This window comes from Streptomyces sp. NPDC005774 (assembly GCF_042871645.1).
GTDB lineage: Bacteria > Actinomycetota > Actinomycetes > Streptomycetales > Streptomycetaceae > Streptomyces > Streptomyces pratens.
Map to the genome: position 1 here is coordinate 1 of NZ_JBIAIV010000034.1, position 81,276 is coordinate 81,276.

The window sequence follows — 81,276 nt, forward strand, 5'->3', positions numbered from 1 at the left end:
AGCTACCAAGCCGGACTCCACCTCCGTGCCTCCATGATCTGGATCAAGGACCTCGCGAGGTCCACTCATTGATCACGACTCAATACAGGCCCTAGTGGTCCATTCCCCGCACACTTCGCGGCTCTCGTTGCAGGGAGTGAGCCGAATGTGAGCATCGAACGACGCGGTTTCCTCAAGGGCGCGGCCGGCGGTGTCGGTACGGCTGTCGTCCTGTCCGCCTTTCCCGCCGTCGCCCTGACCGGAGGCGGTGGGAGCGCGGGCGCCTCCGGCAACGGACTGGCGCTGCCGGTTCCCCGAGACCAACCGGCCCGGGGATCTGGAGGACACGATCGCCGAGAACGCCATGTCACCCCAGCACCTGCGGGTGTCCGTGGGCACGACGGTCACCTTTGTCAACCCCGCGACCAACAGCTTCGACCATGCGGCGGTCTCGTTCTTCGAAAGCAAGTTCGACATCGGAGTGCTGAGGCCGGGGCAGACGTACTCCCATACCTTTGACGAGCGCGGCGAGTTCTTCCACAACGACTCGGTCCATCCGCAGAACACAGGCAAAGTCGTCGTCTTCCGAACGGCAGCCGCCAAAGTGACGGCTGCCGTTACGCGGTCCTCGCCTGCCCGCCAGGGGTCGGGCGGGGACCGCGCCGCTGCCGCGGCCGAGTATCACCGCGGCCCTCAGCCGGCCGCGTCACCGGCCTCGCCGGGCAGCAACACACTCATGCCTCGGTGTCCACACGCGGCACCGCCGACGCCGGGACCACGAGGTCCGCGCGGTGCCGGGTCCACGCGACCAGTTCGGCGTTGGGCCCGTCCGAGCGCGCGACCCAGGCCACCGCCTCGTCCTGACGCTTGCCGAACTCCACGTGCCGGGCCACCAGCCGCCGCACCCGCTCCGCCTCGTCCAGCTCGCAGAACCACACCTCGTCGAGCTGCGGCCGCACCCGCGCCCACGCACCGGTGTCCAGCAGCAGATAGTTCCCCTCCGTCACCACCAGCCGGGCCGTCGGCTCCACCGGCACGGCCCCGGCGACGGGCTGCTCCAGCTCCCGTTCAAAACCGGGCGCGTACACGACGTCCCCGTCCGTCTCCTCGCGCAGCCGCCGCAACAGGGCCGCGTACCCGGCCGCGTCGAAGGTGTCCGGGGCGCCCTTGCGGTCCCGGCGGCCGAGCCGGTCCAGTTCGGCGTCGGCGAGGTGAAAGCCGTCCATCGGGACGTGCGCGACCCACGGCTCACCGGCGCCGTTCAGTGCCCGCACCAACTTCCCGGCGAGCGTGGACTTCCCGGCCCCGGGGCTGCCCGCGATGCCGAGCACCGCGCGTCGGCCGTCCCGGCCGAGGGCTCGGGCACGGTGGAGAAGATCGTCGAAGGTCGGCGCCACACGGGAGAGTGTGTCACTCCCGCCCGCCGCCGTCCGCCTCTCGCCGCGTGCTGTACGCCGCGACGCGGGACCATGTCCGGTATGACGGATCTGGGTCTGCCCGAGAACATCCTGGCCTGCCTCTTCGACCTCGACGGTGTCATCTCCAGGACCGCCGCGGTCCACGCTGCCGCCTGGAGGCAGGCGTTCGACGCCTTCCTGCGCGAGCGGGACGGCGCGGACTTCCGGCCGTTCACCGACGCCGACTACGCCCAGTACGTGGACGGCCGCCCGCGGGCCGACGGCGTACACACCTTCCTCGCCTCCCGCGGCATCGACCTCCCCCAGGGCACGCCGGACGATCTGCCCGGCGCCACGACCGTGCACGGACTCGCACGGCGTAAGAACGAGCTGTTCCTGGAAAGGGTCCGCCGCGGCGGAGTGGAGGCCTACGGCGGCACGCTGCGCTACATCGCGGCGGCCCGCGCCGACGGTCTGCGCACTGCCGTCGTCTCCGCCAGCGCCAACTGCCAGGACGTGCTGCGCGCCCTCGGCGCCGAGCATCTCTTCGACGCCCGCGTGGACGGTGTGGTCGCCGCCGAACGCGGCCTCCCCGGCAAGCCGCGCCCCGACACCTTCCTCGCCGCCGCCCGGGATCTCGGCGTCCCGCCAGGTCGGGCCGCCGTGTTCGAGGACGCGCTGGCCGGCATGGACGCGGGCCGCGCCGGCCGCTTCGGATACGTCGTCGGCGTGGACCGCGTCGGCCGGTCGGCCGCGCTCTACGCCCATGGCGCCGACCGGGTCGTGACGGACCTCGCCGAGCTCACCGGAGAGCCCGGAGAGCCCGGAGAGCCCGGAGAGCCGGGCGAGCCGGGCGAGCCGGGAGAGCCGGGAGAGCGGTGACCGCAGTCCTCGTTCCGCCTGCCCCTGCGCGCCCCACGGGTTAATTTGTTTCTGTTTGTGCGCAAGCGACCGGCAGGAACGGCGGCACACGGGACGAGGGACGGACGATGGCCGACGGCAAGGGTGTCCTTCTCGCCGGAGGACGGCGACGCGTACGCGCGCGCATGTCCTCGCCGGGCGCACCACGTTCCGCGGGCGGCGCCGCACCGCTCGCGGTCCTGGCCGCCGTCTTCACCGTCGCCCAACTCGTCCTCGTCCGTCCGGTGCTGGGACTCGGCTGGGACGAGATCGTCTACGTCAGTCAGGTCACCTCCCACCACCCGGCCGCCTTCTTCAGCGCCCCGCGCGCCCGGGGCGTCACCCTCCTGGTGGCGCCCGTCGCCTCCTGGTCGGAGTCCACCGCACTGCTGCGCGTCTACCTCGCCCTCCTGTCCGGCCTGGGCCTGTACCTGGCGCTGCGCGCCTGGCGAGGCCTGTTCCCCACCCGGGTCCTGGTCACCGCCGGCGCCTTCTTCGCGTCCTTGTGGGTGACCCTCTTCTACGGCCCCCAGGCCATGCCCAACCAGTGGGTCGCGATCGGCGCCCTGATCGCCGTCGGCTGCTTCCTGCGGTACCACGCGGACCGCTCGGCGCGCGGGGCGCTGTGGGGCGTCGCGGCGGGGGCCGCGCTGATGGCGCTGATGAGGCCCACCGACGCCGTATGGGTGACGATCCCCCTGCTGCTCCTCGCCCTGGCCGGCCGACACGTCCGCCTTGTGACCGCACTCGCGGCGGGCCTCGCGGTGGGCGCGGCCGAGTGGGTGGCCGAGGCCTACGCCTGGTACGGCGGCCTGGGGGAGCGGCTGGCCGAGGCCTCCCGCATCCAGGGCGGGCTCGGCCTGCAGATCGCCGTCGACGACCAACTGCGCAGCCTGGGCGGGCGAGGTCTGTGCCGCCCGTGCACGGGAACGATGCCCCATCCGGTGATCACCCTCTGGTGGTTCGCCCTGCCGCTCCTGGCCGTCCTCGCGCTGGTCGTCGCCGTACGGGCCCGGCGCGTCCTGCGCACCGTGCTGCCGCTGGCCTGCGCGGCCACGGCCGCCCTCCCGTACCTCTTCATGATCGGGTACGCGGCGCCCCGCTTCCTCCAGCCCGCCTACGCCCTGCTCGCGATCCCCGTCGCCGACGCGCTGTGGCACCTGGTCAGGACACCGGCCAGGACGTGGCGGCCGGTCGTGACGTCACTGGTCGCGCTCGCGCTGGCCGGTCATCTGGCCGTGCAGCTGGCCGTCCTGATGCACACCGTGGAGCGCAACACCGACAGCCGCCGGGACTGGGCCCGCACCGCCGGCGAACTGCACCGGCTGGGTGTCCGCCCGCCCTGCCTGATCACCGGCCACGAAGCCATCCCCGTGGCCTACTACACCGGCTGCTCCTCCGGCGGGACGGGCGGCAACAACGAGAACACCACGGTGGCGGAGATACTGAGCACCGCGGACCGTGTCCCCGTCGCCGCGCTCACCGGCCACGGCGGGACCCCGCCCGGCTACGCCCGCGCCTGGCCCACGCACACGATCGGCGACCTCCAGGTCAGGATCGCGCCGACGCCGGGACAGGACGCCCCGAGGGGCACGGCCACGGACGGGCCGCAGTGAGGGCAGGAGCCGGGGTCCGGGGTCAGGGGTCAGGGGAGGAGCTTGTCGAGTGCGGCGGGCCCTTCCTCCGCCAGCTTGCGCCTGGCCCATTCGAGATTCTGCGGGGTGAGATCCTTGCCGGAGGCAAGGACGAGATCCTCCGGCGACACATCGGTGCCGGTACGGGCGTGGAGCAGGCCGTCCGGGGTGGTGCGTTCCTCGGGCGGCCGGGACTCCTCGGGCTGGGACGTCGGCATCTCTGACTCCTCGGGTCCGGAGGGCTGTAGCGGCCCCGGTGCGGTCATCGGGTCCGGTATCACCATTCAACGCGGGAGCCCGAAGTGCATCCGGAACACGGGGGCGCCGCCTGGAAGGGGCCGCTCCTCATGTGCAGGAGTACCTTCTCCGGCCCGCGGAAAACCTGTCCGCGACGGCAGGGTGACGCTCGCGGGCGCGCCGGCGTCACGTTCCGCGGTCCCGGTGTCCTCGGCTGCGTCCCTCCAGGGTTTTTGGACAGACCTCAGAAGGGCGACAGCGTCAGGCGCACGCCCGTGGGGGAGGTGTCCTGGATGTACGAGGCGAAGTCGGCGACGTCGTCGAAGGCGAAGCCGTACGCCTTGCCGTCCTCCGTGGCCGTGTGCACGGCCTTGGAGTAGTGGTTGGTGAGCTCGGTCCGGTAGAAGGCCGAGGCGTCGGTGGTCGGCTGGCCGGGGTGGCTGAGCAGCGTCGAACGGTTGAAGCCGGCGCCGAGCACGGCGGCGACCGGGCCGGTCGTGCCGTCGTTCGGGGCGGCGAGCGCACCGTCGCAGAAGAGGACGTCCCGGGTGGACGGCCTGCCGAAGGAGACCTGGGCGGGCCCGTCGAAGGTGAACCGGCCGCCGCGCACCCGGCCGGTGAAAGTACCGGCGTTGGTGGTGATCTTGAGGTCACGTCCGGTGTAGGTGCTCCACACCTCGTCGATGTACGGCGCGAGGTAGTCCTTGGCGAACAGGCCCGCGTCCAGGCCGTGGCCCGGCGCGATGATCCGGGTGTCGTCCACGACCAGCCGCGAGAACGCCTCCACCTGCCTGAGCGCGTCGAACACGGCACTGCGGCCGCCGTTCCGGAACACGCCCGTGGACTGGTCCTTGGAACCGGTGAGCCGGATGTTCAGCGGCACGCTGAACATGTCGACCATCGTGGTGTTGCAGAACATGCCGGCGGAGTTGTGGGTGAACTCCGCACAGTCGTGCTGCACACCGTAGTTGGGGTCCGAGGTGACCCAGCCGGCCGGGTACTGCAACGCCGCGTTGCCGTTGCCGTCCGCGACGGCCTTGAACTTGAGCTTCTGGCCGAGAGCCACGTAGATGCGGCCGGACATGTACGGCAGGGACAGCCGGGTCTCGCCACTGCCGGCCAGGCTGATCGCGTAGTCGGTGAAGCCGTCGGCACCGTTGTCCGCCAGGGAGACCGGAGCCAGAGTGCCGTCCGGGGTGAGCCGCACCTGGCGTCCGTCCTGGTTGCCCACGATGTAGAGGTGCACGTTCGTGTTGCCGAAGGAGCCGCTGTTGTTGACGATCGTCAGCGGGAGGGGAGCCGCGGCTGCCGCCGCGGCCTGCGTGTCCGGCGACGTCTCCGCGAGGGCGTGGGGGGCGAGCGCGGCGGCGGCGGGCACGGCCACGGCCGCCCCGCCGAGGGCGAAGAGAACCTTCCGGCGGCCGAGGGAGCGCTGGTGACGAGGAGTCATGTGGGGGTCTCCTGAGGTGATCGAGCGGTTCTGACGAACCGTTCCTGATGAGCGGTACCCGGCAAGGTGCCGACGGGGTGTGGGGGTTGGGGGCCCGTAGCGTTCTCCGATGGCGATGAGAGCGCTCTCACGCCGTACGTCGGTGTCGGCGCGTGGCTCTGATGGTACGGACCGGAACCACCCTCGCCAATGGCCCGACTTATCCCTCAACCCGCTGTGATCAGCGCTTACTTGAAGTTCCTGCGAGAACTCCGCACGTGCTTAAGCGCTTTTTAAGGGTTGCTTAAGCCGGGCCGGGCGGAGAGGGCCGAGTGTGTGGAGAGCGCTCCCTGCCCGCCGTGGTGTCGGTGCCCCTCGGGGCGAAGCCGTGTGAACCTCCTGGAACCGGCCGGAAGGCGCGATCGCGCGCAGCGCGGCGCGGGGCACCGCCGGCCGCCCGCACCGGGGACTCCGGCCTCCGGTGACCGGCTCGCGTCCGATTCAGAGCCGTACCTGCTGAATGCGTTCGCGTTCTTCTATTGGATTTCCCGCGGTACGGGGACCAGGCTGGAACCGCTTGTCAGACGTAGTGGGACGACATCCGGAAGAGGTCACGCATACATGCACACCCGCCGTATCGGTGATGTCGAGGTCAGCGCGATCGGACTGGGCGCCATGCCCATGTCGATCGAGGGGCGGCCGGACGAGGCGCGCTCCCTGGCGACCGTTCACGCCGCGCTGGACGCCGGCGTCACCCTGATCGACACCGCGGACGCCTACCACCGGGACGCCGGTGAGGTAGGCCACAACGAGACCCTGATCGCCAAGGCTCTCGCCTCCCACGACCGGGGCGGCGACGTCCTGGTCGCCACGAAGGGCGGCCATCTGCGTCCCGGCGACGGCAGTTGGACGCTGGACGGCAGCCCTCGGCATCTCAGGGAGGCCTGCGAGGCGTCCCTGCGCCGGCTCGGCGTGGAGGCCATCGGGCTCTACCAGTTCCACCGGCCCGACCCCCGGATTCCGTACGCCGAGTCCATCGGCGCCGTCCGCGACCTGCTGGACGAGGGCAAGATCCGCATGGCCGGGATCTCCAACGCCGATCCGGAGCGGATCCGGCAGGCCCGGGACATCCTCGGCGGCCGGCTCGTCTCCGTGCAGAACCAGTTCTCGCCGGCCTTCCGCTCCAGCGAGCCCGAGCTGGAGCTGTGCGCCGAACTCGGCGTCGCGTTCCTGCCCTGGAGCCCTTTCGGCGGTATCACCCGCGCCGGTGACCTGGGCTCGACGTACGCCCCGTTCGCGCGCGTCGCGCAGACGCACGGGGTGAGCCCGTACCGGGTGTGCCTGGCGTGGATGCTCGCCAAGTCGCCGGTGGTCGTGCCGATCCCGGGGGCGAGCCGGCCGGAGTCCGTCCGCGACTCGGTCCGCGCTGCGGACCTGGTGCTGAGCGCCGAGGAGATCGAGGAACTGGACGCCGTCTGAGAGATCTCAGGCCGTGGACGCCGGTGCGGTCACGTGCAGGGGCCTGGTGTGCTCCGCCCCGGTAGGGGGAAAGCGTTTTCCCTGGCGGGGGCGGAGAGCGCGTTCGCCGCACCGCCGTAACCGGACTGCACCTGCCGTACCTGTCTTCAGGGGAGGACCATCGCCGATGACATCGTCGCCGGCAAGACCACTCGACCACCGCTACCGGGGCGAGCACCCGGTCCGCACCCTCGCCTATCTCCTCCGCGCCGACCGCGGCCGGCGCGCCGCCGCGGTCGGCGTCTTCACGGTCAAGCACAGTCCCGTCTGGCTGCTGCCGCTGATCACCGCATCCATCATCGACACCGTGGTGCAGCACCGGCCGATCTCGCAGCTCTGGACCAGTACCGGCGTCATCATGTTCATCCTGCTGGTCAACTACCCGCTGCACCTGCTCTACGTGCGCCTGCTGTACGGCAGCGTCCGCCGCATGGGCACCGCCCTGCGCTCCGCGCTGTGCACGCGGATGCAGCAGCTCTCCATCGGTTACCACTCCCGCGTGAGCGCCGGTGTGCTCCAGGCCAAGGTCGTGCGGGACGTGGAGACCGTCGAACAGATGGTGCAGCAGACCGCGGAGATGGGGCTCGGCGCGACCACCGTACTCATCGGCGGGCTGGTCATCATCGCCCTCCGCACGCCCGAGTTCCTGCCCGTCTTCCTGGTCGTCGTGCCCACCGCCGCCCTGCTCGTGGCCCGGCTGCGGTCCCGGCTGCGGACCCACAACGAGCACTTCCGGCACGAGGTGGAGACCCTGTCGTCCCGGGTGACGGAGATGACCCGGCTCATCCCGGTCACCCGCGCCCACGGGCTGGAGGGCAAGGCCCTGCGCCGGATGGACGGCACCCTGAACCGGCTGCTCACCTCCGGGATGCGCCTGGACCTGGTCAACGGCCGGTTCGGCTCGCTGGCCTGGGTGGTGCTCAATGTGGTGGGCGTCCTCGTGCTGGCCGGCGCGGCGCTGGTCTCGTACTACGACGTCTGGGGCGTCACCGCCGGCGACATCGTGATGCTGAGCGCCTTCCTGACCACGCTCACCAACTCCACGACGACACTGGCGGGCCTGGCCCCGGTCATCACCAAGGGCCTCGAGTCCGTGCGCTCGGTCGGCGAGGTTCTCCAGGCGCCCGAACTGGAGGTCAACGAGGGCAAGGCGGGGGTCACCGCCCTGCGCGGCGCGGTCACGTTCGAGGGCGTGGGCCACGCCTACGAGCGGGACGAGCGGCCTGCCGTACGCGACTTCACCCTCGACGTCGCCCCGGGCGAGACCGTGGCCTTCGTGGGCGCCTCGGGCGCGGGCAAGTCCACCGTGCTCAACCTCGTCATAGGCTTCATCCGTCCGACCTCGGGCCGCCTGCTCCTCGACGGCGCCGACATGAACGGCCTCGACCTGCGCACCTACCGGCGCTTCCTGTCGGTCGTGCCCCAGGAGTCGATCCTCTTCGACGGCACGATCAGGGAGAACGTCGCCTACGGCATGGACGACGCCGACGAGGAGTCGGTGCGGTCCGCGCTGCGCGACGCCAACGCGCTGGAGTTCGTCGACCGGCTGCCCCAGGGCCTCGACACCCTCGTCGGGGAGCGAGGTGCCCGCCTGTCCGGCGGCCAGCGCCAGCGCCTCGCCATCGCCCGCGCCCTGATCAGGGACCCCAAGGTGCTCGTCCTCGACGAGGCGACCTCGGCGCTGGACACCCGCTCCGAGGCGCTGGTCCAGGAGGCGCTCGCCCGGCTGCTGCGCGGGCGGACCACCTTCGTCGTGGCACACCGGTTGTCCACCGTGCGCGGGGCCGACCGGATCGTGGTCATGGCGGACGGCCGGATCCAGGAGATCGGCACCCACGAGGAACTGCTGCGCAGGGGAGGGGCGTACACCGCGCTGCACAGCGGGCAGGCGGCCTGACGAGCTACCCCGAAGCACCCGGTTGCCGGTCATTCCGGCCAGGTGGCCACATGGGAGGAATGGTTCCGCGTAATACGGGTAGGCGCAGCGACACACCGAGAGAGAGGCGCCTTCGTGCTGGTACCGGATCCGAAGACCGTCAGACGGCTGCTGACGCGTTACGCGACGCTGCGGATCGCGCAGGCGGAGCGGCACTCGCCCGTCGCGGCGCGTGAGCTGGAGGACATCACGTACACGCTCTGCGTGATGACCGGAACGGCCGGCATCCGTGAGGCCGTCATCCGCGCGGACGCGCTGCTCGCCCAGGAGCAGACCGCGGCCGACGGCCGGACCACGGACCCGGACGGCGAGAACGGCCGCTGCCTGACCGTGTGACCGGCGACTACGAGCCGGTGCCCGTGGCGGGCCGCCCGACGGGCCGTCGGCCGTGGAACGCCGACCGGTACGCGTACGGCGTGGTGCCCACCACCATGCGGAACCGCTCGCGGAACGCCGTGGGGGAGCCGAACCCGGACTGCTGGGCGACCCGCTCGACCGTGTAGTCGCTGTTCTCCAGCAGGTACTGGGCGCGCCGTACCCGCGCCCGCAGCAGCCACTGCACCGGCGTGGTGCCCGTCTGCTCGCGGAAACGACGGCCGAAGGTGCGCTCGCTCATCCCGGCACGCGCGGCCATCGCCCCGAGGGTGACCTCGTGCGCCAGGTTGTCCTCGATCCACTCGAACAGCGCCTCGAAGGCCGACCCGCGGGGCACGGGCGGGTGCTCGTGCACGATGAACTGGGCCTGCCCGCCTTCGCGTTCCAACGGCATGACGGACATCCGGGCCGTGTTCGCGGCCACCGCCGAACCGAGGTCCCGGCGGACCAGGTGCAGGCACATGTCCAGCGCGGCGGCGGCACCGGCCGAGGTGAGGATCTGCCCGTTGTCGACGTAGAGCACGTCCGGCTGCACCTCGACGCGTGGAAAGTCGCGGGCCAGCCGGTCCGCGGCCACCCAGTGCGTGGTGGCGCGCAGCCCGTCCAGCAGCCCCGCCTCCGCCAGCACGAACGCGCCCACGCACACCGAGGCGATCCGGGTGCCCGCCCCGGCCGCCCGGCGCAGCGCCGCGACGACGGCGGGGGAGAGCGGCGCGGCGCCGTCGGCGCGGCCCGGGACGATGATCGTGTCGGCGTCCGCCAGCGCCTCCAGTCCGCGGTCGACGCGCAGGGACAGCCCGCCGTCCGCCGCCACCTCGGGTGTCTCGGCGCACGGCCGCACCCGGTAGGCGGGCCGGCCGTCGGGCAGCCGGGTCCAGTCGAAGGTCTGCATGGGTGCCGCCATGTCGAACGGAATGACCCGGTCGAGCAGAAGAATCACCACGGAGTGCATGAACGCCACGATAGGCGGATTCCCGCCACTCGTAAGAGCCGGGGCAGGGATGGACGGTGGTGCGGGAGGTCGGAGGAAAGGCAGGTGGACATGGTTGGCGGGAATCCGTCGGAAGCTGTCGATCCAGCCCATGGGTGAAGGTCCAAAAGGCCCTTAGCGTGAGCTCTTCACCGCTGATCACGCCAAGGAAAGAGCCCCGGTGACCAAGTTCCTGCTGTCCCTGCACGTCCTTGCCGCCATCCTCGCCGTCGGTCCCGTGACCGTCGCGGCGAGCATGTTCCCGCCGGCCGCGCGCCGCGCCGCGCCCGCCGGGGGTGAGGGGCCCGTCGCGGCGGCGGTGACCACCGTCGAGGTGCTGCACCGCATCTGCAGGGTCTACTCCCGCATCGGCATCGCGGTACCCGTGCTCGGGCTGGCCACCGCGCTCGCCATGGGGGTTCTGGGCGACGGCTGGCTCGTCACCTCCATCGCGCTCACGGCGGCGGCCGCGGCCGTCCTGATCGCCTTCGTGCTGCCCCGTCAGGACGAACTCGTCGAGCAGGTGGCCCAGCACCGGTCCGTCGACCGGCGGGCGACAGCGCGACTGGCCATGTTCACCGGTGTGTTCAACCTGCTGTGGGCGACGGTCACGGTTCTCATGATCGTCCGCCCCGGTTCGACCACGGGCGCCTGACCGGATACGGCACCGCCCCGCGCTTCCTGCCTCGGAGGCGCGGGGACTATCCCTCGTGTACCGGTCTGCGTCAAGTCGTATGGGTGAATTCCCCCTGAAGGATGTCCGGGCGCCTACACTCGTCAGTCGCGTCCCCGTCCCGGGGCCGACGAAGCAGAGAGGCACGTTGCAGGGTGTTCAAGGAATCCCCCATCTACGACCGACTCATCACAGAGCGCGGTGATGTGCCCGCACAGGTCCGCAGCGAGGCCGAACGAGTGAACAGGGAACTGGAGCTGGTCATGGGCCCCCTGCAGTCCCCCGGGCACTCCCAGGGAGGCCTCGACCGTCGGCAGTCCCCGGGCAACGGCTGGCAGCGCACCGCCCTTCTGCCCGGCCCCAGGCCGCACTGATCCGGGTACCGCCCCGGAGGGCGGGCGCGTACCACCCCGCCCCCTGTGGTGACGGGTCCCTCAGCAGGCCGTGGTGGGTGCCCTGTCGCCCTCCACCGTCTCCTCGGGAACGGGCCGCGCCAGCCACTCGGCGACGGTACGCGCGATCGGCTGGCCCGTCTCCACCTCGACGAACCCGAACTGCCCCGACTGGTTGCACTCCAGGAACCACCACGTCCCATCGGCGTCCTCGACGAAGTCGAAGGCCCCGTAAGCCAGTTCGGCCTCGCGCAGATAGGCGAGCACGGAGTCGGCGATACGCGGCAGTACATCGACCGGCTCCCAGGGCGCCCCGGGCGGCGCGAAACGCACATCCACCTCCGTCGGCTCGGCGCCGGGGTCCGCGGCCTTGCGGGCGGCCAGCAGCCGCTCGCCCACGGCGGTGAGCCGGATGTCGGCGCGCTTCGCGATCCGCCGCTGGAGCAGTGTCGGCCCGAACGCCACGGCGGCGAAGTCGGTGTCCGGCGCCACCCTGCTGGTCGGCACGGCCCGCGGCGGATCCTGCGGATGCGAGCCGGAAACAGGTTTGACCACCAGGTCCGGAAACCGCTCCGCGAACTCCCGGGCGGCGCGCGGGAAGGACGTGATCACCGTGGCCGGCACGGGCAGGCCGCAGCGCTGCGCCAGCCGGAGCTGCCACGGCTTGTGGCGTGCCTGCCGGGCCGCGTCCGGATGGTTCATCCAGCGGGCGTCCGAGCCGCGCAGCATCCCGTAGAGAGCTTGAGCGGCCTCCTCGCTCAGCCAGGGCGACGGCCGGACCGCCCGCCCGGCCGGGGTTCCCGGCCTGCGCACCCACACGGACCGCAGCCCGCTGATGCTCACCAGCCGCCCCCCGGCGGAGAGATGGCCGCGAAAGCGGCCGTGCACGTATTCACCCGAGAGCGAGACGCCGGCGGTCAGATCGGCGGGGTCGAGGCGTACCACCGGAACTCCGGAGTCGTGCAGATGCACGACCACCATGTCGGCGGTCACATCCTCCTCGCAGGTGAGGATCAGTACGGTCATCGTCTGCGACACGCAGTCAGTCGTCGAAATGGGTCTTGGAGCCCGCCGTGGACGTCGTGGTGCCCACCTCTCGCAACAGTGCGTGATCGCAGGCCGCCACTCGTCCGTCGGCGAGGACGTTCAACTGCAGTCCGGAGTCGTACACATACGGAGTGGTTACTACCAACTCCCGTGCCGGACGTGCGTAGTTGAGCGCGAACGGTTGCATCGTCTCTCCCTCGTCGGTGCTGCGCCGACCAGGCGGCGGCCCGCTGTGCACCGCTGCTTGGTCCGCCGACTTGTTTTGGCTTCCAGAGACTTATACGAATCGAACGGGTGGTTGGTTTCCTCACGGAGCGTAGTCATGGGTGGGTTCACTGTCCGGGCGCCGGGAGGTCGCTCCGGGTGAACCCGCGCCGAGGGATCCGCGCATGGAGCGCAGCGCGAGCAGCAGCACGCCGATGTCGTCCAGATACACAGGGTCGGGCAGCAGGTCGGTCGGCAGGACGAGGTAGAGGACCGCACCCCAGAACACCCAGCGCGGGCCCGTGGGCAGGCCGGCGCGCCGCAGCTCGCGCCGGGTGCGGACCAGTCGCACCATGACGGCCACGGCGCAGGCCAGCACGGCGGCCGCGGCGACGGCGGCCACGACGAGTACCACGGTGGTTGTGTCCACGGGCTGTCCTCCTCCAGAGGCGGCGAGACACCGGTCTCCCTGTCTGGATGCCCGGGAACGGCTCCGGTATGGCACCCGGGGAGGTCGGCGGAGTGGCACAGGTCATACCAGTGGCCCAGCCGAGTGGCAGTGCCGGGCCGGGGCGCTTAGTAATGGTCCACGTAACGTCGCTTGTCGTACGTCCGGGGGCGGGGAGCGGCCTGAGTCTTCATTCATGGAGCCGAGCATGACCACCTGCTCATCGACACCCCCGTCGGACACCTCGAGTCCCTCGAGCGACTCGACCGTCCCGACTGCCTCCGGGATACCCGGTGGAACGGACGTGGTCCCCCCGCCGGAGCCGCCACCGGTGCCACCTGCGGCCGCCGGGACGGTCTACGACACCTGCGGGCCGCGTCCGGACGTGGACCCGGCACAACCCCTACGCCACGACGAGGGGCGGGATCGGCAGCAGTACGGCGATCCTGCGGGCAACCTGATGTACGCGGCGGTGTCGGACCGCCCCCCGGACGAGGTCGCCGACCTCATCACGTCACTGGCCCGTTCACCTGAACACACTCGGGCCGTGGTCGACGCCCTGCGCGCCATCGGGGTGAGCCGCCCCGTGGAGGACGTGGCCCGTCTGGTCGCCCTGCTGACCCGGCCGCCCCGCGCCGCCGACAGCGCGGACGAGGCGATCCGGGCCGCGGCGGCGCACCGTCCGGTGGAGGACGTGACCCGGCTGGTGGCGCTGCTGCACAGCGAGCAGCTGGCACCCCATTGCCGTGAGGAGGCACTGCGGGCCGCCGCATCCGGCCGTTCCGTCGAGGAACTGATCGAGCTGATAGACCGTCTGGCCGCGCAGCCCCCACCGGATCGCCTCGACCGTCCCGCGCCCGAATCCTCCCGGTACGAGGACGAGCGCGGGGACCGGACCGGTGACGCGTACGGAACCCGGGAAGGGGCCGGGGACGCCGGCGGGGATGGGGACCGGCGCGGGGAGGAACGCGGGGGCGTGCGGGACGACGAGCGCCGTGGGAGACCGGAGGCGGGTTTGCCGCTCCTGCACCGCGGCCCCCGGGGCGCGGCGGCCCTGCACTCGAGGCGGCGGATCCGGCACCCCCGCCGGGTGCACACACAGCCCGCCCGGTCCATGATCTGGTCGAGCTGGTCCGCCGCGGTGGCCCTCGCCGTGTGCGCGGTGGTCCACTTCCCGCTCCGGGACGACGGTTTTTCCCTTGTCCCGCACGTCCTCGCGGTCGGTCTGCCGGTGCTCTGCACGGCGCTGGCCCTGTTCCTGGTCGTACGCCCCGGCGTGCTCGTACTGGGGGCGGCGGTCGTGCTGCCGGCCGCCCTGGCCGGGGCCCACGCCTACGGCGGTACCTTCCCCTCCGCCGCCCTGTCCCGGGCCGCCGGCCTCGCACTCGCCCCGCCGTGGCTCGCCGGCGCGGCGGCCGTCGTCGCCGCGCTCCTGGCGCTGACGGCCCTGGTCGTCCGGGTGATGTCCCCGTTCCCCGGCAGGCACGGGGCGGTGTGGCCGGCCCCCGGCACACCCCGGGTGCCGGACTGACCACCGTAGGGCCGGGCGGTGTGCCGCCCCGACGGGCGGCCGGCCCTCACCTGTCCGGCCCTCACCTGTCCGGCGCGATCCGTCGGACAGGCCGCCCTATGGACCGGAGGACGTCGACTGCACGTCGGCGGCGGACAGGGCCCGGCGCTCCTCCCCGGCGGGCGACGGACGGCGTGCCCTGGGACCGAACCTCAGGCGCTCGAACGTGCGGGCCAGTTGCCGCATCGGGGACGGAGCCGGTGTGCCGGGCGGCAGGGCCCGGACGCCCGGGGCCCCGGCGGCCTCCCGGTACGCGGCCAGCGCCTCGTGGGCGCTCTCGGCGGCCTCCCGGTACAGGTCGCGTGACGTGGTCATGGCCTCCAGCGCCTCGGCGTACAGGGAGACCAGCCGGCGCTCGCGGGCGAGTTCCTCCTCCAGGTTCAGCAGACGCCAGTCCTCCCGCAGCGCGGTCAGTGCCACCTCGGCTCCGGCCGGCAGCGGACGCGGCAGGGCCGCGAACCGGGTCACCGCGTCGACGAGGCCGGCCGGCCGGGTGCCGTCCAGGAAGACCGCACGCACCGAGAACTCCCCGGCGTCATGGCCGTCCGGGACCGGGTTGCCGGGCAGGACCACCGCACCGCCGCGCGGCACCTCGACGCCACAGTCGCGCAGCGCCCAGTTCACGACCCGCAACTGGTGCGGTGCGGCCCGGTGCTCCACCACACGGTGCCGCAGGCCCGGCGGCAGCCAGCATGCGAGTGGCATCCGTCCGCGGTCGTCCGTGGTCATCGCCTCGTGGACGACGACGTGGATGTTCCACCCGTTCCCGTTCCCGTTCGCGTTTCGCGCGCAGTCGCGCATCAGCCGCCGTACGGCCTTGTCGTCCTCGGGGAGCGGACTGATCTCTCCCAGCCGCAGACCTGTGGCCGCGTCGTGATTCCATTCCATGTCCGGCTCGTCCACGGGCCAGAACATGCCGGTGGGGGACGGCCACATGGGGTCCCACGGCTGTTCGGCCTCGGCGACCAGGACCCAGGGCCGGCCTCCGCCGGTACCGGGTCCGACACTCAGCCGGGCGCGTACGGTCACCGGGCCGGCGACCCGGACCCGGGCCTGGAACACCAGGTCCGGTGCGTCGTGCCGCGGCTTTGGCCCTGCCCCGGGCGGCTCTTCGGGCAGTTCCAGGAAGGAGTCGATGTCCCCGCTGTCCTTCAGCCGGTGCAGGGTGCGCCGGAGTACGTCGTGTGCGGAGGTCCCGGAGTACCGGCCGGCGGTCAGCCAGACGGAGGGCGGGACCATGGGGCGGGTTGTGCGTGAGGCAGGCATGGGTCCAGGGGTGAACGGGGGCACGTGCTTCCTGCCATTGTCGTCGCTGTCGGACGGTGGGACCGACACGGGTTGAACGCCGGGCGGCGTTTCTCGTTCCCGCTACCCGTGTGGTGGGCCCTCAGATGGCACGTGTCATCCCCGTACGTGTCATCCCCGTACGTGTCATGTGCGCCTGTGTGTGCCGCGCACGCCTGGCGGAGGGCCGTCACTCGTGGTCGCGGCGGTGTCCGGTCACCACAATGGGTCCCCGCGGGCAGGGCCGGCCCACCATCCGCAGCAGGGGAAGGCCCTGCCCGCACCCCGCCGCTCCGGGAACCTCCTCCCGGCGGTCGTGCCCGACCTCGAAAAGCGCCGACGGTACCAGCGCCGAAGGGCCCATGTCGCATATTCCAAAGGAAAACACCAAAGCCCATACCTCGGTCGAGCACACAGCGTAGCTTCGACGTCACGTTCGCGGTACGGCCGTGCGATGGAGGGGGATCCGGCGTGCCCGGAATTGATGAGAGTCTGCTGGAAGCCATGCGACTGCCCGGTGCGCGAGGAGCGCTGGTGGTCGACTGGATCAGCGGACTCGCGCTCGGTGTGGTGGGCGAGACACCGGGCGACGACCCGGAGGCCACGGCGGCGGAGACCGCCGAACTCGCCCGCCTCGCCATGGAGAGCGGCACACTCGCACCGGCCGACGGTGCGGCGTCCGTCCTGTCCGGCAAGGAACCGCCCGTCCAGGACCTGATCCTCACCACCGTCGACGCGTACCACCTGCTCCGGTTCGTGATCACGACCTTCGACAGCACCGTGTTCCTGTACCTGTGGCTCGACCGCAGCGAAGGCAACCTGGCCCTGGCCCGTATCCGGCTGGCCGAGATGGCGGACCGGTTGGTGCTCGGATGACCACCGCGGCAGCCACCGACGGATCGGCGCCCGCCATGCTCGGCAGCCTCGCGGCCGACCGCGCCACCGGAGCCCTCTCCACCGAGTCCGGGGTCTTCTACCTGGCGGCGGGACACATCGTCCACGTCGAGTCCGCGTACAGCCCCGACCTCGGCGATCTGCTCACCCGCAGCGGCGCGCTCCCCGCGGACGGCTGGTGGGAGGCGGTCGAGCGGGCCGGTGCCCGCCACCGCGTCGGCCGCCAGCTCGTGGACAGCGGTCGGCTCACTGCCGGCGCGCTGGAGCTGTGCCACCTGGGCGCGCTCTTCGACGCCGCGTACTTCGCGCTCGCCCAGGACACCGCCGCGCTCCGCTTCAGACCCGAGGCCGCCCACTGGCTCGGCGCGGTCCGCCCCGTCCCGGTGGCCGGCGTGCTGCGCGAGTCGCGGCGCCGCCGTGACCTGCTGGACCGCATCTGGCCCGACCCCGCCGTCGACACCGCCCCGCTCGCCCGCGTACCCGGTGCCGACCCGGCGGACCTGCCGCCCCGCCGTGGCCGGACCCTCGCCCGGGTAGACGGCACCAGCACCGCCGCGCAGATCGCCTCGGCCCTCGCGTGCCGCACCTTCCACACCCTCGTCGAGCTGCGCCGCCTGGCCGCCGACGGACTGATCACCCCCGCACCGCCCCCGCCCGTCGTCCCACGCATCGCCGGATGCGCCGGTCCGGGCACCGGCGCATCCGGCGATGCGTGGGACGAGCCCGACACGGCACTGCTGCGACGGCTCCTGGATGCCTTGGAGGCCCTGTGATCCGCGCGCGTCGACAGCGTGCCGAAAGGAGACTGCTCATGGCCGTCGAGACCGACGTGCTGGACGAACTGCGTCGGCTCCGTACCCGGATCCCCCGGCTGGCGGGGTCGCTCGCGGCCACCGTCGACGGACTTGTCCTCGCCCACGACGTGCCCGACACCGAGCCGGAGGGGCTGGCCGCGCTGACCGCCGCCGCGCTCGGGGTCGCGTACCGGATGACGGATGCCGCCGCCCGCGGCGAGTTCCGCGAACTGCTGGTGCGCGGCACCGGGGGATACGTGGCGACCTACGCAGCCGGAAGCACCGCGGTGCTCACTCTGCTCGCCGACGACCGGGTCAACGTGGGCCGGCTGCATCTGGAGGGCCGGCGCAGCGGTGCACGGATCGCGGAACTCATCGACAACCGTGTCGGTCCGGACGGGGGCAGGCACGCGGAGCGCGCGGCGCTCGACGCGCACGTCCCGTCGTCCCCGGACGCCGACCGCCGGATCGGCACCCTGCCGGTGCGCACCCCGCAGCGGCCGGCACATCAGCCCCGGCCCCAGCCCGGCGGCTGAATCCCGGCTTTTCCCCTCGGCCGGCCCCCGTGACACCACCTGGTGGCCGACCGGAACAACCACCACGACCGAAAGGACACCTCTCATGGCCAACACCGAGACCTCGCTCAAGGACTGCCTCAGCTCCATCGACGGCGCCACGGCCGCCGCACTCGTCGACTACACCAGTGGCATGGCGCTCGGCACGATCGGCGGTGGCAAGGACTTCAACCTGGAGGTCGCCGCCGCGGGCAACACCGACGTCGTGCGCTCGAAACTGCGCACGATGGAACTTCTGGGGCTGAAGGAAGAGATCGACGACATCCTCATCACCCTGGGCAGCCAGTACCACCTGATCCGCCCGATCAAGGGACGCGGCGGCAACGGGTTGTTCCTGTACCTGGTGCTGGACAGCGGCCGCTCCAACCTGGCGATGGCCCGCCACCAGTTGCGCCGGATCGAGAACGATCTGGAGGTCTGAGGCAGGACCGTCGCGGCCCGGACCGGTCCCGGCCGTGACGGTCCCGGCCGTGACGGGTGTGGGCCCTTCCCGCGCAGTGCGCGAAGGGCCCACACCCGGTGTACGGCGCGGTCAGGCCGCTTCGGGGAGCCACAGATCGGGACCGAAGACCTCGTAGCTGATCCGCCGGGCGGGGACACCCGCGCCCAGGAGCCGGCCGCGCGCCGTACGCATGAACGGCAGCGGGCCGCACAGATACACCGACGCGTCCGCCGGGACGTCGATTCCGGCGAGGTCCATCAGGCCGCTGCGCGCCCCGGGCTCCTCGTCGCCCGGCCGCTCGTACCAGAAGACCGCGCGGGCGTCCGGCAGCCGCTCCACCAGTGCCCGTACCTCGGTGCGCAGGGCGTGCTCCTCGGGCGAGGTGTCGGCGTGCAGCACCAGGACCCGGCGCGTCGAACCCGTCGCCGCGAGCCGGGCGAGCATGCCCACCATGGGCGTGCAGCCGATCCCGGCCGAGACCAGCACCAGCGGGGTGTCCGCCTCGTCGAGGGCCACGTCGCCGGCCGGCACGGACAGGGCGAGTTCGTCACCGGCGCGGGTGTGCGCGTGGAGCAGGCTGGAGACCTCGCCGTCCGGTTCCTCCGCGTCCCCGGCGACCCGCTTGACGGTGATGCGGCGGAGATCGTCGCCGGGGTCCGAGGACAGGCTGTACTGGCGCAACTGGTGCACTCCGTCGGGCATCCGCAGCCGTACGCTCACGTACTGCCCGGCCCGTGCGCGCGGTGCCGGTTCGCCGTCGGCCGGGCGCAGTACGAACGACACGACGTCGGCGGTCTCCTCCCGCCGTTCGACGACCGTCCACCGCTGCCAGATCTCACCCGGCGCGACCCCCGCCTCCTGGTAGAGGCGAGCCTCCTGTCCGATGAGGGCGCCCGCCATCAGCCAGTACACCTCGTCCCAGGCCGCGGCCACCTCGGGGGTGACGGCGTCGCCGAGGACCTCGGCTATCGCACCGAACAGGTACTTGTGCACGATCGTGTACTGGTCGTCGGTGACCCCGACCGCGAGGTGTTTGTGCGCGATCCGTGCCAGCAGGGCGTCCGGCCGGGTGTCCGGGTCGGCGAGCAGCGCCTGCGCGAAACCGGCGATGGAACCGGCCAGCGCCCGGCGCTGGGCCCCGCTGGCCTGATTGCCTCGGTTGAACATGCCGTCCAGGAGCTCTGGGCGGTCGTGGAACATCGCACCGTAGAAACGTGCGGTGATCTCGTCGAGAGCTCCGGCCACGGCGGGAAGGGTGGCCCGGACCACTGCGGCGGATTCTTCGGACAGCATGAGGTCTCCCAACGACATGACGGAGTAAGGGGGGTGGGCCGCCGTTCCGGACCGGCGGCACTTTCTGTATAGCAATCCGACGAGAGCGTTTCCGGCGGTAACCGCTGCTCGTGGGATGCTGCGGGCCCATCGGCCCGGCAGGAGAGGACCTTCGGTCCCGGGCGGCGCCCCGGAAATGGGGCCGGTCGGCTCGGCCCCGGGACTCATGGCGCGTTGTTCAGGGGCGGGGGCCTTTGCCCTCCGTGGGGCGGGCGCCGGCCGAGTCGAGCTCCGCCGGCAGGCGGGGGAGGAGTTCGAACGCACCGGTGAGCCGGGTGTGGTGGAGGACCCGCAGCAGACCGGGGCTGCCTGTGATCAGCCGCAGCCGCCCGCCACAGGACAAGGCCCGCCGGCGCGCACGGCACAGCGCGCGCAGGCCCGAGCAGTCGATGAACGACACGGCGCGCAGATCGAGCACCAGGTCGGGAAAGGCGCCGGCGGTCAGTACGTCCAGGCGCTGCGACAGGGCCGGCGCGGTGAGCAGGTCGAGCTCACCCCGCGGGGCGACGACCGTTGTTCCGGTAACCGTCCGCTCGGTCGGCTCCGCCGCGTGCCTGCCGTGGTTTTCGGACATACCGGCCAGTCAACCCGCACCACCGAGTCCGCCGGTAGGGCCGCCCGGCCCTACCGGCGGGCCATGGGCACCGAATGACGCTACCGGCCGGTAGGGCATCCGTGTGCGGGCGCTGTGCGGGCACCGGAGGGGCGGCCCGGCGGTTCGCCACCGTCGGTACCGTGGACGGAGCGACACCGCGGGGGATCGGTGTCGCTCCTGTCTCCGAGGATGGCCCAGCCGTCCGGCACGCTCCAGATGCCGATGGTCCCCGGCACCCGGACCGACCGGCCCTGCTCACGCCCCGCGAGCTCCGGAGCCAGTCCGGAGCGGTGGTGGAGCCGGCCGGCCGGTCGAAGGGCACGGGGCCCCGGCGGGGAACAGGTGGCCCGAGAGGAATCAGGGCCGAACGGCCCTGGCCGTTCGGCCCTGGATCGAGAAGGATCCCGGTGAGGGACCTCCCGGTGGCCGGGAGCACCGGGACACGGCGTACGGCCCGGCACATGAGGACAAGGAGCGTCAGATGGCGGACAGCGAGCGGCGGGCACCCGACCGGCCCGTCCGGGTATTTCTGCTGGACGACCACGAGGTGGTCCGCCGCGGAGTGCACGACCTGCTGAACGACGAACCGGACATCACCGTCGTCGGTGAGGCCGCCACCGCCGAGCAGGCCCTGGTCCGCGTCCCCGCACTCCGCCCCGACGTGGCGGTCCTCGACGTCCGTCTGCCCGATGGGGACGGGGTGACCGTGTGCCGCGAGCTGCGCTCGACGCTGCCGGATCTGGCCTGCCTGATGCTCACCTCGTTCGACGACGAGGAGGCCCTACTGGACTCGATCATGGCGGGCGCCTCCGGTTACGTACTGAAGCAGATCCAGGGCTCGGACCTGGTCACGGCCGTGCGGACGGTCGCCTCCGGACAGTCCCTGCTCGACCCGAGCGCCACCACCCGCCTGATGGCCCGGCTGCGGCAGGAACAGGAGCCGGAGAAGGAGCAGGACGCCCTGCCCGGACTGACCGAACGCGAGCGGGAGATCCTCGCCCTGATCGGCGAGGGGCTGACCAACCGGCAGATCGGCCAGCGGCTGTATCTGGCGGAGAAGACGGTGAAGAACCACATCTCCCGGCTGCTGGCCAAGCTCGGCGTGGAACGCCGTATCCAGGCCGCCGTGATCGCCACCCAGGCGCAGGACCGGCTGCGGCGCACGGGCCGCTGACGCCCGGTTCGCCGACCGATGGGAGAGGGCCGGGCCGCGCCCGTTAACGTGGACCTGCCGGGGACACGCTGCCGGTAGGGCGAGCGAACGGGAGGACCACGGGTGGAGAGCTCCGAGCGGGACGGGGACCCCCGTCCGCTGCTGCCGCAGATGCGGCTGGACGAGCTGCTGGAGGAGCTCCAGGCCCGGATCGACGCGGCCCGCGGCACACGCGACCGGGTGCACAGCCTGCTGGAGGCCGTCCTCGAAGTGGGCCGCGAGCTGGACCTGAAGCAGGTCCTGCACAGCATCGTCGACGCCGCGGCGGTGCTGGTGGACGCCGAGTATGCCGCCCTCGGCGTGATCGGTCCCGACGGCAAGCGGCTGTCGGCCTTCCACACGGTCGGCGTCAGCGAGGAGGAGATCGCCCGCATCGGCCACTACCCCGAGGGCCACGGCATCCTCGGGGAGCTGATCCGGCACCCCCAGCCGCTGCGGCTGGCGAAGCTGTCCGGGCACCCCGCGTCCTTCGGTTTCCCGGCCCACCATCCGCCGATGAACAGTTTTCTCGGCGTCCCCATCCGGGTCCGCGACCAGATCTTCGGCAACCTGTACCTCACCGAGAAGCGTGCCGGGGCGCAGTTCGACGAGGAGGACGAGTCGGTCCTGTCGACCCTGGCCGTCGCCGCGGGCGTCGCCATCGACAACGCCCGGCTGTACGAGGAGTCCCGGCTGCGGGAGCGGTGGCTGCAGGCGAACACGGAGATCACCCACGCCCTGATGTCCGGCAGCGGTGGCAGTGAGGCCCTGCTGCTGATCGCCGAACGGGCCATGGAGATCACCGGCGCGGCACTCGCCGAGGTGGCGGTGCCGATGGAGGGCACCGCATCGCTGACCGTGGAACTCGCCCTGGGCCAGGAGGCGGAGGCCCACCGCGGACTCGTCGTCCCCGTCGACGACAGCCTGCTGGGCCGGGCGTTCACCGGCGCCGCCCCCGTCACCAGCCCGGACGTCTCCTGCGACGAGCGGGTGTCGTCCGGACCGCCGCGCTTCACCGGCCTCGGCCCGGCGGTGGCCGTGCCCGTAGGGTCCGGGGACGGCGTACGGGGCATCGTCCTGCTGGTGCGCGCCGCGGGCCGCGGCGAGTTCTCCGAGAAGGAGATCGAGCCGCTGCAGGGCTTCGCCGCGCAGGCCGCCGTGGCCATGGAACTGGCGGAGCGCCGCCGCGACGCCGAACAGATCGCGGTGCTCGAGGACCGCGACCGGATCGCCCGGGACCTGCACGACCTGGCGATCCAGCGGCTGTTCGCCACCGGGATGACGCTGCAGAGCGCCGGCCGTTTCATCGAGCACAAGGAGGCCTCGGAGCGGGTCTCCCGGGCGGTGGACGACCTGGACGAGACCATCAAGATCATCAGATCGACCATTTTCGGCCTGCGCGCCCACGACACCGCCTCCGGGACCGGACTGCGGGCCCGCGCCGTGCGGCTGGTCGGCGAGACGGCCCCCGTACTGGGCTTCGCGCCCAGCGTGCGGATGGAGGGCCTGGTCGACACCCATGTGCCGAAGGAGACCGCCGACCATCTGGTGGCCGTCCTGTCCGAGGCCCTGACCAACATCGCCCGGCACGCGCGCGCCGACCGGGTCGAGGTGGCCCTCGAGACCGACGGCCGCGAGGTGCGGCTGACCGTCGCCGACAACGGCGTGGGCATCCCGGAGGGCGGCCGCCGCAGCGGACTGCGCAACATGGCCGAACGCGCCGCGCAGCTGGGCGGCGCCCTGGAGATCGACAGCGCCCCGGACCGTGGCACCACCCTGGTGTGGCGCGTGCCCGTGCGGGAGGGGTAGGGCCTGTCCGGCGGATCAAGTCGGAGATAACTGACGGTTTCTGTCCAGCTGGGGGAGCGGGGTCGTGGGGGCCCCTCCCTGTTCATGGGGGTCCCCCCTGTTCGAGCGGAGCCGAGAGCTCGGGGGAGTCGGCAACCGACGACAACGCCGCTGGGGGCACCCCCTGCTCGAAGAGCTTGGGGGGAGAGGATGCCGGCCCCCGAGTCTGCGGCATGATCCGCCGGACAGGCCCCGGGGCCCTCTATCGTTCGGATCATGCCGGGCTCGCGGGCCCGGTACCGCACCTCGCCGCGTTGTCGCCGGTCCCGGGGCTCAGCCTGGTCCACCCGCACACACGCTTCGCGCCGGTGATCCGGAGGTACGTCCGTCCGGTGTGTGTTCCCTTCCCGCACGGGGGTACCCCGTGCGGGACCACCGGAGCCCTCCGCGGGGTCTCCTGGGGAAGGAGCGCCGCCGTGACCGGCTGGACCTGGGAGTACGAGGGATACGACCCCGCCGAGGCGCGCCTTCGGGAGTCGCTGTGCACGCTCGGCAACGGCTTCTTCGCCACCCGGGGAGCGCTGCCGGAATGCGTCGCCGACGACGTGCACTACCCGGGAACGTACGCGGCCGGCTGCTACGACCGGCTCATCTCCGAGGTGGCCGGACGGCACATCGAGAACGAGGACCTCGTCAACCTGCCCAACTGGCTGTCCCTGCGGTTCCGGATGCCCGGCGGGCCGTGGCTCACCCCCGACACGGTGACCGTGCTCGACCACCGCGAGACCCTCCGGATCTCCTCAGGGCTGCTGGAGCGGCTGACCCGGTACGACCTGGGGGAGGACCGGGTGCTGAGGGTGCGTCAGGAACGCCTGGTGCACATGGCGGACCCCCACCTGGCCGTGCTGCGCACCGAGTTCACGGCCGAGGGGCACCGCCCCGGCGCACTCGAGGTCGAGGCGGCCCTCGACGGCGGCATCACCAACGCGGGGGTGGCCCGCTACCGGGACCTGGACGGCCGGCATCTGACCCATGTGCACAGCGGCAGCGTGGCCCCGGACACCGTGTGGCTGCACTGCCGCACCCGTACCTCCGACATCCGGATCGCCCTCGCGTCCCGGCTGCTCTCCGAGGCGCCCCTCACCTTCCGCAAGGAGAACCTGCGGGCCGTCCAGCTGACCCGGCTGCACCTGACCGCGGGCCGTACGGCGACCGTGGACAAGATCGTCGCGCTGTACACCTCGCGCGACCCGGCCATCAGCGACCCCCTGCACGCCGCCGTCGACCGGGTGGGCCGCGTCGCCGGCTTCGAGGAGCTGCTGGAATCCCACCGGACGGCCTGGGGCCAGCTGTGGCGCCGGGGCGAACTGGATGTGCCCGGGGAGGCCGGCACCATCCTGCGCCTGCACCTCTTCCACGTGCTGCAGACACTCTCCCCGCACACCGCCGACCTGGACGTCGGGGTACCGGCCCGGGGACTGCACGGCGAGGCCTACCGCGGGCACGTCTTCTGGGACGAACTGTTCGTGCTGCCCTACCTCAACCTGCACTTCCCCGAGGTCTCCCGGGCCCTGCTGTACCACCGGTACCGACGCCTCGACCGGGCCCGCACCGCCGCCGGGGACGCGGGCCGCCGAGGGGCCATGTTTCCCTGGCAGAGCGGCAGCGACGGCCGGGAGGAGGCCCAACAGCTCCACCTCAACCCGCGGTCGGGCCGCTGGCTGCCCGACCACTCCCGCCTCCAGCACCATGTGGGATCGGCGATCGCGTACAACGTGTGGCAGTACTGCGAGGCCACCGGCGACACCGAGTTCCTGCACACCAAGGGCGCCGAACTGCTGCTGCAGATCTCCCGCTTCTGGTCGGACGCCGCCGCCTACGATCCGCTCCTGGGCCGGTACCGCATCAAGGGCGTGATGGGCCCCGACGAGTACCACGACGCCTACCCCGACGCCACCGAGCCCGGACTGGACGACAACGCCTACACCAACGTCACCGCGGCCTGGGTGCTCTCCCACACCCTCGACGTGCTGCGCGCCCTGCCCGAGCCCCGCCGGCGGGAACTCGACGAACGCACCGGCCTGGACCGGAGCGAACTCGAGAAGTGGGAGGAGGTCTCCCGCACCCTGCACGTACCGTTCCACGACGGCGTCATCAGCCAGTTCGAGGGATACGGAAAGCTCGCCGAGCTCGACTGGCGGGAATACCGGCGGCGCTACGAGGACATCCGGCGCCTGGACCGGATCCTGGAGGGCGAGGGCGACACCGTCAACCGCTACCGGGCCTCGAAGCAGGCGGACGTCCTGATGCTCGGGTATCTGTTCTCCCCGGCCGAACTCCAAGGTCTCTTCCGGCGGCTGGGGTACGAGCTGGACGAGGCGACCTGGCGGCTGACGGTGGACCACTACCTGCACCGCACCAGCCACGGGTCCACGCTCAGCGGCCTCGTCCACGGCTGGGTGCTGGCCCGCGACCGGCGTGCCGAGGCCTGGACGTTCTGCCAGGAGGCCCTGCGCGGGGACATCGCCGACGTCCAGGGCGGCACCACCGGCGAGGGCATCCACCTCGGTGCCATGGCCGGCACGCTCGACCTGGTCCAGCGAGGACTGCCCGGCCTGGAGACGCGCGACGGCGGCCTGCGAATGGACCCGGTGCCCCTGCCGGAGCTGTCCTCCTACGGTTTCACCCTGCGCTACCGCGGCCATTGGGGCGTCCGGCTGCGGCTGGAACGCGGACGCCTGGAGATCGCCGTACCGTCGTCGGGACCCGGGCCCGTCGACATATGCCTCCCGGACCGTACGGCCCGCCTCCAGCCGGGGGAGACGGGCCATCTGCCCCTGCCGGACTGACGGTCCGGCAGGGAGCGGTCACTTGTGGAACGATATGTACCCGTTGCCGTCCCGGTCGGAGCCGCGCTTGGTGTACGCGTGCACGTCGGCGCGGCTGCCCGTGGGCTTGACGAGGTAGATCGTGTCCTTGTCGTTGTTCCAGATGAAGTTGCAGTTGTTGCGGTAGACGACGTTGTTCTTGTCGGAGTCGGTGCCGTTGCCGCCGCGCAGCTTCACGTAGTCACGGGGCTGGAGGTAGTGGTTGGTTCTGAAGACGAACCGGTTGCCGACGGCGTCCTTGACGACGTACCCCTTGAGGTTCACGGTCTTCGTCGACGAGTAGTTCTTGATCGTCAGGTACTCGTGGCGGGTGTTGCCCGTGGAGCACTTGTTGGAGTCGGGCCCCGGGGCGTCGTACTGGACGCCGCGGACCTTGAGTGCGGAGCTGTACTCCGCGGCGTGTGCCGGGACGGCCGTCAATGCGGCCAGGGCTCCCACGACGGCGGTGGTGGCGACGGCAGCGGTGCGTATACGCATGAACTCATCCCCCTGCATGACCCTTGCGTGAGGATCATATGGTGATTCGGTGAAGGGTCGGATAGTACACAACCCCGGTCGCACTCACACCGACCGGGGCCCGCGGACCGGGCGGGCCTCACAGGCCTTGTGGACGTGACGGGCCCTGCGGACACGACGGGCCCTGCGGACACGACGGAGCGCCCGCCCGGTCCGTGAGGACCGAACGGGCGCTCGGTGGTACGTCGTTGCGACCGCTGTCAGTTCACGCGCCGCTCTCCCGCAGCATGTCCTCGCGCTCGACGAGCTTCACGCGCGCGCGTCCCTGGGGCTCGCCCAGCGCCTTCTCCGCCGCGTCCAGCTTGTGCCAGCCGTCCCAGGTGGTGTAGCGGACGGAGTGCTCGGCGAGGAACGCGTCCACGGCCTCGGGCTCGGGCGTCGCGGGGGTCTGCAGCCGTCCGTTCGTGAAGTCGTCCAGCAGGTTCGACACCGTCTCGTTGGCGTCGCCCTTGGTGTGTCCGATCAGGCCGATGGGGCCGCGCCGGATCCAGCCGGTGACGTACGTGGACGTCAGGTGCTCGCCGTTCTCCTGAACGACCCGGCCGCCCTCGTCGGGCACGGTGCCGGAGTCGATGTCCCAGGGCAGCTTGGGGAGTTTGTCGGAGAGGTAGCCCACCGCGCGGTAGACCGCGGTGACGTCCCAGTCCTTGAACTCGCCGGTGCCCTTGACGTTGCCGGTGCCGTCGAGTTCGGTGCGCTCGGTGCGCAGGCCGGCCACCTTGCCGTCCTCGCCGAGGATCTCCGACGGAGACTCGAAGAAGTGCAGGAACAATTTGTGCGGGCGGTCGCCGACATCGCGGATCGCCCACTTCTCCAGCGTCTTCGCGACCATGTCGGCCTGCTTGTTGCCGCGCCGGGTGGCGATCGACCCCTCGTCGTAGTCGATGTCCTCGGGGTCGACGACGACCTCGATGCTGGGGGAGTGGTCCAGCTCCCGCAGCTCCATCGGGCTGAACTTGGCCTGCGCCGGGCCGCGGCGGCCGAAGACGTGGATCTCCCGCGCCTTGTTGGCCAGCAGGCCCTCGTGGACGTTCGGCGGGATCTCCGTCGGCAGCAGTTCCTCCGCCGTCTTGGCGAGGATGCGCGCGACGTCGAGGGCGACGTTGCCGACCCCCAGCACGGCGACCTTCTCCGCCTCCAGCGGCCAGGTGCGCGGCACGTCCGGGTGCCCGTCGTACCAGGAGACGAAGTCGGCGGCGCCGTAGGAACCGTCGAGGTCGATGCCCGGGACGGAGGACATCGCCCGGTCGGCGGTCGCGCCGGTGGCGAAGATCACGGCGTCGTAGAACGCGCGCAGGTCGTCGAGGTGGATGTCGGTGCCGTAGTCCACGTTGCCGAACAGCCGGATCTGCGGTTTGTCGAGCACCTGGTGCAGGGCCGTGATGATGCCCTTGATCCGGGGGTGGTCGGGAGCGACGCCGTAACGGATCAGACCGAACGGTGCCGGCATGCGCTCGAAGATGTCGATCGAGACACCCGGGTCGGCGGCAGCGTCGGACTTGAGCAGGGCGTCGGCGGCGTAGATCCCGGCGGGGCCGGATCCCACGACGGCTACCCGCAGGGGGCGGGGCATGGTCAGGTTCCCTTCGAGCGGTGACAAGAGCCTCGTCGGGAATCTTAAACTAAGGCATACCTAACCTGGTACGCGGGTCCGGTCTATGGACTCATAAGCGGACCTTATGACTTCACGTGCGGATCCCCGGGCAGCCTCCGTGGATCACGGGATGGGCTGCTCGGCCCAGATGATCTTACCGGTCGGCAGATACCTGGTGCCCCACCGCTCCGACAGCTGCGCCACCAGGAACAGGCCGCGCCCGCCCTCGTCGTTCATGGTCGCGTATCGCAGATGGGGCGAGGTGCTGCTGCTGTCGAGGACCTCGCAGATCAGATTGCGGTCGCGCAGCATCCGCACCTCGATGGGGCCGCCGCCGTAGCGGATCGCGTTGGTGACCAGCTCGCTCAGGATCAGCTCCGTGGTGAAGGTCAGCTCGTCCAGGCCCCAGTCGGACAGCTTCCGTGCGATCGTGGCGCGCACCTCGGCGACCGCCGCCGGGTCGGACGGCACCGGCCACCGGGCGATCCGGTCCTCGGTGAGCGCCTGCGTACGTGCCACGAGCAGGGCGATGTCGTCCCGCGCCCTGGCCGGACGCCGGGACTCCAGCACGGCCCGGCAGGTGTCCTCGGGGGATTCCCCGGCCTGGGAGAGCGCCTTGCGCAGCAGTTCCAGACCGACGTCGATGTCGTGGTCGCGGTCCTCGACGAGTCCGTCCGTGTACAGGACCAGCCGGCTGCCCTCCGCCAGCTCCAGCTCGACCGTCTCGAACGGCAGCCCGCCCAGCCCCAGGGGCGGGCCGGCGGGCACGTCCGCGTACTCCACGGTGCCGTCCGGACGGATCAGCGCGGGCGGCGGATGGCCCGCCCGGGCGACGGTGCAGCGCCGGGTGACCGGATCGTAGACGGCGTACAGACAGGTCGCCCCGGTCACCGGGGCGCTGTGCTCGTCCTCCGTCTCGTCCTGGTCGATGCGGCCGACCAGCTCGTCCAGCAGCCCCAGCAACTCGTCGGGCGGCAGGTCGAGCGCCGAGAAGTTGTGCACCGCCGTGCGCAGCCGCCCCATGGTGGCCGCCGCGTGCAGCCCGTGCCCGACGACGTCGCCGACCACGAGCGCGACCCGCGCACCGGACAGCGGCAGGACGTCGAACCAGTCGCCGCCGACCCCGGCCTGCGCGGGCAGATAGCGGTAGGCGATCTCCAGGGCGCTCTGCTCGGGCAGGCTGCGCGGCAGCAGACTGCGCTGGAGCGTCACCGCCATGCTGTGCTCGCGCGTGTACCGGCGGGCGTTGTCGATGGACACCGCGGCCCGCGCGACCAGTTCCTCCGCCAGGGCCAGCTCTTCCTCGTCGAACGGCTCGGGCCTCTCGGCACGCCAGAAGCTGACCACACCCAGTACCAGGGAACCGGCCCGCAGCGGCACGGTGATCAGCGAGTGGATGCCGTACGCCACGATCTGCCCGGAGCGCTCCAGGTCCTGCGCCCGCCACCCCGGGGCCTCGCTCAGCCGGGGCTCGACGAGCGACCGCCCGGAGGCCAGGCTGCGGCCCTGCGGGGACGATGCGACGAACCGGGTCTGGGTGCCCACCGGGTACAGCGGGGCGTCCTTGTGGATACCGGCCGACGCCGTGCGGTGCACCGACCCCGTCACGTCCGGCTCGCCGCCGGCCAGCACCGTCTCGAACAGGTCCACCGTGGTGAAGTCCGCGAACCGCGGTACGGCCAGTTCCGTCAGCTCCTCGGCCGTGCGCGCCACGTCCAGGCTGGTCCCGATGCCCACACCGGCGTCGTAGAGCATGTCGAGCCGCTCCCGCGCGGTCTCGGCCCGGCCGGAGAGGGCGCGCAGTTCGGTGGAGTCGCGGACCGTGGTGACGCTGCCGGGCGGGCCCCCGGCACGGTCGGTGGAACGCTGGTTGACCGCCAGCAGCCGGTCACCGACCCGGTGCACCTCGTCCGTGACGACCCGCCCCGAGGAGAGGAGGGCGGCGGTGCCGGGGTCGAGGGAGAGATCGAGCACATCGCGGCCCTCCGCGTCCTCGGGCAGGCCGAGCAGCCGGTGCGCCTCGTCGTTGGCGAGGAGCAGGGTGCCGTCGTCGTCGACGATGACCACGCCTTCCCGCACCGCGTGCAGCACCGCGTCGTGGTGCTCGTACATGCGGGTCATCTCGTGCGGCCCCAGACCGTGGGTCTGGCGCAGCAGGCGTCTGCTGATCAGGGCCGCGCCGGTGGTGGCCAACACGAGTGCGGCGGCCCCCGCAGCCAGGACCAGCGGCAACTGGTCCTCGGCGACGCCGCCGACGTTCTCGATCGTGATGCCGGCCGACACGAGACCCACCACCACGCCGTCGGGGTTGTTCACCGGCACCACGGCCTGGACCAGCGGGCCGAGGGTGCCGGTGATCTCCTCGGTCACCGGCCGGCCGGCCAGCGCGGGCTGGAGGGTGCCGACGAACTTCTTGCCGATCCGGTCCGTCCTGGGGTGCGTGTAACGGATGCCGTCGGTGTTCATGACGACGACGAAGTCGACCTCGGCCTGTTTGCGGATGGCCTCCGCGCGCGGCTGGAGGAGGAGGGTGGGATCGGGGGACTCGAGCGCCTCGACGATGCCCGGCGAGTGGGCCAGGGTCTCGGCCACGGCGAGGGAACGGCTGCGGGCCTCCAGCGTGCTGTCGTGCCGTACTTGCAGCACCAGCGCGACCACGGCGGACACGACCAGCAGCAGCACGATCACGACATGCAGGATGAAGACCCGTCCGGCGACGCTGCGTGCGCTCAGCAAGGACCGGAGCCACTCCGGTGGGCGCCACCGCGCACCACCGCCTCCCTGCCGCTGCTGACGTACGGATGCCGTGGTGCTGGGCCGCTGGGGCGACCGGGCCGGGGATCGACCCATCAGTCGGACCATGTGCCGAGCTTACCTACAGGCCGGAACTGCGCGCCTTCGGCCGGATGGGGACGGCGAGGCCGGGAAACGAGCGGGCCGCACAGGAGCGGCCGACACATGTCGAAAGCGCCGGTTCTCGATCGTTATGAGAGCGAAGGCGGTACGTCCCACGAGTTCAGGAGGATCCTCCGTGACCGTGACCGCGGACACGGCCGTCTCCCTCGACGGCCATCTGGCCGGCACCGGTGTCGCCCCTGACGACCCGGGAGGCGATGGCGCCGAGGCGCTCTTCGGCCGGATGTACGACCTGGCGAGCCGGCGGCAGCGTCAGGGCCTTCCCGCTGGTGAGGAGAACCGCGGCTCCGAGCTCGTGCGCGAGTGGTTCGATGCCGTCGGAGCGGTGGTCATGGGCCGGACGATGGACGACCTGGGCGAGGAGTTCCGGGGAGACGACCCGCCGTTTCGTCCTCCGGTCTTTCGTGCTCACCCACGGGCCCCGGCCGGCCCTGGTCAAGGAGGGCGGCACCGCCTTCACCTTCGTCACCGACGGCATCCACAGCGCTCTCGACCGGGCGAAGGCCGCTGCCGGGGACGGGAACGTCGACATCGCGGGTGGGGCGAGCACGGTGCGAGGATGCGGCTCTTCGAGGCGGGGAGCGCCGGGCGGTGGACTCTCGAGGTGGTCAGGGTGGTCGAATCGCCCGTCGTCTCCCACCTGAAGTACCGCATTGTGAAGTAGCCCGGAACTTGTGAAGCAGCCCGGAACGGATCGCTTTCCGGTACGGGTGGTCGGCCCGAAACGGTCCCCACGGACCGCGCGACCGGTGGTGCGTTACCGGTCGCGCGGTCCGCTCCCCGTGCCACGGGCCCCTTCGGCGCTCGTCCCCCACGGCGCTCGAACGGGGCTCATTCGGCCAGCGCGCGGGCCAGCTCCGTCGTGGCACGGGCGATCTTGGTGTCCTGGTCGTCCATCAGGCGGCTCAGGTCGCCCCGCCGGGCGCGCACCGCCTGCCGGGCGGCCCGCTCCCAGGCGACCGGGTTCTCACGGTGATTGAGCAGCTTGGGATACGCGGCGGCGGTGCTCTCCCACTGCCGGGCATCGGCGATGGCCTTGAGCAGCTGGATGATCCCGGCACGACAGGTCACATGCGGCAGCTGTGCCAACTCCCAGAGGAAGGGGACGGTGGCGGCCGTCGCCTGCTCCACCACGAAACCGTATTGGCAGATCCGTTTCCGCAGATCCTCCAGGGCCGACCGGGCCGTTTCGGCGTCCCCCCAGGCGATGCCGTTGAGCAGCAGGGGGATGGCCGCCGCGGATCCGGTGGAGTCCTGGATGTCGCGCCACGGCACACGGGACAGTGACGTGAGCGGTGTCGTGCGGGCCATTCCGGTCGGGGGCGTGTGGCGCACAGGGCGCTCGCTGCTCGGCTGTTCCGTAGAAGCGCTGCGCATCGCGTGGGTGCCTTTCGCGGCGGTCGTGTCGAGTGGGGGGATGGTCAGGTGGACGGCCGGGCCCGGGCCGTCCTGCCCGCCGGGGGCACGGGCACCGGGAAAGCTTCCGTGTCCGGTCTCCCGGCCTGCTGCGGCACCGTGCCGAGCGGGAGGGACCCGGCGGATGTGGCCGAGCCGCGGCCACGCGTCCGTACGGCGGCGCCGCCGTACGGCCGGATCGCTTGGTGCACAGGTGATGACATGGCATCTCCCCGATACGACGTCAGGACGGGCCGTCAACAAGGGGGTTGACGCTCCGGCTATTATCCACGCTGAGAGCGCGAGTGTGCAATTGCACGAGAAATTGCGTGAAGTTTTTTTCGGGACGGATCGGGGCGGATCGAGTGCGATCCGGTTCGGTCCGTCCCGGCGAACGGCCGGGCACCGCCCGGCAGTACACAGGAACAGCAAGGAGGCTGCGGTGCCAGGAGTGCGGAACGGAGTGCGGGCGAGTTCCTTGGACGCCTGCTGGATCAAGAGCCGGCACAGCAACGCCGAAGGCAACTGCGTCGAGGTGGCCCCGCTGGACGACGGGAGTGTGGCGATGCGCAACTCCCGCGACCCCGAAGGACCCGCACTGGTCTACACGTCGGCGGAACTGGCGGCCTTCCTGGCCGGGGCGAAGGACGGCGAATTCGACCACCTGGTCTGATGCGACCATTTGGCGCGAACCGGTGGGCGCGGTGCGGCAGTCCGGACCGCTCCGTCGCGGCGACGTGGAGCCGGAGAGGTGAAGTGGAGTTCAACTGCCCACTTCTGTAAGGCTTCTGCGGGGTACATGCGCTGCGGTACGTTGAGCTGCGATAGTGCAAACCGCCCTTGTGCCAGTCTGCTGGGAGTCAGGATGTCCGCCGCGTCGCATCGTATCTCCCGTCTGGAGCCTTATCTGGACCGGCCCGAGCCGGCTCCGACCCTGCTGAAGATGCTGGTCGGTGTGCAGTTGGCGGGCTTCCGCGAGGACGCCGGGCTGGCCCAGGACCAGGCGGCGCGCTCCGTCGGCTTCAGCGCGGCGAAGCTGTCCCGCATCGAGTCCGGCAAGGGTCGCCGCCCGCCCACCGAGAGCGACATCCGGGCCCTGCTCGAGCTGTACGGTACCGACGACTACGAGGTCTCGGTGCTGGTCAAACTGCTCCAGCGGGCCGGGGAGCCGGGCTGGTGGCAGCGGTACGACAAGCGGCTGATGCCCGAGTGGTTCGACCGGCTGGTCGGACTGCAGGAGGCCGCCGCCACCATTCGCACCTTCGAGATCCAGTACGTCCCCGGTCTGCTGCAGACCGCCGCCTACACCCGTGCGGTGGTGGAGCGCGGCCTGCCCAACGCGCCGGCGGGCGAGGTGCAGCGCCGCGTCGAACTCCGGACGAGACGGGCCGAGTTGCTGATGCGGGAGGGTGCCCCGCAGCTGTGGGCGGTCGTCGACGAGTCGGTTCTGCTGCGCGTGCTGGGCAGTGTCGAGGTGATGCGTGAGCAGCTCGGCCACCTCATGCGTATGGCCGAGCGCCCCAACGTCACGGTGCAGATCGTGCCGTTGGGTGTGACGAACGCGTCGGCTCCCGCCATCCCGGTGACGTATCTGCGCTTCGGCGGCCTCGATCTGCCCGACGTGGTCTACCTGGAACACATAAGGAGCGCCAACTTCCTCGAGGACCTCGACGAGACGGAGGAGTACCGGATCGCGCTGGACCGCCTTGCCGACGAGGCGCTGCGGCCCCGTGAATCCCTGGATCTGCTGCGTTCCACGATCCGGGACCGCTACCCGGAGGCGTAGCACTCAGGGCTGGAACGCAACGCGGACGCCCCTCGCGCGGCCCTGGTGATCCGGGGCGGGCGGGGGCGTCGGCGTGTCCGTGGCCGCGCGTCGGCGGCATGCGTGCCGCGGGAGCCTACAGCGGAATCCGGCCCACGCCGCCGAACTCGATCCACTCCTGGGTCAGCTGACGGGGCGCCACCTCGGTGTCCGGACGCCAGGTGGAGACCTCCACCAGGCCCGGCTCCAGGATCTCCAGGCCCTCGAAGTACGAGGCGACGTCGCTCTCCTGCCGCACCCGGCCCCAGTGCCCCTGGGTCGCCCGGTCCATGAACTCGGTGACGGACCTGCGGACCTCGGGGTCCTGGCTGACCAGCTGGCACATCACCAGGAAGCTGCCCGGCGCGAGCCGTTCCCGGACCCGGCGCGCCACGGCGATCGGGCCGTCGGTGTCGCTGTCCGGGATGCAGTGGAACACGCTGTTGAACAGCACGCAGGCGGGCTGCGAGAAGTCGATCAGGCGCTGCGTCTCGGCGTGCTCGAAGATCGCGTCGGTCTCCCGCATGTCGGCCTGGATGACCACCGTGCGCTTGTCCTGCTCCAGGAGTGCGCGCCCGTGCACCAGCACCATCGGGTCGTTGTCCACATACACCACCTGGGTGGTCGGGTCGATGCGCTGGGCGACCTGGTGGACGTTGTCCTGGGTGGGCAGACCGGAGCCGTGGTCGAGGTACTGCCGGATCCCGTACTCCTGGGTGAGGACCCGGACGACCCGCTGGAGGAAACGCCGGTTGTTCAGGGCCAGGCGGCGCGTGCTGGGCACCACCTCGTCGAGCTTTTCCACGGCGGCACGGTCGGCGGCGTAGTTGTCCTTGCCGCCCAGGTAGTAGTCGTACATGCGCGCGGCTGTCGGCACGGTCGCGTCGATCTCGGTGGACAGCTGATTGCCGGTGTGCATCGTTCCCCCTGCGGAATGCCGCGCCAACTGGACTGACTGGCCAGGGAGTACATCCTAGGGAGCCTCGCGCGGGTCGGACCAGCCCATCGGCGAACACGGCCCTGAAGGATTGGCTGGACCATCGTTGTCATTACGGGGTGTCGCTTTACGGGCGCGCTGCGTCAACGCCCGCATCGGCGCAGGCGTGCCGGTATCGTCGGTTTCGTCCCCGTCGGCGCGTGGCGGGCGAGGCCGGTCGGCCGATTCAGTCGCTTCCCCGGGAGGGAGCCATGGACACCATGGACGACTACTACGACCTGGGCGCCTACCGCCGCCCCGTGACGACCGCCGTGGCTGAAGCCCAACTCTGGTTCGACCGAGGACTGTTGTGGACCTACGCGTTCAACCACGAGGAGGCGGTCGCCTGCTTCGAGAAGGCTGCCGCGGCCGACCCGGACTGCGCCATGGCCCACTGGGGCATCGCCTACGCCCTCGGCCCCAACTACAACAAGCCCTGGGAGGCCTTCGACGGCGATGACCTCGTCCGCAGCGTCGAACGCACCCATGCAGAGGTCGAATTGGCGCACGAGAAGGCCGCGGGGGCCACCCCTGTGGAGCGGGCCCTCATCGGCGCCCTGCGTGCCCGCTACCCCCAGGGGCGTGCCGTCGAGGACTGCTCGGTGTGGAACGAGCCCTACGCGGACCGCATGTTCGCGGTGTACGAGAGCGCCCCCGACGACCCGGACGTCGCCGTGCTCTGCGCGGACGCCCTGATGAACCTCACCCCCTGGCAGCTGTGGGACCTGAGGACCGGCCGCCCCGCCGCGGGTGCCCGCACCCTGGAGGCCAAGGCCGTACTCGACCGCGCGCTCACCGGTGACAGCGGTGCCCGGCATCCCGGCGTCGCGCACCTGTACATCCACCTGATGGAGATGTCCCCCACACCGGAAGCGGCCCTCATGGTCGCCGACCGGCTGCGCGGCGCCGTGCCCGACGCCGGACATCTGCACCACATGCCCTCGCACCTCGAGGTGCTGTGCGGCGACTACCGCCGGGTCGTCTCCGACAACACCCTTGCGATCGCCGCCGACGAGAAATACCTCGCGCGGGCCGGCGCCATGAACTTCTACACCCTCTACCGCGCCCACAACCACCACTTCAGGATCTACGGTGCCATGTTCGCGGGTCTCTCGAAGATCGCCCTGGACGCCGCCGCGCAGCTCGAAGCCTCCCTCCCCGAGGAACTGCTCAGGGTGCAGAGCCCGCCGATGGCCGACTGGCTCGAGGGCTTCCTGGCGATGCGCTTCCACGTCCTGATCCGCTTCGGACGCTGGGACGACATCCTGGCGCTGCCGTTCCCCGCCGACCCGGCGCTGTACTGCGCGACCACCGCGATGCTGCACTACGCCCGTGGCGTCGCCCTCTCGGCGACCGGCGACGTCGAGAGGGCCGAGGCCGAGCGGGAGAGCTTTTGCGCCGCGGTGGGCCGGGTGCCTCGGACGCGGATGCTGTTCAACAACACCTGCCAGGACATTCTGGCCATCGCGGCCGCGATGCTGGACGGCGAGCTCGCCTACCGCAAGGGCGACCACGACGAGGCGTTCGCCGCACTGGAGCGGTCCATCGAACTGGACGACAACCTCCCCTACGACGAGCCCTGGGGCTGGATGCAGCCCACCCGGCACGCGTACGGGGCCCTGTTGCTGGAGCAGGGCCGGGTCGACGACGCGGAGGCGGTCTACCGCGCGGATCTCGGCCTCGACCCCACCCTGCCCCGGCCGCTGCAACACCCGCGGAACGTCTGGGCGTTGCACGGGTTCCACGAGTGCCTGACGCGTACCGGCAGGGCGGGGGAGGCCGCGATCGTGGCCCAACAGCTCAAGGTGGCGGCCGCGTTGGCGGACGTGCCGATCGAGGCGTCCTGCTTCTGCAGGCTGGACACCCGTCCCACGGCCTCCGGAACGGACACGGACACCCGTGGGGAAGGGTGCCGCTGCGCCTGAGCCACGGGCCCTGGTACGGCCGGACGCCCCGGCGCCGGGGCGTCCGGGGCACAACGGCGTGCCGGGGTCGTCAGTGGGCTTCCACGACCTCCTGGAACGACTCCATGCAGGGGAAGCAGTGGCGGTCCGTCGCGTCCCGCCGACGGGGTTCGTCCTCCTTCTCCACCCCGCACAGCGTGGTCCTTCTGTCGGTGGTCAGAACATGCCACACAGGCTCCCCCGAAGTGTCTGCACCACACCACATCTCGTGCATTCCCAGCTCCCTCCGGGTAGGCAGGTCGCTTCCATACGAGCACGGCGCGGGCCGATGCGACGTCCGGAGAGGGCCATGCGGGTGATGTGCGGGGCGGGTGCGTTTCCGTACGGCGGTCACCGGCGGCGCCGACTCCGACGGTGACCGCACCTCATCGTCTGCCCCGGCCTCCTCTGCGCATACGACGCAGGGCGTCGCCGACCGCCGCTGCCCCGCCGCTCCGCCCGCCGACGGGCCGATGTGCCGTCGGCGGGCGGAGCGGTGAGACCGGTGAGATTGCCGGTCCGCGCGGGCGCCTTCCTCTCCGACAGTGGCAACCGCCAGCCCATCGGCGGCGCCCACGGCCGGCGCACGGTCACATCCCACGTCGTACCCCCGTGCACCGGCCACCGGGCGGCCCGCCGCCACAGAGAGGACTCCCCGCCGTGCACCAGCACCCCCACACCAGTACCGCAGACCCGACCGCGTACCCCTCCCGCACCCGGCGCGGCAGGACCGGACGGTTCGCCCAACTGGCCGCGGCCCTCGCCGCCGTCGTCGGCCTGAGCACCCTCACGGGTCCCGGCGCCCACGCCGCGGACAACCCCTACGAGCGCGGTCCGGCGCCGACGGAGTCGAGCATCGAGGCACTGCGCGGCCCGTACTCCGTCTCCGAGACCTCGGTCTCCTCGCTCTCCGTCACCGGCTTCGGCGGGGGCACCATCTACTACCCGAGCAGCACCGCCGACGGCACCTTCGGCGCGATCGCCATCTCACCCGGCTTCACCGCCTACCAGTCCTCCATCGCCTGGCTGGGCCCACGCCTGGCTTCCCAGGGCTTCGTCGTGTTCACCATCGACACGAACACCACCCTCGACCAGCCCGCCTCCCGTGGCGACCAGCTGCTCGCCGCACTCGACTACCTCACCGGACGCAGCGCGGTCCGCGGCCGTGTCGACAGCAGCCGCCTCGGCGTCATGGGCCACTCGATGGGCGGCGGCGGCAGCCTCGAGGCGGCGAAGGACCGTACCTCGCTCCAGGCGGCGATCCCGCTGACCCCCTGGAACCTCGACACGACGTGGCCCGAGGTCAGGACCCCCACCCTGATCTTCGGGGCCGACGGCGACACCGTAGCCCCGGTCTCCACCCACGCCAAGCCCCTGTACACCGGCCTGCCGTCCTCCCTCGACCGCGCCTACCTGGAGCTGAACAACGCCACCCACTTCACACCCAACTCGAGCAACACGACGATCGCGAAGTACAGCATCTCGTGGCTGAAGCGGTTCATCGACAACGACACCCGCTACGAGAAGTTCCTGTGCCCGCTGCCGCAGCGGAGCCTCACCATCGACGAGGCGCGGGGCAACTGCCCGCACACCTCCTGACGTCCCGTCGGACACCGACTGGCTCCGGTGGCGGTCCGCGTACGATGCGGGCCGCCACCGGCGTTGTGCGCGTGCCACGCCGAGGGGCCGCCCGCTTGGGCGGCGGCACACGCCGTCCGCCGCGCACATCGTGAAAAGCCCCTGGTGGAACGGCGGATGGGCGGCCTCCGGCCCCCGGACGGACACCTTCCGCCGCTTCTTACGCGTAAGTAACGTCGCGGAAATGACCGGACAGACGACCCGTGGATCCGCTCCGCTCCGGTACCGTGCGGGGCCCCGGCGGCAGGTGTTCGCCGCGCTGCTGGACGGACTGCGCACCGACGGCGGCGCCCATGTCGTGACCGGTGAACCCGGCGGCGGCCGTACGGCCTTCCTGGAGTTCGCGGCACGCGCCTTCCGCGCCGGACCGGTGTGGTACGTCCGCGCCGAACCGGCCTGTTCCGCGCAGCCCCACAGCGGTCTGCGCACCCTGCTGCGCGCCGCCCGCCACTTCGGGCACGTCCCCGGCGACGGCACGGCGGGGGAGGTGCTCCTGGACATCCTGCGGGCGGCGTCCGCCCGTTCCCCCCTGCTGGTGTGCGTGGACGACGCGCACCTGTGGGACACCGCCTCACGCGCCGCGCTGGGCCGGGTGGCCGCGCGCGTGCGGGCGGCGGACGGCGTCCACCGGGTGGGCCTGCTCATCACCGTGCCCGGACACCGGCCCGTGGAAGGGGAGCTGGCGAAACTGCCGGTGCTGGAGCTCGCCCCGCTCACGCCCGGGGACGCGGCGGGACTGCTGCACGACCTGACGGACGGCGCCGTCGACCCGGTCGTCCGCGACGAACTGGTGACCGAGGCGCAGGGCAACCCCGCGCTGCTGCTGGCCCTGGCCCACCGCCTCTCGCCCGCCCAGCTTCGCGGCGACCACGCGCTGCCCCGCCCCCTGGCCGACACCGGGACGCTGACCGCCGTCGCGGGCGGATGCCCGAACGGTCAGCAGCCGGACCGGAACGGTCTGTTGCTTGCCGTCGCGGCGGCGATGCGTGCCACGGGGGAGCAGGACGCCGAGGCCGCACTCGTACGGCGGGCGGCGAACGGCCACGGCAGTCGGGACGACGACGTACCTTCCGAACCGTCCGAGCCGCCGCAGGCGTCCGAACTGCTCGCGGTCCCCGGGGGCCGGCTCCGGTTCCGCAGCCCGTTGGTCGGCAGAGCGGTGTACGCCGGTGCCTCGCCCGAACGCCGCCGTGCCGCGCACCGCTCGCTGGCCGAGGCGCACCCCGAACCGCACGGCGTGCCCGCACTGCTGCACCGCTCGTGGGCCACCCCCGGCCCCGACGCGGTCCTGGCCGCCGAACTGGAGGCCGCTGCCACCGGCTTGACCTCCGGTACACCGCCCGCCCTGCGTCGCACGGCCCAGGTCCGTGCCGCCGAGCTGACGCCGGACGACGCGCAGCGGGCGCGGCGCTACACGGCCGCCGCGGAACAGGCTCTCCTCGCCGGGCATCCCCCCGGGGCCCTGCGGCTGCTCGACGCCGCCGGGAGCCGGCCGGCGCCGCCGCCGGTACGCGGCCGCGCCGAACTCCTGAGGGGCAGAGTGCTCCTGGCCGACGGCCCGGTGGACGACGCCCGGGAGTCCTTTCTGCTGGCCGCCGGCCTCCTGACGGAACCGGAACCGGCCCAGGCCGATGCCGCGGTCCTCGGCGCGGCGGACGCGGCCTGGGCCGCCGGTGACCGGCAGGCCTGCCTCCGCGCCCTCACCCATGACGTCCATGACGTCCATGGCACCTCCGTCGAGGCCGCCGTCGCGGGGGCGTTCGATCTCCGCGCCGCGGGTGCGAACACGACGGGCCTGAAGGAGGCGGCGGCGCGGGAGGCGCCCGAGGAGTCTTCGGCCCACCGCGGCGCCGCCCCGGCGCAGCCCCCTGTCCCCCCGCCCACCCTGCTCCGAGACCACCGTGACGGCATGCGCGCCGTACTGCTGGGGCGGTTCGACCTCGCCGCCGCCCCGCTGACCCGGGTGGTGGACCGGGGGCGTCCGGCCACCGAGCCCGAACGGCTGCTGCGTTCGGCCGCCGCGGCCCTCATGCTCGGCGACGTCGGCGCCGCCCGCCGGGCCGGAGCGCGGGCCCTGGCGGCGGCACGCACCCAGGGCACCGCCGCCCTCGAACCGAGAGCCCTGGAATACCTGGCCTACGCCGAACTGCGTGCCGGTCGACATCAGTTGGCCCGGACTCATGCTGAGGAAGGGCTGCGCGCCGCGCACCGGACCGGGCAGCGGAACACGGCCGCGCACCATCACGCGGTACTGGCGCTCGCGGCATCGATCGAGGGCGCCCGGGCACGTGTCACCGAGCACGCGACCGCGGCGCTCACCACGGCCCGGCGGCACGGCCTGGCCCAGGCCGCGCTGCTCGCCCAGTGGGCGGTGGCCCGCGCCGATCTGGGCGAGGGCCGCCCCGAGGAGGCCGCCGACCGGCTCGGCCCGCTGGTCCGCCCCGGCGCGCGGCGCGGGCACTTCGCGGTGTGGATGCTCGCCGTCCCCTGCTTCGTGGAGGCCTCCGCACTGGCCGGCCGGCCTGAGCACGCCCGCGCGGTGGTCGAGGACTTCGCGCTGTGGGCCGGCTGCGGCGCCGATCCGCAGGCTCCCGCCCAACTCCTGCGCTGCCGCGCTCTGCTGGCCGCGCCGGAGGCCGCCGACGAACTGTACCTGTGTGCTCTGGACCGGCACGACGAGACGTCCGGAGACTTCGAACGGGCCCGTACCGAACTGCTGCACGGCAAGTGGCTGCGCCGCCGGCGCAGACTGCGCGAGGCCCGCGCACGGCTGGGGGAGGCGCTGGTCGACTTCGAACGCTGCGGCGCGCAGCTCTGGGCGCGCCAGGCGGCCGCGGAACTCCGCGCGGGCGGTGTGGCGCCGAGCGGACCGGGGACCGGGGAGCCGCGCCGGCACGGAGCGCGGGACCTCGCCCTGCTGACCCCGCAGCAACTGCGTATCGCGCGGTGTGTCGCCGAAGGGGCCACCAACCGGGAGGTGGCCCTGAGCCTGTCCGTCAGCACCCGTACCGTCGACTACCACCTGCGGAACGTTTTCGCGACGCTCGGCGTCCGCTCCCGGGTCGAACTGGTCCGACTGGTCGAACAGGCGGAAAAGACCGGTGCACAACTCTAGGGACCGACCGGACGGTATGCCATCCTTCGGGGCAGGACGAGTCGGGTGGCGGCCCGCCCACGGATTTCGCGACCGGCTCGAAGCCGGTACGGGGACCGTCACACGGGTGCCGCCGGGAAGCCGAGCCTGGGGGAGATACGCGATGCCACACGCCGTACGGCCATGGAGCCTGCCGCGCCCCGGACCCGTGCCCACACCACGGGCGCGGGCACCGCGTGTGCGGTCTTTGATCGACGCCGACGCGCTGAGTGTGCTGCACCGGGCCGCCCGGATCCTGCTGGACGACCTGCCCCGGCTCTCCGACCAACTGGTCGCTCTGCTCCAGGAGCAGGAGCCCGCCTATCGGTCGGCGATCGAGAGCGACGCCACCGAGATCTGGCAGGAGGTGCACCGCTCACTGCGGCACAGCGTCGCCTCCTTGCTGGACCCGCGCGGTGTCAGGGACGCGGCGCGCCGCTGTTCCTGGAAGATCGGCGCCACCCGCGCCGAGCAGGGGCTCCCGCTGGACGCGGTGCTGCACGCCTTCAGGCTGGGCGGCTCCCTGGTGTGGCAGAACCTGGTGGACGAGACCTCCCGGGCGGCCCCCGAGGACGTACGGCTGCTGGTGCACGTGGCGTCCGACGTGTGGAACTTCGTCGACGAGCACTGCACCGTCGTGGCGGACTCCTACCGGCAGACCGAGCGGCAACTGGCCTGGCGGCGGGAGAACAGGGTGCGGCTGCTGGCCGCGGCGCTGCTCGACGGGACCAGCAGGATCGCCGACCTGCCCGAGACCGCGCTGGCGCTGGACCTGCCGGAGCGCGGCCGGTACGTGGTCGTCGCGGTCGGCGGCGGATTCGCCGCCTGTCCCGGTGCACAGGCGGCGCTCGCTTCGGGTGTGCGCGTGCACTGGCACACGGGCGTGGACACCGACTACGGCATCGTCCTGGTCTCCGACGACACCGAGCCGGTGGTGGAGGACGAGCAGTCGCCGGGCGTACGGGTGGGTGTCAGCAGCGTCGTCGAAGGCCTCGCCGCGGTGGGCGAGGCACGCAGGCTGGCGGACACCGCGCTGAGACTGTGCCCGGAGACCGGTGGCACGGTCCGGCTGACGGAGCACCTGCCGGCGGCCCTGGTGGTGTCGTCCCCCGACCTCGGCGCCGCCCTGGCCGACCGGCTGTTCGGCCCGTTGGTACGGCTGGAGCCCGCCGACGCGGAGGTCCTGCTGGACACCCTGGCCACCTGGCTGGCCTGCGACGGATCCGCCCAGCGGGCGAGCAGACGGCTGTACTGCCACCGCAACACCGTCCTCAACCGACTGCGCCGCTACGAGCAGTTGACCGGACGTTCCCTCTCCCGCCCCTTCGACCTCGTCGAGGTCACCCTCGCTTTGACCGCCCGCAGGCTCCTTCCGCGCTGACCCGTGTGCCGAAGGGCTGTACGACTAGCGTTCCGGGACGTCCTTGACGAACACGATCCCATCGGTCCTCTCCACGTGGGCCGGGTCGAAGGGGATGTACCCGAACCAGGGGGACACGCGGGGAGCGGGCCGGCCGGAGCCGAGGAGACCGGCCGGTCGGGGACCGCCGACCAGACAGCGGTCCTGCGGGAGCGCGTACAGCAGTCCCTCGACGGTGTCCGCGGGCGGAGTGTCCACGTCCCGGTGCCGGAGCGTGCCGATCGCCGTGGCGAAGAACGCGTACTCCGCGCCCAGGCGGGCGTCCACCAGCGCGCCCGCGCTCCACCACTCCACCGGCAGGCCGCCCACCCGCATCTCGCTCCGGTTCCGCTGGAGATGGACGTTGTGGGCGTGGACAAGCGCTGGGCCCCGCTCGGCGACGGCGAGCAGGTTGTCGGCCATGATCAGGTCCCGCAGGCCCATCAGCAGCGCCATCCGGCCCGGGGACGGGTCGGCCATCGCGTGGTGGTACCGCAGCAGGCCGGTGGCGGTACGCCCGTACAGGCGGGCCCGCTCCCAGGCGTCCCGCGAGGTCGCCCCGATCAGCTGCGGGCCCCGCGCGTCGAGCAGCGCCACCAGGTCGTCGGCGAGCAGCCGCAACTCCCCGGCCTCGGCCGAGCGCCCCACGGACCGGGAGGGGTCCCTCATCGCGGCGGGTTCGGTCCATCGGCCGTCCACCCCGATGAGGCGGTCGAGCGTCTCCGCGGTACAGGGGAGCAGGCCCGTGTCCACAGTGGCCGCAAGGCAGGCGTGGAGTGCGGTCAGGGCCTGACGGGGGCTCGCGGCGCCGGTGATCTCCAGCGGGCCGTCGACACCGGCGAAGCGGAGCCGCTCGGACGCGGGCCGGCCCGCGTTGTACTCCCGCATCCAGTAAACGAGTTCGCGGTTGCCCGCGAAGGCGCCCCACCCGTGGCTGAATCCGTGCTCCATCACCTCGTCGAGGGTGCCCCTGCCCGAGGCGACGTAGTCGTCCACGACCAGGCCCGTCAGGCAGTCGCTCTCGATCGCGATCGTCCGGTAGCCCTCCTCCTCGACGAACTGCCGGAACAACTCGTTGCGCAGGTCCAGCAGAGTCTCCTCGCCGTGGGTGGGCTCCCCGAGGGCGAGCAGTCGTGGCCGGCCGGGGAGCAGGTCCATGGCGGCCGTGGCATCGACGGTTCGCACGGCGTCCTTCAAGCGAGTAGTCATACCCTCAACGCTATCGTTGAACTTTGGGTGGAGACTTTCCCGCGATACAGTCCGCTTCGTGGGACGAAACCTTCAAAGCGGTGAACGACTACGGCCGATCGACCTGGCCCGCCGCCACGGTCTGTCCACCCAGGCCGTCAGGAACTACGAGCAGGCCGGCATCCTCCCGCCCGCCGACCGCACCCCCCACGGCTACCGCACCTACACCCCGCTGCACGCGCATGCCCTGGACGCATTCCTCGCCCTGGTGCCCGGCCACGGCCATGCGACGGCGACGGCGATCATGCGGACCGTGAACCGGGGCGAGACCGACGAGGCGTTGCGGCTCGTCGACGAGAGCCATGCCCGACTGCTCGACGACCGGCGCACACTCCGGGCCGTGGAGAGCGCCCTCGACGACCTGGTGCCCGGCACGGAGCCCCACCCCTCGTCCGGATCCGGCGGCACGCTCATCGGGCCGCTGGCACACGAGCTCGGAATCCGCCCCGCGACGCTGCGCAAGTGGGAGCGCGCCGGTCTGGTGAACCCGCGCCGCGACCCGCTGACCGGCTACCGCGTCTACGGCGAGGCCGACGAACGCGACGCCCGGCTGGCCCGCCAACTCCGGCGCGGCGGCTACCTGCTGGAGCAGATCGCCCCGTTCATCGCCCAGGTACGGTCCGCCGGCGGCCTCGAGCCCCTGGAAGCCGCACTGCACGACTGGCACGCCCGGCTGTCCGCCCGCGGTCGGGCGATGCTCACCGGGGCCGCCGCACTGGACGCGTACCTCGGCGCACGCGGCTGACCCCCGGCCCCCCGGTGCCCGGTGCCCGGTGCCCGGCCCCCGGTCCTGGCCCCGGTGCCTGGCCCCCGGTCCTGGCCTCGGTGCCCGAAGGCCCCGGTCCTGGCCTGGGTCCTGGTCCTGGCCCCGGTCCTGGCCCCGGCCCCGGAATCGGACCCGGACCCTCGCCACCCCGGCGCGCCGGATGCGTCGGTCGTGCCTTGGGAGCGCGGATCCGCCGCGGTGTTCCGGCCGCGGCCCCGGCGGCGGCACCGTGACGGGCCACCACACCCCCCGACAGCAGGTCTCGACCGCGTCGTGCGGCGAACACCAGAAGCGCGCGGCCGGCCGCCGTGCCCGAATCGGCTGCTCACGGACTCCCTCCGCGCGCCCCACCGAGGGCGCCCCTGGGCACCCGCACAACCCCTGCCCGCCCCCGTTGGGACACCGCAGCGAGCGGGGCCGGAAGTCTGTTCGGCACGCCCGCGCCCGTGCTGTCGTGAGCTCCCCTTCCCGTCGAAGCCGTCGCCGCCGTGCGGTACGGCCCCGAGGAGCCGTGATGCCCGAAGCACCACCGGACGACCCGCCCGCGCTGCACGTCGAGAACGTCGACGTGACGTACGGGCGCGCCCTGTCCGCCCTCCGCTCCGTCTCCCTCACCGTGCCGCACGGCGGTGTCGTCGCCCTGCTCGGCGCCAACGGCGCGGGCAAGACGACCCTGCTGCGGGCCGTGTCCGGCACACTGCGCCTGCATCGCGGCGCCATCACGGCAGGTCGCATCCGCTACGGAGACACCGCGCTCGACGGCAAGGACCCCGTGACGGCGGTACGCGCCGGAGTCGTCCAAGTCCCTGAGGGAAGGCGGGTGTTCGCCGGGCTCACGGTCGATGAGAACCTGCGCAGCGGCGGACTCGGACTCGGCCGTCGCGGCCGGGCCCAGGTCCACGAGGCACGGGAACGCGTGTTCACACTCTTCCCCCGGCTCGCCGAACGCACCCACCAGGCCGCGGGCCTGCTCTCCGGGGGTGAGCAGCAGATGCTCGCCATCGGCCGCGCCCTGATGGCCGCCCCCCGGCTGCTGCTCCTCGACGAGCCGTCCCTCGGCCTCGCGCCCCGGATGGTGTACCGGATCGCCGAGGTGATCCGCGAGATCAACGCCCAGGGCACCGCCGTGCTCCTGGTCGAACAGAACGCGGGCATGGCACTCTCCCTCGCCGATCACGCCCACGTCCTCGAGGTCGGCGAGACCCGCCTGTCCGGCCCCGCCGACGAACTCGCCCGCACCGACGCCGTACGCCGCCTCTACCTGGGCGAGGCGGCCGAGGACCAGGGGGCGGCGTGAACGACCGCACCACCACCGTGCCGCCCGTGCTCGACGTACGGGACGTCACCGTGCGCTTCGCCGGCCTCACCGCCCTCGACGCCGTCTCCCTCACCGTCGAACCCGGCACTGTGCACGCGATCATCGGACCCAACGGCGCCGGCAAGTCGACCTGCTTCAACGTGCTGTCCGGCCTGTGCCGCCCGGCCGCGGGCACGGTGACCCTCGGTGGCACCGAACTGACCCGGCTCGCCCCGCACCGCATCGCGGCGCTCGGCGTGGCCCGCACCTTCCAGAACATCGTCACCACCCACGGAACGGTCGCCGACAACCTGATGCTCGGCCGCCACGCCCTGACCCACGCCGGCTTCGCCGCCACCGCGCTGCGCCTTCCGGGCGCCGTCCGCGAACAGCGCGAGCATCTCGCAAGAGCCCGCGAGATCGCCGAACTGACCGGCCTCGGCGCCCACTTCGACAGCCCCGTCGCCCTTCTGCCGTACGGCGACCGCAAACGCGTCGAACTCGCCCGCGCCCTCTGCCTGGAGCCACGTGTCCTGCTGCTCGACGAACCGGTGGCCGGCATGAACGCCGCCGAACGCGCCCGAACGGCCGAGGTCGTGGGCGAACTCCGCACCGAACTCGGCCTGTCCATCGTCCTCGTGGAGCACGACATGGGCCTGGTCATGCGCCTCGCCGACGACGTCACCGTGCTCGACTTCGGCCGGTCCATCGCCCACGGCACCCCCGACGAGGTCCGCCGTGACCCCGAGGTGCTGCGCGCCTACCTCGGCACCGACACCCAGGGGGAGGACGCGGCATGACCGTATTCCTGGACAACATCCTCGGCGGCATCGCCCTCGGCGCGGTCTACGCACTGGTCGCCCTCGGCTTCGTCGTCATCTTCAAGGCGTCCGGCGTCCTCAACTTCGCCCACGGCTCCCTGCTCCTGTTCGGCGGCTACCTGACCGCCGTCCTCCACGACGATCTCGGCTTCGCCGGCGCGCTGGCGCTGGCGGTCCTGACCACCGCCGCCCTCGCGGGCGCCCTCGACCGGTTCCTGCTGCAACGCGGCGGACAGGACGCGCACTCCGCCCATGTGCAGACCATCGTCACCATCGGCATCGACATCGTCCTGTTGACCGACCTGTCCCGGCGCATCGGCAGCGACCTGCTGTCCCTCGGCGACCCCTGGGGCGACGCCGTGACCGACCTCGGCCCGGTGACCGTCGCCGACAGCCGGCTCGCGGCGATCGTGGTGTCCACCGTGGTCATCGGCGGCGTGTTCGCGCTCTTCCGGTTCACCTCCTGGGGGCTTTCCCTGCGGGCGGCGGCGGAGGATCTCGAGGCCGCCTCCCTGATGGGCATACGGCTCGGCCGGGTACGCGCCGGCGCCTGGTGCCTGGCGGGTGCGCTCGCCGCGCTCGCCGCCGTGTTCCTCGCCGCCTTCCCCGCCCCGGGCCTGGAACGCAGCACCGGCCTGATCGCACTCAACGCGTTCCCCGCGGCGATCCTCGGCGGGCTCGCCTCCCCGACCGGGGCCCTCGCGGGCAGCCTGCTCATCGGCCTGACCGAGGCACTGGTCGTCGGCTACCAGTCCGAGCTGCACGTCCTCGGTGAGGGCTTCGGCGACGTCGCCCCGTACGCCGTGATGCTGCTGGTGCTCCTGGTACGGCCCACGGGGCTGTTCGGCGCGAAGGGAGCGGCCCGTGTCTGACCGCCTCCCCGGAGCCCTGACCGGCCGAGGAGCACGGATCGTGTTCCTCGCCGCCGCCCTGTGCCTCCCGCCGTTCTACCTGGACGCCTTCTGGCTGCGCGTCGGCCTGTTCTCCATGGCGGCCGCCATCGGCGCCGTCGGCCTCGCCCTGCTGACCGGAACCGCCGGACAACTCTCCCTCGGCCACGCCTTCTTCCTCGCCACTGGTGCCTACGGCTACACATGGCTGGCGGGCGAGCCCGGACCGGGACTGCCGCCCGCCCTCGCCGCCCTTCTCGCCGTACTGCTCGCCGGCGCGGCGGGCGGACTGTTCAGCCCCGTCGCCGCCCGGGTGAAGGGCATCTACCTGGGCATCGCCACCCTCGCCCTGGTCTTCCTCGGCCACCATGTGCTGCTGACCGCCGACTCCGTCACCGGCGGATTCAACGGCCGCTCCGTACCCCCGTTCACCCTCGGCGGCTTCACCTTCGGAGCCGGCGACCCCGAACTGACCTTGCTCGGCGTCCCGTTCGGCGCGGAGGAACGGCTGTGGTTCCTGGGCCTGGCCCTGTTCGCGTTCACCTGGTTCACCGCCCGCGGTCTGCTGCGCGGACGCCCCGGCCGGGCCCTGGCCGCCCTGCGCGACAGCGAGACCGCGGCCGCCGTGATGGGCGTCGACGTCGCCCGCCACCGCTCGGCGGCCTTCGTGGTCTCGTCCATGTACGCCGGGCTCGCGGGCGTGCTCCTCGCCCTCTCCTTCCGCCGGGTCGTCCCGGACTACTTCTCCCTGGTCCTCTCCGTCGACTACCTCGCCATGATCGTCATCGGAGGGCTCGGCTCCGTCGCCGGAGCCACCGCGGGCGCCGTCTTCGTCACCGCGCTCCCCCTGCTCATGACCCGCTACGCCGACCAACTCCCGCTGGTGGCCGCCCCCGGCTCGGGCGACGGCTCCATCGGCCCCACCGAGGCCGCCCGCTATCTCTACGGCGCCGCGATCGTCCTCGTCCTGCTGTACGCGCCCGACGGCCTGCACGGACTGGCCCGCCGGGCCCGCGACCGCGTACGGCGCCGACGCCCCCGAGCCCCCGCCACGGACCCAGCCCTCTCACCCTCGCAACCGGCCGCGACCGCACGATCCAAGGAGCACACCCCGTGAACACCACGCATCACCGGCCCCGCACCTGGCGCCGTACCACCGGCGCCGCCCTTGCTGGAGCTCTCGCCCTGCTGCTCGCGGCCACCGGATGCAGTTCCAAGGCGGACGACGGCAACGGCGGAGGCGACAAGAGCGCTGACGGCGTCCGCACCGGCCCCGGCATCGGCGCCGAAAGCATCAGACTGGGCGCCCTCACCGACCTGACAGGCCCCTACGCCACGCTCGGCAAGAGCATCGTGCAGGCCCAGCAGATGTGGGCCGACGAGGTCAACGCCGACGGCGGCATCTGCGACCGCCGGATCGAGATCGTCGTCAAGGACCACGGATACGACGTGCAGAAGGCCGTCGCCGCCTACGCCGACCTGGCCCCGGACGTCGTCGCCATGCCCCAGGTCATCGGCTCGCCCGTCGTCGCCGCCCTGCTCGACGACATCGAGCGCGACAAGATGCTCATCTTCCCGCAGGCCTGGGCGGCCTCCCTGCTCGGCAAGGACGCCATCCAGGTCCTCGGCACCACCTACGACATCGACATGATCGCCGCGGTCGACTTCCTCACCCGCACCAAGGGGCTGAAGAAGGGCGACACCATCGGCCACGTCTACTTCGAGGGCGACTACGGCAGCAACGCCCTGGAAGGCTCCACATGGGCGGCCGAGCAGGCCGGCCTGAAGGTGGCCGGGCAGAAGATCCAGGCCACGGACACCGACCTGTCCGCACAGGTGTCCGCCCTGAGCAAGGAGGGCGTCAAAGCCGTCCTGATCAGCGCGGGCCCCGCCCAGACCGCCTCCCTCGTCGGCGTCGCCGCCTCCCGTGGCCTGCGCGTGCCCGTCGTCAGCAGCGCGCCGGGCTACGCACCGCAGCTCATGGAGACCCCCGCCGCGCCGGCCCTGGCGGCCATGCTGCACGTCGTGAGCGCGGCGCCCGCGGTCAGCTCCGAACTACCGGGCGTCCAGCGCATGGTGGCGTCGTACAAGAAGGAGTTCCCGGACTCGCCCGTCGACTCCGGGGTGCTGTCCGGCTACAACGCGGCACAGCTCATGGGCGCCGACCTGAAGACGGCCTGCGAGGCGGGCGGCCTCAGCCGCGAGGACGTCCTCAAGGCGCACCGCGCGCAGAAGAACGCCGACACCGGCCTCGGCACCGCACAGAACTTCTCCGACGCCGACCGTCCGGCGAGCGTCGAGACGTATGTGCTGAAGCCCGACGCGAAGGCGGTCGGCAGCGTCGTGAACGTCGAGGACGCGCACACGGCTCCGGGTGTCGAGGAGTACCTGTCCGGGCGATAGGCACACCGCATCGTCCGGCCCGCCCCGGCGGACCCCGCGGAGGGGCCGCCGGGGCATCCGTGCGCTCGGGGCGGGGCGGGGCGGGGCGGTGTGGGGCCGGGAACGGGCGGTGCGAGGGGACGGAACGGCGGCCTCAGCCGGGGAGGAACCGGGGGGAACGGTCCGAGGCCGGCCAGACGTACGGCAGGTCGTCAGGCTCCCCGGGGAAGTACTCCGTGTAGAAGGCCGGGTCCTTGCGCATCAGGGCCGAACGGTGGCTGCGGTGCAGGGCGTCGTCCCCGAGCCAGGGCGGCAGTTCCCCCGCCTCGGTCAGTTCCCGCTGACCGCGCACCGGTGCGCCGGGCCGGACGGTGGCCAGGTCGGCGACGAGCGTGGCGGCGCAGCTGTCCTGGTGCCCCCGATCGCGCCAGACCCGGCAGACCTCGAGGCCGTAGCGCACCAGTGCCTCCTCGTAGCCGGTCCACATGCGGACCGCCGGGTGCCGGCGCCACCCGTAGCCGGGCACGATCAGGCCGCGCAGGACCTGGAGTGCCTCCACCCGCTGCTTGCCGAGCCGGCGCCGGTCGAGCACCGACGCCGACTCGTGGAAGCCGGGACAGGGCAGGAACGTCTGCATCGGGCCGTCCCGAGGGCTGGGGTCACCGTGGCCGCGGAACGCGGCCCACCCCGTCGCAGTTCCCCTTCCGCCGGGGTGTACGCGCCTCGGCTCAGCCCAGGTTGCCGAGGCGGGCCTCGCGCCACAGGTCGACGCCGCCGTCGGTGGCGTACTTGTCGATCTCGGCCAGCTCCTCGCCGCTGAAGTCGAGGTTGTCCAGGGCGGCGACGTTCTGCTCCAGCTGCTCGGTGCGGGACGCGCCGATGACCAGCGAGGTGACGCGCCGGTCCCGCAGGGCCCAGGCCAGCGCCATCTGCGCCAACGTCTGCCCACGGCGGGCCGCGATGTCGTTGAGGGCGCGCAGCCGGTGCAGCATGTCGTCCGTCAACCACGCGGTGTCGAACGACTTGCCTTGCGTCGCCCGCGAACCCTGCGGCACGCCGTCCAGGTAGCGCCCGGTCAGCAGTCCCTGGGCCAGTGCAGTGAACCCGATGATCCCGAAGCCCTCCTCCTGGGCCACGTCCAGCAGCCCTTCGGTCTCGATCCAGCGGTTCAGCATGTTGTACGAGGGCTGGTGGATCAGCAGCGGGGTCCCGAGGTCCCGGAGGATGGCGACCGCCTCACGGGTGCGCTCGGCGTCGTAGGAGGAGATGCCGACGTAGAGCGCCTTGCCCTGGCGGACCGCGGTGTCCAGCGCGCCCATGGTCTCCTCGAGGGGAGTGGTGGCGTCGAGCCGGTGGGAGTAGAAGATGTCCACGTAGTCCAGGCCCATCCGCTCCAGCGACCGGTCCAGCGAGGCGAGCATGTACTTGCGCGATCCGCCGCCCTGACCGTAGGGACCCGGCCACATGTCCCAGCCGGCCTTGGTGGAGATCACCAGCTCGTCCCGGTACGGGGCGAGGTCCTGCTTCATCAGCCGGCCGAAGTTGATCTCCGCGGCGCCGTAGGGCGGTCCGTAGTTGTTCGCGAGGTCGTGGTGGGTGATGCCGAGGTCGAAGGCGCGCAGCGCGATCTCACGCTGGGTCCCGAAGGCCCGGTCGTCACCGAAGTTGTGCCAGTAGCCCAGGGACAGCAGGGGGAGGTCGAGCCCCGAACGCCCGGTGCGCCGGTAGCGCATGGTGCCGTTGTAGCGCTCGGGATTGATCACGTGGTTCATCGGGTGCTCTCCGGGTGCGGTTCAGGGGTGTCCGGGGGACTCTGGAACCCTGCCCACAGTGCCCCCGCGTGATCCGGAAGTCCAACCGGTCCTTTTCATGGATTCCGGCGATGCCGCTTCTGGACCGTGGGACCGGGTGAGGGCCCGGTGGGGAGCGGCGGACCGGCGTGCGGGCCCGGCGCGGGCCGATTGACGGATTGCCGCCCTCGCCGGGCGGGCAGGGAGGCCATGAGTGTCATGAGCACGACTAACCTGCCCCCACGAGGAGGTCGACCATGCACATCCGTACGCTGACCGGAAGCCTGGCCGCGGTTCTGGTGCTTTCCACCCCCCTGTTGTGGGGCGGCCAGGCCGTGGCCGCCCCGTCCGGCGCGCCCGAGCAGACGTCGGCCGCCCGCCTGCTCACCTATGACACGAGCGGCTCCGCGGAGTTCAGGGCCGCCGTCGACCGGGGTGCGGCGATCTGGAACGAGAGCGTCGACGCCGTGGAGCTCCGCCCGGCCGCGTCCGGGCAGCGCGCCAACATCCGGGTCCTGGCGGACAACGGCTGGCCGCGTGCCCTGCCCACCACCCTGGGCAACGGCACCGTCTACATCGGGCGTCAGGCCGTGAACCAGGGCTACGACACGATCCGCATCTCGGCCCACGAGCTCGGTCACATCCTGGGCCTGCCGGACCGTAAACCGGGACCCTGCTCCAGCCTGATGTCCGGCTCCAGCGCGGGAACCGCGTGCACCAACCGTTACCCGAACGCGGCGGAGAAGGCGGAGGTCGAGGGCAACTTCGCGGGCACCCGTTCCGGCGCGCCGGAACCGGCGGAACGGACAGGGTCGGCGGGGCCGGTGCCTCAAGTCGCGCTGATCGGGGACTGACCGGCAGTCCTGCCGCGCCCACCGGGCCACCTCGCACGCCGCTCACCTGTCCGATGTGACTACCGAGGTGAATGCGGCTATGGTTGACGCACGTCAAGGCGCCGGAACTCCCGGAGCTCGCCCGTGCGTTGGTGGTCCAAGGAAAGACGCCCCGCTTCCTGCGGGGAAATGCAGGTGCAAGGCCTGCCCAGCGCTCCACAGCAGGCCCCGCCCCCGAACTTCCGTTCGGGGGCGGGGCCTGTGTCGTTGGCGCTACGGGCCTTGAGTGCCGGCCGGGCCGTGGAGCCGGGTCACGCCGTGTGCAGGGTCAGGCCGTAGCGGCCCAGGATCTCGTTGATCGGCTGGAACCAGGTCTCGCCGCCGGAGGAGCAGTTGCCCCAGCCGCCGGAGGTGACGCCCTGCGCCTGGTCACCGCTGATGAACGAACCGCCCGAGTCGCCGCCTTCGGCGCAGACGCTCGTCTTCGTCATCTGATGCACCGCGCCCTGGCTGTAGTTGACGGTCTCGTTCTTGGCCAGGACCCTGCCGCAGTGCCAGCGGGTCGTCGAGCCGGAGCGGCAGATCGAGGCGCCGACGGGAGCTTCGTTGGAGCCGCGCACCAACTGGTCGGAGACCGTTCCCCAGCCGAGCACGACCGGAACCGTCCACCAGCCGCTGCCCACGTTGACCCACGCGTAGTCGTTGCCCGGGAACGAGGAACCCTGGAAGTTGCCGATGTACGAACCGTCCCAGCCCCGCACCTGGCCGCCCGCGCCGCCGCAGTGACCGGCGGTCACGAAGCCGCCATGGACCGAGAAGCCGATGGAGCAACGGACGTTGCCCGTGTAGTAGGGGTCGCCGCCCACCGTTCCCGCGGCGAAGGTCTCGGCGGCCGCCCGCACGGTGCGCACGGTGACCGGTCCTGCCTCGCGGGCCTCGGAGAGGAACCGCCGGACATCGTTGTCGGTCCGTTCGCCCTCGACGACGTTCACGACCACCGTGTTGGCGGCCGGGTCCACGGACCAACTGCTCACGCCCGACGGCGCGTCGAGGCGGTCCAGGCGTGACACGGTCGTGTCGAGCCGGTGAGCGCTGTGCTCGACGGTGCGGACGGCCGCACCGGAGGACCGGAGGCTGCGGACGGTGGCGGCGTCGGCGTCCGGGGTGACGGCGACGGTCAGCTTCTCGCTCTTCGCGTCGAACCAGGCGCCGCCGTAAGCCGGTCCGGCGGTCTTGCGGGCCTTGGGCTCGAGTTCGGTGGCCCGCTGCTCGGCGGCGAGCCGCTCCTCGGCCTCGGCGGGGGAGAGGCCGAAGTCCCGCTGCATGGCTTGCAGCAGGGCGGTGGAGGCCGGCGCGGAGGGGGTCGAGGTGGCGGAGGCGGCGGGGGAGCCGGAACCGGGGGTGTCGCTCGCCGAGGCGGGCGGAGTGCCCGCCGCGGTCCAACTGCCGATCATGAGGAGTGCGGCCACGCAGGCACGCGTGAGTCCGGTGCGTCTCATGGAAGATGCCCTTCGTCGTTCCAGCGAGGTGGGGGTGGAACAAACGCAATCTGAGAGCGCTCTCATTTGAGTCGGGCAGAGCCTAGCGGACTCGAACTATCAGGTCCATGCCAATGACGGAATCCGGTGCTTCGCTTGCCGGTCGCTCGCTTGGGACGGGTACGGGTGGGCCTTGCCGGGGGCCGTGGGACGCGTGGTGGCGAGTGGCGTCAGGCGGAAGGCGAGGGGGCGCCGGGTAGCCAGGGGCACGGGTGACCGGCCGCGTCGCAGGCCGTTCGTCTCCCGTGCCTTCCGGCTTCCCGCTCGGCGGCAGCCGGTTCTTCGCGCCGGGGACGAAGCCGGACGGCGGGGTGAACGGTCCTTCCACCGGGGCGAGGGCGTGACCAGTGGTGCGGCAGCGGAGCAACGTGGCCGGCGCGCTCCGATGCGTGCCCAGTGACGATGCTCAGGCCTTGACGACGACGGAGGAGCTCGGCACTACTGGAAGGCGTCCCGGGCGTACGTTCTGTTGGGGGGCTCGCCCGGTACCGGTCCGGTATGCCCACCCCCGCCGGGATGCACGTCGGGAGGTGACCGGTGCGGCCTCGATGGGCGGCGGCGATGCTCCTGCTGACGTCGGTACTGCTCCTGCACCTGTGCTCGCCCGCTGTAGGGGCGGAACGACATACGCGGCCGGACCGGCACATGGCGGCACACCCCGTGTGCGCACCCCCCATGGCGGACTCGCCCAGGGCGACGCCCCACCCCCTCGTGGGCCGGCACACGGCTGCATGCCCCACGGGCCCGGTTCATCCGACGTCGGTTCACCACCCCGTCTCCGCGGCAGTCCTCGTGGCGCCCCTCCCGGCATCCGTCCCGGCCCTCGCCCCGGACGCCCCCGACCCTCAGCGTGCGGGGAAGCCCTCTCCCGGTCTCCCGGACGCCGCCCTGCACCTCCGTCTCGCCCGCTCACCGAGGACCGCCGGAGCGGCCGGGGCGCCGCACACGGCGACGGACGCCCAGGCGAACGCGGTTCCCCCGGAGCGGGCCGCCCGCGGCGCGTACCCGTCAGGCACCCCACAAGGCGCGGAGCCGGCACTCCCGGCCCACGACGCCGGCCACCTGCAGACGTTCCGCTGCTGAACCACGGCAGTACCGCCCGAGGCCTGTACCACGCGGCCCGAGCACTGCCCGGCGACCTCACGCCCCGCACGGCACCGCGACAGGCAGGCCCTGGTGCGTCCCGGCATCCGTGACGACACAGGAGACCCGCATGCCCCGAAAGCACCTTCTCGTTCTGCGGCCGGACGAACTCGGCCCCGGCGAGCACAAGACATGGAGACACCTGCGAGGCGAGTCCGGCGCACCGGAGAACCCGTTCCTCGATCCGGCATTCACCACGGCCGTCGGGCACGGCAGGCCCGGTGCCAGGGTCGCCGTACTCCAGGAGGACGGCACCACCGTCGGCTTCTTCCCGTACGAGAAGGGTCCATTGGGGCAGGGCCGGGCCATCGGGCTCGGGGTGTCGGACAGCCAGGGGGCCGTCCTGCACCCCGGCATCCGGGTCGACCCCCGCCGGCTCCTGGCCGCCTGCGGGCTCTCCTCATGGGAGTTCGACAACCTGGAGGCCGGTCAGCACCTCTTCGTACCGCACGCCACCGAGCGACTCGTCAGCCCGGTCGTCGACATCGGTGAGGGCTTCGCGTCCTACACCGGACTGCTGCGGGCGAACGCGCCGGGCTTCCTCAAGCAGACCCTCGCCAAGGAACGCAGACTCGCCCGTCAGGTGGGAGAGGTGCGGTTCATGTACGACGCGCGGGATCCGGACGCGTTACGGGCACTGATGCGCTGGAAGTCCGCGCAGTACCGGCGCACCGGGCGCCAGGACCGGTTCGCGCAGCCGTGGATCACCGCTCTGGTGGAGCGGCTCGCGAGTGGCGACGACCCCGAATGCCGTGGGCTGCTCTCCGTGCTGTACGCCGCCGGCCGCCCCGTGGCCGCCCACTTCGGGCTGCGCTCGCCCACGGTCCTCTCCTGGTGGTTCCCGGCGTACGACCGCGACTACGGCAAGTACTCACCCGGGCTGGTGCTGCACCTGCGGATGCTGGAGGCCGCGGCGGCCGACGGGATCCGCATGGTCGATCTGGGCAGCGGCCCGGCCCGTTACAAGGACTCGCTGAAGACCCGTGAACTGCCCGTCTACGAAGGTGCCGTGGTGCGCCCGGTGCCGGGCGGGGCCGCGTACCGCCTGAGCCGCGAACCGGGACGGGCCGCCCGCCGTTTCGTCCGCGACCGCCCCCGGCTGGCCGGTGCGGCGAGGCACGCGCTGGAGGAGGTGGGCCGACTGCGCGACCGGTGAGGGTCCTCCCCGCGTACGCCGAGGCCAGTACCCGGGGTTACTCCCACCGTGGGACGCCCCGGACGTCCGGGCCCGGCACCGTGGGACAGGTGAAACTCAGCCGCCCCGCACGCCGGGCCCTCCTCGTCGTCCACGTCGTCTCCTCCGCGAGCTGGCTCGGGCTCACCCTCGGGCTGCTCGCACTCGGTGTCACCGCCGCCACCACCGGTTCTGAGGCCACCGTGGAGGCGTCCGCCCGCGCGATGAAGCTCTTCGCCGACCGGCTCGTGGTCCCGCTTGCCCTGCTCACCCTGAGCAGCGGACTGGTGCTGTCCCTGGGCACCCCGTGGGGGCTGGCGAGGCACCGGTGGGTGTACACGAAGTTCTGGCTGACCCTGGCGACGACCACGGCGACGGTCTTCGCGCTGAGGCCGGGGGTCGACGCGGCGATGGCCGCCGTGGCTGCGGGACGTCCTCTGCCCGACGCGGGTGATGTCCTCTTCGGCCCGGTCGTGTCCCTGTCCGCCTATGTCTTCATGACGGCGATCTCGATCCTCAAACCCTGGGGCCCGACCCGCAGGGGCCGCCGCCTGCGCGCCGGGGTCCGTGCCCCGGAGCCGGCCGGGCCGGTGGACGTCCCGGAGCCGGGTGCCCACCGCCCTGTCGGACGTGCCTGACACAATTCGAGGCGCTCGGCGCGTCTCCCGGAACGGGAGACAAGCACCCGCTCGGGGCACCACCGTGGGCCGGGGGAATGCGGCCGGAGATCGTGGGTAGGCGCGCAGTGTGATCGGTGAGTGAAGGCGGATTGGATGGAAGCAGTTCCTGCCGGCGAAGAGGATCCGGTGTCCGGCGTACCGCGGCGGGCGTCCTATGTCCTGGACGGCGACGGCGCGTGGATAGCGGAGGCCCGGCGGCTGGCCGCCGCGTTCCTGACGCGGGCTCAGGCGGAGGACGCGCTGCCCGTGTCGTCCCGCGCGATGGAGGTCACCCAGCTCGTGGTGAGCGAGCTGGTCACCAATGCCCTCAAGTACGCGCCCGGTCCCGTCCGGCTGGACCTGCGCATCGCCGGAGACGCCCTCGAGGTGATGGTCCGGGACGGCAGTACCGCGTTGCCCGTGGCCGGGGTCGCGAACCCGGACCGCGTGGGCCGGCACGGCCTGGAGATCGTGCTGGCCGTCGCCCGCGGGGTGGACGTGCAGCCCGAGCCGGCCGGCAAACGCATCACGGCCCTGATCTCCCTCATGGAGACCGGCGGCCGGTGACGGCCGGTCGCGTCGCACGGCTCCGCGCCACATGGCTCCACATCGCACACCCCTGCTTCCGCGTCCCGGTCTCCCGTGCCCCTGCGCCCGGTCTCCCGCGCCCTGCGTCCGGGCCCGGCGGGCGGCCACAACTGCCGGGCCCGGACGGCGCACGGCGGCATCCCGGCCCGGGGCGCCGGGCAGGAGCTCGGCGCCCCGGGCGAGGGCTCAGGCGCCGACGTAGGACGCGAGGTGCTCGGCGGTGAGGGTGGAGCGGGCGGCGACCAGGTCGGCGGGGGTGCCCTCGAAGACGATGTGACCGCCGTCGTGCCCGGCGCCCGGCCCGAGGTCGATGATCCAGTCGGCGTGCGCCATGACCGCCTGGTGATGCTCGACGACGATCACCGACTTGCCGGAGTCGACCAGCCGGTCGAGCAGACCCAGCAGCTGCTCGACGTCGGCGAGGTGCAGGCCGGTGGTCGGCTCGTCGAGGACGTAGACGCCGCCCTTCTCCGCCATGTGCACGGCCAGCTTGAGCCGCTGCCGCTCCCCGCCGGACAGTGTGTTCAGCGGCTGGCCGAGAGTGAGGTAACCGAGCCCCACGTCGGCGAGCCGGCCGAGGATACGGTGCGCCGCCGGAGTGCGCGCCTCACCGGCGCCGAAGAACTCCTCCGCCTCGGCCACCGGCATCGCGAGCACCTCGCTGATGTCCCGGCCGCCGAAGCGGTACTCCAGCACCGACGCCTGGAACCGCCTGCCCTCGCAGTCCTCGCAGGTGCTCGCCACCCCGGCCATCATCGCCAGATCGGTGAAGACGACACCGGCGCCGTTGCAGGTGGGGCAGGCACCCTCGGAATTGGCGCTGAACAGCGCCGGCTTGACGCCGTTGGCCTTGGCGAACGCCTTGCGGATCGGATCCAGCAGCCCGGTGTACGTCGCCGGGTTGCTCCGCCGCGAGCCGCGGATCGGGCTCTGGTCCACCGACACCACGCCTTCGCCACCGGCCGCCGACGGCGTGCACAGCGACCCGTGCACCAGCGAACTCTTGCCGGAACCGGCGACACCGGTGACGACCGTGAGCACACCGAGCGGGATGTCCACGTCGACATCGCGCAGGTTGTGCGTCGTCGCCCCGCGGATCTCCAGCGCCTCGGAGGACTTGCGCACCGACTCCTTGAGCGTCGCCCGGTCGTCGAAGTGGCGGCCCGTGACGGTGTCACCGCGCCGCAGCCCCTCGACGGTTCCCTCGAAGCAGACGGTGCCACCCGCCGTACCGGCACCGGGGCCGAGGTCGACGACATGGTCGGCGATCGCGATCGTCTCCGGCTTGTGCTCCACGACCAGCACCGTGTTGCCCTTGTCCCGCAGCCGCAGCAGCAGGTCGTTCATCCGCTGGATGTCATGGGGGTGCAGGCCGATGGTGGGTTCGTCGAAGACGTACGTGACGTCGGTGAGCGGGGAGCCGAGATGGCGGATCATCTTGACGCGCTGCGCCTCACCGCCCGACAACGTGCCCGACGGCCGCTCCAGCGCGAGGTAGCCGAGCCCGATCTCCACGAACGAGTCGAGGGTGCCGCCCAGCGAGGTGAGCAGTGGCGCCACCGAGGGCTCGGACAGGCCTCGGACCCACTCGGCCAGGTCCCGGATCTCCATCGCACAGGCGTCGGCGATGCTGATGCCCTTGATCTTCGACGACCGGGCCCCCTCGCTCAGCCGGGTGCCCTCGCACTCGGGGCAGGTGGTGAAGGTGACCGCCCGCTCCACGAACGCCCGGATGTGCGGTTGCATCGACTCCTTGTCCTTCGACAGGAACGACTTCTGGATCTTGGGGATCAGTCCCTCGTAGGTGAGACCGACGCCGTCGACCTTCACCTTGACCGGCTCCCGGTACAGGAAGTCCCGCATCTCCCGCTCGGTGAACTCCCGGATCGGCTTGTCCGGGTCGACGAAGCCCGACTCGGCGTAGACCCGGACGGTCCAGAAGCTGTCCGACTTCCAGCCGGGGATGGTGAACGCGCCCTCGGCCAGCGACTTGGAGTCGTCGTAGAGCTGGGTGAGGTCGATGTCGGTGACGGCGCCCCGGCCCTCGCAGCGCGTACACATCCCGCCGGTGCGCTCGTAGGTCGCCTTCACCGCCTTCTTGTTGCCGCGTTCGACGGTGATCGCCCCGCTCGCCCGGACCGAGGCGGTGTTGAAGGAGAACGCGCCGGGCGGACCGATGTGCGGAGTGCCGAGCCGGCTGAAGAGGATGCGCAGCATCGCGTGGACGTCGGTGACGGTGCCGACCGTGGACCGGGGGTCGGAACCCATCCGCTGCTGGTCGACGACGATCGCGGTGGTCAGCCCTTCGAGGACGTCGACGTCGGGCCGCGCCGGGGCCGGCATGAAGCCCTGCACGAAGGCGCTGTACGTCTCGTTGATCAGCCGCTGCGACTCCGCCGCGATCGTGTCGAACACCAGCGAGCTCTTGCCCGAACCGGAGACGCCGGTGAACACCGTCAGCCGGCGCTTGGGGATCTCGACGCTGACGTCCTTGAGATTGTTCACGCGAGCGCCGTGCACGCGGATCAGTTCGTGCCTGTCGGCGCCGTGCGATGCGGGCGACTGCGCCTTCGTCCTCGTGGTCATGCCGGTGGTGCCGTCCTCTCGTATACGGTCCGTGGTCCTGGTGCCGGCCGGGGGCGCCTCGGTGCCCCCGGCCGGCAGTGTGGCCGGGGTACGGCTCAACGCAGCTCCTGGATGCGGATCAGGTTGCCCGAAGGGTCGCGGAAGGCGCAGTCGCGCACACCGTACGGCTGCTCGGTCGGCTCCTGGACGACCTCGGCGCTGTCGGCCGCCTGCAGTTTCGCGAAGGTGCCGTCGAGATCGTCGGTGGCCAGCAGCAGGCCCGCGTAGGTGCCCTTGGCCATCATCTCGGTGATCATGCGGCGTTCGTCGTCGGTGACACCGGGATCGGCGGCCGGCGGGGTCAGCACGATGGACGTGCCGGGCCGGCCGACAGGACCGACGGTGAGCCAGCGCATGCCGCCGTATCCGACGTCCTTGCGCACCTCGAAGCCGAGGGTGTCGCGGTAGAAGGCCAGGGAGGCCTCGGGGTCGTCGTGCGGGAGGAAACTCGCGTGAATGCTGATGTCCATGGACGTCACGCTAGAGGTGCCCGGCCCCCGGGCGCTTCTCGATTCCTGACCGGTCTGGTCACCTGCTTCGCCACGCATGCAGGCATCCCCTCCGTCGCGTCCGCGGCGAGGCGCCGGTAGGCGCCGGGCGGCATGCCGACGAGTTCGGTGAAGCGCGTGCTGAACGTGCCCAGCGATGAGCCGCCGACCGCGAAACAGACCTCGGTGACACTCAGGTCGCCGCGGCGCAGCAACGTCATCGCCCGCTCGATGCGCCGCGTCATCAGATAGCTGTACGGCGACTCGCCGTACGCGGCCCGGAACTCCCGGCTCAGATGCCCGGCCGACATGTGCACGCCCCGGGCGAGCGCCTCGACGTCCAGCGGCTGCGCGTACTCCCGGTCGATCCGGTCACGGACCCGGCGCAGCCGCGCGAGATCGCGCAGCCGCTGTGCCGAGGTGGGTGAGCCGGTCATACGCGAAATCGTACACACGTCCGCCCGCCCGTCGGCCGGGGTGGAATCCGCCGGGGCGGACGGCCGTGGACGGAACAACAGGGTTCCCGGCATGGTTGTGACCGGTGCGCGTACGGCCGCGGCCGTACGGGATCATGAGTGCGAGGCGGACGTGTCCGCCGAAGGACGCGGGAGAAGGGCGAGACGAGATGACGAGGACCGAGGAGAAGGCGCTGCTGGCGGGCGGCTGTTTCTGGGGTATGGAGGAGCTGATCCGCACGTTCCCGGGCGTCCTGAGCACACGCGTCGGTTACAGCGGCGGCGACGTCCCCAACGCCACGTACCGCAACCACGGCACCCACGCCGAGTCGATCGAGATCACCTACGACCCGGCGGTCACCGACTACCGCACGATCCTGGAGTACTTCTTCCAGATCCACGACCCGAGCACGAAGAACCGGCAGGGCAACGACATCGGGCTGAGCTACCGCTCCGCCATCTTCTACTTCGACGACGAGCAGAAGCGCGTCGCCGAGGAGGCGATCGCCGACGTCGACGCGTCGGGTCTGTGGCCGGGGCCCGTGGTCACCGAGGTCGCACCGGCCGGCCCGTTCTGGCTGGCCGAGCCCGAGCACCAGGACTACCTCCAGCGGTACCCGGACGGCTACACCTGCCACTTCGTCCGCCCCGGCTGGCGCCTGCCCCGCCGCGCGGAGTCCTGAGCCGCTGAGGTCCCAGGACGTCGGACCGGGCGGCACCCACCACGGCCCACCCAGGGGGCGCGCACGCGAGGCGGCGCGCCCCCTGGGCGTCGTGGGGTGCTGGTGCTCCGGGCCGGACCCTGCCCGGAGGACGGGGGTCACTCGACGAGCTTGCCCTCGGCGGAGACCTCCCGCATCAGGGAGGAGATCTCCTCGGGCACGGGCGGGACGCTCTCGCGGGTGACGCCCGTCGTCGGGGACCGGACGAGGTGGACCCGCCGCTCCGGGTCATGGTGGACAGGCGCTGTTCGCTGATAGCCGCGATTGCCCCGATCGCCGGGGTCGTCACTCACTTCGACAGGGTGGGCGAGGCGCCTGTGGCACGGCAGCCGCACTCCCGCTGCCGGGGGAGGGGCGCTGCCCGCTCCGGCCGGGCCGGAGCGGGCAGCCACCCGTCAGCCGAACTGGCCGGGCCGGTAGTCGCCGGCGGGCTGCTGGTTGATGACGTTGATGCGGTTGTAGGTGTTGATGACCGCGATGAGGGAGATGAGCGCGACGAGTTGGTCCTCGTCGTAGTGCTTGGCCGCGTCGGCCCACGCCTGGTCGGTGACGCCGCCGGCGGCGTCGGCGATCCGGGTGCCCTGTTCGGCGAGCTCGAGTGCGGCCCGTTCGGCCTCGGTGAAGACGGTGGCCTCGCGCCAGGCGGCGACGAGGTGGAGGCGCTGGGCGGTCTCGCCGGCGTGGGCGGCGTCCTTGGTGTGCATGTCGGTGCAGAAGCCGCAGCCGTTGATCTGGCTGGCGCGGATCTTCACCAGTTCCTGGGTGGCGTGCGGCAGGCCCGATTCGGACGCCGCCCTGCCCGCCGAGTTGATGTGCCTCAGTACCTTGGCGCCGAGTGCGTTGCCGAAGAAGTCGAGACGGGCATCCATGGTGATCTCCTGGGTCGCGATCGCGGTGACGTACTTCTGACGGGACAGCCCGCCGAGGTGTGACAGGACCTGGTGTGTGACGTACGTCTCCCTGCCGGAGAGGGGTCGCGAGAAGTCGGAGAAGGCTCGCGGGAAGGGGGCCGGAGAGGATACGGCGGGACCGCGGAGGCGTCGTTCGGGCAGCGGTGAACGAGCGATAACCTGGCCGTATGCAGGACCACGCCTCCTCGCTCGCCGGGAGCGGCACCGCCCTGCCGCGTGTCCTGGGGGCGCTCGGCGACCCGGCGCGGCTCGGCCCCGTCCGGGTGCTGTCCGGCGCCCGCTGTCTCGTCGTCCCGAGCCGCGACGGCCTCGGCGCCCGGTCCCCGGGGCCGCGGTCCTCCGCTCTGCTGTCGGCGGTTGTCGCCGGGCACGCCGGAGGGCGTGTCGGCAGGCATGTCACCGGGACCCGTGACGAGGACTGACACCCGGCCCGGGTACGGGAACAATGAGGGGACTGGAAGCCGGACGGGGGAGCGGAGCGTCGGTGAGCGAGCGTCAGGAACGCGACTGGGCAGGCATGACGCCCGGGGATTTCGACCGGGACGCCCCCCTGTGTCTGAACGTGGGCACCGGGCCCGTCGTGGTCCCGGCGGAACCCGACGAGTACGGCACGGTGCCCCTGTTCGGCGAGGAGACACCGGCCCGGCGCCCCGGCCCGCGCCGGCTGCCTCCGCGCGGCGGCACGCCCGCCGAGCAGGAGCACCTGTTCTGACCCGGCCCGGTGCGCCGTTGCCGGCGGTCAGCCGGTGTGCAGGGTGCGGGCGGGCAGCAGGACGTGGGCGGCGGACCGCAGGGTGTCCTGGTCCGAGGTGAACGCGTCCAGGGTCGCGAGGTCGCCGGGCTCGGCACCGGACGGCCAGGGCCGGGTCGTGAAGACCAGGTACACATGCCCGCGTTCACGGACGGCGTCGGCCCATTTCGGTGGTGGGACGAACTGGGCGTCGAAACCCGGCATGGTGAGCGACGCCGCACCCGGCACGACGAGGACACCGGACGGGCCGGTCTCCTCGATGGCGTCGACGAGGCGACCCGCGGGAGACAGGCCCGCGCCGCGCAGCAGGTGCCGCACGGCGTCCGCGGTGGCGTCGGGGCCGCTCGCCCCGTTCCCCAGGGAGCAGGCCAGGAGGAAGGGGACGCCGCCGTCGGGTGTTTCCCCGCGCCAGGCCATGACGACGACGGAACCCAGGTCGGCGGAGTTCCATGACTGCGCTGCGGTAGAGGTCGTGGACACCGCGGAACCGTATCGGCGCGGCGGCCCTCATGCGGCCGGTCGTCACCCGTCCGGGCGATACCCGTGGCCGCATTCCACACGTATGAGGGATGAACAGCCGCCCGGAACGGCCATGTTCGGGGTTTCGGGACGTGAAGCCCGGCGGGCCGGGAGGGTGCTCCGGACGCGGGCCGAGAGGTGCTCCGGACGTGAGACAGGACGACATGGCGGATCACGGGCACAGGTATGAACACGGGCGCTGTTGCGGACTCGACTGAGGGCCGGGGGGATGCGACCGGCTCCGGTACGGGTCACCACCGGACAACGCGAATTAAGGTTAGCCTAACCTTACGACGTGAAGCCTGGTGAAGAGGCGTCCCCCGGCCTGCGTGGCCATGAGTTGGCGGCGACCGATGTGACCGTGGCGTACGACGGCGTGGACGTCGTCCACGCCGCGGCGTTGACCCTGCGGCCGGGCGAAGTGACGGCACTGGTCGGTCCCAACGGCAGCGGCGAGTCGACCCTGTTGCGCACCGTCGCGCGGCTCCAGTCGCCCCGCCGGGCCGCGCTCACGAGCGACGCCGACACCGACGGCCTGGCCCTCAGCCCTCGCGAGTTCTCCCGCCGGGTGGCCCTGCTGTTGCAGGGCCGGCCCACGCCCAGCGGTCTGAGCGTGCGCGACGTCGCCGAGTTCGGCCGCTACCCCCACCGGGGTCGCTGGGGCGGCGCCGACCCCGGCGGGCGGGCCGCGGTCGACCGCGCACTCACCATGACCGGCGTCGCCGAACTCGCCGACCGCGGCGCCGAACACCTCTCCGGCGGACAGCTCCAGCGCGTCTGGCTGGCCGGCTGCCTGGCCCAGGAGACCGGCGTCCTCCTCCTCGACGAACCCACCACCTACCTCGATCTGCGCTACCAGGTCGAACTCCTCGACCTGGTCCGCGATCTGGCGGACGCCCACGGCACCGCCGTCGGCGTCGTCCTGCACGACCTCGACCAGGCGGCGGCCGTGGCCGACCGGATCGTGCTGCTCGCCGAGGGGTGCATCGTCGCCGAGGGCACGCCCGAGGAGGTCCTGACACCACAACGCCTGACCGAGGTCTACGGCATCCGGATCGAGGTCGGCACCGACCCGCTCACCGGCCGGCTGCGCACCCGCGCGATCGGCCGTCACCACACCCGCACCGAAAGGCTCAGCACCCCCTCATGAGACGCCTTCTGCTCACCGTGCCCGTGGCCGCCGCGGGCACCATCGGCTTCGTGGGCCTGGTCGCCCCGCACGCGGCCCGGGCCCTCGTGGGGCGCCGGCACACCCGCGTCCTCCCGGTCGCGGTGCTGCTCGGCGCCGTACTGGTGTGCATCGCCAACCTGTTGGGCCGCACCGTGATCGCACCGGCCCAGCTGGGAGCCGGCCTCATGACGGCCGTCATCGGCACGCCGTACTTCCTGTACGTACTGGTGCGCAGCCGGCGGTGACGGAAGAGGCCGGGTGCCGCCGGGCCCTCGGGGCAGCCGACGGCACCCGGCCGGTCCGGGCGGGAACGGTCAGCCGAAGACCTTGACGGCCTGGTAGTACGTCCACGCGGTGCTGTTGCAGGCGGTCTTCGTGGCCCCGGTGTAGCCGGTGCAGACGCGCTTGAGGTCTTCGTAGAAGGCACTGTCGAGGCGTGCCTTGTTGGCGTCGAAGGAGCCGGCGGCCTTGTAGTTGCGGTAACCGAAGTCGTGGCGCGCGCAGGACGTCGCGAAGGGGAAGCCGAACGGGTTGTCGGGGGACGTGGAACAGTAGTCGGTGCTCCAGTCGAACCCGTAGGCGGCCCAGGCGGCCTGGTTGGAGCGCGCGGCGACCCACTGGTTGTGGCTCGACGCGCTGGTCTGCGTCCAGCCGGAGAGGACCTGCGCCTTGTCGGCGGGAGCGGCCTCGGCGGCTGCGGCGGTACCCAGGACACCGACGGCGGCGAGAGCCGACGCGGCCAGGGCGGTGGCGAACTTGCGGTGCATCCCACACCTCCACGAGACTGCGGCCCGACCACCGGACCGCAGGTTCATGACAAGAAGATGCCCGTGCCGCCCACGCTTTCACACCATGGACGGCTCAACAATCTGTTGACGTTCGGGCCGGCCGGGTGTCGTGATCGCGTCGCGTGGACCAACTCCACGGCCGGTGAAGGGAGTCCGGGCTCGCGGGGCCGACAGGTGGGACGGAGGATAATCGCTGGGCCTGTGAGAGCGGGGGAGTTATGCTCCTGGTGATGATCACTCACTTCGTTCCGAGAACGGGGGTTCCGTCCGCGCAAGGTGAGAGCTGATGCTCACACCGACCGCGAACGGGGACACTCGTCTTCTTCTCTGGCTGCGCGTGCGGAAGTTCGCCGTGCCGCCCGCCATGATCGAGACCGCGACCACCCGCCGGCGTGTTGGCGACTGGGCGGGGGCCTGCGCCGCCGCGGGCATCGACGTCGACCTGGACCTGCGGTCCCTGGCCCGCACCCATGGCCGGACACTCGCAGCCGAAGTCCGTTCGGACCTGCGCCACTTGGCGCCCGACCTGCTCCGCTGGCAGTTGCCGCGGATTGCCCCCGACGGACTGTTGCGTCCGGGCCTGACCATCACCCTGGCCCGGTACGGCAGGAGCGGCAGGAGCGCCGGTGGTGGCAGTGACGGCCCCGGGGCCGGTACCGGGTCCGGCCCGGTGCACCTCGTGGTCCGGACTCCGCCCGCCTGGGCGGACGGTGGCCAGCGGTTCGGCCTGGAGCTGTGGGACGGCCGCCGACTCCGGGCCGACGCCCGTCACCATCCGCACCCGCGCCCGAGCCCGCGCTTCCGCCTCGATCTGCACCGCCACCTGTGGGACGCCCGCCGGAGCGGCGAACTGCGTTCACGCTCCGGGGCGGACCGGCCGGCCGACGTCAACGACCGGGCACTACCCCCGGGTTCACCGGAACTGCTCCCGCCCGGCCATCGCTGCGCCGTCGACCGGTGGCGCGACGAGGCCGCGCTCGTCCTGCGCGACGCGGGGCGCACGACCGGCACGGTCGTCGCACGGATCGGCGACGGACGCCGACTGCTCCTGCACCTGGCCGGTGGCGGGGACGACGGCCCGGTACCGCCTGCCCTCCGGCTCTCCCGCGCGCCCGCCGGTGGCAGCGCCTCCACCCTGCCCGTCCTGCCCTACGCGGCCACCCACGTGCTCCCCGACCTGGAGTTGCTCCGCGCCGGTGCGCTCGGCCCCGGCCGGCTGCACCCGTTGGTCGCCTCGGCGCTCGCACCGGACTCCGTACCGCGGCCGGTGCCCGGACCGGGGCCGACCGGTTTCCGGCGCGCGCCGGACCCGGCGGACGAGCCGCGTCTCGTGGAGTGCCGGGGAGAGCGGCACCGGATCGGGCTGGTCGGCGGGGTGCTGGCAGCACTGGACCACGACCCGGCCGAGATCGGGCGGGAGGAACTGCTGGCCGCGCTGACCGGTACGCCGCTGCCCTGCCTCCAGGCCATCGACCGGGCGCACCGGCGCCCGGACTGCCTCACCGGCGTCCGCGAACGTCTGGATCACGGCGACATCACCGGCGCGCTGGCCGTGGTCGAGGGACTGCTGGGTCCCGGCGCGTGCCTGCGTGACGGCCCGTTGCGGGACGAACTCGAGGCGGCCGCCGAGCGGCGGATCACCTACGGCCTGTACCGGGCGGGACTCAACGAGCCCGCGCCGGGCCGGCTCCCGCCCGGCAGCCGTCGCCCTCACGACCACCGCCCCCGCCCCCGCCTGGCCATGTGACACACCAGTGACACCGCCGGGACCGCCTTCACGGCGACCCCGCCGCCTCGCCCGCACACCCCCACCCATGCTCGCTCCTCACACCCACAGGTGATGATGTATGCCCACATACGCGCCCTCTGACTTCCGTCCCGTTCGCCCTCCCGCTTCCGATGCCACCACGACGTCCTTCGACCCGCCCCACGCCTCCCGGCTCGACGTCGCCGGTGATCTGCTCGCCCTCCTGAGCGACACCACCACCGAACCCCGCCCCGACACCCAACTGGAGGCACTCACCCTGGCCGTGGCCGCCGACCTGCCGGTCCTGCTGTGGGGCGAGCCGGGGATCGGCAAGACCGCTGCCCTCACCCAGCTCGCCGCCGCACTGGACCTGCCGCTGACCACCGTGATCGCCAGCGTGCACGAACCGTCCGACTTCTCGGGGCTGCCCGTCGTCGGGGACGACCCGGCCGAACAGGGAGTGCCGATGGCTCCGCCGGACTGGGCCGTGCGCCTGGTGCGGGCGGGCCGCGGACTGCTGTTCCTGGACGAGCTGTCCACCGCTCCTCCGGCCGTGCAGGCCGCCCTGCTGCGACTGGTGCTGGAACGGCGTATCGGCGCCCTCCGACTCCCTCCCGGTGTACGGATCGTGGCCGCCGCCAACCCCCGCGCCTCGGCAGCGGACGGCTGGGAACTCAGCCCGCCCCTGGCCAACCGGTTCGTGCACCTTCAGTGGATCCACGACCACGGGGTCGTCGTCCGCGGTCTCGGCGGGACCTGGCCCCGGGCGACCCTGCCACGTCTCGACCCGGAGAAACTGCCCGAGGCTGTGGACCTCGCCCGCCGTGCGGTGTGCGGGTTCCTCACCGCCCGCCCTCCGCTGGTGCACCGGCTGCCCGACAATGAGACCCGCCGGGGCGGGCCCTGGCCCTCACCGCGCAGCTGGGACATGACCCTGCGCCTGATCGCCTTCGCCACCGCGGCCGGCTCCGCCCGCGACGTGCTCTCCCTGCTGGTCAGGGGCACCGTCGGTGACGGCCCCGGCCTGGAACTGCTGGCGAGTCTGGACCGGATGGACCTCCCCGACCCCGAAACGCTGCTCGCCGACCCGGCGGGCGCCGAACTGCCCGAACGGGGAGACCTGCGACAGGCCGTGCTCGACGGGGTGGTGGCCGCGGTCCGGGCGCGCCCGGAGAAGTCCCGCTGGGACGCCGCGTGGGCGCTGCTCGTCCGGGCCGTGGAGACCGGCGCCCCCGACCTCGTGGTCGTCCCCGCCACCACCCTCGCCACCCTGCGCCGCGAGGACTGGGACGTACCGGAGGCGATCGAACGCCTCACCGGAGTGATCGCCCTGTCCCGCCGGGCCGACCAGGCGGCGGCCCGCTCCGTCGCCCCGGCGAGGGCGGGCCGATGACCACACGCCCCCGCGCCACGGCCGGTGACACCGCGGACATCCACGCCACGCGTACCGGCAGTACGCCCGCCCACCCCACGCCGCCCCCGCCCGCCCCCGCCCTCGACGTCGGCAAACTCCTCGCCGCCCGTCTGCACGCCGCCCGCGTCCGGCCCTACCTGGCGACGGCACTGTTCGCCCTGCACCCCGTCACATCGGTGCGGGTACCGACGATGGCCGTCGACCGGCACTGGCGGTGCTACGTGTCGCCGGGCTTCGTGGACCGCACCCCCGAGGAGGAACTCGCCGGTGTCTGGGTGCACGAGGTGTCGCACCTGCTGCGCGACCACCACGGGCGCTGCGACCGGTACGCACGGGCGCACCACCTGACCGGCCCGGCGGAACGGCTGCGGATGAACATCGCGGCGGACTGCGAGATCAACGACGACGTGTTCGGCGACGGCCTGGTTCGGCCCGAGGGCGCGATCACGCCGAGGAGCCTGCTGCTTCCGGCCGGAGAGCTGATGGAGGACTACCTGGGCCAGTTCCGGCTCGGGCCGTACACCCAGGGCATGGCCTGGCTGGACTGCGGCAGCGGCGCCGACGGACGGGAACGGGAGTGGGACCTCGGGCCGGACGGCGCGCACGGCCTCAGCGAACAGGAACGCGACGCGGTCCGGTTCCGGGTCGCGCAGGGCATCAACGCCCGGCCGGGAGACGTCCCCGAGAGCTGGCAGCGATGGGCCGAGGAGGCGTTCCAGCCGCCGCAGCCCTGGCGGGAGCTGCTCGGTGCGGCACTGCGCGCGGCGGTCTCCGGCTCCGGTGCGGGCGATGACTACTCCTACGGCCGTCCCGCACGGCGCTCGGCCGGCCTGCCCGGCATCGTGCTGCCGAGCCTGCGGCGCACGCCGCCCCGTGTCGCGGTGGTCATCGACACCTCCGGCTCGGTCAGCGACGCCGAACTGGGCAGCGCGCTCCGGGAGGTCGCGGCGATCTCCCGGGCGGTGGGCGGCCGCCGCGACATAGTGTCGGTGGTGTCGTGCGACGCCGCGGCCACAGCCGTGCGGTCCCTGTGCCGTGCCGAGGGGATACCGCTGGTGGGTGGCGGCGGAACGGATCTGCGCACGGGTTTCGCCACGGCCCTCCGGGCACGCCCCCGGCCGGACGCCCTCGTGGTGCTGACCGACGGACAGACACCCTGGCCGGACCGGCGGCCCCCGTGCCGGACGGTGGTCGGCCTGTTCCCCCGCCGCCGCACGGCCGGCTCCTCGCACGACGAGAACGACCCCGAGTACCGACCGGACGCACCGCCGGGCTGGGCCCGGGTGGTGACCATCACCGAGGGCCCCGGCAGCCGGTGAACCGAACGCGACGCCGGCTGCCGGGCCCCGGGCCCCGGGCCCCGGCCCACCGACCTGGGGGACCGGGACCCGGAGGGCGTCAGGTCCCGGTCACATCCGTGACCGTCCACCTCTGGTTGGCACCGGAGTTGGGCTCCCAGGTCGTCACCGCGGCGCCCTCGTGGGTGGCCTGGCCGCCGACCTCCAGGAGGCGCCCGGTGCCCGCGTTGATCAGCGTCCAGGTGCCGTCGCCGGTGCCCGACACGATCCACTCGGCGGCCCTGTCCCGTTTGCCGTTGTCGGGCGCGGCGACCGGGACGCCGTCACGCACGGTCAGACGCCTGCGCTCACCGTCCTGCGCACTGGTGAATTCGTAGCGCTGCCGCACTCCGTCACCGGGACGCACCGTGCTCAGCCGCCACCGCTGGGCCGCCGAGCCGTCGCCGGTACCGATGACGAGGCCGCTGCCGTCGTCGCCGACGGTGACGGCCTTGCCGCTCTGCGCACCGGTCAGGGTGTAGGTGTGGCCCTTGCGCAGCAGCGGGGCGTCGGCGGCGACGCCGGAGACACCCTTGACGACGAAGGACGTCACCGACTGGGCGGGCACGGTGAAGGTGGCCGTGCGGTCGCCGGCCCTGATGGCCCTGTGCCGCTCCAGCTTGCCGTCCGCACTGGTCACCACGGGCGTGACGGTCGCGTTCCGGTTGACGGTGCGGAACTTCGAGAGGTCCACGGTGACGTCGCGGGCCCCGGTGGTGCTGTTGACGTGGACGACCGAGGCGCCCTTGCCGTTCTTCGTCACCGCCGCCGCGCTGGAGGTGTCGTTCACCTGGATCAGCCGGTCGCCGGGCTTGATGAAATGGGTGAAGTTGCGGGCGGTGTCGAACTTGGTGTTCGTGCGAACGGGGCAGGACTCGAGGGTGTCGGTCGCCGTGCAGCTGAACGGCAGCTGGATCTCGCCCCAGTTGCCGCCCTTCGCGGACTCCCCGCCGGGCCTCATGTTGTCGTGGTCCTCGACGGGTTGCCAGAACACCCATGCACGCGGTTCGAGTTCGCGCAGATCGTCCACGATGCGCTGGGCGAGACCGAGACCGGGACGCATGTCGGTGAAGCTCTGTCCGTCGCCCCAGTCGCCCTCGACCTCGCTCATCCACAGCCGCTTGTCCGCCGCCTTGGAGAGGTCGCGGACGGTGGTGCGCTGCCCGGTTCCGTAGGTGTGGACGTTCATCTGGTCCACGAGGTCGCGGGCTGCGGGGGAGTAGGTGTTCCAGTTCCGGGCGAATGTGGACGGGTTGGTCTCGTCCATGGCGGAGATTCTGGCCCCGGTCCTCGCCTTCCTCAGCGCCGGCGCCAGGGCGTGGAGCACCTTCTCCTGGAGCTCGGGGCCGATATGGGCGCCTTCCTGCCGGCCGCCGACGGGTTCGCCGTCCGGGCCGAGACGGGTGCTCCAGTAGGTGGTGTTCGGCTCGTTGAACGGGTCGACGGTGTCGACCTCGATGCGGTGCGCCTTCTCCAGCCGCTTGGTCGCGCCCGCCAGATAGGCGGCGAAGTCGTCGACCGACTCGGCCTTGAGCTGGTCCTCGGAGGCGTCGAACCCGCCGGAGACGTAGCCGCTGATGGTCATGAACCAGGGCGGGGAGTTGCTGAAGGTCTCCCAGCGGGTGATGTCCTTCTTGATGCGGTCCACCCACCAGCGCTGGGTGGCATCGGCGTCGGGGTTCCAGTCCGCCGGGTCGTCGGCGTCCCACCAGCCGGTGTCCTCTCGGGTGGTGCCCGCCGGCGCCTTCCACCAGCCCTCGACGGCGCCGCCGGCACGCAGATAGTCCTTGACGTCCGGGGCGTTGCCACCCCCCACGTTGTAGCGGGCGATGTTCAGGGCGAGGCCCTCGTCGCCGAAGAGGAGTTCGGCGAGTTTTTCGCGTATCTCCGTGGGATAGTCGCCCGTGGCGTTGGCGAACCAGACCAGACTGGTGCCCCAGCCCTCGAACTCCTCCTGCTGATAGGACGGATCGGGCCGGACGGTGACGGAGGGGACGGAGGGGACGGAGGCCTCCGCCCGAGCGGTGGACGCCGGGGCGGGGACCAGGGCGGCCCCGGTGGCCAGGGCGGTGAGGCCGGCGGCTGTCAGGAGCCGTCCTCTGCGGGTGCGGTGTGCCATCGGTGTGCTCCCAACATTGAGGTGTGGTCGCGCTCTGGTGGAACCCTCCGGCCGCGCGGTGCGCGCGGCCGGAGGAGGAGACGGCCTCCCGGAACGACCGTGCCGTGCCGGGGAGGCGGAACAGGCGCTCCCGCCCCGCCCCTGCCGGGCCCGGAGCCGAGGCGGTCGCCGCGTCTCAGCCGGCCGGCTGCCGCAGTACGGCGACGGCGCGCGGTCCGAGGACCAGCGCACCGCCGTCCCCCTCCGTGGTGCCGAGCAGTACCTCCCCGTCGAGGCCGCGCACGGGGACTGCCGTGTCGGTCCGGTTCACCAGGAACAGGAACCGGCCGCCGGGACCGCTGCGGACCGTCGTCTCGATCAGTCCGCGGACCTCGGTGGGCAGTTCGCTCTCCACACCGGCCGGTGCGAGCAGCCGGGGCAGCAGCGAGGTGAGCCCTGCGACACCGAGCCGGGTGGAGACGTAGGCGGCCGAGCCGGTGCCCGTGGCCTTCCGGGTGACGGCAGCCCGGCCGGCGTGTACGCCGGTGCGGTAGCGGGCCAGGACGTCCGTCCCCGGCGCGACGGTGATCCGGTCGGTCCACAGGCTGCCCGTCGTCGCGTCGTCGAGCTCCACCGTGTCACCGTCGAGCAGCGGACCGAACTCCTCGATGCGGATGCCGAGCAGCTCGCGCAGCGCCCCCGGGTAGCCGCCGAGCCAGACGTGGTCGTGCTCGTCGACGACACCCGAGAAGTACGTGGTGATCAGGTGGCCGCCCTGCTCGGTGTACCGGGTGAGCGTCTTGGCCAGGTCGGCGGGGACCATGTGCAGCACCGGTGCGACGAGGACCTGGTGGCGGTGCAGATCGGCGCGGGTGGTGACGAGGTCGGCGCGGACACCGAGGGCCAGCAGCGCCGAGTACCAGTCGAGCGCCTCCTGCCGGTAGTCGAGCAGCGAGGAGGGATGGGAGTCCTGCTCGCTCGCCCACCACGACTCCCAGTCGTAGAGGATGCCGACCCGGGCGGCCTCCCGTTCGCTGCCCGCGACCGGCGCGAGTGCCTTGAGGGTGGCACCGAGTGCGGTCACCGCGCGGAACAGGTCGCTGTCCGCGCCGGCGTGCGGAACCATCGCCGAGTGGTACTTCTCGGCACCGGCCGCCGACTGACGCCACTGGAAGTAGCACACCGCGTCGGCCCCGTGCGCCACGTGCAGCAGCGAGTCACGGGCCAGGTCGCCCGGACGCTTCGCCACGTTGACGGGCTGCCAGTTGACGGCACTGGTGGAGTGCTCCATCAGGAACCAGGGCCGGCCGCCGGAGATGCCGCTGGTGAGGTTCGCGGAGAAGGACAGCTCGTCGCGGGCCTGCGGCCCGGGATGGACGTAGTGGTCGTTGGAGACGAAGTCGATCTCCTGCGCCCAGTCGGGGTAGTTCATCCCCTTGGTGTTGCCCATCACCATGAAGTTGGTGGTGACGGGGACGTCCGGGGTGATCTCCCGTAGGATGTCCCGCTCGGCCCGCAGATGCTCCTTGAGCGCGTCCGACGAGAAGCGCTTGAAGTCCAGCTGCTGGGTGGGGTTGGGGTGGGACGCGGCCTGCCGGGGCGGCAGTATCTGCACCCAGTCGGTGTAGCGCTGGGACCAGAAGGCGGTGCCCCAGGCGGAGTTGAGCGCATCCAGGGTGGTGTACCGGACTCGCAGCCAGTTCTGGAACGCGCGTGCCGCGTCGTCGGAGAAGTCGTAGACGTTGTGGCAGCCCAGCTCGTTGCTGACGTGCCAGGCGACCAGGGCCGGGTGACCCGCGTAGCGGGTCGCCAGCTCCCGTACCAGGCGCAGCGCGTGGGCGCGGAACACCGGGGAGGTGGGACGCCAGTGCTGGCGCGCCCCCGGCCACAGGACGGTGCCGTCCGCGGTGACCGGCAGGATCTCCGGGTGGGCCGTCGTCAGCCAGGGCGGCGGGGAGGCGGTGGCGGTCGCCAGGTCGGCACCGATGCCGCCCGCGTGCAGCAGGTCCAGCACCTCGTCGAGCCAGCCGAAGTCCCAGGTGTTCTCCGCCGGTTGCAGCCGCGCCCAGGAGAAGATCCCTACGGACACGACGTTCACACCGGCCTCCCGCATCAGCCGGACGTCCTCCTCCCAGACGCTGCGGGACCACTGCTCGGGGTTGTAGTCGGCGCCGTACAGGAGGCGGGGGGCACGGTCGCCGTCCGCCCCGCTGGTACGGGACAGGAGGGTGGAGATCATGGCGGTCCTTCCGGGTGTCTCGCACCGGGGCGGTACGACGTGCGTGCCGCCCCGGTGTGCTACTTCTCTACGGTGAAGCCCTGCTCGTTGCCGTACTGCACCGACGCGTCCTGCCAGGCCTTCAGGCCGTCCGCCAGCGTGGTGCCGGAGACATAGGCCTTGCCGACGGTGTCGTTGAAGATCGAGTTGGCGTACACCTGGTACGGCAGGTACGCCCAGTCGTCGGCGACGTTCGCGGCCGACTCGGCGAACACCTTGTTGGCCTGCTGCCCGCCGAAGTACGGGAACTCGGTGTTCTGGAACTCCTCGGAGTCGAGCTGAGCCGTGGTCGCCGGGAAGGCGCCGCCCTTCACGCGGGTCTCGACACCGTCGCCGGCGTTGGCGTACTCCACGAACGCGTAGGCGAGCGCCTCGTTCTCGCCGAGCTCGGGCAGAGTGAGGGCGCTGCCGCCGTTCTCCGCGCCGGCGTCGGCGCCCGCCGTCCACTGCGGCAGCGGGGCGACGCGCCAGTCACCGGCGGCCTCCTTCACCCCGGAGGCGAGGTTGGCCGGCATCCAGGCACCGATGGCCAGGGTGGCGATGGTGCCGTCGCCGAGGCCCTTGTACCACTCGTCGGACCAACTGGTGACCGGGGCGACAAGCTTCTCGTCGAGCAGCTTCTGCCAGGTTCCGGTGAAGTCCTTGGCCCCCTTGTCACCGAACCCGATCTTCACCTCGGTGCCGCTCACCTCGTAGGGGCGCGAACCGGCCTGCCACAGCATGCTGGTGGTGAAGCCCGCGTCACCCGCGTCGTTGGTGATGTACGCCTTCGGGTCGGCCTTGCGCAGGGCGCGGGCCGCGTCCACGTACTCGTCCCACGTGGTGGGCACGTCGATCCCGTGCTTGTCGAAGACCTTCTTGTTGTAGAACAGGGCCATCGGGCCGGAGTCCATCGGCAGGCCGTAGATCCCCTCGCCGCCGGCCTTCACACCGTTCCAGGGGCCGGGGGAGTACTGGCCGGCGAGCTTGTCGGCGCCGAAGCCGCCGAGGTCGGTGAGCCCCTCGGTCAGCGCGTACTGGCCCATGGCGTAGTACTCGACCTGGGCGACGTCGGGGACGCCCTTCTTGGCGGAGATGGCGTTCTGCAGCGCCTTGTACTGCTCGTTGCCGGTGCCCGCGTTGACGAGGTTCACCTCGACTCCGGGGTGCTCCTTCTCGAAGTCGGCCGCCACCTGCTCGAGCGTGGGTTCCCACGCCCAGACGGTGACGGTGCCGCCCTTCTCCAGGGCCGCCTCGACGTCCGACTCGGAGACCGCCTTCGGGGCGGCGCCCCCGTCGTCGGAACCGCCGCAGGCGGTGGCGCCCAGGGCCAGGGCGCAGACGATGCCGATGCCGCGCAGGAGGCGGCGGGACTGCTTGTGCATGGGCGTGCTTCCACTTCTTCGTGGGCCGGGATTCCGGGGCCGGGACGGGGTGATGTGCGGGAGGAGGGAAGAGGGGCGGCGCTATTCCTTGACGCTTCCGGCGGAGAGCCCCGACTGCCAGTACTTCTGCAGCAGCAGGAACGCGGCGATCAGCGGGACGATGGTGATCAGCGAGCCGGTGATGACCAGGTGGAACACGGGCTGTCCGCCGGCGGTCGCGGCCTGGTCGTTCCAGCTGTGCAGCCCCAGGGTGAGGGGGTACCAGTCGGGGTCCTTGAGCATGATCAGCGGGAGGAAGTAGTTGTTCCAGGTCGCGACCATGGTGAACAGCGAGACGGTGACGATGCCCGGCGCCAGCAGCGGCAGCACCACCAGGAAGAAGGTGCGCAGCTCGCCCGCGCCGTCGATCCGGGCCGCCTCGAGGAGTTCGTTCGGGACGGCCTCACTGGCGAACACCCACATCAGATACAGGCCGAACGGCGAGATCAGCGACGGGATGATCACCGCCCACGGGGTGTTGGTCAGCCCCATGGTGCTGAACATCAGGAAGGTCGGCACCGCCAGCGCCGTCCCCGGCACGGCCACGGCGCCGATGACGACGGCGAAGACCGCCCGGCGCCCGGGGAACTCGAACTTGGCCAGGGCGTAGCCGCCCAGCACGGCGAGGAGGGTCGCGCCTCCCGCGCCGAGACCCACGTACAGCACGGTGTTCAGCAGCCAGCGGGTGAAGACACCGTCGTTGTAGGTGAACGTATCGACGATGTTGTCCCAGAGGGCGAAGTCGCCGTCGAACCAGAGGCCGAACGAACGGGACAGCCCTTCCTGGGTCTTGGTGGCGCTGATGACCAGCCACACCAGCGGAACCAGGCTGTACAGCAGCACCAGGCCGGTGAGCACGGTCAGCAGCACACTGCGGCGCGGCCTCCCGGGAGTGGAGCCGCGCCGGCGCGTACGCAGCCTGGGGACGGAACCGGAGGGGGCGGAACCGGAGGCGTCGGACGCGGAGCCGGTCCGGCTCGCGGAGGCGGGGGAGACGGTACTGGTCATCGCTGTTTCACGCTCCCTTGCGCATGCCGCGCAGCTGGACGACATAGGCGATGACCATGGTGATCAGCCCCATGACGATGGCGACCGTCGCAGAGTAGTTGTGCTGCTGGCCGGAGAAGGACAGCGAGTACGTGTAGTAGTTCGGCGTGTAGTCCGTGGTGATGGCGTTGGGCGCCAGCTTCTGCAGGACGCTGGGCTCGTTGAAGAGCTGGAAGCTGCCGATGACGGAGAAGATCGTCGCGATGACCAGGGCACCGCGGATCGCGGGCAGCTTGATGGCGGTGATGACGCGGATCTGCCCGGCGCCGTCGATCTCGGCCGCCTCGTAGAGGGAGTGCGGGATCACCCGCAGTGCCGCGTAGAAGATCAGCATGTTGTAGCCGACGAACTCCCAGGTGACGATGTTGCCGATCGAGGCCAGCACCAGGCCGGGGGAGAGCGGGTCGGGCAGCGAGAGCCCGAAGGCCTCGTTGACGTCGCCGACCAGGCCGAAGCGGGTTCCGTACATGAAGCCCCACATGAGGGTGGCGACGACGGCGGGCACCGCGTACGGCAGGAAGACCGAGATGCGGAAGAAGCTCTTGCCGTAGAGCCGTCCGCTGTCCAGCGCCAGTGCCACCAGCAGGGCGATGCCGAGCATGATCGGCACCTGCACGCACAGGAAGAGCGAGACCCGGCCGAGCGCGGCCCAGAACCGTTCGTCCTGCAGGGCCTGCCGGTAGTTGTCGAACCCGACGAAACTGGTGCCGCCGATGAGCTGGTCCCGGAAGAGGCTGAGGTAGACCGAATACACGATCGGGGCCAGGAAGACCAGGGCGAACACGGCCACGAAGGGACCGATGAACCCCCACCCCGTCCAGGACCGGCGGTCCCGTCCCACCGGAGGTGGTGCCGGCCGCGGCTCGGCGGTCGCCGGCGGTTGCAGCGTCGTCATGTCGTCCTCGCTCGTCCACGTTCGGGCCGGGTGATCACGGCGCCCTCCTCGGGGCCGGGAGCCCCGCCCCCTGCAGCCGATGTTTGCGCAAACATCAAGCGCCGCGGAAATGCGACGGGGTGATATGTTTGCGTAAACATTCGGTGGCGGCATGTCTACACTGCCCTGAAGACGACGGTCAAGGGTTCTCAGGAAAACCCTGACGCGGCAGGTGGCGACGGGAAGGCGGCCGGAAGCGAGTGGAGACGGTGGACAGCGCGCCGGGGCGGGAGCCCGTCACCGGGACGGCCGCGGCCGGCGAGGACCCAGCCGGCGAGGACCCGGCTGGCCCGGACCCGGCCGGCCCGGACCCCGCAAGCGTGGGTTCGGCAGGCGTGGGCCCGGTGGGCACGGACCAGGCCGGCCCGGAACCGGCCGACGGCGCCGCGCCGAGCCCTCGTCCGAGGGGCGGCCGCCGCGCCAGGGCCTCCATGGCGGACGTGGCCCGCCTCGCCGGCGTCTCCTCCCAGACCGTCTCCCGCGTCTCCAACGGCTACGCCGGGGTGAACGAGGAGACCCGCGAGCAGGTGCTGGCCGCGATGCAGGAGCTCGGCTACCGGCCCAACAGCGCGGCCCGCGCGCTCAAACGCGGCGAGTTCCGCACCATCGGCGTCATCACTTTCTCGCTGGCCACGACCGGAAACGTGCGTACCCTCGAGGCGATCGCCACCTCCGCGGCGCACGAGGGCTACGCGGTGACCCTCCTCCCGGTCGCGATACCGACCCAGGACGAGGTGCGCGGCGCGTTCTCCCGCCTGGAGGAGCTCGCCGTCGATGCGGTGATCGTCATCATGGAGGTCCATCTGCTGGACGCTGCGACGATCCAACTGCCCCCGCACGTCCAGGTCGTGGTCGTCGACTCCGACGCCGGCGAGCGCTACACGGTCGTCGACACCGACCAGGCCGGCGGCACCCGTACCGCCGTGCGCCACCTGCTCGGCCTCGGTCACCGCACGGTGTGGCACCTGGCGGGCCCCGAGGGCTCCTTCGCCGCCCAGCGCCGCACCGACGCCTGGCGTGCCGCCCTCACCGACGCCGGACGCGTCCCGCCGGAACTCGTCCGCGGTGACTGGTCCGCGGAGTCCGGTTACCGCGCGGGCCTCGAACTCGCCGCCCTCGACGAGTGCACCGCCGTCTTCGCGGCCAACGACCAGATGGCCCTCGGCCTGCTGCGTGCCTTCCACGAACGCGGCCGGCGCGTCCCCGAGGACGTCAGCGTCATCGGCTTCGACGACATCCCCGAGGCGTCCTCCTTCCTGCCCCCGCTGACCACCGTCCACCAGGACTTCGCCGAGGTGGGGCGGCGCTGTGTGGCGGCCGTCCTGAGCAAGATGCGTCATGACGGCCCCGAGCGGGGGACCACCCTCGTCCCGACCCGCCTGGTACCGCGCGCCAGTACGGCACCGCCGCCGGCGACTCAGCCGCGGACGGGCGGCTGAGACGACCCGGCCCTGCTCAACTCACCCTGTCCGCAGGTGTGTTGTTGGGGGAGACTGGTTGATCGTCGGCGCCGTGATCCGTCGTGGGAGGGAGTCCGCCCTGCCGGCCGGCAGGTCCGGCCCTCCGCAGATCGACACCAGCAGGGCGCGCCCCGCGCGGGTCTACTGGTACCGGCGGGGGGGGGGGGGGGGGGGGGGGAGCCGCTGTCGCTC

At 72.0% G+C, this 81,276-nt stretch carries 73 protein-coding genes and 1 pseudogene; 41 read left to right on the top strand and 33 right to left on the bottom strand.

Translation table 11 applies throughout. The features are described from left to right. Window positions 1-147 precede the first annotated feature (147 nt). Window positions 148-498 (top strand): twin-arginine translocation signal domain-containing protein, encoded by a 351-nt coding sequence (locus ACFYQA_RS26295; protein WP_388922529.1) that lies wholly within the window; start codon window positions 148-150, stop codon window positions 496-498. 215 nt (window positions 499-713) lie between these two features. On the opposite strand, the gene ACFYQA_RS26300 is transcribed toward ACFYQA_RS26295, so the two are convergent. Further along, window positions 714-1,376, bottom strand: coding sequence for a nucleoside/nucleotide kinase family protein (locus ACFYQA_RS26300; protein ID WP_388922532.1), 663 nt, complete (start codon window positions 1,374-1,376; stop codon window positions 714-716). A gap of 81 nt (window positions 1,377-1,457) precedes the next feature. Here ACFYQA_RS26300 and ACFYQA_RS26305 point away from each other — a divergent pair, with 81 nt between their 5' ends. Next, complete coding sequence (locus ACFYQA_RS26305) at window positions 1,458-2,258, top strand: HAD family hydrolase (RefSeq protein WP_388922535.1); 801 nt, start codon at window positions 1,458-1,460, stop codon at window positions 2,256-2,258. Between the two features lie 107 nt (window positions 2,259-2,365). Further along, window positions 2,366-3,892 carry a hypothetical protein gene (locus ACFYQA_RS26310; RefSeq protein WP_388922537.1) on the top strand — a complete coding sequence of 509 codons (1,527 nt, stop codon included), beginning with the start codon at window positions 2,366-2,368 and terminating at the stop codon, window positions 3,890-3,892. Between the two features lie 29 nt (window positions 3,893-3,921). Here the strand turns inward: ACFYQA_RS26310 and ACFYQA_RS26315 are convergent, their stop codons facing one another. Both ACFYQA_RS26315 and ACFYQA_RS26320 read right to left on the bottom strand, forming a co-directional pair. Then, on the bottom strand, window positions 3,922-4,128 hold the full coding sequence (locus ACFYQA_RS26315) for a hypothetical protein (protein ID WP_386394332.1): 207 nt from the start codon (window positions 4,126-4,128) through the stop codon (window positions 3,922-3,924). A gap of 263 nt (window positions 4,129-4,391) precedes the next feature. Next, complete coding sequence (locus ACFYQA_RS26320; protein ID WP_388922539.1) at window positions 4,392-5,597, bottom strand: glycoside hydrolase family 64 protein; 1,206 nt, start codon at window positions 5,595-5,597, stop codon at window positions 4,392-4,394. A 600-nt stretch (window positions 5,598-6,197) separates the two neighbouring features. Here ACFYQA_RS26320 and ACFYQA_RS26325 point away from each other — a divergent pair. The 3 genes from ACFYQA_RS26325 to ACFYQA_RS26335 all read left to right on the top strand — a co-directional run bounded on the left by ACFYQA_RS26325 (window position 6,198) and on the right by ACFYQA_RS26335 (window position 9,366). Continuing rightward, entirely contained in the window at window positions 6,198-7,055 is an 858-nt protein-coding gene (locus tag ACFYQA_RS26325) for an aldo/keto reductase (protein ID WP_388922542.1), read from the top strand. Between the two features lie 166 nt (window positions 7,056-7,221). Continuing rightward, complete coding sequence (locus tag ACFYQA_RS26330; RefSeq protein WP_388922545.1) at window positions 7,222-8,991, top strand: ABC transporter ATP-binding protein; 1,770 nt, start codon at window positions 7,222-7,224, stop codon at window positions 8,989-8,991. A 114-nt stretch (window positions 8,992-9,105) separates the two neighbouring features. Continuing rightward, a complete protein-coding gene (locus ACFYQA_RS26335) occupies window positions 9,106-9,366 on the top strand; it encodes a DUF5133 domain-containing protein (RefSeq protein WP_388922548.1) in 261 nt (86 codons plus the stop codon). Window positions 9,367-9,373: 7 nt separating this feature from the next. Here ACFYQA_RS26335 and ACFYQA_RS26340 read toward each other — a convergent pair whose 3' ends face one another. Continuing rightward, the gene (locus ACFYQA_RS26340; RefSeq protein WP_388922551.1) at window positions 9,374-10,357 is read right to left on the bottom strand and encodes a GlxA family transcriptional regulator; all 984 of its coding nucleotides are present in this window, start codon (window positions 10,355-10,357) and stop codon (window positions 9,374-9,376) included. 199 nt (window positions 10,358-10,556) lie between these two features. Here ACFYQA_RS26340 and ACFYQA_RS26345 point away from each other — a divergent pair, with 199 nt between their 5' ends. Continuing rightward, window positions 10,557-11,030 (top strand): DUF2269 family protein, encoded by a 474-nt coding sequence (locus ACFYQA_RS26345; RefSeq protein ID WP_388922554.1) that lies wholly within the window; start codon window positions 10,557-10,559, stop codon window positions 11,028-11,030. 173 nt (window positions 11,031-11,203) lie between these two features. After that, window positions 11,204-11,422: a hypothetical protein gene (locus ACFYQA_RS26350; RefSeq protein ID WP_332432464.1), complete on the top strand. Its 219-nt coding sequence runs from the start codon at window positions 11,204-11,206 to the stop codon at window positions 11,420-11,422. Between the two features lie 60 nt (window positions 11,423-11,482). On the opposite strand, the gene tgmB is transcribed toward ACFYQA_RS26350, so the two are convergent. The 3 genes from tgmB to ACFYQA_RS26365 form a co-directional block, all read right to left on the bottom strand. Next, the gene (tgmB, locus tag ACFYQA_RS26355; protein WP_388922707.1) at window positions 11,483-12,466 is read right to left on the bottom strand and encodes an ATP-grasp ribosomal peptide maturase; all 984 of its coding nucleotides are present in this window, start codon (window positions 12,464-12,466) and stop codon (window positions 11,483-11,485) included. A gap of 16 nt (window positions 12,467-12,482) precedes the next feature. Next, the gene (gene tgmA, locus ACFYQA_RS26360) at window positions 12,483-12,674 is read right to left on the bottom strand and encodes a putative ATP-grasp-modified RiPP (RefSeq protein WP_381356887.1); all 192 of its coding nucleotides are present in this window, start codon (window positions 12,672-12,674) and stop codon (window positions 12,483-12,485) included. A gap of 120 nt (window positions 12,675-12,794) precedes the next feature. Next, window positions 12,795-13,121 (bottom strand): YkvA family protein, encoded by a 327-nt coding sequence (locus tag ACFYQA_RS26365; protein WP_388922558.1) that lies wholly within the window; start codon window positions 13,119-13,121, stop codon window positions 12,795-12,797. 349 nt (window positions 13,122-13,470) lie between these two features. Between ACFYQA_RS26365 and ACFYQA_RS26370 the strand changes: the two genes are divergently transcribed. Then, window positions 13,471-14,670 carry a hypothetical protein gene (locus ACFYQA_RS26370; RefSeq protein WP_388922561.1) on the top strand — a complete coding sequence of 400 codons (1,200 nt, stop codon included), beginning with the start codon at window positions 13,471-13,473 and terminating at the stop codon, window positions 14,668-14,670. 96 nt (window positions 14,671-14,766) lie between these two features. Here the strand turns inward: ACFYQA_RS26370 and ACFYQA_RS26375 are convergent, their stop codons facing one another. After that, complete coding sequence (locus tag ACFYQA_RS26375) at window positions 14,767-15,975, bottom strand: hypothetical protein (protein WP_388922564.1); 1,209 nt, start codon at window positions 15,973-15,975, stop codon at window positions 14,767-14,769. Window positions 15,976-16,464: 489 nt separating this feature from the next. On the opposite strand from ACFYQA_RS26375, the gene ACFYQA_RS26380 reads away from it, so the two are divergent. From ACFYQA_RS26380 to ACFYQA_RS26395, 4 genes are all read left to right on the top strand, one after another. Next, entirely contained in the window at window positions 16,465-16,869 is a 405-nt protein-coding gene (locus ACFYQA_RS26380) for a hypothetical protein (protein ID WP_388922567.1), read from the top strand. After that, window positions 16,866-17,660 (top strand): hypothetical protein, encoded by a 795-nt coding sequence (locus ACFYQA_RS26385; protein WP_388922570.1) that lies wholly within the window; start codon window positions 16,866-16,868, stop codon window positions 17,658-17,660. Before ACFYQA_RS26380 ends, ACFYQA_RS26385 begins: the two co-directional genes overlap by 4 nt. A gap of 38 nt (window positions 17,661-17,698) precedes the next feature. Beyond that, on the top strand, window positions 17,699-18,217 hold the full coding sequence (locus ACFYQA_RS26390; protein WP_388922573.1) for a roadblock/LC7 domain-containing protein: 519 nt from the start codon (window positions 17,699-17,701) through the stop codon (window positions 18,215-18,217). Between the two features lie 85 nt (window positions 18,218-18,302). Then, complete coding sequence (locus ACFYQA_RS26395; RefSeq protein WP_386394305.1) at window positions 18,303-18,677, top strand: hypothetical protein; 375 nt, start codon at window positions 18,303-18,305, stop codon at window positions 18,675-18,677. Window positions 18,678-18,788: 111 nt separating this feature from the next. Here ACFYQA_RS26395 and ACFYQA_RS26400 read toward each other — a convergent pair whose 3' ends face one another. Together ACFYQA_RS26400 and ACFYQA_RS26405 are read right to left on the bottom strand one after the other, a co-directional pair. Beyond that, window positions 18,789-19,991: a globin domain-containing protein gene (locus ACFYQA_RS26400; RefSeq protein WP_388922576.1), complete on the bottom strand. Its 1,203-nt coding sequence runs from the start codon at window positions 19,989-19,991 to the stop codon at window positions 18,789-18,791. 217 nt (window positions 19,992-20,208) lie between these two features. Next, window positions 20,209-20,604, bottom strand: a complete 396-nt coding sequence (locus tag ACFYQA_RS26405) for an STAS domain-containing protein (RefSeq protein ID WP_388922579.1) — start codon at window positions 20,602-20,604, stop codon at window positions 20,209-20,211. A gap of 502 nt (window positions 20,605-21,106) precedes the next feature. On the opposite strand from ACFYQA_RS26405, the gene ACFYQA_RS26410 reads away from it, so the two are divergent. The 3 genes from ACFYQA_RS26410 (at window position 21,107) to ACFYQA_RS26420 (ending at window position 26,454) form a co-directional block, all read left to right on the top strand. Continuing rightward, window positions 21,107-21,799, top strand: a complete 693-nt coding sequence (locus ACFYQA_RS26410) for a response regulator (RefSeq protein ID WP_388922582.1) — start codon at window positions 21,107-21,109, stop codon at window positions 21,797-21,799. 150 nt (window positions 21,800-21,949) lie between these two features. Then, the gene (locus ACFYQA_RS26415; RefSeq protein WP_388922710.1) at window positions 21,950-23,626 is read left to right on the top strand and encodes a GAF domain-containing protein; all 1,677 of its coding nucleotides are present in this window, start codon (window positions 21,950-21,952) and stop codon (window positions 23,624-23,626) included. A 455-nt stretch (window positions 23,627-24,081) separates the two neighbouring features. Then, window positions 24,082-26,454 carry a glycoside hydrolase family 65 protein gene (locus ACFYQA_RS26420; RefSeq protein WP_388922585.1) on the top strand — a complete coding sequence of 791 codons (2,373 nt, stop codon included), beginning with the start codon at window positions 24,082-24,084 and terminating at the stop codon, window positions 26,452-26,454. A gap of 18 nt (window positions 26,455-26,472) precedes the next feature. Here ACFYQA_RS26420 and ACFYQA_RS26425 read toward each other — a convergent pair whose 3' ends face one another. The 5 genes from ACFYQA_RS26425 to ACFYQA_RS26445 form a co-directional block, all read right to left on the bottom strand. Beyond that, window positions 26,473-26,970, bottom strand: coding sequence for a lamin tail domain-containing protein (locus ACFYQA_RS26425; RefSeq protein WP_388922588.1), 498 nt, complete (start codon window positions 26,968-26,970; stop codon window positions 26,473-26,475). A gap of 244 nt (window positions 26,971-27,214) precedes the next feature. Beyond that, window positions 27,215-28,582: an FAD-dependent oxidoreductase gene (locus tag ACFYQA_RS26430; protein WP_388922591.1), complete on the bottom strand. Its 1,368-nt coding sequence runs from the start codon at window positions 28,580-28,582 to the stop codon at window positions 27,215-27,217. Window positions 28,583-28,726: 144 nt separating this feature from the next. Further along, window positions 28,727-31,453: a SpoIIE family protein phosphatase gene (locus ACFYQA_RS26435; protein ID WP_388922713.1), complete on the bottom strand. Its 2,727-nt coding sequence runs from the start codon at window positions 31,451-31,453 to the stop codon at window positions 28,727-28,729. Window positions 31,454-31,619: 166 nt separating this feature from the next. Further along, window positions 31,620-32,069: a hypothetical protein gene (locus ACFYQA_RS26440; RefSeq protein WP_388922594.1), complete on the bottom strand. Its 450-nt coding sequence runs from the start codon at window positions 32,067-32,069 to the stop codon at window positions 31,620-31,622. A gap of 281 nt (window positions 32,070-32,350) precedes the next feature. After that, a complete protein-coding gene (locus ACFYQA_RS26445) occupies window positions 32,351-32,896 on the bottom strand; it encodes a hypothetical protein (RefSeq protein WP_386394290.1) in 546 nt (181 codons plus the stop codon). Window positions 32,897-33,356: 460 nt separating this feature from the next. On the opposite strand from ACFYQA_RS26445, the gene ACFYQA_RS26450 reads away from it, so the two are divergent. Together ACFYQA_RS26450 and ACFYQA_RS26455 are read left to right on the top strand one after the other, a co-directional pair. Further along, window positions 33,357-33,587 (top strand): DUF397 domain-containing protein, encoded by a 231-nt coding sequence (locus ACFYQA_RS26450; protein ID WP_388922597.1) that lies wholly within the window; start codon window positions 33,357-33,359, stop codon window positions 33,585-33,587. A gap of 192 nt (window positions 33,588-33,779) precedes the next feature. After that, entirely contained in the window at window positions 33,780-34,700 is a 921-nt protein-coding gene (locus tag ACFYQA_RS26455; protein ID WP_388922600.1) for a helix-turn-helix domain-containing protein, read from the top strand. 115 nt (window positions 34,701-34,815) lie between these two features. On the opposite strand, the gene ACFYQA_RS26460 is transcribed toward ACFYQA_RS26455, so the two are convergent. Continuing rightward, window positions 34,816-35,637, bottom strand: a complete 822-nt coding sequence (locus ACFYQA_RS26460; RefSeq protein ID WP_388922603.1) for an SAM-dependent methyltransferase — start codon at window positions 35,635-35,637, stop codon at window positions 34,816-34,818. A gap of 278 nt (window positions 35,638-35,915) precedes the next feature. Here ACFYQA_RS26460 and ACFYQA_RS26465 point away from each other — a divergent pair, with 278 nt between their 5' ends. Continuing rightward, on the top strand, window positions 35,916-37,619 hold the full coding sequence (locus ACFYQA_RS26465; protein WP_388922716.1) for a hypothetical protein: 1,704 nt from the start codon (window positions 35,916-35,918) through the stop codon (window positions 37,617-37,619). Window positions 37,620-37,689: 70 nt separating this feature from the next. On the opposite strand, the gene ACFYQA_RS26470 is transcribed toward ACFYQA_RS26465, so the two are convergent. Further along, window positions 37,690-37,830, bottom strand: a complete 141-nt coding sequence (locus ACFYQA_RS26470) for a hypothetical protein (protein ID WP_386422160.1) — start codon at window positions 37,828-37,830, stop codon at window positions 37,690-37,692. Window positions 37,831-38,297: 467 nt separating this feature from the next. On the opposite strand from ACFYQA_RS26470, the gene ACFYQA_RS26475 reads away from it, so the two are divergent. From ACFYQA_RS26475 to ACFYQA_RS26485, 3 genes are all read left to right on the top strand, one after another. Then, window positions 38,298-39,236: an alpha/beta hydrolase gene (locus tag ACFYQA_RS26475; protein ID WP_388922606.1), complete on the top strand. Its 939-nt coding sequence runs from the start codon at window positions 38,298-38,300 to the stop codon at window positions 39,234-39,236. Window positions 39,237-39,459: 223 nt separating this feature from the next. Continuing rightward, window positions 39,460-42,390, top strand: a complete 2,931-nt coding sequence (locus ACFYQA_RS26480; protein ID WP_388922609.1) for a LuxR C-terminal-related transcriptional regulator — start codon at window positions 39,460-39,462, stop codon at window positions 42,388-42,390. Between the two features lie 142 nt (window positions 42,391-42,532). Further along, entirely contained in the window at window positions 42,533-43,789 is a 1,257-nt protein-coding gene (locus ACFYQA_RS26485) for a helix-turn-helix domain-containing protein (RefSeq protein WP_388922612.1), read from the top strand. A gap of 24 nt (window positions 43,790-43,813) precedes the next feature. Here ACFYQA_RS26485 and ACFYQA_RS26490 read toward each other — a convergent pair whose 3' ends face one another. Then, window positions 43,814-45,016, bottom strand: a complete 1,203-nt coding sequence (locus ACFYQA_RS26490; protein WP_388922615.1) for an erythromycin esterase family protein — start codon at window positions 45,014-45,016, stop codon at window positions 43,814-43,816. A 58-nt stretch (window positions 45,017-45,074) separates the two neighbouring features. On the opposite strand from ACFYQA_RS26490, the gene ACFYQA_RS26495 reads away from it, so the two are divergent. The 6 genes from ACFYQA_RS26495 (at window position 45,075) to ACFYQA_RS26520 (ending at window position 51,232) form a co-directional block, all read left to right on the top strand. Continuing rightward, the gene (locus tag ACFYQA_RS26495; protein WP_388922618.1) at window positions 45,075-45,800 is read left to right on the top strand and encodes a TioE family transcriptional regulator; all 726 of its coding nucleotides are present in this window, start codon (window positions 45,075-45,077) and stop codon (window positions 45,798-45,800) included. A gap of 535 nt (window positions 45,801-46,335) precedes the next feature. Continuing rightward, entirely contained in the window at window positions 46,336-47,118 is a 783-nt protein-coding gene (locus ACFYQA_RS26500; RefSeq protein WP_388922621.1) for an ABC transporter ATP-binding protein, read from the top strand. Beyond that, window positions 47,115-47,918 (top strand): ABC transporter ATP-binding protein, encoded by an 804-nt coding sequence (locus tag ACFYQA_RS26505; protein ID WP_388922624.1) that lies wholly within the window; start codon window positions 47,115-47,117, stop codon window positions 47,916-47,918. The genes ACFYQA_RS26500 and ACFYQA_RS26505 overlap by 4 nt, the downstream gene beginning before the upstream one ends. After that, window positions 47,915-48,811, top strand: a complete 897-nt coding sequence (locus tag ACFYQA_RS26510; RefSeq protein ID WP_388922626.1) for a branched-chain amino acid ABC transporter permease — start codon at window positions 47,915-47,917, stop codon at window positions 48,809-48,811. Before ACFYQA_RS26505 ends, ACFYQA_RS26510 begins: the two co-directional genes overlap by 4 nt. Beyond that, window positions 48,804-49,946, top strand: coding sequence for a branched-chain amino acid ABC transporter permease (locus ACFYQA_RS26515; protein WP_388922629.1), 1,143 nt, complete (start codon window positions 48,804-48,806; stop codon window positions 49,944-49,946). Before ACFYQA_RS26510 ends, ACFYQA_RS26515 begins: the two co-directional genes overlap by 8 nt. Continuing rightward, window positions 49,943-51,232, top strand: coding sequence for an ABC transporter substrate-binding protein (locus ACFYQA_RS26520; protein ID WP_388922632.1), 1,290 nt, complete (start codon window positions 49,943-49,945; stop codon window positions 51,230-51,232). The genes ACFYQA_RS26515 and ACFYQA_RS26520 overlap by 4 nt, the downstream gene beginning before the upstream one ends. A 133-nt stretch (window positions 51,233-51,365) precedes the next feature. Here the strand turns inward: ACFYQA_RS26520 and ACFYQA_RS26525 are convergent, their stop codons facing one another. Next, entirely contained in the window at window positions 51,366-51,848 is a 483-nt protein-coding gene (locus ACFYQA_RS26525) for an MSMEG_6728 family protein (RefSeq protein WP_388922635.1), read from the bottom strand. 91 nt (window positions 51,849-51,939) lie between these two features. Further along, window positions 51,940-52,983, bottom strand: coding sequence for an L-glyceraldehyde 3-phosphate reductase (gene mgrA / locus ACFYQA_RS26530; RefSeq protein ID WP_388922638.1), 1,044 nt, complete (start codon window positions 52,981-52,983; stop codon window positions 51,940-51,942). Window positions 52,984-53,258: 275 nt separating this feature from the next. Between mgrA and ACFYQA_RS26535 the strand changes: the two genes are divergently transcribed. Continuing rightward, window positions 53,259-53,855 carry a snapalysin family zinc-dependent metalloprotease gene (locus ACFYQA_RS26535; RefSeq protein WP_388922641.1) on the top strand — a complete coding sequence of 199 codons (597 nt, stop codon included), beginning with the start codon at window positions 53,259-53,261 and terminating at the stop codon, window positions 53,853-53,855. A gap of 290 nt (window positions 53,856-54,145) precedes the next feature. Here the strand turns inward: ACFYQA_RS26535 and ACFYQA_RS26540 are convergent, their stop codons facing one another. After that, window positions 54,146-55,333, bottom strand: coding sequence for a S1 family peptidase (locus ACFYQA_RS26540; protein WP_388922644.1), 1,188 nt, complete (start codon window positions 55,331-55,333; stop codon window positions 54,146-54,148). A 1,252-nt stretch (window positions 55,334-56,585) separates the two neighbouring features. Here ACFYQA_RS26540 and ACFYQA_RS26545 point away from each other — a divergent pair. From ACFYQA_RS26545 to ACFYQA_RS26555, 3 genes are all read left to right on the top strand, one after another. After that, window positions 56,586-57,671, top strand: coding sequence for a GNAT family N-acetyltransferase (locus ACFYQA_RS26545; protein WP_388922647.1), 1,086 nt, complete (start codon window positions 56,586-56,588; stop codon window positions 57,669-57,671). A gap of 89 nt (window positions 57,672-57,760) precedes the next feature. Next, window positions 57,761-58,327 carry a DUF2269 family protein gene (locus ACFYQA_RS26550; RefSeq protein ID WP_388922650.1) on the top strand — a complete coding sequence of 189 codons (567 nt, stop codon included), beginning with the start codon at window positions 57,761-57,763 and terminating at the stop codon, window positions 58,325-58,327. A 135-nt stretch (window positions 58,328-58,462) separates the two neighbouring features. Next, a complete protein-coding gene (locus ACFYQA_RS26555) occupies window positions 58,463-58,915 on the top strand; it encodes an ATP-binding protein (RefSeq protein ID WP_388922652.1) in 453 nt (150 codons plus the stop codon). 207 nt (window positions 58,916-59,122) lie between these two features. Here the strand turns inward: ACFYQA_RS26555 and ACFYQA_RS26560 are convergent, their stop codons facing one another. The 3 genes from ACFYQA_RS26560 to ACFYQA_RS26570 all read right to left on the bottom strand — a co-directional run bounded on the left by ACFYQA_RS26560 (window position 59,123) and on the right by ACFYQA_RS26570 (window position 62,486). Then, window positions 59,123-61,522 (bottom strand): ATP-binding cassette domain-containing protein, encoded by a 2,400-nt coding sequence (locus ACFYQA_RS26560; protein WP_388922719.1) that lies wholly within the window; start codon window positions 61,520-61,522, stop codon window positions 59,123-59,125. Window positions 61,523-61,617: 95 nt separating this feature from the next. Next, window positions 61,618-62,031 carry a VOC family protein gene (locus ACFYQA_RS26565; protein ID WP_386394246.1) on the bottom strand — a complete coding sequence of 138 codons (414 nt, stop codon included), beginning with the start codon at window positions 62,029-62,031 and terminating at the stop codon, window positions 61,618-61,620. 5 nt (window positions 62,032-62,036) lie between these two features. Continuing rightward, the gene (locus ACFYQA_RS26570) at window positions 62,037-62,486 is read right to left on the bottom strand and encodes a helix-turn-helix transcriptional regulator (protein ID WP_388922655.1); all 450 of its coding nucleotides are present in this window, start codon (window positions 62,484-62,486) and stop codon (window positions 62,037-62,039) included. A 188-nt stretch (window positions 62,487-62,674) separates the two neighbouring features. On the opposite strand from ACFYQA_RS26570, the gene msrA reads away from it, so the two are divergent. Beyond that, window positions 62,675-63,187, top strand: coding sequence for a peptide-methionine (S)-S-oxide reductase MsrA (msrA, locus tag ACFYQA_RS26575; protein WP_388922658.1), 513 nt, complete (start codon window positions 62,675-62,677; stop codon window positions 63,185-63,187). A gap of 137 nt (window positions 63,188-63,324) precedes the next feature. Here the strand turns inward: msrA and ACFYQA_RS26580 are convergent, their stop codons facing one another. Then, complete coding sequence (locus ACFYQA_RS26580; protein WP_388922725.1) at window positions 63,325-63,519, bottom strand: hypothetical protein; 195 nt, start codon at window positions 63,517-63,519, stop codon at window positions 63,325-63,327. Window positions 63,520-63,621: 102 nt separating this feature from the next. Next, on the bottom strand, window positions 63,622-64,095 hold the full coding sequence (locus ACFYQA_RS26585) for a carboxymuconolactone decarboxylase family protein (protein WP_386394239.1): 474 nt from the start codon (window positions 64,093-64,095) through the stop codon (window positions 63,622-63,624). A 209-nt stretch (window positions 64,096-64,304) separates the two neighbouring features. Here ACFYQA_RS26585 and ACFYQA_RS26590 point away from each other — a divergent pair, with 209 nt between their 5' ends. Next, window positions 64,305-64,559, top strand: coding sequence for a hypothetical protein (locus tag ACFYQA_RS26590; RefSeq protein ID WP_388922661.1), 255 nt, complete (start codon window positions 64,305-64,307; stop codon window positions 64,557-64,559). 62 nt (window positions 64,560-64,621) lie between these two features. Continuing rightward, window positions 64,622-64,849: a hypothetical protein gene (locus tag ACFYQA_RS26595; protein ID WP_388922664.1), complete on the top strand. Its 228-nt coding sequence runs from the start codon at window positions 64,622-64,624 to the stop codon at window positions 64,847-64,849. Window positions 64,850-64,876: 27 nt separating this feature from the next. Here ACFYQA_RS26595 and ACFYQA_RS26600 read toward each other — a convergent pair whose 3' ends face one another. Beyond that, entirely contained in the window at window positions 64,877-65,368 is a 492-nt protein-coding gene (locus ACFYQA_RS26600; RefSeq protein ID WP_388922668.1) for a DUF5949 family protein, read from the bottom strand. 334 nt (window positions 65,369-65,702) lie between these two features. Between ACFYQA_RS26600 and ACFYQA_RS26605 the strand changes: the two genes are divergently transcribed. Together ACFYQA_RS26605 and ACFYQA_RS26610 are read left to right on the top strand one after the other, a co-directional pair. Continuing rightward, entirely contained in the window at window positions 65,703-66,557 is an 855-nt protein-coding gene (locus tag ACFYQA_RS26605) for an ABC transporter ATP-binding protein (protein WP_388922671.1), read from the top strand. A gap of 5 nt (window positions 66,558-66,562) precedes the next feature. After that, window positions 66,563-66,823 (top strand): annotated as a pseudogene (locus ACFYQA_RS26610) (iron chelate uptake ABC transporter family permease subunit); the annotation flags it as partial. A 69-nt stretch (window positions 66,824-66,892) separates the two neighbouring features. Here ACFYQA_RS26610 and ACFYQA_RS26615 read toward each other — a convergent pair. After that, window positions 66,893-67,345 (bottom strand): phospholipase, encoded by a 453-nt coding sequence (locus ACFYQA_RS26615; protein ID WP_332432507.1) that lies wholly within the window; start codon window positions 67,343-67,345, stop codon window positions 66,893-66,895. 307 nt (window positions 67,346-67,652) lie between these two features. On the opposite strand from ACFYQA_RS26615, the gene ACFYQA_RS26620 reads away from it, so the two are divergent. From ACFYQA_RS26620 to ACFYQA_RS26630, 3 genes are all read left to right on the top strand, one after another. After that, window positions 67,653-69,113 (top strand): hypothetical protein, encoded by a 1,461-nt coding sequence (locus ACFYQA_RS26620; protein ID WP_388922674.1) that lies wholly within the window; start codon window positions 67,653-67,655, stop codon window positions 69,111-69,113. Window positions 69,114-69,213: 100 nt separating this feature from the next. Next, on the top strand, window positions 69,214-70,506 hold the full coding sequence (locus ACFYQA_RS26625) for an AAA family ATPase (RefSeq protein WP_388922677.1): 1,293 nt from the start codon (window positions 69,214-69,216) through the stop codon (window positions 70,504-70,506). Continuing rightward, a complete protein-coding gene (locus tag ACFYQA_RS26630) occupies window positions 70,503-71,846 on the top strand; it encodes a VWA-like domain-containing protein (RefSeq protein ID WP_388922680.1) in 1,344 nt (447 codons plus the stop codon). Before ACFYQA_RS26625 ends, ACFYQA_RS26630 begins: the two co-directional genes overlap by 4 nt. A 79-nt stretch (window positions 71,847-71,925) precedes the next feature. On the opposite strand, the gene ACFYQA_RS26635 is transcribed toward ACFYQA_RS26630, so the two are convergent. From ACFYQA_RS26635 to ACFYQA_RS26655, 5 genes are all read right to left on the bottom strand, one after another. Further along, the gene (locus ACFYQA_RS26635; RefSeq protein ID WP_388922683.1) at window positions 71,926-73,983 is read right to left on the bottom strand and encodes an RICIN domain-containing protein; all 2,058 of its coding nucleotides are present in this window, start codon (window positions 73,981-73,983) and stop codon (window positions 71,926-71,928) included. A 175-nt stretch (window positions 73,984-74,158) separates the two neighbouring features. After that, window positions 74,159-76,201, bottom strand: coding sequence for a beta-galactosidase (locus tag ACFYQA_RS26640; RefSeq protein ID WP_388922686.1), 2,043 nt, complete (start codon window positions 76,199-76,201; stop codon window positions 74,159-74,161). A 59-nt stretch (window positions 76,202-76,260) separates the two neighbouring features. Further along, window positions 76,261-77,604, bottom strand: coding sequence for an ABC transporter substrate-binding protein (locus tag ACFYQA_RS26645; protein WP_388922689.1), 1,344 nt, complete (start codon window positions 77,602-77,604; stop codon window positions 76,261-76,263). Window positions 77,605-77,685: 81 nt separating this feature from the next. After that, complete coding sequence (locus ACFYQA_RS26650; RefSeq protein WP_388922692.1) at window positions 77,686-78,651, bottom strand: carbohydrate ABC transporter permease; 966 nt, start codon at window positions 78,649-78,651, stop codon at window positions 77,686-77,688. A gap of 7 nt (window positions 78,652-78,658) precedes the next feature. Continuing rightward, on the bottom strand, window positions 78,659-79,585 hold the full coding sequence (locus tag ACFYQA_RS26655; protein ID WP_388922695.1) for a carbohydrate ABC transporter permease: 927 nt from the start codon (window positions 79,583-79,585) through the stop codon (window positions 78,659-78,661). A 470-nt stretch (window positions 79,586-80,055) separates the two neighbouring features. On the opposite strand from ACFYQA_RS26655, the gene ACFYQA_RS26660 reads away from it, so the two are divergent. Continuing rightward, a complete protein-coding gene (locus tag ACFYQA_RS26660) occupies window positions 80,056-81,063 on the top strand; it encodes a LacI family DNA-binding transcriptional regulator (protein ID WP_388922722.1) in 1,008 nt (335 codons plus the stop codon). The last annotated feature ends 213 nt before the right edge of the window (window positions 81,064-81,276 follow it).

Coding starts and splice junctions, on each gene's coding strand:
- ACFYQA_RS26305 (WP_388922535.1), top strand. CDS start 1,458: ATGACGGATCTGGGTCTGCCCGAGAACATCCTGGCCTGCCTCTTCGAC.
- ACFYQA_RS26310 (WP_388922537.1), top strand. CDS start 2,366: ATGGCCGACGGCAAGGGTGTCCTTCTCGCCGGAGGACGGCGACGCGTA.
- ACFYQA_RS26315 (WP_386394332.1), bottom strand. CDS start 4,128: ATGCCGACGTCCCAGCCCGAGGAGTCCCGGCCGCCCGAGGAACGCACC.
- ACFYQA_RS26320 (WP_388922539.1), bottom strand. CDS start 5,597: ATGACTCCTCGTCACCAGCGCTCCCTCGGCCGCCGGAAGGTTCTCTTC.
- ACFYQA_RS26325 (WP_388922542.1), top strand. CDS start 6,198: ATGCACACCCGCCGTATCGGTGATGTCGAGGTCAGCGCGATCGGACTG.
- ACFYQA_RS26330 (WP_388922545.1), top strand. CDS start 7,222: ATGACATCGTCGCCGGCAAGACCACTCGACCACCGCTACCGGGGCGAG.
- ACFYQA_RS26340 (WP_388922551.1), bottom strand. CDS start 10,357: ATGCACTCCGTGGTGATTCTTCTGCTCGACCGGGTCATTCCGTTCGAC.
- tgmB (WP_388922707.1), bottom strand. CDS start 12,466: ATGACCGTACTGATCCTCACCTGCGAGGAGGATGTGACCGCCGACATG.
- tgmA (WP_381356887.1), bottom strand. CDS start 12,674: ATGCAACCGTTCGCGCTCAACTACGCACGTCCGGCACGGGAGTTGGTA.
- ACFYQA_RS26375 (WP_388922564.1), bottom strand. CDS start 15,975: ATGCCTGCCTCACGCACAACCCGCCCCATGGTCCCGCCCTCCGTCTGG.
- ACFYQA_RS26385 (WP_388922570.1), top strand. CDS start 16,866: ATGACCACCGCGGCAGCCACCGACGGATCGGCGCCCGCCATGCTCGGC.
- ACFYQA_RS26390 (WP_388922573.1), top strand. CDS start 17,699: ATGGCCGTCGAGACCGACGTGCTGGACGAACTGCGTCGGCTCCGTACC.
- ACFYQA_RS26395 (WP_386394305.1), top strand. CDS start 18,303: ATGGCCAACACCGAGACCTCGCTCAAGGACTGCCTCAGCTCCATCGAC.
- ACFYQA_RS26400 (WP_388922576.1), bottom strand. CDS start 19,991: ATGCTGTCCGAAGAATCCGCCGCAGTGGTCCGGGCCACCCTTCCCGCC.
- ACFYQA_RS26405 (WP_388922579.1), bottom strand. CDS start 20,604: ATGTCCGAAAACCACGGCAGGCACGCGGCGGAGCCGACCGAGCGGACG.
- ACFYQA_RS26410 (WP_388922582.1), top strand. CDS start 21,107: ATGGCGGACAGCGAGCGGCGGGCACCCGACCGGCCCGTCCGGGTATTT.
- ACFYQA_RS26415 (WP_388922710.1), top strand. CDS start 21,950: ATGCGGCTGGACGAGCTGCTGGAGGAGCTCCAGGCCCGGATCGACGCG.
- ACFYQA_RS26425 (WP_388922588.1), bottom strand. CDS start 26,970: ATGCGTATACGCACCGCTGCCGTCGCCACCACCGCCGTCGTGGGAGCC.
- ACFYQA_RS26430 (WP_388922591.1), bottom strand. CDS start 28,582: ATGCCCCGCCCCCTGCGGGTAGCCGTCGTGGGATCCGGCCCCGCCGGG.
- ACFYQA_RS26435 (WP_388922713.1), bottom strand. CDS start 31,453: ATGGGTCGATCCCCGGCCCGGTCGCCCCAGCGGCCCAGCACCACGGCA.
- ACFYQA_RS26445 (WP_386394290.1), bottom strand. CDS start 32,896: ATGCGCAGCGCTTCTACGGAACAGCCGAGCAGCGAGCGCCCTGTGCGC.
- ACFYQA_RS26455 (WP_388922600.1), top strand. CDS start 33,780: ATGTCCGCCGCGTCGCATCGTATCTCCCGTCTGGAGCCTTATCTGGAC.
- ACFYQA_RS26460 (WP_388922603.1), bottom strand. CDS start 35,637: ATGCACACCGGCAATCAGCTGTCCACCGAGATCGACGCGACCGTGCCG.
- ACFYQA_RS26465 (WP_388922716.1), top strand. CDS start 35,916: ATGGACGACTACTACGACCTGGGCGCCTACCGCCGCCCCGTGACGACC.
- ACFYQA_RS26480 (WP_388922609.1), top strand. CDS start 39,460: ATGACCGGACAGACGACCCGTGGATCCGCTCCGCTCCGGTACCGTGCG.
- ACFYQA_RS26485 (WP_388922612.1), top strand. CDS start 42,533: ATGCCACACGCCGTACGGCCATGGAGCCTGCCGCGCCCCGGACCCGTG.
- ACFYQA_RS26490 (WP_388922615.1), bottom strand. CDS start 45,016: ATGACTACTCGCTTGAAGGACGCCGTGCGAACCGTCGATGCCACGGCC.
- ACFYQA_RS26500 (WP_388922621.1), top strand. CDS start 46,336: ATGCCCGAAGCACCACCGGACGACCCGCCCGCGCTGCACGTCGAGAAC.
- ACFYQA_RS26510 (WP_388922626.1), top strand. CDS start 47,915: ATGACCGTATTCCTGGACAACATCCTCGGCGGCATCGCCCTCGGCGCG.
- ACFYQA_RS26525 (WP_388922635.1), bottom strand. CDS start 51,848: ATGCAGACGTTCCTGCCCTGTCCCGGCTTCCACGAGTCGGCGTCGGTG.
- mgrA (WP_388922638.1), bottom strand. CDS start 52,983: ATGAACCACGTGATCAATCCCGAGCGCTACAACGGCACCATGCGCTAC.
- ACFYQA_RS26535 (WP_388922641.1), top strand. CDS start 53,259: ATGCACATCCGTACGCTGACCGGAAGCCTGGCCGCGGTTCTGGTGCTT.
- ACFYQA_RS26540 (WP_388922644.1), bottom strand. CDS start 55,333: ATGAGACGCACCGGACTCACGCGTGCCTGCGTGGCCGCACTCCTCATG.
- ACFYQA_RS26545 (WP_388922647.1), top strand. CDS start 56,586: ATGCCCCGAAAGCACCTTCTCGTTCTGCGGCCGGACGAACTCGGCCCC.
- ACFYQA_RS26555 (WP_388922652.1), top strand. CDS start 58,463: ATGGAAGCAGTTCCTGCCGGCGAAGAGGATCCGGTGTCCGGCGTACCG.
- ACFYQA_RS26560 (WP_388922719.1), bottom strand. CDS start 61,522: ATGACCACGAGGACGAAGGCGCAGTCGCCCGCATCGCACGGCGCCGAC.
- ACFYQA_RS26565 (WP_386394246.1), bottom strand. CDS start 62,031: ATGGACATCAGCATTCACGCGAGTTTCCTCCCGCACGACGACCCCGAG.
- ACFYQA_RS26570 (WP_388922655.1), bottom strand. CDS start 62,486: ATGACCGGCTCACCCACCTCGGCACAGCGGCTGCGCGATCTCGCGCGG.
- msrA (WP_388922658.1), top strand. CDS start 62,675: ATGACGAGGACCGAGGAGAAGGCGCTGCTGGCGGGCGGCTGTTTCTGG.
- ACFYQA_RS26585 (WP_386394239.1), bottom strand. CDS start 64,095: ATGGATGCCCGTCTCGACTTCTTCGGCAACGCACTCGGCGCCAAGGTA.
- ACFYQA_RS26590 (WP_388922661.1), top strand. CDS start 64,305: ATGCAGGACCACGCCTCCTCGCTCGCCGGGAGCGGCACCGCCCTGCCG.
- ACFYQA_RS26615 (WP_332432507.1), bottom strand. CDS start 67,345: ATGCACCGCAAGTTCGCCACCGCCCTGGCCGCGTCGGCTCTCGCCGCC.
- ACFYQA_RS26620 (WP_388922674.1), top strand. CDS start 67,653: ATGCTCACACCGACCGCGAACGGGGACACTCGTCTTCTTCTCTGGCTG.
- ACFYQA_RS26625 (WP_388922677.1), top strand. CDS start 69,214: ATGCCCACATACGCGCCCTCTGACTTCCGTCCCGTTCGCCCTCCCGCT.
- ACFYQA_RS26630 (WP_388922680.1), top strand. CDS start 70,503: ATGACCACACGCCCCCGCGCCACGGCCGGTGACACCGCGGACATCCAC.
- ACFYQA_RS26635 (WP_388922683.1), bottom strand. CDS start 73,983: ATGGCACACCGCACCCGCAGAGGACGGCTCCTGACAGCCGCCGGCCTC.
- ACFYQA_RS26640 (WP_388922686.1), bottom strand. CDS start 76,201: ATGATCTCCACCCTCCTGTCCCGTACCAGCGGGGCGGACGGCGACCGT.
- ACFYQA_RS26645 (WP_388922689.1), bottom strand. CDS start 77,604: ATGCACAAGCAGTCCCGCCGCCTCCTGCGCGGCATCGGCATCGTCTGC.
- ACFYQA_RS26650 (WP_388922692.1), bottom strand. CDS start 78,651: ATGACCAGTACCGTCTCCCCCGCCTCCGCGAGCCGGACCGGCTCCGCG.
- ACFYQA_RS26655 (WP_388922695.1), bottom strand. CDS start 79,585: ATGACGACGCTGCAACCGCCGGCGACCGCCGAGCCGCGGCCGGCACCA.
- ACFYQA_RS26660 (WP_388922722.1), top strand. CDS start 80,056: ATGGCGGACGTGGCCCGCCTCGCCGGCGTCTCCTCCCAGACCGTCTCC.